The following is a 115,343-nucleotide window of genomic DNA, read 5'->3' on the forward strand; positions in this document are numbered from 1 at the left end:
ACCCACTCTAACCGTCGGGCACAGGAAACTCGCGGCTATTTCCCAAGCTCTTTGCGGCGCTTCGCCGCGAGCTTCAGCCGCTCGGCGCGATCCGTGCGTTCCTTCTCCAGCAGTTCCTCGAGGATCTCGTCCTCCTCGTCGGAGATGTCGAAGACGGCGTACCAAGCGACCTCGAGAATGCCCATCACCGGCCACACCACCCAGGCGTAGTCCAGGTCGAGCCCGATCTGGAGCACGAAAAATACCGCCAGGCCGCCGATCAACGTGGTGTAGATCGCGGTGTCTAACTTCCGCTTCGCGGCGAGCTTTTCTTCCAGTTCAACCTCAGACGGCTCGCGTTTTTCTAATGTGGCGGGCTCGGCCGGAAGGTCGTCGAAAAGCGCCGAAAGCTCCCCGCGCGTGCGCGCAATTGCCGCCTGACCTGTGCGTTCCTCGAACTCGCCGACGTCGAGGTACCCGTCTGCGAACAGCGTGCCCAGCCGGTCCAGCGCGTCTGAACGTTCGGCGTCGCCCACGCGGATTTCGTCCATCATCGCTCCCAACTTGCGCTTGCCCCTGCGGCAAGCTGTTCAATCGCAGTCATGGCAGATGGTAACGAGTACACGATTGGCGAAGCCGCGGAGGCCCTCGGCGTATCCACGAAGGCGCTGCGCCACTGGGAAGCGCTCGGCCTCATCGCACCCGCGCGCACGTGGGCCGACCACCGCGTCTACAGCGAGGCCGACCTCGAGCGCGGCGCGGCCATCGCGCTCTACCGCGGCGTCGGCGTGCCGCTTGCACAGATCGCCAAGCTTCTCGACGCCTCCGGGGACGCCCTCACCCGCGCCCTCAAGCACCACCAGGAAGCACTCGCTTCTCGACGGCGCACGCTCGACGCCCAGCTCGCATCTGTCCAGCACCTCATTGATAACGCAACGAAAGGATCCATTGACATGGACGCAATGAAGAAGTATCTCGGCGAGGATATGCCCGCCTACCAGGAAGAAGCCGAGCAGCGCTGGGGTGATACCCCGGAGTGGGCGCAGTCCCAGGAGAAGCTCGCGCAGATGGGTGAAGGCGACTTCAAGCGCCTGCAGGAAGAGCAGGACGCGCTCGCCGCGGACTTGGTCAACGCACGCGATTCCGGCGTGGAACCCGGCTCACAGGAAGCCGAAGCGCTGGTGGAGCGGCATCGCGCCAGCATCGCCCAGTGGTACGACGTCACCCCGGCGCGCCAACTCATCCTCGCGCGCATGTACGTTGGCGACCCCCGCTTCCACGAGGCGTACAACGGCGCGCAGGATTACCTGCTCGAGCTGGTCACCGCCCACGCGGCGGCTGAAGGTGTGGACGTGGACAACCCGCAGTGGGGCTAGCCACACCCCACTTGTCCTCCCTACACGGGGCAGACCACGGGCACACCGGCGTCGTCTAGGACGCGGGCGCGGAAGCCGTACACGTCTTCGAGCAGGTCGGGAGTGAGCACCGCATGGGGTGTGTCTTGGCCGACGAGGCGGCCGGCCTTGAGCACGAGTAGCTCGTCGCAGTAGCGGGCGGCGAGGTTGAGGTCGTGGATGGCCACCAGCGCCACCCGGTCGGTCCCGCGGACCTCGTCGCAGATGAGCTGGAGCAGTTCGACTTGGTGGCGTAGGTCGAGGGCGGACGTGGGTTCGTCGAGAAGCATGACGCTCGGCTCGCGCACCAGCATCTGCGCAACAGCGACGAGCTGGCGCTGACCACCCGACATGTCCGAGACCAGCCGGTCGGACAGATGCGTGATACCCAAACGGTGCATGACATCGGCGGTGCGCTCCAGCGGATCCCACCCGTCGACGCCGCGGCGGCGGGCGGAGACCATGACCGATTCGAACGCGGTCAGCGTGGCGCTGCTCAACAGGTCCTGCGGCACATAGCCGATCGCCTCCACGCGGTCCCTGCCGGTGAGCTCCGTGCCGCCCTTGCTGATGGTCACCGACCCCGCCGTCGGCTTTTTAATCCCGGCGATGGCTTTGACCAGCGTCGACTTGCCGGCGGCATTGGGGCCGATCAGGCCGACGACCGTCCCGCCCTCGAGCGGGCCGAACGACAACGAGTGCACGATGGTGGACCGTCCGTAGGAAACGGAGAGGTTCTGCGCGCTAACAGTCATGGTTTTAGGCCCCCTTCCGGCGGGCACGGGTGAAGATGAGGAACACGAAAAACGGCACGCCGACCAGCGAGGTGATGATGCCGATCGGGATGGCCAGGCCGGGGATGATAGACAGCGACACGGCATAGGCCAAGCTCAGCAGCATCGCGCCCGCGGCGGCCGCGGCGGGGAGGAAAAACTTTTGGTCCTCGCCCACGAGCATGCGCGCCACGTGGGGCCCGACGAGCCCGATGAACCCGATGATGCCGGTAAACGCCACAGACGCGGCCGCCAAAAACGATGCGACGAGCAGGGTGGCAAGGCGCAGGCGTTTGACGTCGATGCCGAGGGCGGCGGCGCGGTCGTCGCCAAGCCGCAGCGCGGTCAGGCGCCACGCGTTGGCCACGCAGAACGGGATCGCCGCGGCGAGGACGACCGCGAGGATGATGTTCGCTGTCCAGTTTGCGCGCTGCATCGACCCCATGGTCCAGAAGACGATCTGCTGTAGTGCCTCGACGTTGGCGCCGTACTGCAGCAGCGACAGCAAGGCCTGGAAGAAGAAGGACAGTGCGATGCCGAGCAGGATCATCGACTCGGCCGTGGCGCCGCGCCACACGGAAGCGCCCGCCACAATCGCCACGGCGATCAGCGCCGCCAGCGCAGCGGTGGCGGCGAGGTTGAACTGCGGGTTGGCCACCAGCGACCAGCCCATCACGATGGACAGCGCGGCGCCGAACGCCGCTGCGGCCGAAATACCGAGGGTGAACGGCTCTGCCAGCGGGTTGTCCAAAATCGTCTGCATCTGGCCGCCCGCAAGCCCCAGCGCGGCACCGCACAGCACCGCCATCACCGCGGCCGGTAGGCGCAGCGTGCGAATCACCACCAGGGTCTGCTCGTCCACCCGCTCCGGGTTGAACACAGCGTGAAACACGTCGGCCACGGCGATGTCGATCGGGCCGACCACAACGGCGAACATAAAGCTCGCCACTACCGCGACCAGCAGGCCGGCAATGGCGAAGGACTTCCTCCGCCCGCGCTTGAGGTAGCTGTCAATCGCGCTCCGGCGGGCGTCCTCGGCCACGTCGGGTTTTGCGGACACGCGCGTGATCATGCCCTACATCGCCTCCGGGTGCGCGGGGTCGGCGAAGAACACGCCGCTGTACTCAAACGGCAGCCACTCCTTGTGGAAGTCCTTGAAGTCCTGCGCCGGGTCCAAGTCCGCGAACTCCTCCGGGTGCAGCCACTTCGCAAACGCCTCGAGGGCGAACACGTTGAAGGGATTGTCGTAGAACTGGTGGTAGATGGCGAAGTAGTTGCCCTCGTTTGGTGCGTCGAGAAGCTCCATGCCCGGCTGCTGCAGCGGGCCCTCGCACGTTTCGAGCACAAGGTCGGGGTTGGACTGGTAGCCCAGCTCGACGTGGCGGAAAGTGCCCGGCTTGTTCGGGTCGCGCGCCCACTCGCCGCCGGTGACGATGAGCTTGTCGGGATTAAGCTCGACCAACTTCTCCGGGGTGAGGGTCTTCGTCTCCGGGCCGAGCACCTCGGGGCCCAAGTTGTGCCCGCCAGCGGCGGTGATCAGCGTGCCCAGATGCACATCCCCGGCGACGGCGCAGCAATCGCTGAACCCGGCGGCTGTCCAAAGCAGCACATCCGGCTTGTCAGCGATCTTTGCCGCCCGGTCAGTGATCTCCTTGACCTTGGCCTGGTAGAACTCGTTGTACTTCTGCGCACGCTCGCTCTGGCCGAGCAGGTCGCCCAGCAGCTGCATGGACACCGTGGTGTTTTCCAGCGGCTTCTGACGGAAATCGATGAACGCGTAGGTGATGCCCGCCGCGTCCAAATCGGAGATGAAGCCGCTTTCTTCCACGGACTTCTTCTGGTCCAGCGTCATGATCACCACGTCCGGCTTCTGCGCCAGCAGGTTCTCAACGGTGACGTCGCCCTTGTCGATCATGCCGATCTCCGGCATGTCCTTCGCCTCTGGCTGCATCTCGAAGAGCTTCTCGCGGAACGCCCCGGCCGCCTTTTCCAAGTCCTGGCCGTAGGCGACGACATTGTCCAGCGGATTGTCCTGCAGCAGGGCAGTGGCGTACGCCGCGCGGCCCTCCGCCAGCACGATGCGCTCCGGCAGTTCGTCGAACTGGAGCGTGCGGCCGGCGGCGTCGGTGACGGTGACCGCGCCCTCAGCGGATCGGGTCTGCGTTCTGGCAGCGGTGCCGCCCGCCTCTGTGCTGACTTCGGCGCTGACCTCAGTGCCGGTTTCGTTGCCGGCAGTGGGGGCCGTCTCGCCGCTCGAGCAGGCGACCAGTCCGCAGACGGTGGCAAGTGAGACGGCGAGGGTGCCGATCCGGTGTGAACGTTTCACTACGTTTCCCTTCGTTAGGTGACGTTAGCCTAAGCTAAATTGCAGGAACTATGGCGACACTAAGGTAAGCCTAAGTTGAGTGTCAACTGTCACGGGGGGAGCAGTGGGGCTAAGCGCTTTTGCCCTTCTTCCCAGACCCAGACTTCCCACCACCGGAGGACCGCTTATCCAGCGACGCCTTCAGCGCGGACATCAGGTCCACCACGTTGTCGTCGTCCTCGGAACCGGAACCGTCCTCCGAACCATCCGAACCGAACGTCGCCTCGGTGTCCAGGGTCTCGCCCTGCTCGAACTTCGCGTCGATGAGTTTGCGCAGCTCGGCCTGGTAGTCGTCTTCGAACTCTTCGGGCGTGAAGTCGGAGGCGTAGGACTCCACGAGCTGCTTGGATAGCTTCAGCTCTTTCTCGCCGATCTTCGCGCGGGACTTGGTGCCTTTGAATTCGTCGTCGAAGTCGAGCTCGCGCACCTCGTCGGCCCACATCAGGCCCTGCAGCACGATGACCTTGTTCACCACCCGCAGCACGCCCAACCTGGTCTTTTGCCGCAGGGCGAAGCGCACCACGGCGATCAGCTCCGAATCCAGCAGGGTCTGCCGCAGCAGCAGGTACGACTTCGGCGTTTTGCCCTCGGGAGCTAGGTAGTAGGACTTCTCCAGCATCAGCGGGTCGATCTGGTCGGCGGGGACGAACTGCACGACTTCGATCTCGTCGTTGTTTGCTTCGGGCAGCGAGTCGAAGTCCTCGTCGGTGAGCACGACCGTGTCGCCGTCCTCCTCAAACGCCTTGTCGATGTGCTTGTACTCCACCTTCTCGCCGCAGACTTCGCAGCGCCGTTCGTAGCGGATCCGCCCGCCGTCCTTGTCGTGGACCTGGTGGAACGACAAGTCGTGGTCCTCGGTCGCCCCGTACGCCTTGACGGGGACGTTGACAAGGCCAAATGTGACGGAACCTGTCCATACTGCGCGCATGCGCCTCACTTTACGCACGCCTCTACAGTGGGGCCATGGCGAACGACCAGAGGGTCCGCGTCGGCGGCCGCGAGCTCACCGTGAGCAACCTGGACAAAGTGCTCTACCCGGCCACCGGCACCACAAAGGCCGATGCCATGCGCTACTACCAGGCGGTCGCCGACGTACTCGTCCCGCAGGTCAGAAGGCGCCCGGTGACCAGGAAGAGGTGGCCCGAAGGCGTCGATAAGCAAAGCTTCTTCCGCAAAGACCTCGAGGATTCGGCGCCCGCGTGGGTGCCCACCGGCACCATCCAGCACACCACGAGCGTCAACGCCTATCCGCTTATCGACGGCTCCGCCACCCTCGCGTGGCTTTCCCAAGTCGCGGCACTCGAGCTGCACACCCCGCAGTGGCGCTTCGGCGCGGACGGCAAACCGCAAAACCCCGACCGGCTGGTGCTGGACCTCGACCCGGGCCCCGGCATCGAATTACACGACACCGCCGAGGTGGCGCTGATGTGCCGCGAGATCCTCGAGGACATGGGGCTGACCTGCGTCCCGGTGACCTCGGGGTCGAAGGGCATCCACCTGTACGCGGGCCTGGACGGCACCAGCGACGCCATTGCTGTGACCAACGTGGCCAAAACCCTCGCGCAGCACCTGCAGCGCGCGCACCCGGACCGCATCACCGCCACCATGGCGAAGGCGGAGCGCACGGGGCGCGTGTTCATCGACTGGAGCCAGAACAACGGGAAGAAAACCACCATCAGCCCGTACTCGCTGCGCGGGAAAGCGCGCCCCACCGTGGCGGCGCCGCGCACGTGGGAGGAGATCGCGGACCCGGCGTTGCGGCAGCTGGAGCTCGACGAGGTCATCGCGCGCGTCGAGGACGGGCTCGACCCCATTGCGGCCCTCGGCGCGCCGGGGGAGGACCGGCTGGCCACGTACCGCGCCATGCGCGACAAAACCAAAACCGGCGAACCGGTGCCCGACGCCGCCCCGGCCCCGCGCGACGGCGAGCCGATCTTCGTCATCGGCGAGCACGACGCCTCCCACCTGCACTGGGATTTCCGCCTGGAGCACGACGGGGTGCTCGTCTCCTGGGCGGTGCCGAAGGGGCCACCGCTGGACACCGACGTCAACCGCCTCGCCGTGCAGACCGAGGACCACCCGATCGAATACGCCGAGTTCGAGGGCACCATCCCGAAGGGCCAGTACGGCGCGGGCACAGTGAAAATCTGGGACATCGGCACCTGCGAGATTGAAAAGTGGCGCGACCGCGAAATCATCGCCGTCCTCCGCGGACGCGACGGCGGCGGTTTGGGCGGCATCCCGCGCCGCTTCGCGCTGATCCGCACAGACGAGAAACACTGGCTGCTCAAGCTCACCCGTGACCAGCCCAGCGCCGCGCCCACCACAACGCCGTTCGCGCCGATGCTGCCCACCGCCGCCACCCGCGGTGAGATCACCCTCGAGCAAAAAGACGGCGCCGAGTTCGCCTACGAGATGAAGTGGGACGGTTACCGCATCCTCGCGGATGTCGGCGACGCGGTCCGCCTGCGCAGCCGCAGCGGCAAGGACTACACGCACCTGTTCCCGCACACGGACGAGCTCGCACAATTGCTTGTCGACGGCGGCCGCGTCGACGGCGAACTCCTCGCCCTCGATACCGACGGAAAACCGGACTTCTCAGCCCTGCACCACGCCGACCAACACGGCACTCGCGACAAAGGGGCCAACCTGCGCTACATGGTCTTCGACGTGCTGCGCCTTGCCGGGCGCGACCTCACCGGCGAGCCCTGGAACGTCCGCCGCGAGCTGCTCGAGCAACTCACCGAGACCGAGCACGTGGTCATCCCGCCCGCCTACACCGGCTCTTTCGACACCGCTTGGCGCGCCGCCGAAGAGCTCGGTCTGGAGGGCGTGGTGGCCAAGCGCACCGACGCCGCCTACGCGCCGGGGGAGCGCTCCCGCGCGTGGCTGAAGGTCAAGCGTGCCCTGCACCAGGAGGTGGTGGTCGTCGGCGTGCGCACGGGCAAGCGCGGCATCGCATCGCTGCTAGTCGCGGTGCCTGACGAGGCGGGCGAGCTGCGCTACGCGGGCCGTGTGGGCACCGGGTTTTCCAACGCCCAGCTCGCAGAGATCGGCCGCACGCTGCGCCGCGTGGAGCGCAAAACCCCGCCCATCGACATCCCCGCCTCCGACGCGAAAGACGCCTGGTGGGTGACCCCGAAGTTCGTCGCCGAGGTGCAGCTCGCGGGCGCCACCACGGATAACAAAGTGCGCCAGGCATCCTGGAGGGGCTGGCGCGAGGACAAGGACCCCGGCCAGGTCCGATGGGAAGTGTGAGGAGGAGACCGTGTCGCCTGAGAACATTCTGTTGCGCCTGCCCGAGGCGGAGGAGCAGGCTGTCCGTGCGATCTACGCCGAGCTCGCCGAGCGCGGCTTTCCGCAGCAGCACCAGCGCCCGCACATCTCCGTCACTTTCGCGCCCGCCATGCACCGCCGCGCCATCGCCGCGGCGAGTGACCTTTTGCCGCCCGTGTTGCCTGCAGCTTTACGACGTTCCGGTGTCGCCATCTTCGGCACCAAGTCCAAACAGACCGTGGCCTGGCTGCTCGAGGCGCCGGAGGATCTCGAGCGCGCGGCCCGTGCCGTCAGCGCCGCGAACCCGGAGGGCCGCGGCGAGCGCTGGATCCCGCACCTGACCATGGGGCTGCGCCTGCCCAAACGCATCGTCCCGGACTACATCGCCGCGCTGCAGGAGGTCACCTCGCCGCACTTCAAGGAGCTCACCGCGCAGCGGGCGGTGTTCTACCAGCCGAGTTTGGGCACTGAATTCGAGTTCTAGTCGTGGACGGGCGCAGCGCCGTCGATAGGCAATTGTGTGCTGGCGAGTGGATTGTCGCTCGCGGCGACGACGACGTTGCCGTAACCGCGGCCGGCGTATGTGACCGCGGTGTGGGCGAAGACCTGCTGTAGCCCGGCAAGCGTGGAGCGGGTGCGCGGCAGGCCGGCCACATCGCCGACGTTGGCCACGAACAACCCGCCTGGCGTGAGCGCGCGGTGCGCGGCCCGGTAGAACTCCACCGTGGTCAGCGGGCGGGGAGTGTCGGGGCCGGCGAAGACGTCGCGCACGATCACGTCCACTGAGCCCGGCGCGAGCGCGTGGGTGAACGCGCGGGCTTCCGCCACCGCGATCTCCACGGGCGGGTCGAACGCCTCGCGCACCAGGCGCGCCAGCCCGCGGTCCAGCTCGACCGCGATGTTGCGGCTGTCCCACCGGTGCTGCACGTAGCTGGGCAGCGCGCAGCCGGCCGCGCCCAAGTGCACCGCGGCAAACGGCTCCGGCAGGTCCGCGGCCTCGATGAAGTCCGCGATCCACTCCATGTAGTCGTAGCTAAGCACCTCCGGCGCGCCGGGCACGACGTACGATGACGGCACCTGGTTGACCTCCAACACGTATGCGCCGTCGCGGTCCGGGTCCGCAACGATGGTGGCGGTGCCGGTGTCGATGGGGTAGGTGCCCTCGATGCGCTTTTTACGTGCGCGCGGTTTGCGACGGCGGGGGTTGGACATGGGAGTATGCATACCTGTTGTGTGGCCGGTATCGCACCCGGAACCGCCGCTGGGGGTAGGCGGGGTTGGTAGAATCGTCATATGGTGTATTTGTCGCAGGACTATATCAGTGAGCTGCCGAAGTCGCACGCCTCGCTTTCAGAGGTCGACTTGAGCCCACTTCCTCGCGACCCCAACGAACTCTTCGCCCAGTGGTTCAAAGATGCGGTGGAACACAACGTGGGAGACCCCACGGCAGTCACTATAGCCACTGTGGACGAGAAATCCCGGCCTGATGCGCGCATCGTCGACATCATTTCTCTCGACGAGAAAGGCTTCCACTTCGGCACCGCGACCCGTACGGCCAAAGTTGAGCAGCTCGAAAAGACTGATTTGGCGTCGCTGGTATTTTGGTGGCAGCCGCTGCGACGGGCGGTGCGCGTGCGTGGCACAACGTCGCGCGATTTCGGCGGAGAGCGGCTCAACGTGTGGTGCGTCAAGCCTTATCATTTCGAGTTCACCTATATCTGGGACGACCGGATGCACTCAGATCGGGTGATTTACAACATCGATGAATTCGGTGAGTGGGAACGCATCCGCATCCAACTCTGAGGCCGCTAAAAGGCTGTCCTAATCGTTCCAGGACTTCGTCTGCGCGAAGAAACACGCGGCGACGGCGCCGGCGGCGATGACGGCGCACGGCAGCCAGATCGAGTTGCCCATCGCCAGCGCGAACGGCTCGTGCAGCGCCTCCGGGAGCGGGCCTGTGGCTTGACCGGTGGCGGCTAAATCGCCCGCGCCCGCCCCGTCGCCAAGCTTTGCGGCGAGCTGCGCCGACATCATCGCCGCGATCGCCGCCGAGCCGATCACCGCGCCGATCTGGCGGGTGGTGTTGTACACGCTCGAGCCGGCGCCGGCCAGGCGCGGGTCCAGGTTGCGGGTGGCGATCATGGACAGCGGGCCCCACATCAGGGAGTTGGCCACGCCGTAGACCACAGCGACGGCGTACATCCAGCGCGGGTCCACTGCCGGGGTGGTGATCAGCGCGGAGGCGCCCATGGACGCCGCCGCCAGGGTCAGGCCGGTGATCGCGAAGGGCTTCGGGTCGTGCGTGTTGGTCAGTTTGCCGACCCACGGCGACAGCAGCCCGGAGATCACGCCCGATGGCAGGACTAGCAGCGCCGCCTCGGTGGGGGTGAAGCCCTGCACCGTCTGCACGTAGATCATCCACGGGATGATGTAGGTGGAGATGGCAAACCCCACCGTGGAGATGGTGGCGCCGGCGAGCGAAAAGTTGCGGTCGCTGAACAGCGCCAACGGCACCAGCGCGCTGTCGCCCTGCCGGGCCTGCCAGCGGAAGAACAGCACCATCGTGGCCGCCCCGAAGAGCACCAGCGCCCACACGCGCCAGTCCCAGTTGAAGTTCTCCGCCTCCTGGATGCCAAAGACCAGGCAGAACATGCTCACGGAGCTCAAACCCACGCCCACCCAGTCGAAGTGCCGGTTCGTCCTCTCCAGGCGCGGCACGTAGATCCACGCCAGGATCAGCCCGAGCACACCGACGGGGACGTTGACGAAGAAGATCCAGGGCCAACCGGAGGCGTCGACAAGCGCACCGCCCAACAGCGGACCCGTCACGGTGGCAAGCCCCGCCGTGGCGCCCCACACACCCATCGCGCCGCCGCGCTCCTTCGGGGAAAACGTGCGGATCATCACCGACATCGTTTGCGGCGTGACCATCGCCCCGCCCAGGCCCTGGAACGCGCGCGCGGCGATCAGCGCGGCAGACGACGTCGCCAAGCCGCATGCAAGCGACGAGGCGGTGAACAGCGCCAGGCCGATCAGGTAGATGCTGCGGGGCCCGAAACGGTCGCCGAGGCGCCCGGTGATGAGCAGCGGCACCGCGTACGCCAAAAGGTACGCGGAGTTGACCCAGATGACCTCGTTATAGGAGGCGCCGAGGCCTTCCGAGATGGCGGGAATCGCCACCGAAACGATGGTGGAATCCACCAAGATCATGAAAAAGCCCAGCATCATCGACCACAAGGCCGGCCACGGAGAACGAGTCGAGGTTTCCTGCACCGGGGAGATGATACTGGGCTTTGCTAAAGGTTCTAGATCGGCAGCATCTGCTGGATCGGCTCCGGCAGCATGTCCCGATACATCGGCAGCGTCACGGCACCGATGGCGCCGACGGTCGCCAGTACGCCCAGGATGATGCCGACGGTGCGCAGGGTGCCCAGCGCCTCGCTGTCCTCGGAGGACATGAACAGCTCCGGCTTGTCGTTGACCAGGTTGTCCTCGGCCTCCATGTCCGCAGTGGTCTCGGAGCCCTGCTTGACCACCGTGACCTCCGGCTCCTCGCGCACCTCGTCCGCGTCGATGCCGTAGACCTTGTCCAGCCCCTTCACGTTGAACTGGGTGGCGGTGTAGCGGCTGTTGTCGGAGGTCTTCCACTGCGAGACGACAATGTCCATGTCGTCCAGGTGCGAGCCCGGCACGATGTAGCCGCCGTAGGGCTGCGACCAGTTCAGCGGGGTCTGCTCGTTGTCCCAGGACCCGTTCCGCGCGATCTTGGCCACGCGCACGTTGTCCCAGTTGCGCCCCAGGGTCTCGGAGATGCGCACCTCGACGTCCTGCGAGTCCTCGTTGAACATGACCAGGACCCAGTGGCCGTCGATGTAGCGCAGGCACATCTCGCCAGCCTTCACGTTGTTCTTCAGGATCGGCTCGGCGTGGTTGGACCAGTCGTCGATCTGGGCGCTGTAGCCCTCCCAGTTGCCCGGTTTGTCAATGTCTTCCGGCTTGAAGCGCCACAGGTACACGGGCGATTCGCGGCCGAACTTGGTGGAGGTGGCGTAGATGTAGCCGTCCGGACCATTGTCCCAGCTGATCAGCTGCGTCATACCGCGCATGTGGTTGCCGGGGGTGGAGCTGATTTCCTTCCAGGTTTTGCCGCCGTCGTCGGACTTCCACACGTTGGAGGAGACGACGGTGCCGAAGGGGGCATGGAACGTGCCGTGCAGGTACAGCGTGCCGTCGACGTTGATCACGTCGGATGGGATCAGGGTGCTGTCGTTGATGCGGTGGTACGAGATCATGTCGCTGACCTCGGAGGTGTTGTCGATGGGGCGGAGGATCTTGATAAAGCCGTCCTCGTCCATCTTGGCCACCACGCCGACGGGGCTCATCCACCCTTGGCCGAAGTTGCCGCGGAAGGAGTCGCCGAAGATCATGGCGAACTCGCCGTTGCCCATCGGCGCCATTGCGCCCAGGTCGCCGGAGCGGAAACCGGTGTGGGCGGAGTATTTGCCCAGCACGTCGTCCATGACCTGGATGGTGGTGCCGTTGGGGAGACGCAGCGGCTTCGACGCGGTCTTCTTCGGCGGCTCCACGGGCACCCAGGGCTTCTTGTCGCGTTTCTTCTTCGCGGGGGTGCCGGAGGAGGAAGACAGGCTGGACACGCTCGACTCTGCGTGGGCCTGGGGCACTGCCACGGCGGACAGTGCGAGGGCGCTAGCCACACCAGCGCTGATGAGGATCTTCGGGGTTGTCTGGGTGCGCATGAGGCTCGCCTTTTCTACAGATGTTGGTTAGACATTTCAGAACCATCGAGCACTCTAGCACCTGAAACGGCGCTGAGGAGGCGTTCGGAAAAGCTCGGAAACGACACGTTGGTTTCCGGGCTGTGACCTGCGTTGCGTCTAGACCGCGTCGGTCTCCTGCGGGTCGTTATCCGCCTCCGCTTTGGTCTCGTGGCGGGTGCCGGGGGCGTGCTCCGGCGGGGCGTAGATGGAGTACAGCTTCGCCGGGGCGTCGGATTCGTTGACGAAGTTGTGCCACTTGCCCGCCGGCACGAATGCGGCCCAGTCGGCCTTAATCACTTCGTCTACTTCGAGGTTGTCCTCGGACGGGCCGATCTGCGCGCGCAGCTCGCCCTCTTCGAGGCGGAGGAACTGGTCGTGGTCGTCGTGGATTTCGGCGCCGATTTCGCCGCCGACCGGGATGGTCATCACGGTCAGCTGCAGGTTCTTGCCGGTCCACAGCGTGTCGCGGAACGCCTCGTTGTCCAGCGTCGCCTTCTCAATGTCCACCACAAACGGGTTCGGTCCCTGGTCGGCCATCATGCCTCCTCGGTTGTCGGAAGTTGTGCACACCTCAGCCTAGGAGCTTTTGCTTATCGACGGTGGCGTCCGCCCCGCCGACGCTTCCTATTTTTCCTCCTGAGCTGGACTTTCTCCACCTCGGTGAGGTAGCCGTCCCGGGTGTTTTGCGCAGCCACGGCGGTCGGCTCCGGCCGCCTCGGGGATTCGGCTTCGGCGGGCTCGTCGACGCGGCCGAACATCTCTGTCGGCGCGGAGAGTTCTTCGGGACGCGCCCCGCCTCCCAGCGAGACGTAGCGGGCCGTGTGCTTCGGCTTGACCTCGTCGACCGGGTCGGTGGCGAAGTCGCGCTCCACGGTCACGGCCCAGCCGCCGCCGGGGAACTCGATGAGCTGCCACGGCTCCGGGCGCCGCTGCGGCGCGGCACTCAAGGCGGGGATCTGCTCGGTGCCCTCGTCTGGGCTGGCAGCGTCGAGGGCGGCCATGCCGTCCAAGACCACCGCGCGCGCCCAGAGTCCGCCGTTGGGGAACTGTGACAGCCACGCGAGCACGGCCTCGCCGTCGGGCTCGGCGATGGCGCCGAGGACTCGGCCGTCGAGGGTGGCCAGCGGAGTGCCGTCGATAGGCACAAGCCCCACGAACCACTGGCCGGGGGAGCGGGCGGAAAGTTCGGCGGCCTCGAATTCGCCGACGGAGGTGTCGATGACCAGCATGTCTCCCGGCAGCAGCACCGCAGCTTCTTCGGGCGCGTTGTTGCGCGGCACCGCGAGCTGCGGCTCCGGCAGGACCACGTGCACGTCGAAACGCCCCGTGTCCTTATTCAGGTTGACCGCGGCCACCGTGGCGGGCTGCAGAAACGACGAGTGGACGCGCTCCACTTCGTCGAAGTGGGCGCGCCACTCGGGCGCGACCTCGCCGAGCACAGGCCCCGGCAGCTCCCCGCCGCTGCGACGGCGCACGCGCCACGAGCGGTTCAGCGGGTTCGCCTCCAACACCACATCGACGTACGTGGTGCCCTTGCGGCCCGCAAAATCGGAGAAGAGGGTGGCCTGCGAGACGTGGTCCACCGGGACTTCCACGCCGGCACCCCACGTGGACGGGGCAAGAGAGTACTGCTTGGCTGCCATGGAGGAAATTGTAGGCAGGAGCTAGCGCAGCTTCTTCACCAGCTGCACCACGCCCAGCACAATGAAACCGACGACAAGGCCCGCCACCAGGGAAACGCCGGTCTCCACCAGCCAGCCCAGCGCGCCGCCGCCGACGGCCTCCTGGCCCATGGCGATGACGTCGTGCGGCCAGTGCCAGCCGAAGACCTCGTCGAAGCCACGGATGAGCAGGTGGCCGCCCACCCACAGCATTGCCACGGTGCCGATGATGCCGATGGCGTTGAGCACGTACGGCATGCCCTTGACCAGCGCGCGGCCGGTCTTCGGGGCGTTGCCGCGCTTGATCATGCCGTGGCCGATGTCGTCGATCTTGACCAAAAGCGCCACTGCACCGTAGACGGCGATGGTGATGAAGATCGCCACCGCGATCAGCACGGCGGCTTCCATCCACACCGACTGATCCTTGACCTCATCGAGGGAGATGAACATGATCTCCGTGGACAGGATCAGGTCCGTGCGGATAGCACTGTTGACCAGCGCGTCTTCGTCCTGGTCGGACTTGTTGGCCGCCTTCTCGGCTTCCTCGTCGTCGTTGGAGGACAGCTTGTGCGCGATCTTCTCCGCACCCTCGAACGCGAGGTAGGAGCCGCCGAGCATGAGAATCGGGGTCAGCGCCCACGGCGCGAACGCGTTGAGCAGCAGCGCGACCGGCAAAATGAAGACCAGCTTGTTGCGCAGCGAACCCTTGGTGATGCGCCAGATCATCGGCAGCTCGCGCGCCGGCGTCACGCCTTCGACGTACTGCGGGGCCACCGCGGCATCGTCGATGACCACGCCGGCGGCCTTCGAAGACGTCTTTGCGGTCATGCCGGCAACGTCGTCGATGCTTGCGGCGGCTTGGCGGGCGATCAGGGCGACGTCGTCGAGCAGGGCGAGTAGGCCACCGGCCATGTGGGGGTTCTCCTCGGGAGGTGGGGAAAAGTAACTTGGCCAGTATACGGAAACAGGTGTAACCGGCCTCGCGGCGTGGGGTAAGGATTGCCTAACCTCTGTTAGGGTGGTGGCATGCAGACATCACAGGCCAACGTGAAAACAGCCCGTCCCGAGCGCTACGGCAAACAGCTCGCTTCCCACTTCAGCAGGAAAGTCGAGGCGTCGTGGGACGAGGATGCCAGCGAGGGTGCGATTACATTCCCCGCGCCAGAAGATGCTGGGGAGGGCACCACGTGCAGCCTCGCTGCGGGGGAGGAGGTGCTGCACATGCGTATCGACGGCACGGCCGACGCGGTCGAGCGCTTCGAGCGCGTCGTCGGCACGCATCTGGTGCGTTTCGGTGCCCGCGACGGTCTGGCCGTGCAGTGGCAACGCGGCGACGGGCCTGGGCAAAGCTTCACAGCCTCCGAGCCGGAGCCGCCCAGCCAATGATGTAATATCTTTGCGACAACTGAATGCCCCACACGGGTGCTGCCGCGCAACAACGCGGTGGCTGAGACGCCGAGGATGTTCGGCGAACCGTAGAACCTGATCCGGGTAATGCCGGCGATAGGAAGGAAGATTCGCACATGACTGTGCCCGCAAAGAAGAACTCCTGGCGCGTCGTGGACATCGTCACCGCCGCTGTGCTGGGTGTGGCCTGCGGCCTGCTGTTTTGGGTGTGGAACAGCATTGGCGACGCAGGGTTTAAGGCGCTCGACGCCCTGACTCCGGGCCTGGGCGGTCTGGTTACCGGCATCTGGTTCACTGGCGGTGTGCTCGGTGGCCTGATCATTCGCAAGCCGGGCGCCGCGGTGTTCGTCGAGCTTGTCGCCGCATCCGTTTCTGCGGTACTTGGCAGCCAGTGGGGCATCGAGACGCTTTACTCAGGTCTGGCCCAGGGCTTCGGCGCCGAGCTGATTTTCTTGATCTTTGCCTACCGTCGTTTCGGCCTGTTCACGGCGGTGCTTTCCGGTATCGGCGCTGGTGTCGGCGCGTTCATCCTGGAGCTGTTCCTCACGCCGAACCTCGCGATGAGCCTGCAATTCAACCTAATCTACCTGACCTGCCTGATCATCTCCGGCGCGGTCCTCGCCGGCGTGTTCTCGTACTACCTGGTCAAGGCGCTGGCAAAGACCGGCGCGCTGGACCGCTTCGGCGCCGGCCGCGAGCGCTTCGACCAGGCCGCGTAGATGGCGCCGGTCATCCGCGCCCGGGGGCTGTCCTACCAGCACGCGACGCGCCCTGATCCGGCGTTTTCCGGCGTCGACCTTGACGTCGAGCGCGGCGAGCGCATCCTGATCACCGGCGATTCGGGCTCGGGGAAGTCGACGCTGCTTGCGGTCATCGCAAAGCTTATCGACGACTCCGAGGACGGCAGCCGCACCGGCACCCTGAACGTGGACGGAACCGTCGGCATGGTGCTGCAGGACCCGGAGGCACAGACGATCCTGTCGCGGGTGGGCGACGACGTCGCCTTCGGCGCCGAGAACCTCGGGGTGCCGCGAGAGGAAATCTGGCCGCGGGTGGAGCGCGCCCTCGACGCCGTGGGCCTCGACGTCGCCTTGGACCACCGCACCGCGCACTTATCCGGCGGGCAGAAGCAGCGCCTGGCTTTGGCGGGCGTGATCGCGATGGGCGCGGACATCCTCATCCTGGACGAGCCCACCGCCAACCTGGACCCGCGCGGGCGCGACGAGGTAATCGCCGCGGTGGACCGCGTTTGCCAGCTGACCGACGCCACTTTGATCGTGGTGGAGCACCGCCCGAAGCATTGGGCGCATGTGGTGGACACGTACTACCGCCTGGACCGGACGGGTCTCGCCCGCATCAGCGCTGACGAGCTGCCGGGCGCGCCTGAGCTGCCGCCGTCGAGAAGGGTACCGGCGGGGGTGCCTTCGGCTGTCGCAACACAGGAAGTGCTCACGCGCTTCGGGCCGCTGCGCACGATGCGCGCGCCGGAGGGGTACTCCACCGTGATCACCGGCGAGAACGGCTCCGGCAAGACCACGCTGGTGCAGGTGCTGGCGGGGCTGACCCCGCCGGAAGAAGGCCAGGTGGAGTACTCGGAGACCATCCGGCAGGGGCTGACCGCACCGTCGATCAAGTGGTCGTCGAAGGATCTGGCCAGCCGCATCGGGTATGTGTTCCAAGAGCCGGAGCACCAGTTCGTCACCGCCACCGTGCGCGAGGAGATGGCGCTGTCCGGCGCGCCGCAGGAACGTATCGACGACCTGCTGCGCCGACTGCGCCTGGAGCACTTAGTGGACGCGAACCCGTTTACCCTCTCCGGGGGCGAAAAGCGGCGCCTGTCCGTGGCCACCGCGCTGGTCAACGCCCCGCAGCTGCTCATTTTGGACGAGCCCACGTTCGGCCAGGACGACCGCACTTTCGTCGAGCTCGTCGGCCTGATCCGCGAATTGACGGAGCAGGGCGTGACCGTCATGTCCATCACCCACGACGAGGCGTTCATCGCCTCGCTGGGCGACCACATCGTAGAGATCGTCGCCGGAGGTGACCGATGAACCTGCTGCGCGACATCAACCCCGTCACCCGCATCCTCGGCCTGGTGCTTCTGACCACGCCGCTGATGTTCACCATCGACTGGGTCTCCGCCACCTTCGTCCTCGCGTTCACGCTGCTCATGGTGCCGGTGTGCGGGCTGGGCTACGGCCGCTTCGCCAAACGCGCACTGCCGATCCTGCTTATCGCGCCGCTGGCGGGCATCCCCATGGCGCTCTACGGCCAGGCGGGCGGGGAGACGTACCTCGAGTGGGGGCTGGTGCACGTCACCGAGCTGTCGGTTTCTTTGGCGTGGGCGGTGGTGCTGCGAGTGCTCGCCATCGCGCTGCCGGTGGTGCTGCTGTCCGCGGACGTGGACCCGACCGACCTCGGCGACGGGCTCGCCCAAGTGCTGCACCTGCCGGAACGCTTCGTCATCGGCACCGTCGCGGCACTTCGCATGCTCACCCTGCTTCGCGACGACCTCGACGCCATGCGCCGCTCCCGCCGCGCCCGCGGCATCGCCGACCAGGGCAAGATCAAGTACTGGTTCTCCCTGTCCTTTGGCCTGCTTGTGATGTCGCTGCGCCGCGCCGGCAAGCTCGCCACCGCCATGGAGGCCCGCGGCTTCGGCGGGCCCCGAAGGCGCTCCTGGGCGCGCGAATCCAAGCTGCACTCCCGCGACTGGGCGGTCATGGCCGTCTGCCTCGCCGTCGCGCTCGTCGCGCTCGCGCTCGCGTGGGCGACCGGCTACCTGCGCCCGGTGTGGGCGGTGCGATGACGTACACGCTGCTTATCGACGGCCTCTCGGGCTCCGGCAAAACCACCCTCGCCAACCACATCGGCTGCGTACTGGACATCCAGGTGGTGCACCTGGACGATTTCTACCCCGGCTGGGGCGGGCTTGCCGAGGGCGCCCGCATGGTCGCCGACGCCGTCCTCGACCCGGTGGCACCCGGATTCTGGCGCTGGGACTGGGGGCGGAATGAACGCGCGGAATGGGTGCCGCTCGTGCCCGGCGCGGACCTCGTGGTGGAGGGGGTGGGGGCGGTGACGGAGGCGTCGATAAGCAAGGCGAAAGCACGCGGGGAAGTGGACACGCTGCGGGTTGTCGCGGCCGAAGAGATGCGAAAAGCCCGGGCCCTGAAGCGGGACCCGGGCTACGCACCCTGGTGGGACATGTGGGCCGAGCAGGAGAAGCTCCTGCCCACACTCCCGGTGGACGTGGAGGTTAGGAGGGTGTGACCTCCTCGGGCTTGTATACCGTGCGCTCGCGCGCACGCTCGGCGTCCGGATCTGGGATCGGGATCGCCGACAGCAGCGCCTTGGTGTAGGGGTGCTGTGGGTTGTCGAAGACGTCGTCCGTCTCGCCGAACTCCACGAAGTCGCCCTTGTACATCACCGCCACGCGGTCCGACAGGTGGCGCACCACCGACAAGTCGTGCGCGACGAACAGGTAGGACAGGCCGAGCTTGCGCTTCAGTGAATCCAGCAGGTTGATCACGCCCGCCTGGATGGACACGTCCAGCGCAGAGACCGGCTCATCCAGCACGATCACCGACGGGTTCGTCGCAAGGGCGCGGGCGATGCCGATGCGCTGACGCTGGCCACCCGAGAAGTGGCCGGGGAAGCGGTCCAGCTGCTTCGCGTCCAATCCCACGGTGCGCATCAGCTCGGAGATGCGGGCGTCCTTGTCGCCCTCGTAGCCGAGCGCGTCCAGCGGCTCCTGAATGATCTCTTTGACCGTCATGCGCGGGTTGAGCGAGCTCATCGGGTCCTGGAAGACCATCTGGATGTTCTTGCGGGCCTCGCGGCGCTGCGCGGTGTTCATCTTCGCCGCGTCCTGGCCGCAGATGACGATGCGCGAATCCGGCTCCGGCTCGAGGTTCATAATCTCCAGCAGCGTGGTGGTCTTGCCGGAGCCCGACTCGCCCACAATCGCCATGCACTCGCCGGCGCGCACGTCGAAGGAGATGTTCTTGACCGCGTGGACCGTGCCGATGCGGCGCTTGACCAGCGCGCCCTTGGTCAGGGGGAATTCGCGGTGCAGGTTCTCCACCTCGAGCGTGATCTCCCGGTCCTCGCGCGGGATGCCCGCGTACTTGTTCTCCGGCAGTTTCGGGGCGGGGAAGAGCGGCTTGCCGCTGATCTTGCCCTCCACGATCTCATCGCGGCGGATGCAGGCGACCAGGTGTTCGTCGTCATCGCCCTTGTCCGGGATCAGCGCCGGCTCCTTGGCCAGGCACTCGTCGACTGCGATGGGGCAGCGGGGGGCGAACTGGCAGCGGTCCGCGACGTCGATAAGCATTGGCGGGTTGCCCTCGATGTACGTCAGCGGCTCTGTGGACGGCTGGTCCACGCGCGGGGTGGAGCCCAAAAGACCCACGGAGTACGGCATCTTCGGGTTGCCAAACAGTTCGTGCACCTCGGCGCGCTCCACCGGGCGGCCGCCGTACATCACCAGCACGTCGTCCGCGGTGCCGGCGACGACACCCATGTCGTGGGTGATCATGATGCAGGCGGCGCCGGTTTCGCGCTGGGCTTTCTTGATCACTTCGAGGATCTGCGCCTGGATGGTCACATCGAGCGCGGTGGTCGGCTCGTCGGCGATGAGCACCTTCGGGTTGTTCGCGATCGCAATCGCGATGACGACGCGCTGGCGCATGCCGCCGGAGAACTCGTGCGGGAAGGAGCGCAGGCGCTTCTTCGGCTCCGGGATGCCCACGAGATCGAGCAGCTCCGCGGCGCGGTCCATCGCCTTGGACTTGGAGATGCTGTTGTGCGCCTGGATCGCCTCCACCAGCTGGGTGCCGATGTCGTAGACCGGGGTCAGTGCGGACAGCGGGTCCTGGAAGATCATGCCGATGCCGTTGCCGCGGATCTTGGACATCGCGTTATCGGATTTACCCAGCAGCTCGTCGCCGGCGAACTTCACGGAGCCGGTGACGTTCGCGTACTCGGGGAGCAGACCCATCACGGCGAGCGAGGTGACGGACTTGCCGGAGCCGGACTCGCCCACGATGCCGAGGGTGCGGCCGGGGTAGAGGTCGAAGTCCACGCCGCGCACCGCCCGGACCACGCCTGCTTCCGAGGGGAAGGAGACGTGGAGGTCGCGCACGGACAGCACCGGGTCGCCGGTAGGCGTCGGGGCCGCGCCGCCGAAGCCTGCGCCGCCGGGGTTGTGGATGCTGGTTGTCATGCTGCGGAACCTCCGGAGTTCGAGTTCGGGTCGAGCGCGTCACGCAGGCCATCTGCGATAAACGCCATGGACACGGTGAGCAGGGTCAGGATCAGCGCCGGGAAGTAGAACTGCCACGGGGCGGTGATCAGCGTCGACGTGCCCGTCTGCAAAAGCGTGCCCAGGGACACGTCGGGAAGCTTCACGCCCAGGCCGAGGAAGGACAGCGCGGTCTCCGACATGATGGTGGAGACGATGCCCAGCATCAGCTGGATGATCAGCAGCGAGGCGACGTTCGGGATGACGTGGCGCATGATCGTCTTCGGGCGGGAGACACCCATGAACTTCGCGGCGCGCACGTAATCGTTTTCGCGGATGGACAGCGAAAGCGACCAGATCACACGCGCCGAGTACATCCAGCCGAACGCGATGAGCACGACGGTGAGCACCTTCCAATCGCCGCCCGAGCCGGAGACCAGCAGGGCGATGATGAGGAAGGTCGGCACAGCCAGCAGGAAGTGGATGACGGCCAGGATGACCTTTTCCACCCTGCCGCCGTAAAGCGCCGCGCCTGCGCCGATGAGTGCGGAGATGATGGTGGTGGCGATCGACGCCGGCACCGCGATCGTCAGCGAGCGGCCCAGGCCGTGGACGACTTGGGCGAAGAGGTCGTTGCCGGAATCCGTCGTGCCGAACCAGTGCTCTGACGACGGCGGCACGGACAGGTTCAAAAAGTCCGGGTCCTGGTAGTTCCACGGGGTGAGGAACTTGCCGAAGACAGCGAGCAAGACCAGCAGGAAGAAAATGATTAGGCCGAGGACCGCAGCCTTGTTGCGCATGAAGCGGCGGAAGTAGATCTTGGACTTCCGCGTCGCGCGCATCGTCCGCTGGTCGTCGATGCTGTTGCCCTGCTTCGGGATGGGTGGGGGAGTGTCGCGCTCCTCGCTCATCACACCGTCGGCTTGGCGGCCGGTCTCGGAGATGGCGGTGAGGTCGTTCAGCGGCATGTTCGCGTGCATGCCCAGGCTGGTGGAGCTGTGCGCGCGGGGGTCTTTCAGTTTGCGGGATACGCCGCGGGAGGTGTTCGGTGCCATTTCGGTGCTCCTTAGCTCACGCGCACGCGCGGGTCGAGGGCGACGACGATGAGGTCCGCCAGGATGGCGGAGACGGCCGTCATGGCGGCGCCGAACGCGGCCACGACGACGACCCCGTGGACGTCGTTACGCGCAATGGTTTGGATGAAGTACTGGCCCATGCCCTGCCAGGCGAAGATGCGCTCCGTCATCACGGCGCCGGTGAAGATGCCGGGCACGGAGAACGCCACGGAGGTGGCCACCGGGATCAGCGAGGTGCGCAATGCGTGACGACGCACCGCCTTCGCCTTGGTCAACCCCTTCGCGCGAGCGGTGCGCACGTAGTCCGCGTTCAGGTTATCCAGAAGTAGTGTGCGCTGCATGAAGTGGTAGCCGGCGTACGAGATGATCAACAGTGACAGGGTGGGAAGCACCAGGTGTTGGGCGTAGTCCACCATCTTCGCGCCGAAGCCTTCAACACCGGGGGAGGAGGCGCCGGTGACGTAGAAGATGCGCTTGCCGGTCCACTCGTTGACCTTGAGGCCGAACCACACCACGGCGATCGACGCCACAACCACGTGGATGTTCATGGTGATGATCGAGATGCCCTGCCACATGCGGTCCGCCCGCTTGTACTGGCGCGATGCGGTGTATACGCCGAGCGCGACACCGATGATGATGGACAGCAGGGTCGCGAACAGCGTCAGCTGGGCGGAGACCCAGATGCGGTAAGAGACCTGCTCGTTGACCGAGTCGCCGAGCGGGGATTTGCCCCAGTCCCAGCGTGTGAGGATGCCGGTGAGCCAGGTCCACCAGCGCTCAAGGAGCGGGGTGTTGGGGCTCAGGTTCAACGGCTCGAGCAGAGCGTCGATCTGGTCTTCGGGCAAAGGTGGGCGGCGGCCGAAGTAGTTGGCTCGCGGGTCGAGGAAAAAGCTGGCGAGGAAGTAGGTCAGGTTGGTGGCCAAGAAAACGATCAGGCCCCAACTCAGCGTCTTCCTGAGCAGGTATCGAAACATGTGCGCTCTCAGTTCCGGTGTCAGCGGGTGTGCAGGAGGTTATTCGGCGATGCAAGTGCGGAAGCCCGCCCAGCGCTCACGCTGGGCGGGCTCACACTCATCGCGGGTGTTTCACCAGGTTGAAGGTGGGGGGAGTTACTTCGCCCAACCCACGTTCTCGATCGGCAGGACCGCAAAGGAGTTGGCGCCGTAGTTGGCCAGGCCCTTCTGCACGGCCACGATCTCGGGGCCGTTGGCGTACGGCATGATGCCGTACTGCTGCAGGGCTTCCTTCTCCAGCTCGTTGGCGCGCTTGATCTGCTCGTCCGCGTCCGCGATCTGCTGCAGTTCCTCGATCTTCTTGTCCATCTCCGGGGTGCCGGTGGCGGACTTGTTCAGCTCGGAGTCGGAGGCGTAGATCTGGCCGAAGTACGCCACGCCGAACGGGTCGGAAGAGTTGAAGCCGGACATGAACAGGTCGAAGTCGCGCTCAGCGGTGACCTTGGAGAAGTCGGATCTCGGGCGCTCCTCCACCTGGACGTCGATGCCGATGTTGCGCAGCATCGCCTGGATGGCGGAGGTGGTGGCCTGCACCATCGGGGAGTCGCCGAGGGTGACGTAGCGGATGGACAGCGGGTTCGCCTCGTCGTAGCCGGCCTCCTTCAGCAGCTCCTTGGCCTTCTCCGGGTCGTACTGGACTACTTCGCCGAAGTTGTCCTCGTAGCCGTCCTGGGTCTGGAAGAGGTTGAACGAGCCCGGCAGGTCCTCCTCGTAACCCAGGCCCTGGAAGCGGATGGCGGCGAGCTGCTCGCGGTCCACACCGCGCATGATCGCCTCGCGCACCTTGATGTCCTCCAGGCCCGGGGCGGTGGAGTTGATGGTCATGAGGAAGGTGGACGGGCGCAGCGCGGTGCGGATCTCCACCGCATCGCCCATCTCCTTCGCGGTGGCCAGGCGGTCGCGGGTGCCCACGCCGGTGGCGTCGAGCTCACCTGCGCGGAAGGCGTTCAGGGACGCCTGGTCTTCCATCTGGCGGTAGGTGATCTTGTCCAGCTTCGGCTTTTCACCCCACCAGTTCTCGTTGGGCACGAAGGTCGCGGTGCCGCCTTCGAAGTCCACGTTTTCCACCTTGAACGGGCCTGCGCCCCACTCGGGGTGGACCTGCTTGAGGTAGGCGTTCATGAAGGTATCCGCGTCCTTGACCTGCGGTGGGACCAGGGAGTCGAAGAGGCCTTCCCACCACGGGTACGCCTGCTTGAAGGTGACCACTGCCTGCTTGTCGTCCTCGCCGCGTTCGACGGATTCGATCAGCTCGTAGCCGTCGGTGGAGTTGACCTGCACGTCCGGGTTGGTGCCGTTGTTGAACTTCCAGGTGTTCTCGTAGGCGGTCCAGTCGATCGGGGTGCCGTCGTTGTAGTTGGCCTCCGGGTTGATGGTGTAGGTGACCACGGTCTTGCCGTCGACAACCTCGTCCTTCACATCGGTGAGGTACGCCGGGTTCGGGTGGTAGGTGCCGTCACCGTCGAAAAGCGAAAGCACCGGGTTGTACTTCGTCCACAGTGAGCGGGTGTAGAGGTTCATGTTCGCGTGGAACATGTTCTGCTGCTCGGCGATCTCGGTGATCGCGAGCGTGAGCTCGCCGCCATCCTGGATCTGGTCGCGCTCGAGCGGGTTGTAGTCGCCCGCGGCGTTGACTTCGAGCTTTTCGCCGTTGTCACCGGACGTCTCAGCCTGGGTGTTCGCGGTGTCCTGGCCACCACCTGCGGCTGTGCCCTCGGAGTTTCCGTCCGAGGAGCAGGAGGCGAGGACGAGGGAGATGGAGGAGAGGCCGGCGAGAGCCGCGACACGGAGACGTTTGCTCATGGTCAGTTCCTTTCGTAGGTCGTCCGTCCGCAGATTGCTTTGCGACGGTTGCCCAAGGCGGGCAATGGTGCCGGAGAAACTTCCGGCGGCCCCTGCACACGGTTCGTACAGCACCGTTCGGTAGACACCGTCTTGGTAAACACGACGTGAATCAGGTTGAACACAACCTACCGCACGTGTCACCTAGTTCACATTGATTTGGGAAAGTATTTTGCGTTTTATGCCCAGCAGTTTTTCAGCCAATCTGAATGATCTGGCAAAAGGGCAGTTCATGCCGGGTGTGACGTGTGAACAGCGAAAGCTGCCGGACTATAGAAAATGTGAATGATATTCACAGAACGCAAAAACCCCATCCACCGTGGCGGTGGATGGGGTGAACGCGAGGTAAATTACCCGACCGGTGTCAGCTCCACATTGTCGGCCCACGTCAGTTCGATGCCCTGAGCACGTAGCCACTCCATGGCGTCGTCGCCGTGGCGGGTGATGCCTTCGACGGCGGCCAGCGTGACGTCGATAGCCTTCTCCGCGTCCTCGGCGGTGATGTAGCCGGCAGACGTGGCGGCGGCGAGCTCGTCGATGTCCAGTACGTCGATCGGGTTGCCGGTCAGCGACACCAGGTCCACGTAGAGGTCCCGGGTACTCCACACCTCGCCGTCGACGTCGATGTCGGCGACGTCGAAGTAGAAGTCCTGCGCGCGCTCCGCCCCCTCGCGGTAGTGGAAGATGTTGGCGCGAAGTCCCAGCTCCGGAAGCAGCCAGCTCTCCAGGTAGCCGAACTCCGGGTGGTCGGCGCCGCGGCCCATGTACAGGCCGAAGTCGGTGACGTGGAACGTGTCCACCTCGCGCAGAAACCCCTTCGGGTCGGTGTTGATGTTCGCTGCGGTGTCGAACGTCTCCTGCTTCACGGGGTGCAGATCGGCGGCCATTGGTTACCTCACGTCAATAGATGCGGCGGTCGGTGCGAAGGGGCAGAGCTTGTCGACGGTGCGCACACTCCCGTCAACGACTGCCAGAACCCGCCCGGAGCCCGTGTCCGCGGTCGCGGACAGGGTGGCCGGTCCTGTTGGGTTAATCCCGTTATTGCCCAACGGCGTTACGCCGGTGCGGAAATTGCCCAGGTTGATCCAGTACACCTTCATCTGGCCCTGCTCTTTGGCGGCCGCTGGGGTGCCGAGTGCGGTGAAGACGAACGTGGTTTGGCCCGCCTTCGCGCCCGGGGCGGGGGACTGGGTGGGACCTGGCACTGCGATGGCGGAGGCGGTGGAGTGCAGTCCCTCGCCGATGCAGTTGCCGGAGACTGTGGGCCAGTAGAACTGGGTGAACTGTGGGGCGTCGTCAGGCAGTGGCGGGCCGCCGATCTCGTCGCCGCCCGCGTAGAACTGCACCGCGGTGCGCAGTGCGTTGCCCACCTTCGGCGGGACGTGAGGCTGGTCCGCGAACGCGTTCACGCGTGCGACAGTCTCGGGCGTGGGCCTGCCTAGCGGGTCGAGGAAAGAGGACTGCGCAGAAGCGGTGTGCTTAGCGACGCCTCCGGTCACCAACAAACCGGCAGCGCACACCGCCGCAACGACGGTCCTGGAGAGTGAAAGATAGTTGTGCACTTGCGCCACATTAGTCACATCCGTAACAACGTCAAGCGGAACTGGGATATTACTGTGGGAATCGTGCGCGCGCAGGCTGCGGTTCGCTGGCGGGATAATGCGATTCAGCGCAGGCGGGAGTATCGTTTAGGCGTTATTTCCGCCAACGCAAAGGACCTATCTCTGTGTCGCACCCTGAATTTCGCAACGTAGCCATCGTCGCCCACGTCGACCACGGTAAAACCACCCTGGTCAACGCCATGCTGGAGCAGTCCGGCGTGTTCGGCGACCACGGCGAACACGGCGACCGCGTGATGGACTCCGGCGAGCTCGAGTCCGAGCGCGGCATCACCATTTTGGCCAAGAATACCGCCATCCGCCGCGCCGGCAAGGGCAAGGACGGCGCGGACCTCGTCATCAACGTCATCGACACCCCGGGCCACGCCGACTTCGGCGGCGAGGTCGAGCGCGGCCTGTCCATGGTCGACGGCGTCGTTTTGCTTATCGACGCATCCGAAGGCCCGTTGCCGCAAACCCGCTTCGTCCTCGGCAAGGCACTCGAGGCGAAGAAGCCGGTCATCATCTGCGTGAACAAGACCGACCGCCCGGACGCCCGCATCGACGAGGTCGTCGAGGAAGCCCAGGACCTGCTCCTCGAGCTCGGCGCTGGCCTGGAGGACCCGGAGGCCGCAGAGGCCGCCGAGAACCTGCTCGAGCTGCCGGTGCTCTACACCTCCGGCCGCGCGGGCCGCGCAGGCCTGGAAAACCCGGGCAACGGCAACCTGCCGGACAACGAGGACCTGCAGCCGCTGTTCGACGTCATCTACGACGTGCTGCCGGAGCCGTCCGCTGAGATCGACGCGCCGTTCCAGGCGCAGGTGACCAACCTGGACTCCTCCTCCTTCCTGGGCCGCATCGCGCTGATCCGCGTGTACAAGGGCGCCGTGAAGAAGGGCCAGAATGTCGCTTGGGTCCACTACGACTCCGAGGGCAACCAGCAGGTCAAGAACGTCAAGGTCGCCGAGCTTCTGGTCACCGAGGGCCTGGACCGAGTGCCGGCCACCGGCGACGTGGTCGCGGGCGACATCGCCGCTATCTCCGGCGTCGAGGACATCATGATCGGCGACACGCTGTGCGACCCAGAGCACGTCGAACCGCTGCCGCGCATCGCCATCGACGACCCGGCGATCTCCATGACCATCGGCGTGAACACCTCCCCGATGGCCGGCCGCAACGGCGGCGACAAGCTCACCGCCCGCATGGTCAAGGCCCGCCTGGACCAGGAGCTGATCGGTAACGTCTCCATCAAGGTGCTGCCCACCGAACGTCCTGACGCATGGGAGGTGCAGGGCCGCGGCGAGATGGCTCTCACCGTGCTCATCGAGACGATGCGCCGCGAGGGCTTCGAGCTGACCGTGGGCAAGCCGCAGGTGGTGACCAAGGAGGTCGACGGCAAGACCTACGAGCCGTACGACCACATGATCATCGACGTGCCCGCCGAGCACCAGGGCGCCGTCACCCAGCTTATGGCCAGCCGGAAAGGCCAGATGACCTCGATGGGCAACGCCGGCTCCGGCGACTGGGTGCGCATGGAGTTCGACGTGCCGTCGCGAGGCTTGATTGGCTTCCGCACCACCTTCCTCACCGAGACCCGCGGTGCCGGCATCGCTAACTCGTACTCCATCGAGCACCGCCCGTGGGCGGGCGAGATCAAGGGCCGCCCGACCGGCTCCCTGGTCGCCGACCGCTCCGGCCAGGTCACCGCCTACGCCCTGCAGCAGCTGGCAGACCGCGGCGACTTCTTCGTCGAGCCCGGCGCGGAAACCTACGAGGGCATGGTCGTCGGCGCGAACTCCCGCGACGAAGACATGGACATCAACATCACCAAGGAAAAGAAGCTTACCAACATGCGCTCCGCCACCGCGGACGCCACGGTCACGCTGCAGAAGGCCCGCACCCTCTCCCTGGATGAGGCCATCGAGTTCTGCGACGACGACGAGTGCGTCGAGGTCGCCCCCGAGGCGATGCGCGTGCGCAAGATCATCCTCAACGCCACCGAGCGCGGCCGCGCCCGCTCCCGCGCGAAGCAGAAGAACAGCTAGCCTGTTCTTCCATGCACCCAAGTAGAACGCGCCGCCCAGCCACCCGTGCTGCGGCGGCGTTTTCCGTGCTCTGCCTCGCGGCGTCCTGCGCGGCCGACCCGGGCCCGCCACCGCTGGTGGAGCCGCAGGACCGCCCGGATGCCGTCTCCGAGCACGACGCCGATAACGGCGGCTCAGACCACGCTAACGGCGCAAACAACGCCGAGGAGCAGGGCACCAACCAAGAACCCGCCAATGGACGTCCGCAGGCACAGCTCGGCGTCGACCCCGTACGCGCGGGGTTCAACCCGCACTTGGTCGGCGACGAGTCCGCCGTCGTGCGCGGCATCGCCGACCTCGTCCTGCCCAGCGCGTTCCAGGCGGACGGCACGAAGGACCCGAACCTGCTTGTCGGGGCGTCGGTGCTGCCGACGTCGCCGGACGCGTTCACGGTGCGCTACGTCATCTCGCCGAACGCGCAGTGGTCCGACGGCACCCCGATCACCGGCTCGGACTTCGCCTACCTGTGGCGCGGAATGACACAAACCGCCGGTGTGGTGGACCCGGCCGCGTACCGCGCGGTGTCCAACGTGCGCGTTAGCGGGCCCGGCGGGAAGGTCGTGGACGTGGATTTCGCGCAGCCGGTGGGGGACTGGCGGGTGCTGTTCCGCCACCTGTTGCCGTCGCACTTGCTTGCCGCGGACGCCGCCGACTTCGCCTACGCGCTGCGCAACACGGTGCCTGCATCGGCCGGCCGTTACCTGGTGCGCAGCGTGGACCGGGCGCACGGAACCGTCACGCTGAACCGCAACGACAGGTTCTGGGGCCCGGACCCGGCGCCGATCGACATCCTCACCCTCGCCGCGGCGCGCGACACCACCCAGGTGGCGGACCAGCTGCGCAGCGGACAGCTCGCGTTCGTGGACATGGTGCCGCAGGACACCAGCGCGGATGTGCTCGGGCTGATCCCGGACGTGGACACCCGCACGTTCCCGGGCGACCGCACCTTGGGCGTCACACTGTCCGCCACCAGCGGGCTTTCGGCGCAGGCGCGCGCGGAGGTGCGTTCGCTTATCGACGTCCCCCTGCTCGCCCACATCGCCGCCCGGCGCAGCACCAACGTGGATGCCGCGGCCCCGACCGACCCTGGTTCGCTGGCGCTGCTTCACGCCCTCGCCGCCGACGGCAAGGTGTTGCGCGTCGCCGCGGACGCGGCTGACCCGGCCGCCAGCTCTGCCGCGCGCTCGCTGGTGGATGTGCTCAACAACGCGGATGTGCCCGCCCGCATCGTGGCCAACGAGTTGCCCGCCATCGCCGCGCGCGGCCTGCCAGCGGGCGAGGTGGACATCGTGGTGCATTGGCGCAACGACGGCGATTTCGCAGACGCCCCCGCGAACACACTGGCCAGCCGCATCGCCTGCCCTGCAGAAACCGGCCGCGCTGGCAACCTCGCGGGCTTCTGCTCTGTCGCCGGCGACGAGCTGGCACGCGCCATCCTCGCCGGCGACATCCCGCCAGAAATAGCCGCCGAACGTGTCGCGGCGATCGAGCACCGAGAAGCGCTCTGGGTGCCCCTGCTGCGCGAGACCCGTCTGGCCGCCACCGCGGGCGGGGTGCGCGCGGCGGGCACGCAGCCGGGGCAGTGGCCCGGCGGGCTGTCGTCCGCGGGCGCGTGGACGCTGGCCGATACAGTGGGGCGGCGAACAAAAATACAGGAGGTTCCATGACCGATAGAGACCTTTCTGGCTACCGCGTTGTAGCCGTGCACGCCCACCCGGACGACGAGGCGATCACCACCGCCGGCGCGCTCGCAGACCTGTCGGCACGCGGCGCGGACGTGCTGGTGGTCACCTGCACCCTTGGCGAGGAGGGCGAGGTCATCGGCGAGCCCTACCAGCACCTTGTCGCCGACGAGGCGGACCAGCTCGGCGGGTTCCGCATCCAGGAGCTGCAGCGCTCCCTCAACGCGATCGGCGCGCGCGGGCAGTTCCTCGGTGGCGCCGGTTGCTTCCGCGACTCCGGCATGGCGGGATCGCCGGCGAGTAAAAATCCGCGGGCGTTTGTGAATTCGGGTGACGTGGCCGTCGAGAAGCTTGCTGCCATCTTCGACGCGGAAAAGCCGCACCTTGTGCTCACCTACGGCCCCGACGGCGGCTACGGCCACCCGGACCACATCCGCGCCCACGAGATCACCCACGCCGCCGCCGAGCGCGTCGGAGTCCCGCGCATCATGTGGGCGGTGCGCCTCGCCGAGGAGACCGCCGCGCTCATGCCCGCCGAGGCGCCCGAGGGCTGGCGCCTGCCCGACGACGGTGAGCTCGACGGCGTGGACACCTCCGACGTCCGCGTCGAGCTCAACGACGCCGCCTACAGCGCCAAGGTCGAAGCGATGCGCGCCCACGCCACCCAGCTGTGGATCGCGGACGGGCGCACCACCGACGTCAACCCCCACGCCGCGCTCGCCGCCGGCCCGGTGGTCTACTACGCGCTGTCGAACCTGATCATCCAGCCGATCCAGCGCGTCGAGCACTACCAACTGGGCGCGGGGCTTCCGCTTGACGACGGCGCTTCGCTGCTCACCGGGATCGCCCGATGACACGACCCGCAGTGCGCGACGACTTCTCCCGGGGCGAAGCGATCGCCGGGCTGGTGTGGCTCAGCGTCGGCGCGCTCGTCTCGCTCGTGTTGGAGGTGGTCTACCTCAACTGGATCTGGGCGGTTGTCGCGCTGTCGTTCAACGCGGTGCTGACGAAGACGGCACGGTTGTGGTCGGAGACCTGGGCGCTCGCGCCGCTGGGGGTGTGGGGCTGCGCGTTTTTCATTTCACTGGCCGTACTCCCGCCAACTGGCTGGTCGTTGATGCTATTTGTTGCCGGCATAGTGGGTGGCGTTTGGCCCATGATTCGTTCGAAGTGACATACTGTTGCCATGACTTACGTGATTGCTCAACCGTGCGTCGACATCATGGACCGCAGCTGCGTTGAAGAATGCCCCGTTGATTGCATCTACGAGGGCAAGCGCATGCTTTACATCCACCCCGACGAGTGCGTCGACTGCGGCGCCTGTGAACCTGCATGCCCGGTCGAGGCCATCTTCTACGAGGACGACACCCCCGACGAGTGGAGCGAGTACTACGACGTCAACGTCGGCTTCTTCGACGAGCTCGGCTCCCCGGGCGGCGCGGCCAAGACCGGCCCGCAGGACTTCGACCACCCGTTCGTGGCCGCCCTGCCGCCGCAGAACCAGGACTAGGCCGTTGGCTCGCACTCCACTCGGATCGCGGCTGCCGGACTTCCCCTGGGACACCATCGCGGACGTGCGCGAGCGCGCCGCCGCGCACGACGGCGGGCTGATCGACCTGTCCGTCGGCGGCCCCGTCGACCCGGTCGCCCCGTCGATCCAGCTCGCGCTGACCGAGGCCGCCGCGGCCCCCGGCTACCCGCAGACCGCCGGCACGCCCGAGCTGCGCGCCACCATCGTCTCTTCGCTTGAGCGCCGCTTCGGCATCGCCGGGCTGAACGAGCGCTCTGTGCTGCCCGTGATCGGCCTGAAGGAGGCCGTGGCGTGGCTGCCCACGCTGCTCGGTCTGCGCGGCGAGAAAGTGGTCATCCCTGAGGTCGCGTACCCCACCTACGAGGTCGGCGCGCTCGTGGCCGGCTGCGAGGTCGTGCGTTGCGACGACCCCGCGGCCGCGCCCCGCGACGCCGCCTTGGTGTTCGTCAACTCCCCGTCGAACCCGACCGGGGCAGTGGCGACCGCGGACGAGCTGCGCGCCTGGGTGGAGTTCTCCCGCGACACCGGCGCGATTATCGCCTCCGACGAGTGCTACCTCTACCTCGGCTGGTCCGCCGAGCCGGTGTCCATCCTGCACCCGTCCGTCACCGACGGCGACAACACCGGGCTGCTCGCGCTGCACTCGCTGTCGAAGACATCCAACCTGGCGTCCTACCGCGCCGGCACCATCTCCGGCGACGAGGAGCTCGTGCAGGAACTGCTGCTCGTGCGCAAGCACTCCGGTCTCATCGTGCCCGGCCCCATCCAGGCCGCCATGGTCGCCGCCCTCGGCGACGACATGCACGAGGAAATGCAGCGTTCCGCCTACGCCATGCGCCGCGTCGAACTCATGAAGGCGCTGCCGGAGGCGGGCTTTACTATCGACGACTCTGATGCCGGGTTGTACCTTTGGTGCCGTCGAGAAGCAATGAGCTCCCGCGAAACGCTGGACTGGCTCGCAGACCGCGGCATCCTCGCAGCCCCTGGCCACTTCTACGGGCCGGCCGGCGCGAACCACGTGCGCATCTCGCTGACCGCCACCGACGAACGCATCGCCGAAGCCGCCAAGCGCCTGGTTTCTTAACTTCGACCTCCCGGGACTACACTTACGTAAGTTTTGCGTACTTTTTCGAGGAGGTTGTCCGTGACGCACGAGCACGCCGCCGCACCAGCCGGCGGGAGCACAGCGGTGCGATTCGTCGCCGGGCTGCGCCAATTCCTGCGCTTCGGCATCGTCGGCGGCTCCGGCGTGCTGGTGAACTTCGTCGTGTTCTACCTGGCCAACAAGGCCCTGGAAAACGGCCTGGACCTTCACGCCAACGACGTGGTCATGCAACTCGGCGCCACCCGCTGGAACGTGCGCTGGTACCACGTGTTGTCCACGCTCGCGTTCCTGTTGGCGAACACCTGGAACTACCAGCTCAACCGCTCCTGGACCTTCCGCGGCGTGCACGGGCGCTCCTGGCTGCGCGGCTTCTTCCCGTTCTTGGCCACCGGCGCGCTCGCGTTCGCCGTGTCGCTGACGTGCATGACGCTTTTGATGAACCCCACCACGCCGATCGGCCTGCCGGACCACATCTTCGACGATTCCTCCGGACTGCGCACCAAGTCCTACTGGGCACAAGCCATTTCGACGTTCATTGCCATGCCGGTGAACTTCATCATCAACAAATTCTGGACCTTCGGAAAGCCAAAATCGTCCGTCTAGCTGGGGATTGTGAAATTCTCAGGAAAAGTTATCCACATTTTCGCCGGGGTCTAGATTTGGGGCTTGCGCGGTCATAGCTTGTGTGCCATGACACCATTCCAAGAGTTCCTGAACACACAACCGACCATCCGCGTACTTGAAGGCTTTGACAAACGCGCCGCCATCGCCGCCGGCGTGATACCGAACCTGGCCAGTAAGTGGGAAGCGATCCACACCATCTACTTCGGCCCCACGAGGTGGACCAAACACCAACGCCTCGCCCGTAAGGCCGCCGAGGAGTTCCCGCTGAGCCAGCTGGTCTACATCGAAGACCGGCTGAAAAAGATCCCCAACGAAGCCGAGCGGTGGCGCGTGCGCCGCAAACTGCTGGAGAAGTTCAGCACCCACCACGAACTCAAGGCGAAGGCGGACCGGCTGATTCTCAAACCTGCCCGGACAAAGCCTAAACTGCAGGTCAGGTTCGGCCGGTCGGTGTACGGCAGGCGCACGATTCAGATCACCGCCGACGAGCACGACGCCGCCGACATCGAGCACTACCTGCGCGAAGGCCTCGACCCGACCAAGCCGCCGGGGCCGCAGATGCTGCGAAGATTCCTCGATCTAGTACGGGGATGCGGTGGAGGCCTACCTTTCGCCGTGCGCCGCCCGATTGTGGTGGTGGGGCTGGACCAGCACGTGCAGATCCTCTCCGGCGACGGAGACGACGTGATCCTCGGGCTCACCGACGGCACCACCATCACCGGCGCCGAATACCTAGCATCGGAGCCCGAACTCGCAGAGGTAGCGCTGTTCCACCCGACCGAAGGCGCGTTGAATCTGTACAACACGCAGCGCTACGCCAACGACAAGCAGCGCGACCTCGCCCGGTTGACGCTGACGGTGTGCCCGTGGCCGGGCTGCCGCCACGGCTCCGACTCCTGCGAGATCCACCACATGCAGTCCTGGGCCGAAGGCGGTGAGACGAACATGCGCAACCTCGTGCCGGTGTGCCGCTACCACAACCAGGTCAACCACGACATCGGCTCGCACGCGAACCGCCGCGGCAGTGTCAAACGGGTCAAGGGGACCCCGATGTGGGTCTCGCCAAACGGGATCCCCGCGGCGAACCGGTACCACCCCTACGGGGCGATGGAGGTGCTGTTCGGCTCCGGTTCCTCTGGGGCGCGGAGCACGTAGCGGGCCAGCGTGTCCTCGTGGCCGCGCAAGCGCACCGGGTCGGGGAGAAGCCCGTCGTATGTGAAGCCGGCTTTCTCGGCCGCGCGACGCGAGGCGGCATTGCCTTCGGCGATGTGCAGCTCCAGCCGGCGCAGACCTTGGGCAATCGCGTGGGCGGCGACGAGCCGCAGCGCCCGGGTGGTCAGTCCCTTCCCGCGGGCCCACGGCGCGGTGCTGTAGCCCAGCACACCGCCGGGGCGCAGTTCGATGCTTCCGGCGTAGCGGCCGTCAAGGACATACGCCCATCTCTCGACACCGTCCGGCACAGCGGTGAGGAAATCATTCGCGTGCTCGCCGGTGTAGGGGTGCGGCACGGTGGTCCAGCGCACCATCTCAGGGTCGTTGCTGGTGGCCACAATGTCGGCGCGCACCCCCGGCAACGAATCGACGTCGCTCCAGGGCAGCAGCGTCAGCTCCGCGTCGCGGAGGAGGGGCACGTTAGTTGGCATGCAGCGCTTCGTTGAGCTCGATGCCCTTCGCGGGCACAGCCTCGACGGAGCCGGTGACGGAGTTGCGGCGGAACTGCAGGCCGTTCGCGCCGGAGAGCTCCAGCGCCTTGATCTCGGTGCCCGGCTCCTTGCCAAGGGCCTCGGCCACCGGCGCGGTGAGCACGACCTTGGTGCCGGCGGTGACGTAAAGGCCGGCTTCGACGATGCAGTCGTCGCCGAGCGAAATGCCCACGCCGGCGTTCGCGCCAAGGAGGCAGCGCTCGCCGAGGGAGATGACTTCCTTGCCGCCGCCGGACAGGGTGCCCATGATGGAGGCGCCGCCGCCGATGTCGGTGCCGTCGCCGACAACAACGCCGGCGGAGATGCGACCCTCAACCATGGAGGCGCCGAGCGTGCCGGCGTTGAAGTTCACGAAGCCTTCGTGCATGACGGTGGTGCCTTCGGCGAGGTGGGCGCCGAGGCGGATGCGGTCGGCGTCGCCGATGCGCACGCCGGACGGCACGACGTAGTCGACCATGCGCGGGAACTTGTCCACGGAGAACACCACGACGGGGCCCTTGGCGGCAAGCTTGCCGCGGGTCATCTGGAAATCGGAGACGGCGCAGGGGCCGTAGTTGGTCCACACCACGTTGGACAGCAGACCGAACACACCGTCCATGTTGGCGCCGTGGGGGCGGATCAGGCGGTGCGACAGCAGATGCAGGCGCAGGTATACGTCGTAGGCGTCCACGGCTGGCTCGGCCAGGTCTTTGATCGCGGTTTCCACGGCCACGCGTGCGACGCCGCGCGCCTCGTCGGGGCCGACGAGCTCTTCGAAGCGGGCGTCGGGCTCTGCCAATCGACGCGTCCCGGTTTCCACAACCGGCTCATCAACTAGCGGGGCGGGGTACCAGACGTCAAGCACGGTGCCGTCGTGGGTGATGGTAGCGACGCCGCGCGCAATCGCGGAAGTTGGGGAATTCATGCCAATTACCTTACGGCACCCCGGTTTCGGGTGAGGAAGGACATGGCGACCAGGATCAACGACAGGACGCTGACGCTGATGACTTGGGAGCGCGAAGCATCGTCGAAAAGCATGAGCACCGTCAGCCCCACAAGCGCCGCCAGGGTCACCCACGGCACCCACGACGCGCCGCGCACACGCACCGCGGAAGAACGGATGCGCGGGTGGAGTTTGATGAAGCTCAGTGTGATCATGATCCAGGTGACGATGAGGCAGCCGCCGGTGGCGGACATGATGAAGTCGATCATCCCCGGCGGGTTCCACCACTGCAGGCCCACCGCCACGAATGCGAAGAACACGGAGATGAGCACGGAGTTGCGCGGCACGCCGGCGGTGTTGGTGCGCGCCATCCACGCAGGCGCGTCGCCCTCGAGCGCCTGCTGGTATCCCAGGCGCGAGGTGCCGTAGATCTGCGCGTTGAACGCGGACAGAAGCGCGAGGACGATCACGACCTCCATGAGCGCGGCGGCGCCCGGGATGTTGGCCATTTCCAAAACGGCCGTGAACGGCGAGTCGGCGGCGGAGTCCGCGCCGTCGATGGCGGCGTACGGCAGCAGCAGGATGATCACAGTCACCGAGCCGATGTAGAACAGCGCGATGCGCCAAATAATCGAGTTGACGGCGCGCTTGACGTTGTCGGAGGGATTCTCGGATTCGGCGGCGGCGATGGTGACCACCTCAATGCCGCCGAACGCGAACGCCACCGCGAGCAGCCCGGCGGCGATGCCGGCGATGCCGTTGGGGGCGAAGCCGGATTCGCGCACGTGCTCGAAGCCGACGAAGTCGCTGGCGGGCAGCACCCCGGCCCACAGCAGCACGCCGATGACCAAGAAGCCCAGGATGACGGCGATTTTGATCATGGCGAACCAGTACTCGAACTCGCCGAAGCCCTTGACCTGGGCAAGGTTCACGGCGGTGAGCACCACCACGACGACAAGCCCGGGCACCCATTGCGGCACGCCGAACCAGCCGGCCATCATGGCGGAGGCGCCGGTGAGTTCGGCGCCGCACGCCATGATGAGCAGGAAGTAGTAGATCCAGCCGAGCAGGAACCCGGCCCAGTGGCCGAACGCCATGCGTCCGTAGGTGGCAAACGAGCCGGAGGAGGGGTGCGCGGCGGCCATTTCGCCGAGCATGCGCATCACTGCGATGACGATCAGCCCGGCAATCGCGTACGCGACAAGGATCGCGGGCCCGGCGGCGCGAATGCCCACGCCGACGCCGAGGAACAGCCCGGCGCCCACGGCGGTGCCGAGCCCCATGAGGGTGAGGTGACGCGATTTCAGGCCGGAGCCCAGATCGCTATTGCTTGTCGACGTTCCTCCGGTCATCAGGCGCCCCTATTCTTGTGCACGTTTTGGTGGATCGCGCCGGCGATGGCGATGACGCCGACGACGACGGCGACCGCGAGCATCTGGAAGCGCCCGTCCGCGTCAGCCAGCATCAGCGCAATGACGCCTGCGGCGAGGGCAATCATGACCCACGGCAGGACGGCCGGCGCCCACATGCGGACCTCGGTGATTTCGCCGGTAGCCACTAGCTTCGGATGCAGTCGCACGAACGACAGAGCGACGACGATCCACAGCACGATCAGGCAGCCGCCGACCGCGTTGAGCAAAAACGCAAGCAGCCCTGGCGGGTTCCAGTACTGCAGGGCCACGGCGGCGAACCCGAAAGCGACGGAGACGATGACGGCGCGCATGGGCACGCCGCGGGCGTCGGTGCGGGCGAAGGAGGCGGGGGCGTCGCCGCGCACGGCGAGGTTCTGCAGAAAGCGCGAGGAGCCGTAGATCTGGGTGTTGCAGGCGGACAACAGCGCCACCACGATGACGGCTTCCATGATGCCGACGGCGCCCGGGATGTTGGCCAGTTCGAGCACGGCGGTGAAGGGGGAGTCGGCGGCGGAGTCGGCGCCGCCGATCTCGTCGAAAGGCAAAAGCAGCACGATGAGCAGCACGGAGCCGATGTAGAACACGGAGATGCGCCAGATGATCGAGCGGATGGCGGAGTGCACGCCCGCCTGCGGGTCCTCGGATTCGGCGGCGGCGACGGTGACCAGCTCGATGCCGCCGAACGCGAACGCCACGGCCAGCAGCGCGGTGGCCACGCCGGACCAGCCGTTGGGCATGAAGCCGACCTCGCCGACGTTGCTCAGCCCCACGAATCCGCTGGCGGGCAGCAGCCCGAGCCACAGTGCCACGCCGATGATCAAGAACGCGACGATGACGGCGACCTTGATCAGGGCGAACCAGAACTCGAACTCGCCGAAGTTTTTCACTGCGGAGAAGTTGACCACGGTGAACGCCACGATGGCCACCAGCGCCGGGATCCACGGCGAGATGCCGAACCAGGCGGCGACGATGGCGGAGGCGCCGGTGATTTCCACCGCCATGATCATGATCATCATGAACCAGTACAGCCAGCCGATGGTGAACCCGGCCCACGGCCCGAACGCTTGGGCGGCGTAGGTGGAAAACGTGCCGGAGGACGGGCGCGCGGCGACCATCTCGGCGAGCATCTGCATGAAGCAGACGGTGATGAATCCGGCGATGACGTACGCGATCAGCACGGCCGGCCCGGCGGCTGCGATGCCCACGCCGGTGCCCAGGAACAGGCCGGCGCCGATGGCGGAGCCGAGGCCCATCATGGTCAGGTGGCGTGTCTTCAGTCCGCGAGCGAGCGCGGTGGAGTCCGCGACGGGGGAAACTGGTGTCGACATGTCGAACACCTTAAACGCAAGCTATTGAGTCAACGGCATTATATTCCGCATTTTTGCGCTAATCGACGTCTAAAGTGCGCCGCCGCACCACCGGCGAGGTGGAAAACGGTTCGTGTTCGATGCGCAGGTCGTCGCGCCCGGCGATTATCTTTGCGGGCACCTGCGCGCCGGCTTCGACGTCGAAGACCATGGTGTCCGGTTCGAGCATCACGCCGACGCCGATTTCGCACCGGTCGCCCAAATCCACCCCGATCACACCGGCGGACGGGTGTAGCCGGCAGTCCCGCCCGACCCGCATCGGCGCGCGCTCGTGCTCGCTCACCCTTGACGCCATCAGCGCCGACGACAGCGACAGGTCGGTCCCGCCGCCGACCACCACAGACGACGACAAACGCCCCTCCAGCCGCGCCGGCCCCAGCGTGCCGGCGTTGTAGGACACGTAGCCTTCGCGCATCACGGACGTCCCCTCGGCCAGATACGCCCCCAGCCGTACGCGCTCGGCCTCGGCGATGGTCACCCCGGACGGCACGACGTAGTCGACCATGCGCGGCAGCCGGTCGATGCCGTAGACGTGAATCAGCCCGCGCGCCCGCAGGTTTGTGCGCACGGTTTCGAAGTTGTCCGCCAAACACGGGCCTTTGTTGGTCCACACCACCGGCTGCAACAGGTCCAGTGCGCCGTCCATGTTGATCGTCAGCGGCTCGACCATGCGGTGCGACAGGAGGTGCAGGCGCAAAAACACGTCGTGCGCGTCGATGGGTGGTGCGTCTAAGTCCGCGATGACGGTGCGCACCGGCACGAGTTCCACCAGCCGGTCGTGGTCCGCGCCAATAAGTTTCAGAAACTTCGGGGTGAGTTCGTGGGCGCTGACGCGGTGGGTGCCGGAGGTGGCGTCGATAGGCAATAGCTCCGGCGACGGGAACCAGGTGTCCAGCACGGTGCCGTTCATGGCGATGTTGGCGATTCCGACGGCGCGCGCTCCTTGAGACATGGCTGCGAGTCTAAACGTAGGATCGCCGTGTGACTTCCTTAGATCTCTTCGCCGACCCAATTGCACTTTCTGCGGCGCTCGTGGACATCGAGTCGCCCTCGCACCATGAGGAGGCGATCGCGGACGCCGTCGAGAACGCGCTGCGCGGCCTCGAGCACGCGGAGGTTGCGCGCTTTGGCAACACGGTGGTGGCGCGCACGAACTTCGGCCTGGGCTCGAGGGTGGTCCTGGCCGGGCACATTGACACCGTCCCGCTCGCGGACAACACCCCGCACAAGCTTCTCGACGGCACCTTGCACGGCTGCGGGTCCGTCGACATGAAATCCGGCATGGCCTGCTACCTGGCAGCCTTCGCGCGCCTGGCCGAGCCGGGCAAATCCGTCCACGACCTGACCGTGATCGCCTACGAGGGCGAGGAGGTCGCGCAGGAGTACAACGGCCTGCACCACCTGGAGCGCGACAACCCGGAGTGGCTCGAGGGCGACATCGCGCTGCTCGGCGAGCCGTCCGGCGGCATCATCGAGGCCGGCTGCCAGGGCTCCATCCGTGTGTTCGTGGACGCGGCAGGCACCCGCGCCCACTCCGCCCGCAGCTGGCTGGGCCACAACGCGGCGCACGATCTGGCCGGGGTGCTCACGCGCATCGCCGCCTACGAACCGCGCGCGGTGGAGATCGACGGCTGCGAGTACCGCGAGGGCCTCAACGTGGTCGGCCTGGAGGGTTTCGTGGCCACCAACACCATCCCGGACCACGCGCGGCTGATCGTGAACTTCCGCTACGCGCCGGACCGCTCCGTCGAGGACGCCAAGGCGCACCTCGAGGAAGCGCTTTCGCTTGAGGACGGGCTCACGCTGACCTACGACGACATCTCCCCGGCCGCCCTTCCCGGCCTGGGCGACCCCGTGGCCGCCGGCCTAGTCAAGGCTGTGGGCGGGAAATTCCGCGCGAAGTTCGGATGGACGGACGTGGCGCGCTTTTCTAGCCTGGGAGTTCCCGCGGTCAACTTCGGCCCCGGCGACCCTGGTTTTGCCCACAAGAAGGACGAGCAGTGCCCGACGGACCAGATCACGCAGGTCTTCGAGCAGCTGCTGTCGTATTTGAGCGTCAACGAAAGCGAGTAGTTAATGGCCCCGCTGAACATTCCCCGCCCGGAGCGCGACCGGAAGTTGCGCGGCCCGATCGCGTTGCGCGGTTCGGACCACCAGGCGTCCACGTTCGACCAGCGCCTGCTTGAGGCGTTCGGGCACGCGGACAGTCAGTGGCGTCACGAGGACCCGTGGCGCGTGATGCGCATCCAGAGCGAGTTCGTCGCAGGTTTCGACGCGCTGAGCGAAATGCCGAAGGCCGTCACGGTGTTCGGTTCGGCGCGCCTGGGGGAGGGCACGGAGGAGTACCAGCTGTCCTACGACGTGGGCAGGGCGCTCGTGGAGGCCGGCTACGCGGTGATCACCGGCGGCGGGCCTGGGCTGATGGAGGGGCCGAACCGCGGCGCGCACAACGCCGACGGCCTGTCGGTGGGCCTGGGCATCGAGCTGCCGTTCGAGCAGGGCCTGAACGACTGGGTGGATCTGGGCCTGAACTTCCGCTACTTCTTCGCCCGCAAGACCATGTTTTTGAAGTACTCGCAGGCGTTTATTGCGCTGCCGGGCGGTTTCGGCACGATGGACGAGGTCTTCGAGGTGCTGTGCATGGTGCAAACCGGCAAGGTGACCAACTTCCCGATCGTGCTGATGGGCACCGAGTTCTGGTCGGGCCTGGTGTCGTGGATTGAGGAGCAGCTGCTGGGCCGCGGGCTGATTTCGCCGGGCGACGAGAAGCTCTTTTTGGTCACCGACTCCGTCGACGAGGCGGTGGCGCACATCGTGGATAAGCACAAGGTGATGACGGATCAGCGCCTCAAGGATGAGTAAGCCGCTCGCCGAAGTGATGGCGATTGTCAACCGCACGCCCGACTCGTTCTACGACAAGGGCGCGACGTTCGCCTCCGAGAAAGCACTTTTGCGTATCGACGGTGCCGTGTCCGCCGGAGCCAGCATCATCGACATCGGCGGCGTCAAGGCCGGGCCGGGCGACGACGTGTCCGTGGCCGAGGAAATCGACCGCGTGGTGCCGCTGATCGCCGCCGCGCGCGGACGCCACCCGGACGTGACGTTGAGCGTGGACACGTGGCGCGCGCCCGTGGCCGAGGCCGCGATCGCCGCCGGCGCGGACCTGATCAACGACACGTGGGCAGGCTTCGACCCGGAGCTGGTGGAGGTCGCCGGACAGCATCGGGTGGGCTACGTCTGCTCGCACACCGGCGGGATCACCCCGCGCACCCGCCCGCACCGGGTGCACTACTACGACGTGGTCGCCGACGTCATCGCCGAAACCACGGCGCTAGCCGAGCGCGCCGCGTCGCTGGGTGTGCCGGAGGAGCGCATCTTCATCGACCCCACCCACGACTTCGGCAAGAACACCTACCACGGCCTGGAGCTGCTGCGCCGCGTGGACGAGCTCGTGGCCACGGGCTGGCCGGTGCTGATGGCGCTGTCGAACAAGGACTTTGTCGGCGAGACGCTAAACCGCGGCCTCAACGGCGCGGACATCACCGAGCGCGTCCCCGGCACCCTCGCCGCGACTGCGTGGGCGGCCGCGCGCGGGGTGGCGGCCTTCCGCGTGCACGAAGTGGAGGCCACACTCGATGTGATCCGCATGACCGCCGCCATCCAGGGCGAGATGGCCCCGCTTCACACCGTTCGGGGGCTCGCGTGAGGGTCAGCGTGGTCATTCCTGCGTTGAATGAGGAAGCGACGGTGGCGGGGGTCGTCGAGAAGTGTCTGGCATCGCACGCCGACGAAGTGCTGGTGATCGACCCGGACTCCACCGACGCCACCGCCACACTCGTGGCGGAGGCGGGCGCGCGGGTGGTGCCGTGGCGCGAGGTGGACCCCCGCGAGCCGTGGGAGGGCAAAGGCGAGGCGCTGTGGCGCGGGGTGAAGGCGGCCGCCGGCGACGTCGTGGTCTTCGTGGACGCGGACGTGACCTCGCTCGAGCCGTGGTGGGTCGACGCGCTCGCCGAACCCTTCAGCGACGACAGCGTCCACCTGGTCAAAGCCTCCTACGAGCGCGCCCGCGCCGGCGGCCGCGTCACCGAACTGACCGCCAAGCCGCTGCTGCGCGCGTTGTTCCCGCAGCTCGCGCACATCCGCCAGCCGCTCGCCGGCGAGTACGCCATCCGCCGCTCGACCGCCCTTCGCCTCCCGTTCGTCGCGGGTTACGGCGTCGAGGCGGGCCTGCTTATCGACGTCGCCTCGGCCCACGGACCCGCCTCCATCGCTGAAGTTGAGTTGAGCCCGCGCACGCACCGCAACCGCCCGCTGGCCCAGCTGGGGCCCATGGCGGACGTGGTCTCCCGCACGATCCTGGCGCGCGCCGGGGTGGGCGAAATCCAGGTCCGCGAGCGCCCCGCCTGGGTTGCCGGTTAAACTAACCGTCATGCTTTCCTGGATCGTGCTAATCCTCATCCTCGCGCTGCTGAGCATCATCGGTGTGCGCGTGTTCGCCTCCGTCTTCGGCCGCGGCGAGGCCCAGCCGCCGATGCCGCCGACCGCCGACGTCAAAGAGGCCAACCGACGTGCCGTGGAGGAGGGCAACTTCGGCGACATTCAGCTCGAAGTGGTGCACCGCGGCTACCGCATGGATCAGGTGGATGCGCTGCTGGAGCAGTTGGCCGGCGGCAACCTTGGGCCCGTCGAGAGGCAGGATGCTCAGGTAGAATCGCCTACGTCAACTATCGCGAAGTAAAAGGAGCGTAGACGAATGGCAGCAATGAAGCCGCGTACCGGCAGTGGCCCGATGGAAGCGGTGGAGGAGTCCCGCAAGATCGTGATGCGTATCCCGTCCGACGGCGGCGGCCGCCTCGTGGTGGAGCTGTCCAAGGAGGAGGCCGGCGAGCTCGGCCGACTGCTCACGGAGGCCGCAGAAGCCTAACGCGCCGAACGCGGTAGTATCGCCACATGCTCAACGACATTGTGGACGTGCTCGCCGACCCGGCAGACCTGACCCCGCTTCGGGGCGAAGACGACTTTTCCCGTCTCGTCTCCGAATCGGGGCATTCTTATGACGTGGCCAAGCAGGGCTACGTCACCCTCGCCGCCGGCAAGGGCATCGGGCACGAGGGTGACTCGCTGGAGATGGTCAACTCCCGCGAGACGTTTCTGTCCAACGGCCACTTCGCGCCGTTCGTGGAGGCAGTCTCCGACGCGCTCGCAGACGTTGTGGAGCGCGCCGCCGGCGACGCGGACAACCCGGTGATCATGGAGGCCGGCGCCGGCACCGGCTACTACCTGGCCCACACCCTGGACCTGATCGCGGGCGCGCGCGGTGTTGGCCTGGACGTGTCCGTGCCGGCCGCGAAGCACCTGGCGAAGGCACACCCGCGCGTGGGCGCTGTGGTGGCGGACGTGTGGGAGCAGCTGCCCATCCGCACCGGCTCCGTGCACGCTTTATCGGTGGTGTTCGCGCCGCGTAACCCGGCGGAGTTCGCGCGCGTGCTTGTGGACGGCGGCGAGGCCGTCATGCTCGTCGCCGACCAGGGCCACCTGGACGAGCTGCGCGAGCCGTTGGGCATCCTCGGCGTCGAGGAGGGCAAGGTCGAGCGCCTCATCGCCCAGTCCGAGGGCCACCTGGTCCCCGCGGCGGAGCCCGAGCTCATCGAGTTCCCGATGCTGCTGGAGCGCGACGCCATCGCCGCCCAGGTGGGCATGAGCCCGTCGGCGCGCCACTTGGACAAAGAGACGCTTCAGGCCCGCCTCGCGGAGCTGCCGGAGCAGATGAAAGTCACGGCTCGCGCGCAGCTGATCCGCATGCGCAAGGCCTAAAACCGCCTTAGCGCACGTAGCCGCGGCGCCACTCGGAGTGGATTTCCGCGCCGTCGTGGGCGCGGGTGCGGATGCCGGAGCAGCCGCCGTCGAGCCACACGCGCGAGGACATGACCACGCTGCCGCCGCCGGCGTAGACCTCGATGGTGGAGCCGTCGACGATGACGGTGATGTTGTCCTCGTCCTCGTCGTTGAGCGCGGCGGTGGCGGGGGAGCCGTCGAGGCGGTCGAGGGTGATCTGGTCGCCGGAGTGGGTGATCACCACGCCCGGCTCGCCGTTTCCGTCCAGAACTTCCACGACGACGGAGGAGCCCGGCGCGACCTCGCACAGCCCGGCCCACATGCGGGCGCGGTCGGTGCTGTCCACGGCGTCCGGAAGTCCCGGGGCGGGCACCTGGTAGAGGCGGCCGCCCTGCAGGGTGACGCGGCGCGGCAGGGTCAGGGCGTTGGCCCAGCCTTCGGCGTCCCAGTTGGGTTCTTGGGTGGGGTCGCCGGCGCGGTCGGTGTTGGTCATGAACCCGTAGAGGTAGGCGCGCTCGTACAGCTTCGCTGTTTCCACCAGGTTGTAGGTGGTGTTGCGGGGGCGGGTGAAGTCGTGGCCGTGGTCAACGATGGTGAACGGGGTGTCCACGCGGAAGACATTGCCGCGCAGTTCGCCGACGGCGTAGACGGCGGTGTCTTTGCCGTCGCGCTCGAGGGTGGCAAACAAAACGTCGCGGATCTGGCCGTCCACTTCGTCGCGCAGGCGCACGATGCGCGGGGCGACGAGGGAGGCGTCGAGGTCGAAGCCGGTCTCGCCTTCGAACTCGAGGACGCCTTCGAGTTTCCAGTCGCGGCCGTCCTCGGAGGTGAGCACGACTGGCTTCGGCGCGGTTTCGGGCCCGGAGACGGCGAGCATGAGCCAGCCGTCGTGGGCGTCGTCGCGGTCGGTGTCGGCGTCCCAATCGGGAACGACGCAGGGGGAGCGGAAGTTACTCACGCCGGCGACGTCTTCGACGACGGCGCCGAGGCGGGACGCGGCCGCGGAAACGTCCAGGTCGGTGTCCTCGTCGAGGTCGGAGCACAGCTCGTCGACGTGCGGCACGTGCGCGACCTGGATCGTGTTGCCGGCCGCGGTGGCGGAGGTGAAGTACAGGTCCACGCCGTCGCCTGCGGGGGAGACGCTGCCTGCGCGGACGGCGATTTCGCCGCCGACGGGCACGATGACGTCGTTGCAGTCCACCCAGCTAAACGGGTCTTCTTCGCTTTGCTGGTGGCCCCAGCGGCTGGGCGCGTCGGGGGTGGGGCGGTACTGGTAGAACATGTTCCAGACGCGCTCGGATGCAGCCCCGGTGCGGTAGATGCCGGCGGGGCCTTCGAGGATGCCGCGCTCGGCGGTGACGTGCAGTTCCGGACGGTAAACGGTCATCTGTTCAGCCCCTTGTAAATCTCTACGGTCTCTTGCGCGATGGTTGCCCAGGAAAAGTCGGTTTTGGCCCGCTTGAGCCCGGCCGCGCCCATCGCGGCGGCGCGCTCGCTATCGCCTGCGACGGCGTTGACGGCTTCGGCGAAGGCGGCTTCGAAGCCCGCGGTGTCGTTGGCATCGTAGTCCACCAGCACGCCGGTTTCGCCGTCGACGACGACCTCCGGGATGCCGCCGACGCGCGAGGCTACCACGGCGGTTTCGCACGCCATCGCTTCGAGGTTCACAATGCCCAGCGGCTCGTAGATGGACGGGCAGACGAACACGTCCGCCAGCGAGTACACCTCGCGCACCTTCTCCGGCGGCATCATTTCCTGGATCCAGAACACGCCGTCGCGCGACGCCTTCAGCTTTTCGACGAGCCCTTCGGTCTCCGCCGCTATCTCCTTGGTGTCCGGGGCCCCGGCGCAAAGGATGAGCTGGATGTCCTCGTCGAAGGCTTGGGCCGCCTTGAGTAGGTGGGCCACACCCTTTTGGCGGGTGATGCGCCCGACGAACGCCACGACGGGCTTGTCCGTGTCCACTCCAAGCTCCTCGGCGATGGTGCCGGAGTCGGGGTACCACTTCTGCGGGTCGATGCCGTTTAAGACGGTGTGGACTTTAGAAGCGTCGATACGCGGGTAGGCCCGCAGGACTGCCTCCTTCATGCCGGCGGAAACCGCGATGACCGCATCGGCGTACTCGAAGGCGTTCTTCTCCGACCAGGAGGAGACGTTGTAGCCGCCGCCGAGCTGCTCGCGCTTCCAGGGGCGGTCCGGCTCCAGGGAGTGGGCGGTGACCACGTGGGGGATCTCGTGCAGCTGGCCGGCCAGGTGCCCGCCGAGGCCCGCGTACCAGGTGTGGGAGTGCACCACGTCCAGCCCGGCGGCGGCGTCCGCCATGCGCAGGCCGGTGGACAGTGTCTTGATTGCCCCGTTGGCGTCCTCCAACGCGGGGTCGACGCCGTGGACATAAACGCCTTCCGCGTCGCGGGGTGCGCCCATGCAGTGCACGTCCACGTCGACGATGTCGCGCATGAAGCGCGTCAGCTCGGTGACGTGGACGCCGGCGCCGCCGTAGACCTCCGGCGGGTATTCGCGGGTGAACATTCCGACTTTCATGACCGCCGAGCCTACTTACGCGCGCGATTCCCTGCAGGGACCTGAAATTCTCATTAGCCTAGCTGTCATGAAAAGCCAGCCTCGAGTTCTCGCCATCGTACTGGCCGGCGGTGAGGGCAAGCGCCTGTTTCCGCTGACCGCTGACCGTGCCAAGCCCGCCGTGCCGTTCGGCGGCAACTACCGTCTCATCGATTTCGTCCTGTCCAACCTGGTCAACGCGGGCTACATGCGCATCGCGGTGCTGACCCAGTACAAGTCCCACTCGCTGGACCGCCACGTGGCCACCGCGTGGAACGTCTCCGGCCCGACGCAGCAGTACATCGCGTCGGTGCCGGCGCAGCAGCGCCGCGGCAAGCGCTGGTACTCGGGCTCGGCGGACGCGATTGTGCAGTCGCTGAACCTGATCTACGACGACGCGCCGGACTACGTGCTGGTCTTCGGCGCGGACCACGTCTACCGCATGGACCCGTCCCAGATGGTGGAGGACCATATCGCCTCGGGCAAGGCCGCCACGGTCGCCGGCATCCGCGTGCCGCGCTCGGAGGCGCACGCGTTCGGCTGCATCCAGGCGGACGACGACGGCACGATCACCGAGTTCCTGGAGAAGCCGTCGGACCCGCCGGGTACCCCCGACGACCCGGAGACCACATTCGCGTCCATGGGTAACTACTGCTTCTCCACCGAGGCGCTGATCCAGGCGCTGCTGGAAGACGAGCAGAACGAGGACTCCGCCCACGACATGGGCGGCGACATCATCCCGTACTTCGTGGCCCAGGGCGAGGCGAACGTGTACGACTTCTCGCGCAACGAGGTCCCGGGTGCCACCGAGCGCGACCGCGGCTACTGGCGCGACGTCGGCACCGTGGACTCGTTCTACGAGGCCCACATGGACCTGATTTCCTCGCATCCGGTGTTCAACCTCTACAACAAGGCGTGGCCGATCCACGCGACGGAGGAGGACAACCTGCCTCCGGCGAAGTTTGTCATGGGCGGCATCGCGCAGGAGTCGATCGTGGCGTCCGGCTCCATCATTTCGGGGGCGACGGTGCGCAACTCGGTGCTATCTACCGACGTCCGCGTGGAGGAAGGCGCCACCGTGGAAGGCTCAGTGCTGATGCCGGGCGTGCGCGTGGGCAAGGGCGCGGTGGTGCGCCACTGCATCCTGGATAAGAACGTCTACGTCTCCGACGGCGAGACCATCGGCGTGGACGCGCAGCGAGACGGGGAGCGTTTCACCGTCTCCGACAACGGCGTGGTGTGCGTGGGCAAGAGCGAGGTAATTTAGCGGCGCTTGGTCAGAAGCGTCAGCCCGCCGTCGAGAGGCAGGCGCGCAAGGGCCGCATCTTCGAGCGCAAGCGTATCGACGTAGGCGTCCGCCTCGCGCGCGGCTTCAGTGTCGCGGTCGCGGCGGGTGGGGTCGGCCACGGTGCCGTCGAGAAGCGAGCCCGCGATGACGAGCGTGCCGCTGGGGGCGAGCAGGGGCCACGCGGCGTCGATGAGCGGGCGCAGCTCCACGGCGGAGACGTCGGCGTAGATGAGCTGGTACGCGCCGGTGGCCAGGCGCCCCATCACATCGAGCGGGCGGGAGGTGAGGAAACGCACGCGCGACGGCGCAAAGCCCGCGGCGCGGAACGCCTCTTTCGCGCCCGCCTGCAGCGCCGCCTCCGGCTCAATGCAGGTCAGGGTTGCTTTCTCGCGCAGGCCGGCGAGGATGTGCAGGCCCGCAACACCCGCGGCCGGGGTCACCGCGACCGCGCCCTGGGAGGCCTCGTTGCCCGCCGCCAGCACGGACAGCAAATCGCCCACGACCTGGCTCGGAACCGGCACGCCGTTTTCCTCGGCGTCCTCGCGGGCGCGGGCGAGCGCTTCGCCCACCTCATCCGGCAGGTGGTCCCGTCGGGAGTCGATGTAGGTGCTCAGTTGGGTAAACGCAGTCTCACTCACACGCGCAATCATAGCGGGGCGCATGTGTCCAGGGAGCTCACAGGAGACGCGCTGGATTCCGAAAGGTCGGTCTGGAACACTGTCCGTTATGACCTCTGAGGAAAGCCAGCTGTCCGGCACTGCCGCGTTCGACGCAGGCGAGGGGGCAATGCCCACCTGGTCGGAGCTGGTGCAGGAACACGCCGACAGCGTCTCCCGCCTTGCCTACCGCCTCTCCGGCAACCAGCACGACGCGGAGGACCTGACGCAGGAGACCTTCATGCGCGTGTTCCGCAGCCTGAAGAACTACCAGCCCGGCACCTTCGAGGGCTGGCTGCACCGCATCACCACCAACCTGTTTTTGGACATGGTGCGCCGCCGCGCGAAGATCCGCATGGAGGCGCTGCCGGAGGACTACGAGCGCGTGCCCGGCACTGACATGACGCCGGAGGAGGCCTACAACGTGGCCAACCTGGACCCGGCGCTGCAGCGCGCGCTGGACGATCTCGCGCCGGATTTCCGCGTCGCCGTCGTGCTCTGTGACGTGATGGGCATGACCTACGAGGAAATCGGCGACACCCTTGGGGTGAAGATGGGCACGGTGCGCTCCCGCATCCACCGCGGGCGCGCGCAGTTGCGGGAGTCGCTGGAGAAGCAGGCGCTTGACGACGCGCACGCGAAGGAACTCATCCGCACCCGCTAACAAGCGACGTGATGTCAATGTCCAAACGCGAATTCAACTCCACCGACCACCTGAACCCGGAGGCGGTCGCCGCCTTCGTGGACGGCGAGCTGTCAGATGCGGCGTTCCGTCGCGCCGCCCGCCACTTGGAGGATTGCGAGGAGTGCAGCGCCGAGGTCGACGCCCAGCGCCGCGCCGCGAACCGGCTTCGCGTGGTGGATAACTCCAGCGTGCACGCCCCGGTGTCGCTGGTGGAGCGCCTGGCGGGCATGTGCGCCGAGGACCTCGACGGGGTGGGGGAGGCGCCGGGTCCGCGCGGTCGGGGCAGGAAGCTGGCCACTGACCTCGGCACCAACCTCGGCGCGGCGCTGCAGTCGGCTCTGGGCGCGCTGAAGCGCCGCGGGGAGTAGGGTGTTGTAGGTGTTTTCCAACATCGGCTGGGGCGAGATTTTCTTCATCCTGATCATCGGGCTCATCGTGATCGGGCCCGAACGCCTGCCGTCTGTCGTGGAGGATGTGCGCGCGGCGATCTACGCCGCGAAGAAGGCGATCAACAACGCCAAGGCCGAGCTCAACGGGGAGCTGGGCGAATTCGAAGAGTTTAAAAAGCCCATCAACACCGTCTCCCAGTACGCGGCGATGGGCCCGCGCCGCGCGATGGCGAAGGTGCTGTTCGAAGACGAGGCAGGCACGGCGCAATCAGAGCCGGAACCCACCCGCTCCGGACCGCGTTCAGCGCAGTCGCAGCAGAGCCAGCCTGCGCCGCAGGAGCGGCCGGGGCGGGATCAGGCGGAGCGGCCGTCGAAAGGCAGGAGCTTCTCCTGGGAGGACATCACTTAACTTGCGGGTTGAGGCTCTTGCCGGCGAGCGACTCGCGGCGCACCTTCAGCTGATCCGCCACCGCCTGGATGGCCTTCGCGGCGGGGGAGTCCGGCTCGGAGATGGTGACGGGGGTGCCGGTGTCGCCGTGCTCGCGCAGCTTCGGGTCCAGGGGGATGGAGCCGAGCAGCTTCACGTCGGAGTCCGTGAGCTGGGTCAGGCGCTCGGCGACCTGCTCGCCGCCGCCCTCGCCGAAGATATTCATGACGGTGCCGTCGGGCATGGTCATGCCGGCCATGTTCTCGATGACGCCGGCGATCTTCTGGTCCGTCTGCTGCGCGATCGTGCCTGCGCGCTCGGCCACCTCGGCGGCCGCGGCCTGCGGGGTGGTCACGATGAGCAGCTCCGCGTTAGGCACGAGCTGTGCGACGGTGATGGCCACGTCGCCGGTGCCGGGCGGCAGGTCCATGAACAGCACATCTAGGTCGCCCCAGTACACGTCGGCGAGGAACTGCTGGATCGCGCGGGTGAGCATGGGCCCGCGCCACACGATCGGCGCGTTGCCTTCGACGAACTGGCCCACGGAGATGTGGCGCACGCCGTGGGCGATCGGCGGCATGATCATCTCGTCGACAACCGTGGGGCCCTTCTCCGCCGAGCCCATCAGGCCGGGCACGGAGTGGCCGTAGATGTCCGCGTCCACCACGCCCACGCTCAGGCCCTGCGCGGCCAGCGCGGTGGCCAGGTTCACGGTCATGGAGGATTTGCCCACGCCGCCCTTGCCGGAGGCGACGGCGAAGATGCGGGTGCGCGTGTCCGGGTCGGCGAAGGGGATCGCGGGCCCGGTCTGCTCGCCGCGCAGCTTCAGCGCCAGTGCCCGGCGCTGCTCGTCGCTCATGGTGTGCAGGGTGACGGTGACGTCGCCGACGCCGTCGAGTTCCTCCAACACGGCGCGTGTGTTGTCTTCGATGGTGTCGCGCATCGGGCAGCCGGCGATGGTCAGGTAGATGCCCACGGCCACGTCCGCGCCGTCAATGCGCACGGATTCCACCATGTCCAGCTCGGTGATGGGCTTGCCAATCTCGGGGTCCTCCACGCGCTCGAGTGCGGCGAGGACGTCCTGCTCTGTGATGTTGTGTTCAGTAGCCATGTTGCCCTGCAGTATAACGGTGCCTCGCGGTCGAACGGATACACTGGTGGGCATGACAAATCCCATGAGCAACTCGTCTCGCGTGCCCGCGCGCGAGGTTCCCACGGGCTGGCCTGTCGGCAGCTTCAAAACGTACGCGGAGGCTCAAGCCGCGGTGGATGCGCTTTCTGACCGGGAGTTCCCGGTGGAGAAGCTGTCCATCGTGGGCGTGGATCTCATGCAGGTGGAGAAGATCACCGGCCGCCTGACCTGGGGCAAGGTGCTGGGCACCGGCGCGCTTTCCGGCCTGTGGATGGGCCTGTTTTTGGGCCTGATCCTCTCGGTGTTCACGGAGCCGGGCTCGGGCTGGGTGACGTTTACCACCACGCTGATCCTCGGCGCGATCTTCGGCGTGATTTTCGCGGCGGTGGCCTACGCGTTCACGGGCGGCAAGCGCGACTTCTCTTCGGCGACGGCGATCGTGGCGGGCCACTACGACGTGCTGTGCGAGCCGGATGCCGCCCCGCAGGCGCGCGACCTCATCGCGGGCCAATTGCCTATCGACGACACGTCGCAGCCTAATGCGTAGACACACCCGCGCCCTGGCGGCACTTTCCGTGTGCGCGATCACGCTGTCCGGGTGCGCCGCGCTCGGACAGAAGAGCACCAGCAAGGAACCGATCGCGATCGGCATCGACGCCGACGACCCGGAGCAGCGCGTCCTGGGCGAGATTTACAGCCGCGTGCTGCAGCAGCTGGGCCGTCCCACTAGCGTCACCGCCGCCGATTTCTCGGCGGGCGACACGCTGCGCGTGCTGAAGGAAACGCCGGTGGACTTCGTGGTGACCTGCACCGGCCGCCTCGTGGAGGAAACCGACGTGGAGGCCGCCAAACGCCTGAAGAAAGAAGCGAAGGAGGAGCCGGCCGGGTTCTCGGACGTGGTCTACGACCAAGCCATCGCGGGCCTGCCCAGCACCCTGCGGACCGTGGATCCTTCGCCGGCGCAAAGCTGCGGGCGTTCCGGTGAGCTGCCGCAGAACATCATCCCGCTGTTCGACAAGTCCGGTTTCGACCGCGGCGAGATCAACCGCTTGAACTTCATCACCCGCGTCATTTCCACCAAGTCGCTGGAGGAGATGGTCGAGGACATCGAGGGCGGCGCCGACGTCCAGGACACCCTGGCGGCGTGGATGATGGAAAACGCCCACATCAACATCTATAACGACGAGCTGCCGGAGGCCGACGAGGACGGTGCCGCCGCAGGCGATTCCGCCGACAGCGCCGGCGCGCGCTAAACACGCATACCAGGCACGAGGAAGGGCCCCGGGGTCAACCCTGGGGCCCTAGCGCTTGTGGGGGAGCGCGGTGACGTGCTCCGTCGTCAAGCTACTTTGCAAATGCCTCCTCGAGCAGCTGCTTCTCCTCCTGCTGGTGCACCTTGGCCACACCGGTTGCGGTGGTGGACTGGGCGCGGCGGGACACGCGGACCATCTCCGGCATGTCCGGGATCAGGGTGCGCAGGTGCTCGTTGTAGAACGGCCATGCGCCCTGGTTTGCCGGCTCGTCCTGGACCCAGCGGATCTCCTTGGCGTTCGGGTAGTTCTTGAACGCATCCGAGAGGCGGTTGAAGGGGATCGGGTGGAGCATCTCCACGCGGATGATCGCGATGTCGTCGCGGCCGTCCTTCTCCTTCTTCTTCGCCAGCTCCCAGTAGATCTTGCCGGAGCACAGCAAGATGGTGGTGACCTTGTCGGTGTCGCCGATCTTCTTGTTGCCGCGCTCGACGAAGTTCGGGTCGTCGATGACGGACTGGAAGCGCTCCACCTCGATGAAGTCAGCCGGCTGCGAGACAGCCGCCTTGTTGCGCAGCATGGACTTCGGCGTGAAGACGATCAGCGGTCGCTTCATCTCGCCGAGCGCCTGGCGGCGCAGCAGGTGGAAGTGGTTTGCCGGGGTGGACGGCTGAGCGATGGTCATGGAACCTTCCGCCACGAGCTGCAGGTAGCGTTCGATGCGGGCGGAGGAGTGGTCCGGGCCCTGGCCCTCGTAGCCGTGCGGCAGCAGCGCAACCAGCGAGGACAGCTCGCCCCACTTGGTCTCGGAGGAGGACAGGTACTCGTCGATGATGGTCTGCGCGCCGTTGGCGAAGTCGCCGAACTGCGCCTCCCAGGCCACCACGGCTTCCTTGTTGCCCAGGGTGTAGCCGTACTCGAAGCCCATGCCGGCGTACTCGGTCAGGGCGGAGTTGAACACCTGGAAGTGGCCGCCGTCGCCGTTTTCCTGCGCGTTGTGGTCCAGCGGGTTGTACGGCTCGGCGTTGTCCGGGTTGTACAGCACCGCGTGGCGCTGGGTGAAGGTGCCGCGCTGGGAATCCTCGCCGGCGAGGCGGACAAACTTGCCCTGCTCCGCCAGGGAACCGAAGGCGAGCAGCTCGCCCCAGCCCCAGTCGATGTCGCCGTCGGTAAACGAGCCGCCGCGCTTCTTCAGCACGGACTTCAGGCGCTTGTTCGGCGTGAAGTCCTCCGGCAGGTTCGCGTACGCGTCGGCGAGGCGCTTGAACTGCTCCTCGGAGATGTTCGTGTCCAGGCCGCGGGTGAGCTCCTGCGACTCGGTGATGCCGGTCTGCTCGCTCGGCTGGCCCTTCTCCGCCTTGACGTCGGAGAAGACGGAATCCAGCTGGTCGTGGAAGTCCTGTGCTGCCTTCTCAGCGTCTTCCTCGGTAATGTCGCCGCGGCCGATGAGGTCCTGCGTGTAGCGGGTGCGCACCGACGGGTGGGAGTTGATGCGGTCGTACATGACCGGCTGGGTCACCGTCGGGTCGTCGGCCTCGTTGTGGCCGCGCAGGCGGTAGCAGATCAGGTCGATGAAGACGTCCTTGCCAAACTCGCGGCGGTACTCGGTGGCCAGCTGGGCAACCCATGCGGCGGCCTCCGGGTCGTCGCCGTTGACGTGGAACACCGGGCAGTCGAAGCCCTTGGCCAGGTCGGTGGCGTAGTAGGAGGAACGGCCGGAGTCCGGGGTGGTGGTGAAGCCGATCTGGTTGTTCACCACGATGTGGATGGCGCCGCCGACGGTGTAGCCCGGCAGGCGGGACAGGTTCAGAGTCTCCTGGACGATGCCCAGGCCGGTGAAGGAAGCGTCGCCGTGCAGCATCAGCGGCACGACCGGGTGGTCCTCGCGGCCCTTGGCAAGCTTGATCTGGTCTTCCTTGGCGCGCGCCATGCCCACCAGGACCGGGTCCACGGCCTCAAGGTGGGACGGGTTGGCGGCCAGGGAGACCTTGATCTCGCCGTCACCGAACATCTGGATGTGCTCGCCCTCGAAGCCGAGGTGGTACTTCACGTCGCCGGAGCCGCCCTGCTGGGCTGCGCGCATGTTGCCTTCGAACTCGTTGAAGATGGTGGCAACCGGCTTGCCCACGATGTTGAACAGCACGTTCAGGCGGCCGCGGTGCGGCATACCGATGACGACCTCTTCCAGGCCCTGGCCAGCCGCGGTGTCGATGATGGCGTCCATCAGCGGGATCAGGGTCTCGGCGCCCTCGAGGGAGAAGCGCTTCTGGCCGAGGTACTTGGTCTGCAGGAAGTTCTCGAAGGCCTCTGCGGCGTTGAGCTTCTGCAGGATGTACTTCTGCTCCGGGCCGGTCGGCTTGGGCATGCCGGCCTCGACACGGTCGCGCAGCCACTCGCGCTCGTCGCGGTCCATGATGTGGGAGTACTCGGTGCCCACCTTGAGGGTGTAGGCGGCGCGCAGGCGGGACATGACCTCGCGCAGGGTCATCTGCTCCTTGCCGCCGAAGCCGCCGACGTGGAAGACGCGGTCCAGGTCCCACAGGGTCAGGCCGTGGGTTTCCATGAGCAGGTCGCGGGAGTCCGGCTTGGGCAGGCCCGGCTGGTGCCAGTGCAGCGGGTTGGTGTCGGCGATGAGGTGGCCGCGGGAGCGATACGCCTCGATCAGCTGCATGACGCGGGTGTCCTTGTTGATGCCGGTGTTCGGCTCGTCCTGTGCCCAGCGCAGCGGAGCGTAGGGGATCTGCAGGGAGCGGAAGATCTCGTCCCAGAACTTGTCGTCGATGATCAGCTGGGAGATGTCGCGCAGGAACTCGCCGGACTCCGCGCCCTGGATGACGCGGTGGTCGTAGGTGGAGGTCAGGGTGACCAGCTTGCCCACGCCGAGCTCGGCGAGGCGGTCCTCGGAGGCGCCGGCGAACTCCGCCGGGTAGTCCATTGCGCCGACGCCGACGATGGTGCCCTGGCCCTTGGTCAGGCGCGGGATGGAGTGGCGGGTGCCGATGCCGCCCGGGTTGGTCAGCTGGATGGTCACGCCCGAGAAGTCGTCCATGGTGAGCTTGCCGTCGCGGGCGCGGGCGACGATGTCCTCGTACGCCTCGACGAACTCGTTGAAGGACTTGTTCTCGCACTCCTTGATGGCGGCGACGACCAGGGAGCGGGAGCCGTTCTTGCCTGGCAGGTCGATGGCCAGGCCGAGGTTGATGTGCTCCGGCTGCACCGCGAAGGACTTGTTGCCGTCCTCCTTGTAGTTCTTGTTCATGTCCGGGTGCAGCTTGGTGGCCAGGACAATGGCGTAGCCCAGGATGTGGGTGAAGGAGACCTTGCCGCCGCGGGTGCGCTTGAGGTGGTCGTTGATCAGCGCGCGGTTTTCAAACATGAGCTTGACCGGCATGTCGCGCACGGTGGTCGCGGTCGGCACCTCGAGCGACTCGTTCATGTTCTTGGCAATGGCCTTGAAAGCGCCCTTGAGCTGGAACTCGCCAGGCTCAGCCTCGACCTGGTTGACCTTGTCCAGCGGTGAGGACTTCGCCGGGGCCGCGGGGCGCTTCGGCTTCGCAGCGACCTTGGCTGCTGCCTCGTCCACCTTGGTCTCGCGGCCGTCCTGGCTCGGTGCGCCGGTGGTGCGGGAGACCTTCGGGTCAGTCTTCGGAGTGCTTGCGCTCTCGTCGGAAGGGGTGACGTTGGGGGTGCCCTTCGCGGTCTTCGGAGCGCCCTTGTTCTCGAAGAGTTCGCGCCATTCGGCGTCCACCGAGTTGGGGTCGTCCTTGTACTGCTGGAACATCTCGTCAACCAGCCAGCTGTTCTGGCCGAACGTGTTTTCGCTGCTCACGGCAGGTTCTCGCCTTCCTTCTGGGTTGTGTTCGCGGAACGTTTCTTTGACTGTAATCGTCGGCGCTGGTAACGCGCTAACTTGGGTTGTTCCTCTCCACGGGGGACCTACGTTTCACCCCCGTTATCGGTTAACAGCCCACATATGGGCATATCTTCCGCCTGCGGAGATGAGGTCCTCGTGGCAACCGTCTTCAATGATACGTCCTTCATCAATCACGAGTATGCGGTCCGCCCGCGCGGCTGTGGCAAGGCGGTGCGCGACGACGACGGAGGTGCGCCCCGCCATCGCCTTGTCGGAGGCGTCGAGCACAGCGCGTTCGGTGGCGGGGTCGAGGGTGGCCGTGGCTTCGTCGAGAAGCAGCACCGCGGGTGTGAGCATTTCGGCGCGGGCAAGCGCGATGATTTGGCGCTGCCCGGAGCTTAGGCCCCGGCCGCGTTCGCCGACGCGCGCGTTGAAGCCGCCGGGGATCGTGCCGATGACGCCGAGGGCACCGATGCGCTCCACCGCGGCCTGCACCTCGGCGTCCGTGGCTCCGGCGGCGCCGTAGGCGATGTTGTCTGCGACGGTGCCGGGGAAGAGGTAGGACTCCTGCGGCACCTGCGCGAGCGCGCGCCGCCACTCCGCGAGCGGGAACTCGGCGATGTTCGTCCCCGACGCGCGCACGGCACCTTCCACCGGGGCGTAGAAGCGGGCCAGCAGCTTGACGACGGTCGACTTGCCCGCCCCCGTCGGACCAACGAGTGCCACGGTGGAGCCGGGCGAAAGGGACAAATCCATGCCGTCGATGACTGGCTCTGAATCCGGCGAGTAGCCGAAGGTGACGTCGTTAAGCGAAAGCTCCCCGGACGCGGCGGTGTGCGCACCGGGGCGGGTGCCGGTGTCGGGGACGGTGGTGCGCTCGTCGAGCAGTTCGCGGATGCGGTCGAAGCTGACGGTGGCTTGCTGCCAGGAGTCGAAGATTTGGCCGAGCTGCTGGATCGGGCCGTAGAGCTGGCTCAAATACATGGTGAACGCGACGAGCACACCGACCGACAGCGTGCCGTCCGCGATGCGGGTGGCGCCGACGCCGATGATCACCGCGGTCATGACCTGGGAGACGAACTGCATGCCGGGGAAGTACAGACCCACCAGGCGCACAGAGTTCATGCGGATGCGGCGGTATTCGTCGCTCATCTGAGCAAAGCGCGACTCGAAATGGTCTTGGGCGAGGTGGGTCTGGGTGACGCGGATGCCGCCGATGAGCTCCGCGAACTCGCCGTTGACCGCGGAGATCTGCGCACGCGCGGCGGCGTAGAAGCGCTTGGAGAAGTGCCGGAAGCCCCAGGTGGCCAGCGCGATGACGGGCACGGCGGCGAACGCGACGAGCGCGAGTTGGCCGTCGGTGGCCACCAGCATCACCGTCACGCCGGCAAGCGAGCCGACGGCGACGATGGCTTGGGCCAGCCCGGTTTGCAGGAAGCTGGACAGGGTGTCGATGTCCGTGGTCATGCGCGTCATGATCTTGCCGGACAGGCGCGACTCGAAGTAGCTCAAGCCCAGCTGCTGCAGGTGGGCGTACGAGCGCAGGCGCAGGCCGTAGAGGAGGCGCTCGCCGGAGCGCGAGGACAGCACCGTCATCACGGTCATGGACGCCCACGCCACCGCCACCACACCGAGCGCGATCAGCCCGGTGTAGATCAGGCTGGCCTGGTCCGAGTTAGCGATGCCGCGGTCCACGGCCGCGCGCACGAGGGTGGGAAACGCGAGGTCCGCCAGCACGCCGACCACCAGCAGCGCCACGGTGCCGGCGATGAGCCAGCGCACCGCGCGGAACAGGTCGCGCACGTGGAAGTCGCTGGATGGGGTGCGAAGCTGCTCCAGGCGCTCGGCGCTCAAATCCGGCTGCTCGGTGGCCTCCGGGAGTTTCTCCACCCGGGCGAGCAGCTCCGGGGTGGCGTTGACCGTGGACGCGCGACCGGTGGTGGGCACGATCACGCGCTCGCGCTCGGGCTCGGTGACCTCGGGCCACAGCTCGGCGCGCGTCGGGGCCGCGGGCAGCTCCGTCGGGGTGTCCGCAGACATGGTGGCGAGGTACTCCGGGCTTTCCATGATCTCATCGCGGGGGCCACACTTGACGACGGCTCCGCCGCGCACCACCGCAACCTGATCTGCGTGGTCCACGGTGGACTGACGGTGCGCGACGGTGAGCACCGCGACGTCTGTGAGCTCCTCGCGCAGGTTGCCCAGGATGCGGGATTCGGTGACGGCGTCGATGGCGCTGGTGGCGTCGTCGAGCACGAGCACCTCCGGCTTCGCCATGAGCGCGCGGGCTAGCGCGATGCGTTGGCGCTGCCCGCCGGACAGCGTCAGGCCGCGCTCGCCGACTTCGGTGTCGTAGCCGTCGGGCAGGCGCTCGATGAACTCGTCGGCGCAGGCCAGGCGCGCTGCCTCGCTCACAGCGGCGTCGAGCTGATCCGGCGGGAGGTGAGTACCCATGGCAATGTTTTCGCGCACGGAGGAGGAGAACAAAAACGCCTCGTCGAACACGCACAGGACCTTCTGGCGCAGCGCGGCGGGGGAGGCGGAGCCGTTGAGAAGCTCCACGCTCCCGGAATCCGGCTGGTAGAAGCCGCCCGCGAGCTGGACAGCCATGGTTTTGCCCGCGCCGGGCGGGCCGACGAGCGCGACCGTTTCGCCCGAGCGGACGGTGAGGGTGAAGCCGTTGAGGACGGGGTTGCCGCCGGTGGAAAAGTGCACGTCGTTGAAGCGCAGGCCGCTCCCGGTCGCGGGGGCTGCGGCGGGTTCGGTGGCGGGGGCGAGCTTGAGCACATCGTCGAGGCGGTCGAAGGAGCTCATGCCCATCTGCAGGCGCACGTACTGGTTGGTCAGCATGGACATCATCGACGTCATGGAGGTCAAATACGCCGTGAACGCCACGAACTGGCCGATGGTGATCTGCCCGCGGATGGCCAGCATGCCGCCGGCGATGATGGTGACCACGAGTGCCACCTTGGGCAGCTGGGAGAGCACCGGCTGGAAGCGCGCCGTGAGCTTCGCCGCGCGCATCTTCACCGCGTAGAGGTGGCGGCCAAGCTGATCCAGCTGGTCGATCTCGCGCTGCTCCTGGCCGAACGCTTTGACCACGCGCACGCCGGAGACGGTCTGCTCGACGTGCTCCGCCAGCTCCGCCGTGGCGTGCTGGTTCACCCACGTGGCGGCGTAGAGCGTCTTGCGCGAGCGGTTGGCCTCCCAGAGGATCAGCGGCAACAGCGCAAGCGACATCAGGGTCAGCGGGATGTCCATCCACAGCATCACCGCAAGGGTGAGCGCGAGCTGCACCACACGCGTGAGCAGCATGGGCAGGTTGGCCAACACCATGTGGTACTGGTTCAGGTCCGAAATGGAGCGCGAGACGATCTGCCCGGTGACGATCGTGTCCTGGCCCGGCCCGTCCAGGCGGTGCAGCGTGCGCAGGATTTCGGTGCGCAGCCAGTGCTGGGAGCTGGATGCCAGCCGGCCCGACGTGACGCGGCGGGTGAAGCTTAACGCGTAGGTGGCCGCGGCGACGGCGACCATCGCCCACGCGGTGCGCGTCACCGATCCTTCCGCGTTGCCGGTGGCGATGTCCACCGCGTGGCCGGTCAGCGCCGGCACCGCCGTCTGGAACACGGCGGCGAGCGTGGCGGCGGCAAAGGCGGCGACGGCTGCGGGCCGGTTGGCGCGAAGGGATCTGGTGAGCAGGGGGTTAATTGTTGTCGCCGTCCTTGTCCTCGTCCTTGAACTGGCGCAGGATCCAAGCGGCGAAGTCCTTCGGGTTCAGGCTCAGGCCCTTGCCGTCTTCTTCGTCGGTGTCTCTGTCCGGCAGCGGGGTGGCAAAACCGGCCGGCACAGCGCCGAGGCCGGACTGGACGTTGCCGATCACGCCGTCGGCCAGCTTGCGGTTGGCGGTGGTGCCGGCGACCGCGCCGATGCCCAGTGGCATGAGCTTGCCCAGCCACGCGCGACGCTGGGACTTGCGCATGGAGCGCATGGCGATGCGCTGCAGCACGTTGTTGGTGTTGGACAGGGTCGGGCCGGAGAATTTGGTCAGGGTGGACTTGCCGGGGATCTTGCCGGCGTCGTCGCCAAGCATGGCGTCCACAATCGCCAGGCCCTTCGCGCCCATCAGCAGCGAGAGCACGAGCGCGCGGCGGCGCTCCGGGTCCTCGATGTCCTCGCCGCGTAGGTAGGCGGATGCCACGGCGTAGAACGCGGCGAGGTCCAAAAACAGCACAGATTCGCCCGCCACTGCGGCCGCGCCGGTAAACAGGCCGATGCCGGGCACGGCGGCTGCGGCACCCACGCCCGCGCCGGTGCCGGTGACGGTGTTTTTCAGGTGCTCGTCCATAAGATTCTGAATCTCCGCAGGCGTGGCCTCCGGGTTCTGGCGGCGCAGCCAGTTCACGTAGGTGCGGATGGTGGAGGTCTGCATCTGAACAGCCTTATCCACCGCGCCGATAAACGCGCGCCCCAGCGGGCCGGCGTCCTTTTCTAACTGCGTCGGGTCTTCGCGCAGCGCTTCCTCGATCTCTTGACGGACGGCGAGGTCCTGGTTCTTTTTCTTGTTGCCAAACATCGTGTGCTCTTTCGTTAATGGTCTGATTTACGTCGGTCAAGCATAGTTGGACTTCGCGCGCATCCGTCTACGCTTGAAACCATGACTGCCGCCGAGCACCCTGTCGCAGACACCACCGCGGGCAAGGTCCGCGGCGTGGTGGATGCGCGTTCCGGCATGCGCACCTGGCGCGGCGTGCCGTTCGGCGCCTCCACCGCGAGTACGGGCCGGTTCCGCGCCCCGCAGCCGGCGCAGAAGTGGCAGGGGCTTTACGACGCCTCACGGTTCGCCCCGCCCGCCATGCAGGGCACCTTCGGCTGGCGCGACGCCGTCATCGGCACCGAGGACTGTCTGACCTTGGACATCGTGCGCCCCGACACCGACGAGGAGCTGCCGGTGGTGGTCTACTTCCACGGCGGCACCTTTGTCACCGGCGCCAGCAACGAGAAGGTGCTCCAGGGGCATTTGCTTGCCGACGCCACGCAGGTCGTCTACGTCTCCGTGAACTTCCGCCTTGGCGTGCTGGGGTATTTGGACTTCCGCTCGCTCGGCCACGACTGCGTGGCCACGCCCGCGCTTTTGGACCAGATCCTTGCGCTGGAGTGGGTGCGCGCGAACATCACCAACTTCGGCGGGGATCCGAACCGGGTGACCATCATGGGCGAATCCGCCGGCGGGGCGGCCGTCGTGCACCTGATGTGCTCGCCCTCGGCACACGGGCTGTTCCACGGCGCGGTGGCCCAATCCCCGCCGCCGGCCAGCGTGCATTCGCGCCTGCAGGCGGCCATGTGGGTGCGCGAACTGGTCAACCGGATGGGCCTGCCGCGCACGACCACGCTCGCCGATCTGCGCGAGACCAGCGCCGAGGAACTCGTGCGCGCCGGGCAATCCATGCTGTTGAACACCAAGGAACTGGTGCAGCTGAACACCAGCTTCATGCCCACCGTGGACGGGGAGACGCTCACCGCGCACCCCATCGACACCTTCGAGGCGGGCGAGCAGGCAGCGGTGCCGCTGATCGTGGGCACCAACTCGGACGAGGCGAGTTTTGCCAAGGCGATCTACCAAACCACGAAGACTCGCCAGCGGGCGGCGCGCCGGGCGCTGGAGGCGTTCGACCCGGACAACGCCCAGTCGGTACTGCGCGCCTACGACTACGCCGGGGAGCGCGGCGACTATGCCGACCTCATCGCGGATGCAGTGTTCTGGGCGCCGACGGTGATCCTGGCCACCGCACACCGCAGGAAGGCGAGCACGTGGATGTACCGCTTCGACCACGCGTCTGCCGCGATGCGCATGCTGGGCTTGGGCGCGATGCACACCGCCGATCTGGGCGCGGTGTTCGGCGAACCGAACGCCACGAAGGCCTCGCGCTGGGACGTCTTCGGCGGATCTGAGGCGTTCACTGAGGTCAGCCGGGTGATGCAGCACCACTGGGGGCAGTTCTTCCACACCGGCGCGCCGGGCGAGGAGTGGCCGGTCTACGGCTTCCGTGCCGACGACAGGCCGGGCCGCGCGACGGCCGTGTTCGACGCCGGCATGCGGGTGGAGTGGGACCCGAAGGCGTCGCAGCGCAGGGCGTGGGAGGGCTTTGACATGCGCGAGTGGGGCATCCACCGCCAGGACCTGATGGATTCGGCCGCATCGCTGCTCGGTGCCGCCCATCCGTCCTGGGGCGACAGCTAACCCCGCGGTGAGAGGGAAATGCCACGCATGCGTAAGCATTCGTGGCTAGGCTTGTGCCCGTTGTGGCCGAGCTTGGGAAGGAACCACCGACATGAGCTTTTTCGAGGACATCGCAGCGGCGCTCGACCGCGAAGGCATCGAGTCCCGCGTGGGGGGCGACACCATGTTCGTGCCCATGACGGCGGCGCTGGAGATCCAGTTCGTGGAGATCGATCCGCACTTGCCGGCCGCCAACGTCTACATCGCGGCCGCGGACGTGGACGAGGACGACGAGGACTTCGAGGCCGTGCTGGTAGCCGTGGTGTTCTCCGTGGAGGACGCCGTGGCCGCGGTGGCGGAGCACATGGCCACCGACCAGGTGATCACCGTGCTGCGCGACCTGCTGGAGGGCACCGACGAGCGCATCGGCGACCTGGAGTTCTTCCAGGACCACTTGAACCCGCAGCAGGTGCGCGCCGAGGTGGGCGAGAACGCAGAGCTTTTGGTCACCATCGACACCGTCGAGGGCACCCCGCACGCCAAGGTCACCTTTATCGCGCTTCCGGACGATTACGACGACGTGCTCGACGACGCCGAGGGCGAGCTCTGGGAGTCCGACGGCGACGCGGAGCTGACCGAGGAGGACCGCGCCCGCCTCTTCGACGCCATCCACGACGAGGCCCTCATCGACGCCGAGCGGCTCGAGCTGGGCAGCTTCACGGACTTTGACAGGCTTTTCGACGTGCTCTCGCTCGCCGCCGACCAGGCCGAGGACTGGGAATCGCAGCTGCTGCCCGTGGACGACGAGTTCGACGAGCCGGAGGTCTACGACCTGTTCGGCCAGGACGACGAGGACGAAGACGACACCCTCGCCGACGATGACGACGTCGACTACGACGATGATGAGGACCTCGACGACGAAGACGACGACGAGGATAACGGTCTCCCTGGCATCGACGAGGACGACAGCAGCGACGCCGCCCGCGGCTAGGCCGCGCTGAGCCCCTCGAACATCGACGACGGCGACGCGACCGGGGTGAACGTGCCGTCGACGAGCCAGACGTAGTTCGCCGTGCGCGTGCCGGCCAGTTCGTGCACCGCGTGCGCGCAGTCTTCTGGAATCAGCGCGCGCACCCACGCTTCGGTGAGCACGGTGTCAACCACGCTGCCGGTGGTGTCGGCGATGCGGACCTCGACCAGGTACGCCGGGATTTGGTCGCCTCCGTACCCCTGTATCCGGGCCCGCGCCCGTGGACCGACCCTGCGCCGTGTCACAGCCAACGTCAGCTGAGGTCCGTTGGCCACCCGCGGTAGGGTGAGCACCGGCGGGCGCCACGTGGCGGTGGGGCGGGACAGGGAACGCGGGTGGTGCATGACGGCCTGGGCGGACTCGATGATCGCGGGGTGGCGCTCGCGGATCTCCTCGGCAAGGGCCTCCGGGGTGTAGGCGGGGGAGTGGGACTTCTCAATTCGGCTGACGCTACGCAGCGGATTCTTCGTGTTGAACTTCATGGCGAACACACTACGAATAGTCTCCGACACCACAGCCCACCCGTTCGAACACATGAACGAAACGCACCCTGCTACCTGGGGTGATTTTGCTTTGTGGAAATTATTTGCCACATTGGCAAATCGGAACACCCCACCCGCCGATATACTCTAACCAGCAATGAACGCCGACAACTCAACACAACACACAACCCAGCAAGCACCCCGCACTCAACCGAAGATCCCGCGCACGATCTGGGTCCTTGTCGGCGCCGCGTTCATCATCGCCCTCGGCTACGGGCTCATCGCCCCGGTGCTCCCGCAGTTCGCGGGCAGCTTCGGGGTGTCCATGGCTGCCGCCGGCGCGGTGATCTCCATCTTCGCGTTGGCTCGGTTGTTGGGGGCGCCGGGGGCGGGCTGGCTCGTCGATAGGCTTGGCTCCCGTCCGATCTACCTCACGGGCCTGCTCATCGTCGCGGGTGCGACCTTCCTCGTCGCGTTTGTGAACGCGTACTGGCAGATCCTCGCGCTGCGGTTTATCGCGGGTTTCGGCTCGACCATGTTCACGCTGTCGGCCCAGGCGCTGATTGTGCGGGTGACGCACCCGAGCATCCGCGGGCGCGCCAACGCGCTGTACGCCTCGGCGTTTCTGGTGGGCAACGTCGTCGGCCCGATCATCGGCGCCGCGCTATCCTTCCTCGGCTTCCGCGCGCCGTTTGTCATTTACGGCCTCGCGGTCGCGGGCGCGGCGGTCGCCGTCGGCGCGCTGACCCAGCCAAAGCCGGGCTCCGACCCGCTGCCCGCAGCGAAGCCGAAGATGCGCGTGCGCCAGGCGTGGCACACCTCCACCTACAAGGCGCTGCTGGCCGCCGGGTTTACCAACGGCTTTGTCAACATGGGCTCGCGCGTGGCCATCTTGCCGTTGTTCGCCGCGGCCGTCTTCGAGCGCGGGGGAGCGGCCGCCGGGTTTGCGCTGACCGCTTTCGCGTTCGGCATGGCGGTGACCCTGCAGTTCTCCGGCCGCCTCGCCGACAGCCTCGGCCGCCGCCCGATGGTCGCCGCGGGTCTTGCCACCTCAGGCGTGTTCACGGCACTCCTCGGTGGCGCCACCAGCTTCTGGCCGCTGGTGCTGCTCTCCGCCGCGGCCGGCATCGGCGCGGGCCTGATGAGCCCCGCCACCCAGGCCACGCTCGCGGACATCATCGGCAATGAGCGCTCTGGCGGTACAGTGCTGTCCGCGTACCAAATGACGCAGGACGCTGGCACCATTCTCGCGCCGGTGCTGCTCGGCGCCGTCGCGGAGGCCGCGGGCTTCCAGGCCGCGTTCGGCGTCTGCGGCGCGGTGTGCGCCACCACGCTTGTGATCTGGCTTGTTGCCGGGAAGGAAACGAAACCGTGAGAGTCATCCTGGACTGCGACCCCGGCATCGACGACACCTACGCCATCATCTTCCTCACCGCCGCGGCGCATGGGGGGCTCATTGAGCTCGATTGCCTAACGACGACCTCCGGCAATGCCCCCGCCGACCAATGCGCGCAAAACGGCGCCTGGATCCTGGGGCAGTGCGGGCTGCCCATCATCTCCCTTGCCGCCGGCATTCCGGAGCCTCTCGAGGTGGAGCTGACCACCACGCCGGAAACCCACGGCGACACCGGCCTCGGCTACGCCCAAGCGCCCGAGCGCCACGTGGAGCACGACTGGGACGCGCTGTGGATCGACTCCATCGAGCGCGGCACCGACGACCTCCACCTGATCGTCACCGGGCCTTTGACCAACTTGGCCGCCTTCGCGCACGCCCACCCGGAGCACTTTGCAAAGCTCAAGCACATCACCGTGATGGGCGGGGCGGTGAACTACCCGGGCAACACCACGCCGAGCGCGGAGTGGAACTTCTGGGTGGACCCGCATGCCGCCGCCGACGTGTTCGCTATGGCACAGACCCCGATCACGCTGTGCTCGCTTGGCGTGACGGAGCGGATGGTGCTCAATCCCGAGGCGTTGGCGGAGTTCGTCGATAAGCTTGGCGGCTCCCCCGTGGCGCAGCACCTGGAGGCGATCACGCGGTTTTACTTCGAGTTCCACGAGGATGTGGGCGAGGGGTATCAGGCGCAGATCCACGACCTGCTCACTGTGCTGATCGCGCTGGGGCTGGTGGGGTACTCCTGGAAGGACACCACCGTCGCCGTGGAGGCGGATTCCGAGCTCATGCGAGGCACCTCCGTGGCCGACCTGCGCGGGATCTGGGAACGCGAACCCAACGCGCGCCTGGTCACCGACGCGGACGTCGAGTTGGCCTGGGGCTGGTTCACGTGGGCGTGCGAGGTGCACGCGAAGGTCGCCGCCGGCGACGCCGAGATTGTGGAGCTGCGCCACCAGCGTGCCGACGACTAGGTGGTTCGCGACCTCCGCCTGCTACACTCCCGAACCGATAGCCCAGCCGAGGTGACATAGGCGATGAGGGCTGTACTTCCCGTTCCTCCCCGCACACCACTCGGAGTTTCCATGTCACACACCGTTTCCACGCAGGCCGCACAGAAGGCCGAATGGACCCCCGCCCGCCGCGCGCTCGCCGTCGCAGGCGCCCTGTTTATCGCCGCCACCTGGCTGTACTTCGTCCTGGTCCACCCGGCGGACTGGGACCAGGTCACCGGCTCCGGCCCAGGCATCGCGCTGCTGGCCGGCTACGGCATCGGCACCATCTTGCTGCTCGCCGCCGTGATTCCGGCGCTGCCCGCGCGCACGCTGGGGCTGATCCCGATTGCGATCATCATCAACTCTGTCGTCGGCGAGATCGTCGGCTCCATCGGCCTGCCGCTGTACCTGGATTCCGTGGGCACGGTGCTCGTCGCGGCGCTCGCCGGCCCGGTCGCGGGCATGGCCACCGGCGCGCTGAACAACGTCGTGTGGGGCCTGCTCAACCCGGCCGCGCTGCCGTTCGCCGCGGGTGCGGCGCTGATCGGCTGGCTGGCCGGCGTGTTCATCCACCGCTTCAACGCGCTGCGCAACATCGCCACCGTGATCGGCTTCGGCCTGGTACTGGGGCTTATCGGCGGCATGGTCGCCGCCCCGGTCGCGGCCTACGTCTACGGCGGCACCGCCGGTGTGGGCACCGGCGCGCTGGTCAGCCTGTTCCGCGAGATGGGCGGCTCGCTCATCGCGTCCGTGACCACCCAGGCGTTCATCTCGGACCCGGTGGACAAGGTCATTGTCATGCTGGTGGCGTTCTTCACAGTCAAGGCGCTGCCGAACCGCACCGTCGCAGCGTTCGCCCCGCAGAGCAAGCAGTCCAAGTAGCCACCCAACATGCCCCAGCCCCAGACCCGCCTGAACCCACTGACCGCCCTGGTCATCGGCGCGTCCGGCTGGATTCTGGCGCTGGGGATCAACACCCCGTCAGCCTCGCTGGCCATCATCGCCGCCGCCCTGACAGCTGGCACATGGCGCACCCGCAACCCGTCCGTCGCGGCCGCCACCGCGCTCCTCGCAGCACCTGTTGCCGCGTCGATGGTGCTCATCCACGCGCCCTACGGCGAGCACCGCATCGCCCCGCTCATCACCTCCGACGGGCTTGCCGACGCCGCCCACCTCACCGCCCGCTTCACCGCGCTCGTTGCGTGTCTGCTCGCGGCCGTGGCCTGGACGCGCACTCCGGATCTGGCCAAGGCCCTGCAGAGCACAAAAGGCGGCAACCGCATCGGCTACATCGCCGGCACCACGCTGCAGCTCGGACCCCAGGGTGCCAACCGCGCGCGCATCACCCGCGACGCCAACCGCCTTAAACAGCGCCCGATCAAAGCCAAAACAGTCGTCCCGCACCTCATCATGCCCGTGCTCACGGAGCTGCTCACGCAGGCCGGCGCCCGCGGCCAGGCGCTGGAAACCGCAGGCTACGACCTCACCGGCCCCCGCACCGTCCTGCGCCCGGTCCACGACAGCCCAGCCCAGCGCGCCGCCCGCATCCTCATCCCACTGATCTGCGTGGCGGTGGTCCTATGGATCTAACGCTGCTCCAACACACACACGACCAGCACCGCACCGTCGAGGTTATCGGCAACTCCGGCGCGGGCCTGACCACCCTCGCCGCCCAGGCCCACAACGAGTGGGCGGGCGTCGCCGTGGTCCAGCAGGACGCCACCGCGCACGTGTCCTACCTGCGCGACACAGTCATCGAGGAGGTCGCGCTCGGCCTCGAGCAGCGCGGCACACCAATCCCAGAGATGCAGCGCCGCTGCGAGCGCATCCTCAGCGCCGCGGGCCTGACCGAACTCGCCGAGCGCCACCCCGCACAACTCTCCGGCGGCCAGACGCGCCGCCTGGCCATCGCGGCCGTCGCGGTCCTCGAGCCGGACATCCTGCTTCTCGACGACCCCTTCGCCGGCCTCGACCCCACCTCCGCCACCCACATCATCCGCCTACTCGAAGCCCTGCCGTCGCGCATCGTGGTGCTCGGCAACCGCCCCGCCTCGATGCAGCAAAGCTTTCGCTTATCGACGGCATCCTGTCTCCCTCACCCCCCCACCCACGAAACCAGCTTGCCCCCACGCGTGACGCCCACCGGGGAACCGATCGACCTCGGCGAGATCACCGCCACCCGCGGCGGAAAACCCCGCAAGTGGTGGCAGTTCCGCGCACACGAGGATCCGGAGTTCACCGCCGGCCCGATCCACCTGACCGTGCGCCCCGGCCAGGCCGTGTGGCTGCGCGGCGACAACGGCGCCGGCAAAACCACACTGCTGCGCGCGATGGCGGGCCTCGACGGCAACCCCGGGCTCGCTCTTGGCGTCTCACTCGCACTGCAGCGCGCCGCCGACCAACTCGCCGAATCAACGGTGGGGGAGTTCGTCGGCGACCCGGACGCCGTCGCCGCGCTCGGCCTCGATCCGGAAACCCACCCCCTCGACCTGCCTGCCGCGCACCTGCGGCTGGCTCAGCTCGCCCAGGTCTTCGCCCAGAACCGCCCGCTCGTGCTTCTCGACGAGCCCGACGTCGGCCTCGACGCCCCCTCCCGCGACCGCGCCCACGCCCTCATCGCCGACGGCTTGCGCCGCGGCCAGGCCGTGATCTTCACCTGTCACGACGCTACCTTCGCCGAGGAGGTGGGGGAGTACGCTGTCTGCTTCTCTTTTGAGCTCTAGAGTCTCCCTGGATTAAGAAATTGGTGGGGCCTCAATCATTTTCCGTCCCCACCCGCCAAGTGCTCTGACCGTTTCGCGGGACAATTGATTAGTCGCTTCGTCGAAAAACTTATTCCCAAATCGACGAGCGAATCCGAAGGCGTAGGTTTTGGCAGCGAACCGCCCCCAATCGGCAGGGTTTGTTACGAAATTGCCATTCGCCATCATGAACACTGCCGCTCTGTAATTCTCGGCTGCACGGTAAAGGTCGAAGCTATTAGTTACTTCGTAGTTATCGATACAGTCCTTTAAATGGAATTTCACGCGGGTGAAGTAGTCATATAATTCCGCAGGATACGGGCGATCCGCCGGTGGAGTTAGCGAAGGTTCATCTTCGAGCAACGCGCGGAGCTCTTCCAAGAAATCAGGGCCCGCATCCGGCACGAAACGCTTTGCCGAATTCCGAAACATTCCGAGGGAGACGAGGGCTTGTTCGGAGACACCGTGGCCTTTTGTCTTCCAACCGTCTGGAAAAGCGAACACTGCGTCACACCATTCGACAAAATACGCCTTTTCACTAGAAACGTCGTCGCCCTCTTCGTCCATTCGGTTAATGATCGCTTCGATACCGTCTAGACAACGCACTGCTTGTCGCTGTAATGCCCAAGCGGATCTATTTCCTTCGCTAAAGGTTTGAAGTCGTCTAGAGTCAGCGACCTCTTGATTCGGGTAGCTGAGAGTCTCGTAGTGCGTCCGCCATTGAAGAAAGATTTCGTAGAGGTTGCTTGCTGGGTTCACGCTTTCTGATCTCCAATCAGATTTAGGGACTAATTGAGGAGGTCAAGAGGGAGGTCGGTAAGGTCCCTCAGCCTGTTTCCACTGGTTAGCATTTCGAGTAACTCGTTTGCTTCTTCAGACCCCACTTGGGTTACAGCCGCCTTAAGCTCTGGCAGTGCTGCGTGATACACCATGTCAATGTCGCCGGTCCCGAGGGCGAGTGAGGCGATTCGAGGCAGTAGGGGCTCGGCAGTAACTGCGACGATATGCGGCGCACGACCCTTTCTGTTTCTGATGAGATTTAACGCTTCAGCCCGAGTGTTTTGGGCCCTATCGCTGCGCATCGTGAACTTACAGCTAATGACTGCGTGTAAGAGTTCGGCGGGAGGATTACAGTTTCCGGCCCGGATCGGGCTTGACAGTGCGGTACTCGAGTCGACCAACAGGCCATCCGCGTTGAGCTCATCGTCGGATAAAGCGGCCCGAGAAACTAAGATATCCGGGCTAATGCTGTAGGAATTCCCTAACGCCGCTGCGAGCTGAGGGGTCTCATTAACTGCGTCGGCTAGGTCTGCGAGGTGCCGGTAAGGTTCGAATTGGTCGACGTGGCTTCCTCGTCTGGAACTGCCAACCGTGTGTACACACCAGTTACCCGGGCGGGTGGATCGCATTTTCGGAAAGGATTCACGGATAAAACCTGCAACAGCATTTTCGAAGATTGCGCCCGCAGATTGACCGGCGATTTTGTTTCCAACGCGGGCGTTGAGCGCGCGTGCCATGTGGAGCGCGATATCACGGCTCGCCTTGCTGCTGCTATCGGCGTTGGATGCAACTCCCGACGTTGAAATGGATAACGTGCCGGTTTCTACCAATTCTTCGAGTAGCGAGGCGCGGGCAGATGCAAGTATCGACCGATTCTGTTGCGTGTTCGAATTCATCATCAAGCCTTCAGTAATGCCTGGTCCGGATGTGCCGGTGTAGCAGGAATCGAACCGTTGGGAATGTCTTCCGTGCGTAACGCCGCGGCGATGGATTTTCCGACCGCTTCTGCCACCGGCGGCGGGAACGCATTGCCAACCTGTTTCCAGGCAGCGGTTTTGCCACCCTGCCAATCCCAGTCGGCTGGGAAACCCTGAAGGACACCACCCATCCTTACCGTCAGTCGTGGCATCTCAATGGCTGGATCAACTGGAAAGTCTGGTCCAGGCGCTTCTTCTGCAATGGACGATCCTTTAACTCCGAGACGTGCCCATGCTTCTCGGGCTCGCGTTGGACCTAGGTCTGGACCGCCATGTTTCTTGCTGCCACCAACCAAAGTCGGGCCAATTCCGCGGGCTCTCTCGGCCCACTTCGCGGCACCGGGCCACCCACCTTCAGCCATCAGATCTCGAAGGGCTTCACCAACAGTGAGGCTATGTTCCACCGGAGCAGGCCATGCAAAAAAGTCGCGGAATCTTTCTCTAAGGGCTACGAGGATGAATCGGGGCCTTAGCTGGGCTAATCCGTAGTCTGCTGCGGTGATGAGCTCCCAAAAAACGACATATCCCATGTCCTCGAGTTCGGCAATGAGTTCGCTTCTGTATGCGGCAAATCTTGGTTGGGAAAGTCCACGGACGTTCTCCAACATGACTGCTTTTGGGTTAGCAGTACGGACTAACTGGAGCGCCCGGGGGAAGAGATCTCGCTCATCTTCAGGGCCAAGTTGTTTACCCGCAACTGAAAACGGGGGACATGGAACGCCGCCGGCGAGAAGGTCGAGATCATCTGAGTACGGGCTGATGTCGAAGTCAAGAACATCACCTTCGATGACATTCCATTCGGGGCGGTTGGCTCGAAGGGTGGCCGCGGCATGGTGGTCTAGTTCCACGGCCGCGCGCATTGCGAAACCGGCTCGTTCAAGCCCGAGCGCTTGTCCGCCAGCGCCAGCGCAAATCTCTACGGAGGAAAGAGGAGTCTTCATTGCAGCTCAGTCTATGGGTCAAAATATCGGTAGAGAAAACCCATTCCGGACTTTCTCGTGTTGTGAAAACGATAAACACGGTTTAGATATTGAACCGTACACTATCGAACAGATTTGCGTTCCCGGGCGGAGCTGCCGTCGATAAGCAAATGCCTAGAACTCGGCGCGGTCGATGACGTCGCGCAGGGTGGTGGCGGAGTGGCGGAACTTCTCCAGCTCGTCGGAGTCGAGGCGCAGTTCCACGACGTTGCGCACGCCACTGCGGTTGAGGACGGTGGGGGTGCCGATGTAGAGGTCGTCGAGCCCGTACTCGCCCTGCAAGAGGGCGGAGACGGGCAGGACCACGTCCTCGTTGCGCAGGATCGCGCGCGTGATGCGGGCGAGCGCGTTGCCGATGCCGAAGGCGGTGTTGCCCTTGCGTTTGATGATGTCGTAGGCGGCGTCGCGGGTGCGGAGGAACATCTCGTCGATCTGGGTGTAGATCTCCGGGTTGGTCTCCGCCTCAGTCTCCAGCAAGGCGCTCAGCGGTACGCCGCCGACGGAGCCGGAGGACAACACGGGCAGCTCAGTGTCGCCGTGCTCGCCGATGATGTGGGCGTGCACCGCGGACGGGGCGATGTCGAAGTGCAGGCCCAGGTTGTGGCGCCAGCGCGCGGTGTCCAGCACGGTGCCGGAGCCGATGACCTGGTTCGACGGCAGGCCGGTCTGCTTCCAGGTGATGTAGGTGAGCACGTCCACAGGGTTGGTGGCCACGACGTAGATGCCGTTGAAGCCGTTGGCCATGACTTCCTTGTTGATGGACTCGAAGATGGCGGCGTTGCGGGCGATCAGGTCGATGCGGGTTTCGCCGTCGCGCTGCGCCACGCCGGCGCAGTTGACCACGAGTGCGGCGTCGCGGCAGTCCTCGTAGGTGCCCACCGTGACGTCCATGTGATGGCCGGAGAACGGAACGGCGTGGTTTAAGTCCTCAACCTGGGCCCAGACGAGGTCCTCGTTGAGGTCGATGATGGCCAGGTGGTCCGCCAGGCCCTGGTTGACAATTGCGTATGCGAAGGCGGTGCCGACAGCGCCGGCGCCGATAAGGACGATCTTGTTGCCATGAGTCACGGTCATGCGACCAAGTGTGTCAGAAACCGGGCGATCGCGTGCAGTGGGGTTGGACGGAAAAAAGTAGCCGCCGCAGCACGTGGAGCTGCGGCGGCTGGGAAGAGAAGAGGTCGCGGGGGATCTAAGCCTTCGAGTATTCCTCCTGCGTTTGCTCAATCACCTGCGGGCGGCCAGTGGCGAAGTACAGCACGGTCATGATCACCGTGAACACCACACCGATGCCCAGTGCGAGGCGGAAGTCCGGCAGCCACGCCATGATGCCGAAGGTGAACAGGATGAACGCGATGGCGAAGTACTGCCCGTACGGCCAGAACGGCACGGCGAACTTCAGGGCGCGCTGCTCCTCGACGGTCATCTGCTTGCGCATGGCCACCTGCGCGAACAGGATCATCAACCACACAAACACGGTGGCGAAGGTGGCCAGTGCGGCGATGGTCTCGAAGACATCGGGGTAGCGGGCGTTGAGGAACACACCGATGACCAGCACGGCGAGCAGGGAGACAATCGTCATCACAGGCACGTCGCGGTAGGTCTTCGCCATGCGGCGCGGCGCCAGGTTCTCCTTGGCCAGGCCGGTGAGCACGCGGCCGGTGCCGAACAGATCGGCATTGATGGCGGAAAGCGCGGAGGTGATGACCACGAAGTTCAGCAGGCCGGCAGCCCAGTTCACGCCGAGGGTGTTGAAGATCTGCACGAACGGCGACTCTTCGCCGGTGATCGTGCGCCACGGGTTGAGTACCAGAATGATCGAGATCGCCAGCACGTAGAAGATCAGGATGCGCGCCGGGACGGTGTTCACGGCCTTCGGGATGGAGCGCTCCGGGTCATCAGCCTCCGCACCTGCCACACCGATGATCTCGGTGCCGCCGAACGCGAACAGCACCAGGATGAAGGAGGCGACCATGCCGGAGACACCGTTAGGGAAGAAGCCGCCGTCGTTCCACAGATTGCTAATCGACGACACCTCCGGATCCTGCCCGAGATTGAACACAAGAATCGCCGCACCGCCGACAATCATGGCCACCACGGCCGTGACCTTGACGATGGTGAACGCGAACTCCAACTCACCAAACCAACGCACGGTAGCCAGGTTGGCCGCGCCGATAATCAGCAGCGTGACGGCAATCCACACCCACGCGGCTGTGTCTGGGAACCACAACTTCATGTAAATGCCGATGGCCGTCAGGTCCGCCAGACACACGATCATCATCTCGAAGGCGAACATCCAGCCGGTGATGTAGCCTCCCCAGCCGCCGAGGTACTTGCGGCAGTACACGGCGAACGAGCCGCGGACCGGGTTGCGCACGCTCATCTCGCCGAGCGCGCGGAGCATGAAATACACCACCGCGCCGCCGAGCAGGTACACCAGCAGCACGGACGGGCCGGCGGCCTGGATCGCACCGGCGGAGCCGTAGAACAGGCCGGTGCCGATGGCGGAACCGAGCGCGATGAAGTGGATGTGGCGGGCGGAAAGGCCCTTGCGCTTCGGTTTGGGCTTGTTAACGGATTCAGATGGTGCAGTCATAACAGACATAACTGTGCTCTTTCGGGAAGCAATGCGCGAATCGGAGGCGCGGGGAATGGGATTGAGGTGTGCCCGAAGCTGGGCGGCGTCTCCCCGGTTTGGCCGTCGGTAGGCAAGTGCAGCCGTGCACCTCGCGGACGGATCCGGGGGCGCGGTGTGAACGACATAAGCCTTGAGTGTTGCCCGTGCTAACGAGAAACCCCCTGCGCTTTGAGCAGCAGAGGCTGTTAGCGCAGGGGGCTGGAGTCGGCCGACACCGCGCTACAGATGATGATGCAGGCGGGCCGGCTGGGTATTCAGCATCGCAGAACGCTCGGCCGTGGCCGAGGTTGCAAGTGCGGTGCTGTTGATCATGCCGACGACCGTAGCACGGTGGGTGGTGCCTTCGCAGCGGATTGTGGAAAATATTTGCCGCAATGCTCGAAGCACTAGGTCAGAGGTTGCGAAAGAGCCTTTAGAACTTAAACGGGAGAACGTCTTTCAGGCCGATCATCGCGGCGATTGTGAGAACTGCTCCGATGAAACCGCCGAGCACCCCGGCGAGTACCGCTGAGGTCGACGATCCATCCTCGACCGGTGCGGGCTTCGAAGCGGGAACCTTCGCGCACTTGTCGTAGATTTCGAGTTGCCCCTTTTCGTCGGCAATTCTTTCCGTGAGCTCCTGGACAAGGTCCTTGTTGGCATCGGAACGCGACTTTTCTGACTTCAGCTCAGATTCGGCCTCGGCGATGGCGTCGAGGCTTTCCTTCTTGAATTTCTTCACCTCATCCTGCGTGTAATACACCGGGAAATACATGCGGTTGTTCTGCATCTCGGTGATCGAGTAGTTCACGCGGCAATCGGTGCCGACGTGCTCGATGGTGTACGCCTGGGCGGTGGTAATAGATCCGGCCAGGGTGCTAGCTGCAACTGCAGAAACGATGAGCTTGGTGCGCATGGATGCTCCTTGAAAGCTGAGGGGCGGGAGACGGGCACGGGGGTGCGTCGATAAGCAAAATGCTCGAAAGAAAAGATTACTGCACGGAGCTACGCGAAGACGCCGAACGCCCAAGATCCCAGCACCAGCAGGACCGAGAACGCCCAGCACACCGGGAACGCGAGGCGGATGTACTTGCCCATTTCGCCTCGGGCAAGGCCCAGCGCCAGCCAGAGAGCAGGGGAGAACGGGCTGACGAACGTGCCGATGACGTTGCCCACGATCATCGCGGATGCGGCGCCCATGCCGGAGACGCCGAATGCCTCAGCGGTCTGCTGCACGATTGGAAGGACGGAGAAGTAGTAGGCGTCGGTGGAGGTGGCCAGGTCCAGCGGCACGCCCAAAAGGCCGACGATGATGTGGATGTACGGGCCGACTGCCTCCGGCAAGATGGCGATGAGTGACAGTGCGATCTGCTCCAACATGCCAGTGCCGTCGAGGATGCCCAGGAACATCGCCGCGGCGAGGATGACGCCAGCCATGGACAACGCGGTGGGTGCGTGGCGGCGCAACACGTCGGTTTGATCCTCGAGCTGGGCAAAGTTGATCACCAGCAGCAGCGCAGTGCCGACAAGAAACGCCGGCGCCGGAGATGCGAGGCCGGACACGAGGACGCCGATCAGCGCGATAGTGATCAGCGCGTTCGCCCACGTCACCCAGGTGCCGCTGCGCTGCGTGAACTCCAGCTTGGCGCGTTCCTCCTGCTGGAGGTTGGAGAAGTCCTCGGCGACAGCGTTGACGTCTACTGTTCCTTGGGCTGGGCCCGCGGCGGATGCCCGGCGACCTTCAACCACGCCGAAAATCGCGGCGACGACGAACACGAGCACAATGGCGACCCCCTGGACCGGCAGCAGGTGGGCCCAGATCTCGTTCGGCGAGGGGCCGATGACGGAGCTGGCGCGGCCGACGGGGCCACCCCACGGCAGCATGTTCATCACGGATGCGGACAGCGCCACGATGGTCAGCAGCACGTAGCGCGACATGCGCATTGCCTCGTACAGCGGGAGCAATGCCGGGATGGTGAGCAGAAACGTCGTGGAGCCGGAGCCGTCCAGGTGGGCGACGATGGCGATGGCAGCCGTGCCCAGCGTGACCAGCAGCGGCGTGCCACGAGTGGCTTTGATCAGCGCCTTGATCACGGGCTCGAACAGCCCGACGTCGGAGAGGATGCCGAAGTAGATGATGGCGAAGATGAACATCACCACGACGTTCATCACCCGGTCCAACCCGTCCATGTAGAAGTCCGAGATCTCGGCAACGCCAGCACCGGTGAGCACGGCACCGACGATGGGGATGAGCGTCATCGCGACGATCGGGTGGGTCTTGCCTTTAAGCAAAAGCCCGACCGTGACCACGATGATGGCCAGGCCGAGCAGTGTCAGCGCGAGGGGAGAAGTCATGGGGGAATCCTAAATCACAGCCGTTAGTGCGCTGTGGTTTAGGTCATGATGTGATCTCCTTGGTGTGAACGGAAACCGGCTACCTACAACCGGCTCCCAGGTGGAAAATCGGGGACTAGCCGGATGTAGGTAGCCGGTTTGGTACGGCGCGGGCAACTGGGACACTGGGACACTCGGACGGCGCGGGTTACTGAGAAGCGCTGTCCTCCGCCGAGCCCAGCGTCACCGGGACCATGACCACGCCTCCGACGTCTTCGTGGAGGCAGTGGGTGAAGTCGCCGTCGGGGAAGTCCACGTGGAACCGGGGGAAGTAGTCCACGTCGCAGCGCCAGCCGTCGGGGGAGGTCCAGGCGTGGGGCGAGTGCTCGTCGCCAAGCTGCTGCTCGTCCAGTGCATAGTACTGGCGAATGGCTTCGTTCACGCTGTTGCAGTCGGTGCCCCTTTGGGTGGCCACCGCCACAAGTTGGCGGTTCTCCTGAGGCTTGGACACGCCGCAGATCGTGCCTTCCTCCGCCGCGCTGAGGTCGATGTTGTCTAAGCTCTCCCCAGCGAGGTAGGGGATGGGGGTCTTCTTGCCAAGGCGCTGGTAGTCCACCACGGGGCTAAACGGGTAAGGCTCCGAGTTCTTGATCACCACGGTGTTGGCGCCGCGTTTGATCACCACCGTGTCTTCGGTTGGCCGGGCCAGGGTGAAACCACTGGCGTTGACCTTTTCGCCGGGATTGAGCTCCTTTGTGTCCGGGGCAAGCTCGATTGTTCTGGACTCGTTTCCGGAAAAACCGAAGACCGTGCCGTACTCGAGGGTCATGCGCGCACGAGTACCCACGTGGGTGGCGTCGCAGCCGAACGGGAACGGCGTGTCCATGTCGGTTGGGTCGATTGGCACCGTGCATCCGTTGCTTCCGGTGCCGGGGAAGGTTAACAAGTACGCGTCGTTGACCAAAAAATCCTCGGCGGGCACCTCCGTGAGCGCCTCCAAGTCGATCTGGCCGTTGTCATCGACCGCGCCGGGCTCGTCCACTGCGCTTTCTACTGGGCTTTCCACTGCGCTTTCCACTGGGCTTTCCACAGTGCTTTCCGACGAGCCGCAGGCCGCCATCGCCAACGCAGACGCTGCCAGAACGGTGACGATGGAAACGGGGCGGTACGTGCTGGTCATGTCGGCTGCTCCCTCCTGCCTACTGCGCTGCGCCGCGGGGCGGCAGGTCGACAACCACTGCGCCGCCGGAGCCTTCGCGGTAGCAGTTCGGGTACGAGTCCGCTCCAAACTCGTGGTGGGGCATGGGGAAGAAGGAAAAGTCGCAGCGCCAGCCGTCGGGGGAGTTCCAGGCTACTGGGGAGTGCTCGTCGCCAAGCGTTGCGCGGTCTTGTCGGAAGTACTGTGAGATCGCCTGAAGCGCCGCGCCACAGTCGGTGTTGTTGGCCAGCGCCACCGGAACCGACACGCCGCCGTTGGGCAGCGGCTTGAACCCGCACAGGAACCCTTCCGGCGCCGCGTTGGGGTCGTACCGGTCCGGGGTGCGGCCGCGGATGATGGTGTTGGGGAGCTGTTCGCCGTAGCGCTGGAAGCTGACAATCGGGCTAAAGGTGAACACGGACCCGGCGACGATCGCCGCGGCGTGCGCACCGCGCTCAATCACCGCCACGTCGTGCTCCGGGCGGCCGACAGTGAAGCCGCCGACGGTTACCTTTTGGCCGGGCAGAAGCTCCGTGTCGCTGTCGCCGAACTGCAGCGACCGGTTCTGGTTGGCCACGAACCCGACGATCGGGTCGTACTCCAAAGCGAAATGGCTGCCGTCGCTGTACGCGGCGTCGATGCCGAACGGGAACGGCGCGTCCGCGGCGGCGGGGATCACGCAGCCGTTGCTGCCCGTGCCAGGCAGCGCGATGACGAACAGGTTGTTGTGCAGGAACGGCTCTGCGGGAACGTCTTGCAGGGCGTCGATGTCGATGTCGTGGGCTTTGCGTGCTGCGGTGTTGGGGTCCATCGTCGGGGCTCCTTCGAGGTGTGGGGCAGGGGTGGCGTCGATAGGCAATGTGACCTGCACCACGAACTCTAGTGGGAGGTGTGTGACTTCGCCCGCCGAGAAAATCCAGGAATAGTTACCGGGGCGCACAATGGCGTACGCTGGGCCAGCGATGAGCATTTCCGAAAACGCCACCGGCGGCGAGAACGAGCCGGATATGAATGTGTCGGAAAACCAGAAAGACCCGCAGGATGTCGCGGCCGAAATCGTTGAGGCCGTAGTAGAGGACGCCAGGGATGCGGGGGTTTCTGAGGAGACCGGCGCCACGGACACCGTGGCCATTGAAAACGACAATGATGTGCTGAAGCTTAACGACGAGCCTTCGGCCGAACCCGCCGCCGAGCCCGAGAAGCCCGAAAACGGCTTTGAGAAGCTCGGCCTGCCCGACGAGGTCATCGAGGCGGTCAAGCGCGTCGGCTTCGAGCAGCCCTCGCCGATTCAGGCGCAGACCATTCCGCTGCTCATGGACGGCCGCGACGTGGTCGGCCTCGCACAGACCGGCACCGGCAAGACCGCGGCGTTCGCGCTGCCGGTGCTGTCCCAGATCGACCCGGAGAAGCGCTACCCGCAGGCCCTCGTGCTCGCGCCGACGCGTGAGCTGGCGCTGCAGGTGTCCGACTCCTTCCAGAGCTTCGCCGACCACATCGACGGCGTGAGCATCCTGCCGATCTACGGCGGCCAGGCCTACGGCATCCAGCTGTCCGGGCTGCGCCGCGGCGCCCAGGTCATCGTGGGCACCCCGGGCCGTGTGATCGACCACCTGGAGAAGGGCTCGCTGGACATCTCCAACCTGAGCTTCCTGGTGCTGGACGAGGCCGACGAGATGCTCAACATGGGCTTCCAGGAAGACGTCGAGCGCATCCTGGAGGACACCCCGGATTCCAAGCAGGTGGCGCTGTTCTCGGCGACGATGCCGAACGCGATCCGCCGCATCTCCCGCGACTACCTCAACGACCCGGAAGAGGTCACCGTCAAGTCGGAGACGCGCACCAACACCAACATCACCCAGCGCTACCTGTTCACCGCGCACCGCAACAAGCTCGACGCGATCACCCGCATCCTCGAGGTGACCGAGTTCGAGGCAATGATCGTGTTCGTGCGCACCAAGAACGAGACCGAGGAGTTGGCCGAGAAGCTGCGCGCCCGCGGGTTCTCCGCCGCCGCCATCAACGGCGACATCGCCCAGCAGCAGCGCGAGCGCACCGTGGACCAGCTCCGCGACGGCCGCCTGGACATCCTAGTGGCCACCGACGTCGCCGCTCGCGGCCTGGACGTCGAGCGCATCTCGCACGTGCTCAACTACGACATCCCGAACGACACAGAGTCCTACGTCCACCGCATCGGCCGCACCGGCCGCGCAGGCCGCTCCGGCGAGGCGATCCTGTTTGTCACCCCGCGCGAGCGCCGCATGCTGCGCTCCATCGAGCGCGTGACCAACGCGACCATCGAAGAGATGGACCTGCCCACCGTGGACGAGGTCAACGAATCGCGCAAGGCCAAGTTCATGGACTCCATCACCGAGTCGCTTGAGGCCACCGACCTGCAGATCTTCAAGACCATGGTGCGCGAGTACTCCGCGGCGAACAATGTGCCTATGGACGACATCGCCGCCGCCCTGGCCACCCAGGCCCTGGCTGGCGACGAGTTCCTGATGAAGGAGCCGCCGCGCGACAAGCGCGACCGCCGCGACCGTGACCGCTTCGACCGCGACGATCGCCGCGGGCGCGGACGCGACCGCTTCGACCGCGACGACCGTGGCGACAGGGGTCGCGGCCGCCGCTTCGACGACAGCGGCAACTTCGACACCTACCGCCTGGACGTGGGCAAGCGCCAGCACGTCCGCCCGGGTGCCATCGTCGGCGCCCTGGCCAACGAGGGCGGGCTGAGCTCTAAGGACTTCGGCCGCATCACCATCGGCGGCGACTTCACCCTGGTGGAGCTGCCGAAGAACCTGGACCAAGCTGTGCTGGACCGCCTGGAGGACACCCGCATCTCCGGCCAGCTGATCAACATCCAGCGCGACCACGGCGCACCCCCGCGCGATCGCGGCGGCCGAGGCCGCGGCGGACGCGGGGGCTACCGCGGCGGACGCGGCCGCGACGACCGTGGCGACAGGGGCGATCGCGGTGGACGCGGAGGCTACCGCGGAGGCCGTGGCCGCGGCCGCGACGACAGGCGCGACCGCTGGGATTAAGCCCCAATATTGAAGCAGCCGGCACAGCTCAAAAGCAGCGTGCCGGCTGCTTTGGGTTTGGGTGGGGGACTGGAGGGCGTCGATAGGCAAGGGTGCTAGGTTAATGCGCATGTCTTCCCAGCGCACGCACCGAATTTCCCGAGCTCTTCTCGCAGCGGCCGTCGCGCTGGGGATGCAGGCCGCGCCCGCCGAGGCCCAGGTGCGTATGGAGCAGGGCGCGCCCGTGCGCATCGACGGCACTGGCACCTGCACCATCGGCTTCAACGACCCCGCGCGCCACCGCAGCCTCGTCGCCGCGCACTGCGGAGCCGAAGGCGCGCGAGTCAACGCCGGCGGCGCCACCGGGACGCTGTACCGCTCCAAGGCCTACGACGGCCACCTGAGCAACGACTGGGCTGCCATCCAATGGGACGCAGGCGTGGCAGTCGGCGGCAACCGGTTCTCCGGCGACGCGTGGGTCCACCCAAATGACGTGCGCCTCGGCGAGACCATCTGCTACTTCTCCCGCACCCGCGGCGCGCAAACTTGCGGGCGCTTCTCCGGCTCCGCCGACGGCACCTTCTTCGTCGCCGCGCCGCTGAGCCACCCCGGCGACTCCGGCGGGCCCATGTGGGTGCCTGGCCGCGGTTTCGTCGGCGTGGTCTCCAGCATGTGGACCTCCAACCCACTGCCGTTTTTGCGCGGTGGCGACTACGTCATCGGCATCGTGCCCCACGACGGCCCCGCCGTCCCCGAAGCCCGCCTCGTCGGCGTGTGGGGGCAAAACGCGCTGTTCCCCGGGCTGACCGGGCCGGTAGCAGAGGTGCTGCGGAAGGCCGTCGACGGGATCCTCCGCGTCTTCGCCGGCCTGGGCCTCGGCGGCGCCTCCGCGCTGCGGTACTCGTAGGGGGCCGGGCAGAACGACTCATGCGCATAGACCCTGGGATCCAAAGCCTGGGATCGCGCCGATTTTGGCCATTGCCAGGGTTTGCCTCCCAGGGTCTGTGCGCGGGGGAGGCGTCTCGAGCTCCGGCAACCGGGGCGAAACTGGCCCTACCAACAAGGCCCAGCCATTCGCCGAAGAATCGGGAATAGCTGGGCCTGTCTCAAGCGGAAACGCCCGCGCGTTCCTTACGCCGGGGTCGGCAGGAACATCAGGATCAGGGTGAGCATCCACAGCAGGTTGAAGATGCCGGCGCCGGCGGTTGCTTTTGCCTTGGACTTTTCAAAGTTGGTGGTCTGGTCGGCCGGGTCTGCGTCAGCGGCCGGCAGCGCGCCGAGGGTGCCCATCATCTTGCGCTGCTGCGGGATGACCATGCCCAGCAGGATCGCCCAGGCGATCACGGAGAGCACGATGGCGGTGTGGAACCAGTAGTTGGCCTTGTAGGTCTCCCAGTCGGAGGCGAGCACGGCGCCGCCGAGCAGCGGCACGAGCAGGGAGAGCATGCCGTAGGTTTTGGTGATGCGGTAGAGCACCGACGCACGGCCGGTGGCCTCCTCGCCGCCGGCGCGGGATTCTGCGACCTGGCGCGGGAACATCGAGGTAGACACGACAACGGGGCCGAGCAGCAGGATGGCCGCGACCACGTGCAGGAAGATGAGGAATGTAGTCATGTGCCCACACCTTACGGCATGGTGGGAAAATCCTCACAGCTCGCCGCGCGCCAGCAGCCCGGCGACCCCGGAGCACGCGCGCCGCACCGCCCGCAGGTCTGCCCGGGGCAAAGGAAGGGCATAGTGCTTTGCGACGTCCACGAGCCGGCGCCCATACGCACACCGCGCGCGCCTATCCGTGGGCATCCATTCGGACGGGAGTTTGTCGCCTTTGGCCTGGTTGGCGGCGGAGGACACGGCGACCAAATTGCGCGGGTCGTTGTAGAAGCGCTCGCGGGTGGCGGCGTCCCACCGGTGGGCGCCTAAGTCCCAGGCGGCGGAGACGGGCAGGACGTGGTCGATCTCCACGTCGTGGGGCAGAAGAAAATCCCCGGTGTAGGGGTCTACAACTCGGGGATTGCCCCACTGCGGCCAGGGCTGGGCGCAGTCCGCGTCAAAGGCGGCGGCCATCACCGCGGCGCGGGTGTCGCACCCGCCGGTGCCGGCGGCCCAGCCGGGGCCGAACTCGGCTCTGTCGTAGCCGAGGATGGTGGTGCGGTGGGGCACCGTTGGGACGTCGATAGGCAATCGCCCCGTGGGGAACGGCACCACCAGCACAGTGAGGGCGGAGAGAATACGAAGGTATAGGCGCATACCTTCTTAGACTGCGGTGGAGCCTCCGCGGTTCCGCAGCGCTGCGGCGAAGTCCTCGTCGGGGTGGGCGAGCGCATAGTCGGTGGCGGCCGCGGCGGTGTCGAACTCCTCTTCCACACCCTCCTTCGGGCGGGTGGCCAGGGAGACGACGACCATGGCCAGAGTAGCCAGGATGACGCCCGGGACGATCTCGTAGATCATGCCGGACAGCGCGTCCACGGAACCCCAGACAAACGAGGTGACGGCGCCGACGATCATGCCGGCGATCGCGCCCTGGGAGGTGAGGCGCTTCCAGTACAGCGACGCCACAACCACCGGCCCGAACGCGGCGCCGAAGCCGGCCCACGCGAAGCCGACCAGGCCGAGGATGGTGTCGGACGGGTTCAGAGCCAGCAGCATGCCAATCAGGGCAATGCCGATGACCATGGCGCGGGAGAGCACGAGCAGGGTGGTGTTGTTCGGGTTCTTCTTGAAGATGCGGTAGATGTCCTCGATGAGCGCGGACGAGGTGACCAGCAGCTGAGAAGACATGGTGGACATGATAGCGGCGAGTACGGCGGTGAGCACGATGCCGGCGATCAGCGGGTGGAACATGATGCGGGCCAGGTCCAAAAAGACGGTCTCGTAGCCGGACTGGTCGGTCACGGACGCGGACTTCTGGCCGAAGTAGACGGTTGCCACCAGGGCGGTGAAGATGCCGCCGAGGTAGCAGATGGCCACCCAGATGGTGCCGGTGCGGCGCGCCGCCTTCGCCTCAGACGGGGAGCGCAGCGCCATGAAGCGGGTGATGATGTGCGGCTGGCCGAAGTAGCCCAGGCCCCATGCGATGTTGCCGATGATGGTGGCGGCGGACACGCCGGCGACCATGTTGAAGTAGTCCGGGTTGCCGTGCTCCCAGGGGCCGTACGGGTTTGAGGTGGCCCAGCTGAAGATGTCGGAGGGATTGTCCAGGGACATCAGCGCCATGATCGGCACGGTGATCAGGGCGAGGAACATCAGGCCGCCCTGTACGACGTCGGTGTAGCTCACGGCGAGGAATCCGCCGATGAAGGTGTAGAGCACCGTGATGGAGCCGACGATGAGCACGCCGTGGATGTATTCGCCGCCGAAGGTGGATTCGTAGTAGCGGCCGCCGGAGACCATGCCGGAGGAGACGTAGAACGTGAAGAAGAAGATGATGATCACGGCGGAGGTGAAGCGCAGGACGCGCGAGGTGTCGTGCGTGCGGTTTTCAAAGAAGCTGGGCAGCGTGATCGAGTTCTTGGCCACCTCGGTGTAGGCGCGCAGCCTTGGTGCGATCCACTTCCAGTTGGCCCAGGTGCCGATGAACAGGCCGATGACGATCCACAGCTCACTCATGCCCGCGACGAATAGGGCGCCGGGCAGGCCCATGAGCAGCCAGCCCGACATGTCCGATGCGCCCGCGGAGATGCCGGCGACCAGTGGGCCGAGGCCGCGGTCGCCGAGGACGTAGTCGTCGTACTTCTCCGTTTTGCGCCAGGAATAGAACCCGATGGCGACCATCAGCCCGAAATACAGGACGATGGCCAGCACGAGCCAGAAACTGTCAGACATGTGCACTCCCTTACGTCGGTGGTCGGTGTAAGTTTCGCCACACTGTAACGCATCCTTCCGTCGCGCTGTATTGATTTGCAGAATCGGCTGAGTGTGGGCTGAAAGATTTTGTTCGAACGCTCGGCGGGGGCGATGTCGGTGTCGGTGGTATAAGGGTGGGTATGCCTGAATACCTTCTCCATGGCCTGTGGCTCCCCGAGTCCGGGCTTTCGGTGTGGGTTGAGCGCGTACAGGGACACCGCATTGTGACCATGGATGACGTGCCGCCCGGCACGTTTCCGCCGATCGTGCATTCGCTTTTGGACGACCAAAGGTTCCGCCACTTCCATACCCTGATCCTGCAAACCCCGAAGGGCCGGCACGTCAGCTTGCGGGCGCCGTTGGCGCAGTTCGCGCCCGAGGATGCGGTGCGCTTTTTGGACAACCTGGCGCACCTGGACGGGGATTCGCCGGCGGCAACGCCCGCGCAGCGCGAGGCGGTCGCGCCGGACATGTACTGGATCCTGCGCATGTATCGGGGTCTGACCCAGTTCGTGCGCGCGGGGCGCGTGAGCATCAACGTGCCGTACCACGACGGGCTGTGGTACGCGCAGTGGCAGTTGGGCACCGGACTGGAGGAGCGCAGCTGGCTGGCGGAGATGATCGCCGCCTCGCCGGGTGTGCTCACAGTGAACAACGCGAACCTGAGCGAGGACTGCGCGCAGATGTTCACGCACTGGATCGCCACGGAACGCCTGCAGGGCGCGGTGGAGAAGGCGGCGACGAGGCCGTACCCATGGCACGATTTTGTGAAGTCGCTGCTCTACAGCATCCCGCTGCGCCGCGGCGGGGCGGTGCTGGCCCGCCAGATGGGGGATTGGAACGGCACGATCACGGCGGTGAACATGCAGCTGGTGTTCATTGTGGAGTCGCCAGACGGGGCCGAGGAGTCGGGCCCGGACACGCTGTGGCCGGTGCGGGTGCAGGTACGTTCCAGCGCGGATTCGCCGCGGCCGGTGCGGCTGGGGGATTACGACTCGAAGACGGCCGACGTCCTGCGCGGCCAGCTCGACCGGGCAATCGCGGTGACCTCGCTGGCGGATCCGGCACAGCACGGCCGGTTCCGCTCCACCGTGGACCAGGGCTTCGACCCCAACGCGGGCGACTGGGACCTGTACTTGAACGGCGACGAAATTGTGAAGTTCGTCCGCGAAAGCGCCGCGACCCTGCGGGCCCACGGCTTTGTGGTGCTGCTGCCGCGTGCGTGGGCGACGGCGGAGACGGCGTCGAAGCTCAAGGTCAGCGAGCACCAGGACCCGCACGATTCCTCCACCGTGACCATGATGGGCTTTGACGCCCTGGTCAAGTACGACTGGCGGCTGTCCGTCGGCGGCGTGGAGCTTTCGGACGAAGAGATGGCGGAGCTGGTCAAGTCCAAGTCCGGCCTGATCAAGCTGCGCGGCGAGTGGGTGCTGGCGGATAGCCGCGAGGTGGCCAAGACGGCGAAGTACCTGGAGAAGCTGCGTGACACGTCGCTGAAAAACGCGATGCTGGAGGCGGAGAGCGCCATCAAGCGCGCCCGCATCGCGCAGGCCGCCGGCTCAGAGGACGCCGAGGAGCTGCAGCGCCTCGCCGAGGAGGCGCAGGCGGAGTACGAGCGTCTGAAGGCCGCCGAGGGCGAGGGCGTGGTGTCTGCCGCGGAGCTGCGCCAGCTCGCACTGGAGGCGGGTGCGGACAGCCCGATCGAGTTCACCGGCTCGCCCTGGTTCACCTCCCTGGTCGGCGGCACGGACCGCCCGGCGCCGGAGCGGGTGGACGTCCCAGACACCGTCACCGCCGAGCTGCGCGAGTACCAGCGCCGCGGCGTGGATTGGCTGTACTTCATGTCCCGCAACAACTTGGGCGCGGTGCTTGCGGACGACATGGGGCTGGGCAAGACCCTGCAGCTGCTCACCCTGCTCGCGGTGGAGCAGGCGCAGGGCACGCGGCGCGGCCCGTCGCTGATCGTGGCGCCGACGTCTGTGGTGAACAACTGGGCGCGCGAGGCCGCCCGCTTCGTGCCGGAGATGCGCGTGCGCGTGCACCACGGCGCGGGCAGGCTCAAAGGCGACGACCTGTTTGCGGCCGCCGAGGAGTCCGACATCGTCATCACCTCCTACGGCACCGCCGCGCGCGACGCCAAGGATTTGGCGTCCGTGCAGTGGGATCACGTGGTGTTGGATGAGGCGCAGGCGATCAAGAACGCGGGCACGCAGTCGTCGAAAAGCGTTCGCGCAATTCCCGCACGACACCGCATCGCGCTGACCGGCACGCCGATTGAAAATAAGCTTTCTGAGCTGCGCAGCATCCTGGATTTTGTGAATCCGGGCATGCTGGGCTCGCAGAGTTTCTTCCGCAACCACTTCGCCAAAGCCATCGAGTCGCGCAGGGACCCGGAGCTTGCGGACGAGATGGGCGAGCGGCTGCAGCGCCTCACCGCGCCGTTTATCCTGCGCCGCCTGAAAACGGACACGGCGATCATCTCGGACCTGCCGGACAAGGCCGAGCACGTCATCGCCGTGGACATGACCCCGGAGCAGGCCGCGCTGTACAAGGCGCTGGTGGACAGCACGCAGGCGGAACTGGACGAGCGCAAGGGGATTGCGCGAAAGGGGCTCGTGCTGGCCACGATTACCCGCATCAAGCAGGTGTGCAACCACCCGGCGCACTTTCTTGGCGATGGCTCCGCGGTCACCGACAAAGGCCGCCACCGCTCCGGCAAGGTGGAAAAACTCATGGAGCTTCTGGAAGAAGCCGCCGCGTCCGACCAGCGTGTGCTGATTTTCACCCAGTACAAGGCGTTCGGAGACATTTTGAAGCCCTACCTGTCCGAGCGCCTCGGCGAGGACGTGCCGTTCCTCCACGGCGGCGTGGGCAAGTCCGCGCGCGATGCGATGGTGGAGCGCTTCCAGCAGCCGGACGGGCCCCGCGCGATGATCCTCAGCCTGAAAGCCGGCGGCACCGGCTTGAACCTGACGGCGGCGTCCATGGTCATCCACTTGGACCGCTGGTGGAACCCGGCGGTGGAGAATCAGGCCACGGACCGCGCGTTCCGCATCGGGCAGGAGAAGAACGTCACGGTGTACAAGATCATCACCCGCGGCACGATGGAGGAGTCCATCCAGGACATCCTGGACGGCAAGACCCAGCTCGCCGGCGCCGTGGTGGGCCAGGGCGAGGGCTGGATCACCGAGCTGGGAACCGAGGAGCTCGCCCAATTGATCAGTTACAGGGGGCAAAATGACTGAGAAGAAGAAGCGCCCGCAGGATAACAACGTCATCTACGCCAACTTCGGCGCGCGCAAACGTGTGTCCAGCGCGGCGGAAACTGGCGGCACGGACGTCGGCACGTTCCGTCCGCGGTCGCTGTCGCCTGCGGCGATGACCATTTACAACGCCGCGGTGCGCCAGACCGACGTGGGCCGGGCGAAACGTGGTGCGGAGTACGCCGCCCGCGGGCATGTGGTGGAGCTGCAGGCGGTGTCCCACGGTGTGCGCGCGGCGGTGGTGGGCAGCCAGAATGACCCGTTCCGGGTGGCTATGTACTTGCCGCGGCGCCACGCCGAGGAGATCCGCGAGGCCACCAGCGCGATCGTGCGGGCGCCAGGGTCCATCGCCGCGGCGAAGGCTGGCACGCTCGCCGAGGATGTCTTGGAGATTCTGCTGTGCAGAACTCCGCAGGAGGTCACCTTCCACTGCGACTGCCCGGACGGCGCGGCCGTGTGCAAGCACGCCGTCGCCGTGGCGCAGCGCACCGCGGAGCTCATAGATAAGGACCCGAGCGTCATCTTCACCATGCGCGGACTGCGCCTGGAGGAGCTGGAGAACCGGAAGCGCAACCAGGCGGATGACCTGGCCAGGGAAAACGCCGAGCCCGGCTCGGAGTACTTCTGGTCCGGCCGGGAGCTTCCAGAGCTGCCGCGTCCGAAGGTGGCGCCGATGATCGAGGATTCGGACATCGACCTGCTCCACCGCGCGATGCAGACCGTGTCGTTCACCAACATTGACCAGTTGCGGGCCGTGGCGGACATCGAAGATCTCTACGACGAACTCACCCGTTAGCTCATGTGTTCGAATGTTCGTGCTGGCGTGTCGGGCGCGGTGGTAGGTGTATAAGACATGACGCACACCACCTTCATCCACACCTCCGACCTGCAGTTAGGCATGCGCCGAAAATTCTTGTCGCTCGAAGCGCAGTCGCGTTTCGACGACGCACGCCTCCGCGCCGTCACCCGCTTGGGGGAGATCGCCCAGGACCGCGGCGCCGAGTTCATCGTCGTGGCCGGCGACGTGTTTGAGCACAACTCGCTCGAGCCGACCACACTCGGCCGCGCGCTCGAGGCGCTGCGCAAGCTCCCCGTGCCGGTCTATCTGTTGCCCGGCAACCACGACCCGCTGGTGGCGGACAGCATCTTCCAGCGCACCGAGGGGATCGAAGGCGTCACGGTGCTCGCAGATTCGGAGCCGGTGGTCGTGCGCGAGGGTGTCGAGGTGGTGGGCGCCCCGCTGCTAACCAAGCACGCCTCGGAGGACCTGTGCGCCAAGGCGATCCGCGACCTAGAGCCGACGGAGGCGGTCCGCATCCTCGTCGGCCACGGCGCCGTGGAGGGCTTCGGGGAAGAGGAGGCACATTCGCTTATCGACGTTGCTTCGCTCGACACCGCCATCGACCAGGGCACGATCGACTACGTCGCGCTGGGCGACACCCACTCCACCGCGGCACTTACCGCCTCGGAGCGGATCTGGTACTCCGGTGCGCCGGAGACCACGGACTACTTCGACCGCACCCCTGGTGTTGCCGGCGGCGAGGTGGATTCCGGCAACGCGCTGGTGGTCACCGTGGACAAAAGCGGCGGGCGCGCCGACGTCTCGGTGGAGAAAGTCTCGGTCGGCGCTTGGACGTTCGAAGCCCGCTTCTGGGAGGTCGCCGGTGCCGAGGACGTGGCCGGGGTGATCGAGGACCTCAAGGCGTACCCGGAAAAAGACCGCACCGTGATTAAGTACGCGCTTTCTGGCACGCTAGGCCTAGAGGACACGCGCACCCTCGAGCGCGAACTCGCCGAGCTCGAGCCGGTCTTCGCCGCGCTTTACCCGCGCGAGCGGCTGATGAGCCTGCACCTCGAGCCCGACGAGGAAGAGATGGAAAACCTGCCCTTAACCGGCTTCGCCCAAGACGCGATGCGGGAGCTGATCGGCCAGGCGGCCGAGGACAACGCCACCGCCCGCGACGCCGTGAACCTGCTGTTCCGCCTGTCCAAGGAGGTGGGCTAGACCATGCGCATCCACGACCTTGTCATCGACAACTTCCGCGCCATCGAGCACCTGGAGCTGCGCGACCTGCCGGATACCGGCGTGATTGTCATCCACGGCCAGAACGAGGCCGGCAAGTCCACCATCCTGGACGCCATCGGCACCGTGCTGCAGGAGCGCCACTCTGCCGGCGGCAAAAAGATCAAGATCTTCGCCCCGGTCGGCCGCGACGCGTCCCCCGAGGTCACCATGACCGCGACGGTGGGGGAGACCACCTTCACAATCCACAAGCGCTGGCTGAAGGGCAAGCTCTCGGAGCTGGAGATCCTCTCGCCGGTGCACAAGAACTTCACCGGCCGTCAGGCGGACGATGAGCTCGCCCGCATCATCGCCGAACAGATGGACACCAGCCTGGCCAAGACGCTGTTCCTGCGCCAGGGCGAGCTGGACCCGGGCATCGCCGCCGCCGGCATCCCGTCCATCTCCCAGGCGCTCGACGCGGAGAACGGCACCGAGCGCTCCGGCGAGGAGGACACCGAGCTCATGGCCGCCATCGAGGCGGAGTACGCCCGCTACTGGACGGCCGCGACCCCGCCCAAGCCCAAAGCCTCCTTCACCGCCAAGTCCGACGCCGTGGACACCGCTCGCGAGACCCTGCGCGCCGCGGAAAATGAGGTGCAGCAGCTGGCCACCTTTGTGGACGAGGTGGCCCGCCGCGAAGACGAAATCCGCGCGGTGGACACGGAGCTGCCGCAGGCCCACGAAGAGCTCGCCGAGCGCGAGGCCGAGTTCGCCCAGGCCAGCCAACTCGCCGAGAAAGCCAAAACTGCGGCTGAGCAGCTCGAGCGCGCCACCGTCGCCAGGAAGCGCGCCGAGCAGGACCTCGCCGAGCGCACCGCCCTCTCCGAGCGCGTGGCCAAGCTGCGCGAGGAGGAAAAGAACCTGCAGGCCGCCCTTGCGCCGGCGCAGGAGGCGCGCGATGCCGAACGCGAGAAGATTACCGAGCTGACGGCGCAGGTCGAGGAGGCGAAAACCCGCCTCGCCACCGCTCGCACCACCCTGCGCGGCGCCGAAAACGTCCGCGACCACGTGCGTGCCTCTCGGCGCCTCACGGTCGTCACCGACCAACTCACCCTCATCGGCAAAGCAGAGGAAGCCTACGCAACCCTGCTCAAAAACGCCCCCGCCCTGCAGGTCACGGACGCGGACGTGCGCAAGCTGGAGCAGGCCGAAAGCGAGCTGACGCTGCAGCGGCGCCTGCGCGAGGCGGCCTCCGCCAAACTGGAGATCACCGCCAAAGGAAAGACCATCCAGGTCGACGGCGAAAGCGTGGGCATCGACGGCACCGAGTCCGTCGCCGTTTACGAGGGCACGCGCCTCACTCTCGACGACTTCGACGTGGTTTTCCGCGCCGCCCAGGGCGCGGAGGATCCCCGCCGTGCCGTGGAAAAGGCCGAGGACGCCCTTGCCAGCCTGCTGTCCAAGCTGGGCTGCGCGGACGTCGACGAAGCCCGCGCCGCCCGGGACGCCTGCAAGGCGCACGACGCAGAGGTGAAGTCCGCCCGCCAGCGCCGCGACGACGCGCTGGCTGGCACCGACGCCGACGAGCTCGCTGCGGAGCGTGACCGCCTGGCCACCCAGATCGAGGAGCTCGCCGAGGCGATCGACACCGTCGAGCTGCCCGACACCGAGCAGGCCGCGGAGCTGACAGTAAAAGACGCCCAAAAGGCGCTGGATAAGGCAGAAAAGGACGTCGACGCCGCCGACGCCGCGCTCAAGCCCTACGCCGACCGCACCGCCGCAAGCGAGCTGACCGTCGTGCAGACCAAGCTTGAGGCGAAGCAGGCCGAGGCCAGCCACGCCGCCGACGAGCTGGCGCAGGCGGAGACCACCACGCCGAAAACCTCACTCGAGGACAGTCTCGAATCCGCTCGCGAGCAGGAACGCGAGGCAAACGAGGCGCACACCCTGCTTTCCGCCGAGCTCGCGGCCGCCGACCCGGAGATCGCCCAGCAGATGCTCGAGGGCGCGAAGGCGCGCCTGCAGAACCTGGAGAAGCGCCAAGCCGAGGCCAAAAACCGCATCACCGAGCTGACCGGCCGCATCGAGATCGCCGCCGGCGCCGCCGAGAAAGCTGACCGCGCGGCCGCGGAGCTCGACGCCGCGGAGACCGAACTGGCCCGCACCACGCGCCGCGCCGACGCCGTGCGCCTGCTGCGCGAGACGATGCACACCCACCGCGACGCCGCCCGCGCCCGCTACACCGCGCCGTTCAACGACGCGATCCGTAACCACGCCCGCGTGCTGTTCGGCCCGACCGTGGACTTCAACTTCGGCGACGACCTCACCGTCACCGAGCGCACCGTCGACGGGGTGAGCGTGCCGCTGGACCAGCTCTCCGGCGGCACGAAGGAGCAGCTGGCTATCCTCACCCGGTTCGCCATCGCTGACCTAGTCACCGCCTCCGGCGAAACAACGCCGGTGCCCGTGGTGGTCGACGACGCCCTCGGCGCCACCGACCCGGAGCGTCTCGCCCGCATGAACTCGCTGTTTTCGCAGGTGGGGAAGACGTCGCAGGTGCTGGTGCTGACCTGCTTCCCGCAGCGCTTCGACCGCGTCGCCGCCGCGCGCACGTACTCCATGGACGAGTTGAAAACCGCGACCATGGGCTAGGATCTGCCGGTATGACTACACAACCGCGGTGGCTTGACGACGAAGAACAGCAACTGTGGCGGCTAATCCTGGCCGGATTCAACAAGATCTCCCGCACCATCGACGACCGCCTCCAAGAGGGCAGCGAGATTTCTTCGTCTGAATTCTCTGTCCTCGTCGCATTGTCGGAGGCGCAAGACCGCACCCTGCGCCTTCGCGAGCTGTGCGAGGAACTCGGCTGGGACCGCTCTCGCGCCTCCCACCAGGTCACCCGCATGAAAAAGCGGGGTCTGCTGACCAAGAGCAAGTGCCCCGGCGACGCCCGCGGCGTTCTGGTCACGCTCACGGACCAGGGCATGACGCATCTCGAGGACGCGGTTCCGGACCATGTCGAAACCGTCCGGCGCCTCATCTTCGACCACCTCAACGAGGACCGCGCCGATAAGATCCGCGAGTTCTTCGCCGACGTAGTCGGCGCCCAAGAACTACCCACTCGCCAGTGCTAACACGGTTTTGCACGACGCCCGTCCTTGCGGGCTTCCGCGAACGGGGGTTGGATAGGACGCACCAATTCCGAGCATGAAAGGACCCCGCAATGTCCAACCCCTACAACCCGCAGAACATCAACCCCGGCAACTCCCCGAAGCGCCTCGAGCGCTCCATGACCGACAAGTACATCGCCGGCGTGTGCGGCGGCATCGCCCAGTACCTCGGCGTGGACCCGACCGTCGTGCGCGTCGTTTTCGTCCTGCTCGCACTCATCGGCCTGTTCCCGGGTCTGCTGGCCTACGGCGTGGCCTGGATGATCATGCCGGCCGAGTTTTAGGGCCCGCTCCCGTCGAGGAACGTAAACCGCACCGCGTCGCCGCGCAGCTGCTCCAGCGCGCGGCGCACACCCGGCCCGGTGCCGGAGGAGGGGTGGTTCATGTGCGCCAGCACGATCGCCCCGTCGGGGGCATGCATGATTGTCGACGCCACATGGCCCGCCGCCGCAGTCGCCCCAGCGTCGCCGTTGACGGAATAGCCCGCGATTTGTACCCCGCGCTCGCGGGCGATGTGGACGGCGACGTTGTCGTAGTGGGCCGTGCCTGAGCGAAACCACGTCGAATCCACCCCGTATTCCGCCAGCAGCGCGCGGTTGCCGTCGATTTCCGCGATGGCCTCCGCAGGCGTCGCAGTGCCCGCGATGCCGTAAGCCGCCTGGCCGTTGACGCTTAGCGGCAGGTGGCGAGTGCCGTGGTTTTCCAGGCGGAACAGGGGATCCGCCGCCAAGTTCCGCGTCGCCTCCGGGTTCGCGTCGATCCAGGTGGCGCTCAAAAACAGCGTTGCGGGCACGGCATGCTCGCGCAGCGCGTCTATCAACCCCTGGTCCACGGCCGAACCACTCGGCCCGCCGCAGGCGTCGAAGGTCAGCGCAATCGTGCGCCTGCCCGGGGTCACCGGCACCGTCTCCACGATGCCGCGCAGTGAAGTCCCGAACGCTTGCGGCACCCGGCCCGCGTAGCGCTCCGGGCCGGGATACGCCGTCACCGTCTCACGGACCGTCGTGGTCGCCGTCTCCGTCACAGTTATGCCTGTGGTGCCCCGCGGGCCGGCACACCCCACCAACGCAGAAAAGCCCGCCACTGCCGTGGCGGACATGAAGGTTTTCCTGCTCAGCACAGACTGAAATTCTAGTGGGTGGGGGAGCGGAGTGCTCGTCGAGAAGCTACTGCTTGATCGCGGAGCCCTCGATCTCGATGCCCACCTTCTCGCTGACCAGCATGCCGCCGGAGTTCAGCGGCGCCTGGAAGTCGATGCCGTATTCACTGCGGTTGATGGTGGTGCGGGCCTCGAAGCCGAGGCGGGTGTTGCCGAACGGGTCCTCCTCGACGCCGAAGGTCTCGACGTCGAAGGTGACCGGCTTGGTGGTGGTCTTGATGGTCAGGTCGCCGGTGACAGTGCCGTTGCCCTGCGCGTCGACGTCGAAGCTGGTGGCGGTGAAGGTCATCTCCGGGTATTGCTCGACGGCGAAGAAGTCCTCGCCGCGCACGTGTGCGTCGCGGTCGGCGTTGCGGGTGTCCACGCTCGCGGTGCGCACGGTGCCGGAAGCGGTGCTTGCGGACGGCTCCTCCGCGATAGTCACGGTTGCGTCGAAGTCGGTGAACTCGCCGCGGACCTTGGTCACCATGGCGTGGCGCACGGTGAAGCCGATGGAGGAGTGGGCGGGGTCGAGAGTGTAGGTACCGGTCTGCATGATTGTCTCCTTCGAATTTTGTTGATGGGTCAACTATGGAACGAGAGTGATGCTACGCGCGCCATGGTGACGTGTCAACAAGTTCTCCTGCCGGCACCTACTATGTCGAACATATGTTCTTGACAATTCCCCTAGCGGGTCTTACCGTACTGATCGGTCTAGAAAAACGACGGATTCAAAGGAGAACCATTTGGGAGAAGTACTTTCTGACGCAGTGATGCAGGTGATGACCCCATCACTGGAGTACCAAGACAAAACGGCCCTCGCACATGTGAGCAAATACGCCGATGACTACACCGGCGAGATCATTGATCGCCACGGGAACTTCCGCCGCGGGTGCATCGGGATGATCCACTACATCCCGGAGGAGGCCTATGAGCGTCCCTGGTGGCGCGAACCCAACTTTCCGCTCAAAGGATGTATCGAGCGATTGGTCAATGCCGGTTGGATCACACGCGTGGACGGCGAAGAGTTCGACGGAGCGCTGATACTGAACACGTCGCGCCTGATCCGCCTGATGGACATTGCGGAGACGGAAATGGCGCAAAACCAGCACGTCATCGACTACGTGTACCTCCCGGACGGGACTGTCATCGACCCGCCGTGCGAAGACTTCGCTGACCCGCTGTTCTTACCGTTCATTCGCTGGGCTGACCAGCTGTTCGACGGCGACTTCGCCCACACCCTGGCCGACGACGTCACCGACGCGACCACCCGCCTCCTGGACGCGCACCTTTCCATCGAACGCGACCACAGCTGGAAAGAAACCGATCCGGGCCGCTGGACACGCGCAATTGCGAACTGGAAGGACCACCATCTGGGCGATGGCAATTTCCGCATCCCGCCGCAGTGGAAGGTGACCGCCGATGATCGCTAACTCGAACCCCAACATGACCGCCGGCATGCTTCGCGCCGAAGTCGACCATTGGCGCGGCAGCGACGCTCCCGCCGAGTTCCTCGTGCTCATCGACCCACGCGACAACCCTCTGCTCACCCTGCTCCAGGTAGCCAAGCTGCACGCCGCCGACGCCCTCGAGCCGGGCTGCGACTACACCTTCGGCACCGTCGAGGACGCCTCCACCCGCTACATAGCGTTCACCTACAGCGGCAGCCGCGACGACTTCTGGCGCGGCCTCACCGTCGTCACAGAGCAGGTGATTATGGAAGCGGAAGAGCTTATCGACGAGCGCAGCCCCAGCCACCGCTCCTTCGCCCGCATGCTCATGTCGTACGGCCTGCCGCCGGTGGAAGTGCTGCCGCCTGTCGCCATGGACAGCGGCGGCCACGTGCTCGTCGACACCGAATGGGACGAGCTCGCTTAGAGGTGAATTAAAGGCGGGGGCTTCGGTCCGCCTTAGGTCAGAGATTGCGCATCATTCGAGGTTGTCATCTTCTTCCCTGCGAACAGTCCTGACAAACTTTCCTAGGAATTGAAAAACTGGGGGCGCGAGGAAGACACCAGCCAGCCACTCAGAACCCCCGCCGAAGTAAACGGCCAAGGCAGCGCCGATCGAGGCCAGAAACATGCCGAAACTCAAGTATTGACCACGTTTGAGAGCGTCCACATCCCCTTTGGCAAGCCACTCTTTCTCGTGGTTCGAGGCTGCAATGCTTTGTTCCGCCATTCGCATTGCACGATCGGCAAAAGTGGGGTCAACTTGTCGGTAAGCTTCCAGCGTCTCCGGTGCTGGTGCAGGGGCACTCCACAGGTACGCGGAACTTGCAATCTGGCGGGTGACCTCCTCGACGAGTTCAGCGTCAATTACTTCGCCGGGAGAACCGTCCGAATGCTCTTGTCCATTGCGTTGAACGTCACTTTCCACCCGTTGTAAATCGTCGCCCGGGGATCGTTGGCCTTCATGCGTGCCTGCGTTCGCAGCGGGCGAGGGTTCGTCTCCATGACGTCCACTCCCCGGCGGCGTGCTCGACCGGCGGCGCTCATCATCTTGAGAGTCATCGTTCATGCACCTGCTTCCTTCCGGTAATGGCATTATCCACGACTGTTCGGGCTGTGGAGTCTAGGGTTAATTGAACCACAATTAGTTCCTCACCGGCATGCAGAACCCCGATTGTGCACGCCGGCGAATCATTTCGCGCCAGATTGAATGTTGTCGGGGTCAGTCTCTCCGAAAGTCACCCGATTTGAAAGCAGGGTTAAATCTGGCAGCGTTTCCTGAATTGAACGGGAAAAGAAACCAGAACCCCTGCTCGGAGCTTTCAGTAAACTCCCCGACCAGTTGTAGCGGGTTCGTGGCTACACCCCGGTTACACCGGGTTCCGACTCCGGTTACACAACAGAAGTCAATTATATGACGTGAGCAGGAGCGCTCCTTAGAGCGGGAAGTCAGGAAATTCCGCTTCCGCCTCTTCCTACCTCTCGGCAAGCTCCACGCTCCACCGTGAACGCTCGACAAGCTCGTCAAAGGTGAGCACCTCCGGTGACTTGCGGTTCGAGCGGAAACTTTCAAAGCTACGGAACTTCGAGCCAATTCGGTTGCCTTGGGCGCGGCACACAAATCGCACATGGGCCGATCATCAGAAACGAGCGTGGTTCAACCAAGTATGCACCGTCGCCAGTGTTGTCTCCCTCGTTGTCCCTCTCGGCAATCCATCCGGCAAGGCTCTCCTTGGCGGCGCGAACCGTCGTCGAACCCCGATGTGTCCCCGCTGCAAACGGGAATCGAGTCGAGGCTGCGGATGAGGTAGATAAGTTTGTTCGAGCCTTCCCGGTTCAAGATGATGAGGCCATCGAGTTTTGTCCCGTTCGGATCATTGCTTGGGGCCTGAAAACCGATCTCCCGAACTACGCCAGGCTCGTGCGCAACTTGAATCTCGAGCCGGCGACGCTGTTTTCGCAACTTTGCCGGAATCTCTGCCAGCTCTGCTCCTTCCACTGTCTCTTGAGCAGCACACACAGCTGCACCGCTACATCGGGTTTGACACGTTCAGCGCTCGCTGTATAGTTCAGTGCATGCTGACTATTGCTTCGCGTCTCGACGTGATGAACCGCCTGGGTCGTGCACTGGCCGACCCCACTCGATCCCGGATCATCTTAACCCTGCTCGACCATCCCGCTTACCCGGCGGAACTGGCTCGAGCTCTGGACCTGACACGCTCGAATGTGTCCAACCACCTGGCATGCCTGCGCGATTGTGGGATCGTCGTCTCCGAGCCCGAGGGGCGTCGGACGCGATACGAGATCGCCGATCCGCACCTGGCGCAGGCGCTGACTACATTGGTCGATGCCACCTTGGCAGTAGACGAAGATGCCCCGTGCATGGATCCCGCCTGCACGCTTCCCGGATGCGATGTAGCTGGGGTGGGCGCGTAATGCTCACCACGGTCTTGCAGGCGATAGGCCTGTTCGCAGCTACCAACATCGACGACATCATCGTGCTCTCCCTCTTCTTCGCGCGAGGGGCAGGCCAGAGCGGCACCACCGCCCGTATTCTGGCCGGCCAGTACCTCGGATTTGCCGGCATCCTCGTCGCCGCGATCCTCGTGACCATCGGCGCCGGAGCATTTCTGCCCCCGGCAGCTATTCCATACTTTGGTCTCATCCCGCTGGGCATCGGCCTCTGGGCCGCATGGGAGGCCTGGCGCGGAGACGATGACGACGATGACGACGAGGCCAAGGTTGCCGGCAAGAAGGTCGGCGTGGGGACAGTCGCAGGCGTCACTTTTGCCAATGGCGGCGACAACATCGGTGTCTACACCCCTGTCTTCCTCAGCGTGGAGCCTCTCGCAGTAGTCGCCTACTGCGTTATCTTCCTCGCGCTCGTTGCGGTCCTGGTGGCCCTGGCAAAGTTCGTCGCCACCCGCCCCCCGATCGCGGAAGTGCTCGAACGCTGGGAGGACATCCTCTTTCCCATCGTTCTCATCGGCCTCGGCATCGTGATCCTCGTCAGCGGCGGAGCTTTCGGGCTCTGACATAGCAGCAGTGTTCCAACGGCGGTTGCGTCCCTTAGTGTTGTGTAACGCTTGCCGATGGGACTTGACCTCTGGCATGTGCAGTGCGGTCTGCTCCCAGGCCTCTATTACCGTGCAGAACACGCCCGAGGACGGTGCGAAGTACCTCAACCAGGGCGCGCCCTACGGCACGAAGGAGGGGCAGGAGCAGTACCACCGTCGCAACACCATTGAGTCTCGCAATGACCGCGTGAAGTCCTCCCGGCACCAGGGACACGGCGACCCCACCATGCGGCTTATGCGTGGTTGGGCAGCCCAGGCCATTTCGGCTGTCATGTCCGTCGTTGCGGCCAACATTGGTTTGCTGTCGGCGGAGTCTCGCTGGCGCTTCCCGAAGAAGCCCACGCCTCCCACGACCCCTCCTGACGGGCGCAAGACCCGCGGCCGCGACGAGACTGGCACCGACGCTTTTCCCCAACGCGCCACCGCTTGCGGCATAGACCGACCAAGGCCACCGGCTGGTCCTCAAACAACGAGGACGAAGCCCGTGGCCGAGAGGTCGTGGGCGAGTGCCGAAATTCGGCCCAAAACGGCGTTCAGACGAAGAAAAATGACCCCTCCGAACGAGCGGAGCGGGTCATTTTTGTGTTCGCGGCCGTTTTTCTTCGGCCGGCAGGAGGTTTCGTGAAAAGATTGGAACAGTTTCGTGAAACCCCCTGGTCGGGGCTTTCAGTAAACTCCCCAACCTCTAGACTCGCCGCCGCTTACGCGGCGGCTTACACGTTTTCCGTCGCTTCCTTACACAGCCCGCAACGACCCCCGACCCGGAAACCGCAGTCGAACTTCGTGACGTTTCCCGCCTCGAACCCCGCCGCGGAACCCGCCGCCTTTCCCGCAGACCCCCGACCCGGAGCCCGTCTCGTTTGCCGGACCGGGCGGACGTGTCGTAGCGGGGTGCGCCGCGGCCACCGCCCCGAGGCTCGTCTCGGTGTCCGGTGGGGTTCGCTTCGAAGTCCCGTTGCGGTATTCGACCCGGTTGCCGGACCGGGCACGTTTGCACGCTTCGGAGTCCGACACGTTTGCCGGAGCGGTTGCCGACACGGAAGCGGGGTGCGTTGCGGTGGCGGTTGTCGTTACGAGGGTCGGGGCGGAAAGCGCGGCGCGCGGGGACATTGAACTACCTGCGTGCCTGGTGGCTTTCTGCCTTCGTCAGCCCTTCTCGTGACGTTCGAGCTCTGCTTCGCACCGGTCGCCCAAGTCGGTGAACGTTTCGACATGTGCCGAAACGAGGCTTGTTGTGACGAGCTCCGACTCGAACAAGTCGCGAATGGTCTGCGGCTTGCCCGTGTTCCACTGGTCGGCAAGTTTGTCGAAGTCTTTCTTGGTCAGCGGCCGGCGTTTGACCACCCGGGTGACGTTTGCGAGCTTTTCGAACCACACGCGCCTGGACTGGTGTTCGGCGGAGGCTATCTCATTGCCAACGAACCAGTCGCCGTGGACAAGGGTGTTGCGAAAGTCGATGGGGTCTTTCGTGTCGGCTGCAAGCTCGCGGCACGCCCCGCACTCCGCATTGTCTTCGAGGTAGCCGCGCATCCGGCCGAATGACGTGTGCGCGAGGTGAGTGGCGTTGCCGAATTGGGTGTTGCCGAAGTGGATTTCGCACAGGTCGGCCATGAGGTTCTCGACGCGGGAGGCGGCCAGGACAAGTAGCGCGAACTGTGTGAGGAAGTCTTCGTGGAACTTCTCCAAATACGGCAACGGGTCGTTGTCGCCGACGACGTCAACGTATTGCTGCGCGAGATTGTGCGCTGCTTCGACAGCCGGTGCGAGTGACGTTGCGGCTTTCGCTGCCTCGGCGAACTCGGCAAACGTTTCGTCAAGCGAGTGCTTCAGCGCCGCGCCGGTGACCTGGTCCCAGACGTCATTTCCGAGCAGGGTTTTCACGTCGGGTACCGGGGCGATATACCGCGACGGGTCGAGTGACGGGGCGGCTGCTAAGGCTTTCATCTGATAGTCAACGAGGTTTGGGAGCAAGGACTTCCACTGTTGCGAATAGGCGTTCGTGGCGTGAGCGAGAAGCCCCGATCTGGTGGCGTCCTGAAGCGACTTGAAGAGGTGTTCGTTGTGGAAATTCCGAAGCGAGTTATTCGCGGCGTGAGCCGCTGCGGTGAGCGCGTCGGGGTACGAGGCGTCGTAAAGTGTGCAAACTTCTCGGCCAGTGAGAATGCCGGGTTGGTGGGATCGAAGGTGGCGGAGGCGGGGTTGGGGTTGTCGGGTGCTCGGGCTCGGGGTCTATGGGGTCGTCGGTGCGGGGTTCCGGTTCGTCGTTGGGCGGGTTGGTGGCGTTGTCCTGGTTGGGGTTGTCGGGGTCGGGCTCGTTGCGGGGTACGTCTGACATGCCCTAACTATGCCTGTCCTGGGTGATATGGTGCGGGAAATTAGAACAGAATTGCTATTGATGCGTATTCGGAGTGAGGAGTAGGTAAAGCGAACGAACCGTCTACCAGCCCCGCTGATCTCAAATCTGACCAGATGCACACGGTTCGACGTCAGGCTAGGACACCACTCTGATCGGGGGCTCAGACCTACGGGGGCTAGGACTGGGCACTGCGTGTCTTTGTGTCACGGGACAGGAGCTAACCGGCCTCCGGGGGCGCCATCGCGGTTGACCAATAGGCGGGATGAAGGGGGCTCTTTTGCCGCGCATCCCCACATGGACAACGTTGTAGCGGAATGGTCTGAGAAGAGATCGCCGTCCCTCGGCAAAAAAGCGTTGCTGGTGCAGTTTTTTCGCGGTGTGGAGTCGGCTAAACACATCGAGCTCATTTTTCGAGAGCAGTACCTACGCTGGGGTACATGTTCACTTCACTCCACCGAGCTTTGGGGCTATCCGCAGGTCCTATTACTGACGAAATGGTTACCCAAACCGTCAGAGAGTGTCCGATTTTTTGTGTGCGGGGGTTTGGTTTACAAGTAGTCCGCGAATCGGTCGGGGTAAGCCACGGCTAGTTGGTTGATGGCTTGTTTCCACCCGGTGGCTTTCGCTCCTTCAATATAGCCGTTGCATTCAACGTCGCGCTTTGCTTTCTTCGCTCGCTGCGCAGCGCGCTTGTCTTCGATGTTGCAGATCATCAGCCACAGCGTCTTCAGCGCCGCGGTATCGTTCGGGAACTGGCCCCTGTTGCGGGTAGCTTTACGCAGTTCAGCGTTGAGCGATTCGATTGAATTGGTGGTGTAGAGCACCCGGCGTGCCGCCGGCGGGAACTGCAGAAACGGCACGAACCGCTCCCAGGCGTCGCGCCAGACTTTGACCGACTGCGGGTATTTCCGGCCGAGTTCACTGGCTTCGAAAGCATCCAAGCTGGCTCGGGCGGTGTCCTCGTTGGTGGCCGTGTAGACCTCACGCAGCGCCCGGGAGACGGGTTTGCGGTCCTGGTAGGACACCCACCGGTTCGCAGCCCGAATCAGGTGCACAATGCAGGTCTGCACCATGGAATTCGGCCAGGTGGCTTCCACGGCTTCCGGCAAGCCCTTGAGCCCGTCGCAGCACACGATGAACACGTCCTGGACACCGCGGTTGGCCAGATCCGCGCACACCGATGCCCAGAATGCAGCGCCTTCGTTGTCGGCGATCCACAATCCCAGGATGTGCTTGATGCCGTCCATGTCGACTCCAACCGCCATGTAGCAGGCTTTGTTGACCACGCGGTGGCCGTCACGGATTTTCACGCGTAGCGCGTCGAGGAAGATCACCGGGTAAAACTCGTCGAGCTGGCGGTTTTGCCAGATCATGACCTCGTCTAACACCGCGTCGGTAATGGTGCTGATCGTATCCGGGCTCATATCCACCCCGAGCGTGGTCACGAGGTGATGCTGGATATCGCGCACTGTCATCCCGCCGGCGTATAGCGAGACGATCATGTCGTCGAGTTCTGTGAGCCGGCGTGCACCCTTGGGCACCATCCGGGGAGTAAACGTGCCGGCACGATCCCTGGGCACGGTCACTTCTACCGCGCCGTAGCCAGAATTGACGGTCTTGGTGTACGACCCGTTGCGGTGATTGCTGCCCTGCGCGGTCTCCACCTGGGCTTTGGACTTGCGGTCGGAATGGCTATAGCCCAAGTGCGCATCCATCTCCGCCTGCAGACCAGCGTTGATCGATGCCTGCAGCAGGCCTTTGACCAGCTCGCTGGCATCATCAGCGGAGGTCGACAGCTCGCTGATCAAGCTGGCAAGCTCAGGATTTTCCATCAGCTTCTCGCTGATCTCATTGACCCTCGCCGGGTCATGGTTTTTCTTCGGTGACACCGTAGTCATTATCGGTGAAACTCCTTCTAGATCAGAGCCTCACACACAAACTTCCTGACACCCTCAACCGTCACGAACAGTATCCCAGAGTCCGAGTCTCTGGACTTCAAACGTTCTCTGCCTCCAAAGGAGTCGCTCGTCCAATCAGATGTGAAGAAGGACTTAGCGGCCATGGCCAACTACGGAGGTGGGGTGCTCGTCTACGGTGTGACGGACAATAACAGTCGTGCGGGCAGCCGCCTAGATGTCGGCGAGGTCGATGACAACTACATCCAGGCTTACCAGCGTGTTGCCTACAACCATGTTACGCCCCCGTTGCACAACGTTGAACTCATTCCCCTCGGTTCGGATGACGGCCCGAGAGCCCTAGTGGTCGTAGTACCGGCAAGCCATCAAGTGCCTCACATGCTCATTGACAAGGACAGGAAATTTCACGTCCCGGTTCGCCACGGAGCGGACACCGGCTGGCTTCCCGAGTCGGAAATCGCGCGTCTCTACCAGCAGCGATTCGTCGCATCCCGTGAGCGGCGCCAGATGCTGCTGGATCTCTATGGGCGTACCTGTGACATGTGCGCACCAGATGGCTATTGGGCGGTTACCGTCGCACGGCCCGTCACGAAAACTGTGACGGAGCCTATGGAAAACCAGGACGTGAGCCAGTTCGTCAACCGGCTTGTGAACCAGCGGGACAATCTGTGGCGGTACACGCGCCCTGAAACGCCGCTCGGGGCGTATTTCAGTAACGCTTACCCACGCCGAGGGTTTCGTAGTTGGCGCTACGTCCTACTAGCTGACGAGACGAACCGTCCCGAGTCGTACCTAGGCTTCCACGACGACGGCTCGGTGTCCGCTCTGGTGAACCTTCCGGTGACGGAGGAAAACGGAACGGCGGTTGCTGCGTTCTTCATCGAGACGTTTGTGGCCGATGTCATGCTTGCTGTCCGCGGGATGAGTAAACGTAGTGGCAGTGGCGTGTACGACTTGAAGTTCGGGATTGAGTGGGAAGGTAGCGAGCCGCTTCGTCTACACAGACAGCATGAGTTCGCTACTTTCGACCCGCTGCCCGTGTCGAGGTTCGTTCCGGTTGACGCGACGGTCGATTTCTCGGATGACAACGTCTTCTTCGATCATGTCGAGGCGATTGGTCAAGATTGTCTCAACCAGGCAGGCATTGTCTCGCTCAATGTCATCCCGCGTGGACGCGAGCACCTTGCCCAGGTTCTGGAGTGGTTCCCGGACCAGCTAGGTTCCGACGAATAACTAGTCAGGTAATACTTACACCTAGTGGGTTTGGCACTGCTCCTCGAATTAGCCGCGCAATTCTGGGAGCTTCAGGACAAGTTTTCTAGGCGTTGTACAAAGCCACGAGCGGGACCCTCCAGTCTTCGTGGTCTTCGTGTATGAGTGGCTTGTCGCTATTTGCCCAAGCGGTCCAAAGCACGGGGAAGTCCTCGAAACGGTGAGTGTGCAGCCCGTTGAGGTCGAGGTACAAGGTGTTCGGATGCGTTTCGTTGTGGCTGCGTACCTCCTCTTTGGTTCGCAGCCACGCCAATTCGGCCCCGTCTTGAATCATGTCGCGAATTTCCGTGGCGGCAATTTTGCTCCGACCGCTCGTTGACCATTCGAGCTCCTCAGCAGCCTCCATAAAACCGACAAAGAACCTGTCCGTGGGCAGCGCGGTGGCGATAGTATGGCCTTCGTTTTCCATGATCCAACAGCCGTCTTCTCGCTGCTCAGCGATAATTGCTCGCGGGTAAGCATTGCCTTGGTGGTAGTAAATGTCTCGCATGGCCGCAGAGCATAGACCAAGTTGGGCGGCGGTCAGTTTCGCCCAACTTGGCATCCCGCGCTTAGAGGCTTGGCATCCGCTCCGTCACCGAACCGGCAACCAAGTCGGCCCACGAGTCGGAAGAGTCAATGTCATCCTCGTAGGCAATGAGGTAGCCCCAGGTCTGGTCCTCGTACTCCGGCATGCCTACGAGCTGGCGCACCACGCGCTCGGCGGCTGCTCGCTTGGCCTGGACGCGCTCGTCGTCGCGTCCGCGGTTCTCCTTGGCCTCGACAATCCAGTGGGTGCCGTCTTTGTCGTAGACCACGAAGTCTGGGACGTACGAGTTGTGCGGAGTGTAGGCCACCCGCGCGCCCTCGTGCGCGTAGATCCGCTTCCACCACACCACGTTCGGGTCGAGGTCGAGCAAAGCCGCCAGGCGGTACTCGCCGGTAAACGAGTCGAAGCGGGCGGCCTCGAACAGCCCCTTCTTCCAGGTGCCGTAGTATTCCGCGGTGCTAAAACCTGCCTTGCCCGCGCTCTTTTCCTGCCGGTCGAGCAGGTCGAGGATCTTCTTGTCGAGGTCGAGAGCGAACGAGTCGTCAATCGGGAGGGTAACCGGGTGGATCGACACGGTGGTCCCGGTCTGGGCGTTCGCCTTCCTGGACTCTTCGGCAATGAGCTCCTTGAGGTGGCGGGCCGCGGATTCCTTGGCCTTCTCCGTCCACTGCTCGATCTTCGTCGCTTCCATGAACGCTGGCACGATGCGGCGTTTGAGTTGACTGTTGTTTTCTGGGGTCGAGGCAACCGTTCCGGGACCCATGACGCGGCGGATGAGTTCCGCGGCGACTTGGGAAGGAGTCTGTTTGAAACTCGGTACCGCGGAGCGGTCGTCGTTGTCGAGTTCGATTTTGTTGCCCTCTTCTGCCACGCCGATCTTCGTACGAGCCAAGTACTCATCAGTATCGGTGACCTTGTCCGCTCGTTTCACAATGACGGAGTTCGGGAGGTCGACGAGTTCAAACTGTTTCTTCGTCTTCGTCATGGCCGACGACGGGAAGTCGAAGGTGGTGCCAGCGAACTTCTCGTTGACGTGGACAACGACCGGCGTGAATATCTCAACGCCCTTCGCAACGTCGTCTTCGTCGGTGAGTGCTCGTGTGCCCACAGTGCGGTCAACTGCTGGGGTGTCAGGACCGTCACCACGGGTGCGAGAGTCTTCGCCAGGCTGCACCGTGGTGCCAGTCTCGGCGATGTCGGTAGAGGGGTCGCCCGCGGTGTCAGTGCCAGCACCAGTTCCGGTTCCTGCGCCGGCGCCAACCTGCGGCGGATTAGTTGTGCCAGGCGGGGTGATGATCTCTTTGCCGTCGCCTTCTCGAACCGCGTTCTCGATGCCGAACTGCTTGAGCACGTTCTCACTTTCAAGCAGTTTGACGAAGGACTCGTGCGACAGAATGTCTAATTCGTCAATGGCCGGCACTTTAGTCAGCGCCCCGAACGGCAGGCGAAGGCCTCGGCCCATGACCTGCTGGGTGAGCACCTCAGAGCCCATTGTGCGAAGCGTACACATCACGGCAATGCGCTTGGTGTCCCAACCTTCGCGCAGCTTGTTGACCGAGACGATCACTCGTACCGGGGAGTTGTCCGTGTCGAGGTAGCGCAAATAGGACTGGGTAGCATTGTTGTTGTGCTCGTTGTCCACCTGGAGCACCGCAAGCGGGTCACCCACGAACCCTGGGCCGCGCAGGCGCTCGGCGATCTTGGTGGCGTGTGCCACGTCAGAGCAGACCACAAACAGCAGCGGTTTGGTCTGCTTTCCGTTCGGGTGTGTGGCCCTGTAGTTCGCGTACGCCTCCTCCTTGATAGCCAAAAGCGACAAAGCGTCTTGGAGCTGGCGGTCTTCCGAGGCGTAGCCCGATTCTCGGTAGACCAGCACCGGTTGTTTGACGTAGCCGTCCTGGATTGCCCGCCACAGCGGGTAGTGGTAGACAATGTCGTCGCCCTTGTCTGGCGAGGCCGTAAGCCCCACGGTCACGGCGGGTTTCAGCGAAGTCAGCGACTTGCGGAACGTCTTCGCAGTGGAGCCGAACAGGTGGGACTCGTCGGCAATGATGACCAAGTCTTCCGTGTCGATCAACCGTTGCGCCAGCGCGCCGGAGTCCTCCTGGAACTTCCACGTCTTGCGGCGCGCCGCTTCGTCCCCCGTAGCGACGTTCTTACCGCCGTCTTTCGGCGGGAAAAGCTGCTGGACATTGAAAACGTACAGCGTAGAGGCACCTTCGCCCACAAACAGGTCGGATGCGACGTTATCTGCTCGAAGGTTCGACACGTCACCCGGAGTGACAAGCCGAGGCGGAACGTCGAAGCCGCCAATGTAGCGGTGCGAGCCTTCCGTGAAGTCGAGAACGGTCTTGTCCTGCACCACCTTCGTCGGCGTGACCACCATGACGTTGGGGTGTCCCTGGCGGCGCAGGTACTCGATAAACGCGGCCATGACGTAGGTCTTGCCAGCACCCGTTGCGAGGTTGAGCACCAGCGGTTCTAAAGCGTCGTAGTCGCCTTTTTCGATTCGCTTCACCAATTCGGCAAGCGCTTCGGCGTTCGGTGCGCGGAGAGTGAACTTGTTCGAGAGTTCTGCAACCAGGTTTTCGTCGTAGGAGAGGTTCAATTTCTGTGCCATGGTTACTTCTCCTCCTCGGCAGCGTCGGAGTACGGGAAAATCTCAAGCGGGACGTGGACTACTCGCGAGCCATTCTTGAACGACCGGACATGCTCGCGGGCGAAGTCATCGACCACGGTCGCCGCGAACAGAACAGAGTGGCCGTCGGGGAGGTGGGACATGACTTCGTCAACCTTCTCCTCGTCAAGCACACCCTCGACAACGACCAAGTGCTCACGGCCACGCTTGCCGTCGAAGTGCAAGTCGTTCGGAGTGGGTGCAAAGCGAAGCTGTGCTGCCACAGAACGCACAAGCAGGTCGCCGGTGGCGTGCTCGGTCAGGGTGGTGAGTGCCACCTCCGGGTCGTAGTCGAAACAGGCCGGCTCAAGATGGGCGACCTGGAAGCCTCCGCCTCCTCGCCAGTTGACGACACCCTTGACCGGCTTGGTCTTGGTCATGGCCTTGAGTTGCTTGACCGCGGGGTTCTTCTTGAGCTCGTCGGCGTTCTTGATGGTCTTATTCAGCAGCGAGGTGAACTTCTGCGCTTCCTCCGGGGTAAGCCCCTCGGGCAGACCGTCCTCAGTAGCGTCCGCTCGGTCTTCCTTCTGAAGGGAGATGCCGCCCTGGTCCTCATTGTTTACGACCTTCTCCAGGCGTGGGCGGGTAAAGCGGTTGAACGTGTCCTCCACGAGTTCGCAGGTCACCCAACGGCGTCCCATCTTCTGGGCGACGGCGGCGGTGGTGCCGGAGCCGCCGAAGCAGTCGAGGACAATGTCGCCGGGGTCCGTGGCGACGTGGATAATTCGCTCTAGCAGGCGCTCCGGCTTCGGGGTGGAGAACGCCGCGGTGTCGGGGAACAGCGCACGGATTTCCTTCGCGGCGGTGTCAGTGTGGCCGACCTCGACGTGGGGCAGGAAGTTCGTGGCAAGTCGTCCCTCCGAGAGTGACAGCGAAACCTTACGACCAAAACCAGTGTCAGAAACAAAGAACTCGGGCCAATTACCAATCGACTTTCGGCGCATTGCTTGTGTCTTATCGCCCTGCCTTGAAGATTCGTCCACGACCAAGTCGCATACGTCGGACCGCAGTTTCTCAACAGGTATGCCAGTTCGCTTTGAGCGCGCGACAAGGTTAGGTGCTTCGCACCTGTAGTCGGCGTATTGTGACAGCGACTCCAGAAGTCGCTCTTGCCCAAAACACCACATTCTCCCGTAGGAGGGATAAATAAACTCGCCGGTAATTGGGTGCTGCACCGCAAACACGCTGGGGTGCTGCTTCTGTCCCGACATGTTACCTGGCGCCGTAGTGTCGGCGGTCTTCCACGGCCCGTTCCTGTCAAAATCCGGGTTCTTGTACCGTGCGTCCATCTCTGCTGTGCGCGCCAGCCGGTTAGGGACGAACCCGCCCTTGGAGTACACCAGAATCACGTCGGTTACGGAGGGAACACCTTTGGAGTCATTGCGCGGTGAATATGTCTTGTGCCAAATCGTCTCGGTGACAAAGTTCTCCGCCCCAAAAACCTCATCGAGCAACACCCTCATCCTGTGGTTCTCCACATCGTCAAGGTGAACCCAAATCGACCCATCCTCCGCCAGTAGGTCACGCATATGCAGCAGGCGGTCTCGCATCATGGTGAGCCAAACCGAGTGCTCCAGGTTGTCCTCGTAGTTGGCGAAGGTCTGCGCTGTGTTGAACGGCGGGTCAATGTAGATGCACTTGACCTTCCCGACATACTTCTCGGACCACTCGGGCATTCGCGTGAGTGCCTCCAGTACGTCGCCAGACTCGCCCAGAATGAGCAGGTTGTCCGACTGTGGTTCGAGGTCGGCACGTTCGGAGTAGGTGGTGCCCTCCTCCTTGTCCGCCCTCGTCCCGGCCACCGTCTCGTCAACCGTCAATACCCGCGTTTCGCAATACCTCGGGTCGCGTGGGTCTACCCAGGTGTAGCCGTAGCGGCCTTGCTCGGTGGGAATGAGTGCCTTGTTCTTGTTCGTCCAGGTCAGCTCAAGGCGTTGTTGTCTGCCCAACTGTGTCTCCTTCGCTAATCGGGTGTGTTTTTCGTCGCTTATCAGAGTAGCCGGGGGCACGACAGAGACCAGAGATAATGGGCTTTGCGGGCGAACATGCTTTCGAGTCGCACAACTCCGTTGCGTTCCATCCTCCGACACTTAAAGTAGGCGTATGGCAACGACCCAGGTGTGCAGTGCTGAGGGCTGCAAAGAGTTCGCGCTTTTTCGCACTCGAACAAAGCCAGCGTGGTGCGAGACGCACCTTGGCGACATATACGACCAGGCTGGCTTGCGGCTTCTCGAACCGTTTACAAAGCCCAAGGAGTATTTGCTTACCCGCTGCACCTACTGTGGCTTCGAAGGGCACTACCGCTTCGAATTCGTTTTGCAAACTGTCGGCCGGCACGAAAAGACTTGTCGAGCGTGCTACTGGCGAGGGTGGGCTCGTGACCAGCGTGCGCGACTACGCAAAGACTCGTCGCGGGAGTCTACTGAGCACGCCAGGGCCGCAGCGGAGGAAAATGGTTACACCTACCTTGGTCCGCTCACAGAACCATGCTTGGAAAACGACCCACATAAAGTGAAGTGCAAGCGCTGCGGGGTTATTACCGCGGAGCGGGTGGGTGACATTGGCTGGGGCTGCACCTGTGTGAAGTCCAACAAGACAGCAACGGCCGGCACTTCGAAGGCGGTGGGGTCCAACCTGGTCAAAAACGCCACAGACGAGTGTGTTTCCTGGTGGGACCACGAGAAGAACTCCGAGCAGTTGTGGCATACGGCGAAGAAGGGCTCCCGAAAGACGGCGTGGTGGACTTGTTCGAACGGGCACACGTTTGAGAGTCGAATTGATGAGATGTTCAAACGCGGCAGTTGCACGCAGTGCGACGAGGAGAAGTGGCGCGAGAAGAAGGCTCAGGATGCTATCCGCACTTTGGCCTGGCGGCTGGCTTACGCGTTCAGCTCCGTCGCGGACGTGCCAGAGCTCGCCGCTGCGTAGAACGAACCGGACATCGACCCGGCTGACGTTCCGGCGTTGTCGGAGCAGACGTTCACGTTCCGCTGCGAAAGGGGGCACACAATCCGCACAACGCCGCAGGGGGCGAGTCTCTACGAGTGCCGGAAGTGCATCGGGGTCAAGACTAGGGAGCGCAATCTTGCCGCCGCGAAAAGCGGTGCGGTGAAGTCCAGACTCACGCCGGAAATCACCTCGCAATGGCACCCGACGAAAAACGAGGGGCTACTGCTCGGGGCCATCCCACCGACGTCGACGCGCAATGTGTGGTGGCTCGACCCAGTGTGCGGGCACGAGTGGCAGGACGTAGTAGGAAACAGAGACAAGTACGAGCGCTACCGCTGCCCGTTCTGTGAGACCATCCTCGACTCACTCGCGTACCACTATCCGGACGTGGCCGCGCAGTGGTCAGAGCAAAACGACATCAGCCCGTGGCAGATCCGCCAGTATACGACTCAACTCGCACAACCACCGCTGTGGGTGTGCCCTGACAATCCTGAGCACACATGGCGTGCCATGCCGTCGAGGCTGGTAAACGGCGCAAGTTGCCCCGACTGTAAGACTGTCGGAAAGTCTGCCGTGGAACGTCTCTACGCAAAGGCAGCGAAGAAGATCTGGGGGAATGCCGCGTCAGGGCAGCGGGTGTACTCCGACTCGTTTACGAACCACTCGTCATGGAGCGTGGACGTGCTCGTTGAACTCCCTGATGGAAAGCAGCTCGGCATTGAGTACGACGGGTCCTACTGGCACAAGGACAAAACCCAGACCGACCTAGTGAAGACTCTTGACTTGCTGGGGCACGGTCTCATTCTGTGCCGCGTTCGAGAGCACCCCCTTCCCAGACTCGACGTCGAAAATCAGAACTACTTCGAGCTCACTGCGTACGCTGGCTCCAACGACCCGGAGCATGAATTGAAGGAGTTCGCAGAGGTGCTAACACAGCGCTTGGAACGCTGAAAAACACTTCGTGCCCCAAAGGGGGAGCAAGTGAACCGCCTGGTCAAGTGGTGTCCCCGACAGGATTCGAACCTGCGACCTTCGGTACCGGAAACCGATGCTCTAATCCACTGAGCTACGGAGACAATGCCGTCTAGGTTAGCACCCGGTATCACAGCCAACGAAATTGGAACGAACCCTAGGGTGACTCCCAGCTTGACCCCATGGATTTGCAACACCCATGTCGCATAATCATCTCTGCGCGCCGCGGGAACGGCGTGACACGGGAAACAATGACAGCGAAACGGCCGGCCCCGAAAGGGACCGGCCGTTTCGTTATGCCAGCTAAAGCGGCTACTTCACAACCATCACGATGAGGTCGCGCGGGCCGTGCACGCCCTCGACGCGCACGAGCTCGATGTCGGAGGTCGCGGACGGACCAGAGATCATGGTCGCCGGGCGCTCCGGATTGATGCGGGAGATCATCTCCGGCACGCCGAAGACGACGGTCTCAGGGCGCACGATGCAGATGTGGCGGTCCGGCACCAGGGACAGTGCGCGGCGGCCGCACACGTCGCCGGACTCCAGCACGATGGAGCCGGTCTGCGCGGAGGTGACCTGGGAATCGGTGATCACGGCGTCGACGTCGGAAAGCTCGCGCGGATCGGTGTCGTTGGAATCCGGGCGGGCGGTGCCAGCGAAGCCGTCGAAAAGCGAGGCGTCGAGGCCTGGCGCGTAGACGACCTCGTTGCACTTGCGGTCCGCGAGCACCTTGACGATGTCCTCGGCGAGGGTCGCCTCGGTGGTCTCCACAACGTCCGCCTTGTAGTCCACGAGGCGGTCGATGAGGATCTCGCGCAGGTCGTCGCCGGAGATATCGGAGGAGGTGTTGTAGTTGCGCACCACCTCGACGTGCTCCGGGGTGTTGGACAGCTGCTGTGCGTCGCGGATGCGCTTGAGGATCTCGCGCTTGGCGTCCTCGTTGCGGGCGTCGCGCGGGGCAGAATTACCGGTTACTCGAGTAGTCATTTACTTGTCCTCTTCCTCGAAACGCTTGCCGGTGACCTTCTGGCCCTCCGGGATGCCCTGCTCGCGGGCCTCGGCCAGCAGACGCTCTGCCTCCTCGGAGCCCCACCACTGGCGGAAGGACTTCTTCGGCGGCACGGCGACATCGCGGTACTCGGTCCAGCCGGAGATCGGCGGCGGCATGAGGTCGATCTTGCCGTTGAAGCCGCCGAGCACGCGGCCCAGGGCCACCATGCGCACAAGCTTGTCCCACACGCTGCTGTGGCCCCAGACCTGAGAGATGGTCGCGAACGCGGCCTTTTCCAGGTGGTTCGGCTCGTTCTTGGCCTTCTGGTAGCGCAGCTCCAGCAGGATGTCCGTGATCGGGATCTTCACCGGGCAGACCTCGTTGCAGCGGCCGCACAGGGAGGACGCGTACGGCAGGGAGCCGTTCGGGTCGTCCGAGGAGTCGATGCCGGTCAGCTGAGGGGTGATGATCGCGCCGATCGGGCCCGGGTAGGTGGAGCCGTAGGAGTGGCCGCCGGCACGCTCGTAGACCGGGCAGACGTTCAGGCAGGCGGAGCAGCGGATGCACTTCAGGGCCTCGCGGCCGATCTCGCTGGACAGCGCGGCGGTGCGGCCGTTGTCCAGGAGGATGATGTGGAAGTTCTGCGGGCCGTCGCCCTCGGTCACGCCGGACCACAGGGAGGTGTACGGGTTCATGCGCTCACCGGTGGAGGAGCGCGGCAGCAGCTGCAGGAACACGCCGAGGTCCTCGAAGTTTGGCAGCAGCTTCTCAATGCCCATGACGGTGATCAGGGTCTCCGGCAGGGTCAGGCACATACGGCCGTTGCCCTCGGACTCCACGATGGAGACGGTGCCGGTGTCCGCGCAACCGAAGTTGGCGCCGGAGATGGCCACCTTGGCCTCCATGAACTGCTGGCGCAGGAACTTGCGGGCGGCCTCGGCCAGCTCCGCCGGGTCCTGGGTCAGGGTCTCGTCCGTGTTCGGCATCTTCGCGGCGAAGATGTCGCGGATCTCCGCACGGTTGCGGTGGATCGCCGGGACAAGGATGTGGGAGGGGAAGTCCTCGCCGAGCTGCACGATGAGCTCAGCCAGGTCGGTCTCCTGCGCGAAGATGCCGGCCTTGTCCAGCTCTTCGTTCAGGGCGATTTCCTGGGTGGCCATGGACTTGATCTTGACAATCTTGTCCTCGCCGGTGGCCTTGACCAGGTCCTGGATGATCTCGTTGGCTTCTTTGGAGTCGCGCGCCCAGTGGACGTGGCCGCCGCGTTTGGTCACGTTCTCCTCGAACTGCTCGAGCAGCTCGGGCATGCGGGAAGCGACGTCGCGCTTGATGGTGGAACCTGCCTCGCGCAGATCCTGCCAGTCGTCCACCTCGTCCACGACAGCCTGGCGCTTCACGCGGATGGTGGTGGTGGCGTACTGGTAGTTGCGGCGCTTGGTTACGTCGTTGAGCTCGTGGTGCGCAGCTTTTTGGAACTTCTCCTTGCCGCGCAGGTGGGACGGGCCGTTCGCGTACGGCGGCATGGTGGGTTGACCGAGTGCGACCTTCACAGCATCTTCTCCTTCTTGTATGCCGCGGACGTCGGGGTCAGCGGGTGCTCCTTGGTGGAGGCGAGGATCTCCGCCATGTGCACAGCGCGGATGCCCTGGTGCTGGCGGGACATTGCGCCCGCGATGTTCATCAGGCAGGAGGAGTCGCCGGCGGTGACGTACTCGGCCTGGGTGTCCTTGATGTGGCGCACTTTGTCCGAGACCATGGCGGAGGAGACCTCCGGCATCTTCACGGAGAAGGTACCGCCGAAGCCGCAGCACTCCTCGGAGTTCTGCAGGTCCACCAGCTCCAGGCCCTCGACGTGGCGCAGCAGCTCGGTCGGGCGGTCGCCGACCTTGAGGAAGCGCAGGGAGTGGCAGGAGGAGTGGTAGGTCACGCGGTGCGGGAAGAAAGCGCCCACGTCGTAGGTGCCTGCGACGTCAACGATGAATTCGGAGAGGTCGTAGGTCTTCTTCGACGCGGTCTTCGCGCCGTCGACAAGCGCCTTGGAGCCAAAGCGCTCTGC

At 65.4% G+C, this 115,343-nt stretch carries 105 protein-coding genes and 1 tRNA gene (1 of these 106 running past the window's edge); 52 read left to right on the top strand and 54 right to left on the bottom strand.

The genetic code is table 11. The features are described 5' to 3' along the window. Positions 1-35: 35 nt before the first annotated feature. Positions 36-533 carry a DUF1707 SHOCT-like domain-containing protein gene (locus H0193_RS00850; RefSeq protein WP_236883390.1) on the bottom strand — a complete coding sequence of 166 codons (498 nt, stop codon included), beginning with the start codon at positions 531-533 and terminating at the stop codon, positions 36-38. Between the two features lie 48 nt (positions 534-581). Between H0193_RS00850 and H0193_RS00855 the strand changes: the two genes are divergently transcribed. Beyond that, the gene (locus H0193_RS00855) at positions 582-1,355 is read left to right on the top strand and encodes a MerR family transcriptional regulator (RefSeq protein WP_181888140.1); all 774 of its coding nucleotides are present in this window, start codon (positions 582-584) and stop codon (positions 1,353-1,355) included. 20 nt (positions 1,356-1,375) lie between these two features. On the opposite strand, the gene H0193_RS00860 is transcribed toward H0193_RS00855, so the two are convergent. From H0193_RS00860 to ku, 4 genes are all read right to left on the bottom strand, one after another. Continuing rightward, a complete protein-coding gene (locus H0193_RS00860) occupies positions 1,376-2,128 on the bottom strand; it encodes an ABC transporter ATP-binding protein (protein ID WP_181888141.1) in 753 nt (250 codons plus the stop codon). Positions 2,129-2,132: 4 nt separating this feature from the next. Further along, positions 2,133-3,218, bottom strand: coding sequence for a FecCD family ABC transporter permease (locus H0193_RS00865; protein WP_181888142.1), 1,086 nt, complete (start codon positions 3,216-3,218; stop codon positions 2,133-2,135). A 3-nt stretch (positions 3,219-3,221) separates the two neighbouring features. Further along, on the bottom strand, positions 3,222-4,472 hold the full coding sequence (locus tag H0193_RS00870; protein WP_338026561.1) for an ABC transporter substrate-binding protein: 1,251 nt from the start codon (positions 4,470-4,472) through the stop codon (positions 3,222-3,224). 109 nt (positions 4,473-4,581) lie between these two features. Next, the gene (ku, locus tag H0193_RS00875; protein ID WP_181888143.1) at positions 4,582-5,439 is read right to left on the bottom strand and encodes a non-homologous end joining protein Ku; all 858 of its coding nucleotides are present in this window, start codon (positions 5,437-5,439) and stop codon (positions 4,582-4,584) included. 35 nt (positions 5,440-5,474) lie between these two features. Between ku and H0193_RS00880 the strand changes: the two genes are divergently transcribed. Next, positions 5,475-7,769 (top strand): ATP-dependent DNA ligase, encoded by a 2,295-nt coding sequence (locus tag H0193_RS00880; protein ID WP_181888144.1) that lies wholly within the window; start codon positions 5,475-5,477, stop codon positions 7,767-7,769. A 10-nt stretch (positions 7,770-7,779) separates the two neighbouring features. Further along, positions 7,780-8,271 (top strand): 2'-5' RNA ligase family protein, encoded by a 492-nt coding sequence (locus tag H0193_RS00885; protein ID WP_181888145.1) that lies wholly within the window; start codon positions 7,780-7,782, stop codon positions 8,269-8,271. Here the strand turns inward: H0193_RS00885 and H0193_RS00890 are convergent. Further along, entirely contained in the window at positions 8,268-8,999 is a 732-nt protein-coding gene (locus tag H0193_RS00890) for a spermidine synthase (RefSeq protein ID WP_181888146.1), read from the bottom strand. The two genes, H0193_RS00885 and H0193_RS00890, sit on opposite strands and share 4 nt — an antisense overlap. Before the next feature lie 81 nt (positions 9,000-9,080). On the opposite strand from H0193_RS00890, the gene H0193_RS00895 reads away from it, so the two are divergent. Then, positions 9,081-9,590, top strand: a complete 510-nt coding sequence (locus H0193_RS00895) for a pyridoxamine 5'-phosphate oxidase family protein (RefSeq protein WP_181888147.1) — start codon at positions 9,081-9,083, stop codon at positions 9,588-9,590. Positions 9,591-9,608: 18 nt separating this feature from the next. Here H0193_RS00895 and H0193_RS00900 read toward each other — a convergent pair whose 3' ends face one another. From H0193_RS00900 to H0193_RS00920, 5 genes are all read right to left on the bottom strand, one after another. Continuing rightward, the gene (locus tag H0193_RS00900; RefSeq protein ID WP_338026562.1) at positions 9,609-11,060 is read right to left on the bottom strand and encodes a DHA2 family efflux MFS transporter permease subunit; all 1,452 of its coding nucleotides are present in this window, start codon (positions 11,058-11,060) and stop codon (positions 9,609-9,611) included. A gap of 32 nt (positions 11,061-11,092) precedes the next feature. Then, positions 11,093-12,544 (bottom strand): DUF4185 domain-containing protein, encoded by a 1,452-nt coding sequence (locus tag H0193_RS00905; protein ID WP_181888148.1) that lies wholly within the window; start codon positions 12,542-12,544, stop codon positions 11,093-11,095. 138 nt (positions 12,545-12,682) lie between these two features. Further along, positions 12,683-13,102, bottom strand: a complete 420-nt coding sequence (locus H0193_RS00910) for a cupin domain-containing protein (protein ID WP_181888149.1) — start codon at positions 13,100-13,102, stop codon at positions 12,683-12,685. Positions 13,103-13,155: 53 nt separating this feature from the next. Further along, positions 13,156-14,208 (bottom strand): hypothetical protein, encoded by a 1,053-nt coding sequence (locus H0193_RS00915; protein ID WP_181888150.1) that lies wholly within the window; start codon positions 14,206-14,208, stop codon positions 13,156-13,158. Between the two features lie 21 nt (positions 14,209-14,229). Beyond that, positions 14,230-15,138, bottom strand: a complete 909-nt coding sequence (locus H0193_RS00920; RefSeq protein ID WP_181888151.1) for a DUF808 domain-containing protein — start codon at positions 15,136-15,138, stop codon at positions 14,230-14,232. A 114-nt stretch (positions 15,139-15,252) separates the two neighbouring features. On the opposite strand from H0193_RS00920, the gene H0193_RS00925 reads away from it, so the two are divergent. From H0193_RS00925 to H0193_RS00945, 5 genes are all read left to right on the top strand, one after another. Continuing rightward, positions 15,253-15,612, top strand: a complete 360-nt coding sequence (locus tag H0193_RS00925; protein WP_181888152.1) for a DUF2218 domain-containing protein — start codon at positions 15,253-15,255, stop codon at positions 15,610-15,612. Between the two features lie 137 nt (positions 15,613-15,749). Beyond that, positions 15,750-16,352, top strand: coding sequence for an ECF transporter S component (locus H0193_RS00930; RefSeq protein WP_181888153.1), 603 nt, complete (start codon positions 15,750-15,752; stop codon positions 16,350-16,352). Continuing rightward, positions 16,353-17,684: an ABC transporter ATP-binding protein gene (locus tag H0193_RS00935; protein WP_181888154.1), complete on the top strand. Its 1,332-nt coding sequence runs from the start codon at positions 16,353-16,355 to the stop codon at positions 17,682-17,684. Beyond that, positions 17,681-18,442 carry an energy-coupling factor transporter transmembrane component T family protein gene (locus tag H0193_RS00940; RefSeq protein WP_181888155.1) on the top strand — a complete coding sequence of 254 codons (762 nt, stop codon included), beginning with the start codon at positions 17,681-17,683 and terminating at the stop codon, positions 18,440-18,442. The genes H0193_RS00935 and H0193_RS00940 overlap by 4 nt, the downstream gene beginning before the upstream one ends. Next, the gene (locus H0193_RS00945; protein WP_181888156.1) at positions 18,439-18,906 is read left to right on the top strand and encodes a nucleoside/nucleotide kinase family protein; all 468 of its coding nucleotides are present in this window, start codon (positions 18,439-18,441) and stop codon (positions 18,904-18,906) included. The genes H0193_RS00940 and H0193_RS00945 overlap by 4 nt, the downstream gene beginning before the upstream one ends. Here the strand turns inward: H0193_RS00945 and H0193_RS00950 are convergent. The 6 genes from H0193_RS00950 to H0193_RS00975 form a co-directional block, all read right to left on the bottom strand. Then, positions 18,893-20,860, bottom strand: coding sequence for an ABC transporter ATP-binding protein (locus tag H0193_RS00950; RefSeq protein WP_181888157.1), 1,968 nt, complete (start codon positions 20,858-20,860; stop codon positions 18,893-18,895). The two genes, H0193_RS00945 and H0193_RS00950, sit on opposite strands and share 14 nt — an antisense overlap. After that, positions 20,857-21,858 (bottom strand): ABC transporter permease, encoded by a 1,002-nt coding sequence (locus H0193_RS00955; RefSeq protein ID WP_420838850.1) that lies wholly within the window; start codon positions 21,856-21,858, stop codon positions 20,857-20,859. Before H0193_RS00955 ends, H0193_RS00950 begins: the two co-directional genes overlap by 4 nt. A gap of 86 nt (positions 21,859-21,944) precedes the next feature. After that, entirely contained in the window at positions 21,945-22,928 is a 984-nt protein-coding gene (locus H0193_RS00960) for an ABC transporter permease (protein ID WP_181888158.1), read from the bottom strand. A 135-nt stretch (positions 22,929-23,063) separates the two neighbouring features. Next, positions 23,064-24,770: an ABC transporter family substrate-binding protein gene (locus H0193_RS00965; RefSeq protein WP_181888159.1), complete on the bottom strand. Its 1,707-nt coding sequence runs from the start codon at positions 24,768-24,770 to the stop codon at positions 23,064-23,066. A 389-nt stretch (positions 24,771-25,159) separates the two neighbouring features. Beyond that, the gene (locus H0193_RS00970) at positions 25,160-25,696 is read right to left on the bottom strand and encodes a ribonuclease FAU-1 family protein (protein ID WP_181888160.1); all 537 of its coding nucleotides are present in this window, start codon (positions 25,694-25,696) and stop codon (positions 25,160-25,162) included. 3 nt (positions 25,697-25,699) lie between these two features. Then, positions 25,700-26,371: an Rv1157c family protein gene (locus H0193_RS00975; RefSeq protein ID WP_181888161.1), complete on the bottom strand. Its 672-nt coding sequence runs from the start codon at positions 26,369-26,371 to the stop codon at positions 25,700-25,702. Positions 26,372-26,535: 164 nt separating this feature from the next. On the opposite strand from H0193_RS00975, the gene typA reads away from it, so the two are divergent. The 8 genes from typA (at position 26,536) to H0193_RS01015 (ending at position 34,588) form a co-directional block, all read left to right on the top strand. Then, positions 26,536-28,452: a translational GTPase TypA gene (typA, locus tag H0193_RS00980; protein ID WP_181888162.1), complete on the top strand. Its 1,917-nt coding sequence runs from the start codon at positions 26,536-26,538 to the stop codon at positions 28,450-28,452. Between the two features lie 11 nt (positions 28,453-28,463). Continuing rightward, positions 28,464-30,158, top strand: a complete 1,695-nt coding sequence (locus H0193_RS00985) for an ABC transporter substrate-binding protein (RefSeq protein ID WP_181888163.1) — start codon at positions 28,464-28,466, stop codon at positions 30,156-30,158. Continuing rightward, complete coding sequence (mshB, locus tag H0193_RS00990) at positions 30,155-31,027, top strand: N-acetyl-1-D-myo-inositol-2-amino-2-deoxy-alpha-D-glucopyranoside deacetylase (protein ID WP_181888164.1); 873 nt, start codon at positions 30,155-30,157, stop codon at positions 31,025-31,027. Before H0193_RS00985 ends, mshB begins: the two co-directional genes overlap by 4 nt. Beyond that, entirely contained in the window at positions 31,024-31,347 is a 324-nt protein-coding gene (locus H0193_RS00995) for a hypothetical protein (RefSeq protein WP_181888165.1), read from the top strand. The genes mshB and H0193_RS00995 overlap by 4 nt, the downstream gene beginning before the upstream one ends. 12 nt (positions 31,348-31,359) lie before the next feature. Further along, complete coding sequence (gene fdxA / locus H0193_RS01000) at positions 31,360-31,683, top strand: ferredoxin (RefSeq protein ID WP_115686340.1); 324 nt, start codon at positions 31,360-31,362, stop codon at positions 31,681-31,683. 4 nt (positions 31,684-31,687) lie between these two features. Then, a complete protein-coding gene (gene dapC, locus H0193_RS01005; protein ID WP_181888166.1) occupies positions 31,688-32,788 on the top strand; it encodes a succinyldiaminopimelate transaminase in 1,101 nt (366 codons plus the stop codon). Positions 32,789-32,848: 60 nt separating this feature from the next. Then, on the top strand, positions 32,849-33,412 hold the full coding sequence (locus tag H0193_RS01010; protein ID WP_269952199.1) for a GtrA family protein: 564 nt from the start codon (positions 32,849-32,851) through the stop codon (positions 33,410-33,412). A gap of 87 nt (positions 33,413-33,499) precedes the next feature. After that, positions 33,500-34,588 (top strand): HNH endonuclease signature motif containing protein, encoded by a 1,089-nt coding sequence (locus tag H0193_RS01015; protein WP_181888167.1) that lies wholly within the window; start codon positions 33,500-33,502, stop codon positions 34,586-34,588. On the opposite strand, the gene H0193_RS01020 is transcribed toward H0193_RS01015, so the two are convergent. Genes H0193_RS01020 through H0193_RS01040 form a run of 5 tightly spaced genes read right to left on the bottom strand, consistent with a single transcriptional unit; the run spans position 34,531 to position 39,789 of the window. Beyond that, entirely contained in the window at positions 34,531-35,076 is a 546-nt protein-coding gene (locus tag H0193_RS01020; RefSeq protein ID WP_181888168.1) for a GNAT family N-acetyltransferase, read from the bottom strand. The genes H0193_RS01015 and H0193_RS01020 overlap by 58 nt on opposite strands. Continuing rightward, the gene (gene dapD / locus H0193_RS01025) at positions 35,066-36,040 is read right to left on the bottom strand and encodes a 2,3,4,5-tetrahydropyridine-2,6-dicarboxylate N-succinyltransferase (RefSeq protein ID WP_181888169.1); all 975 of its coding nucleotides are present in this window, start codon (positions 36,038-36,040) and stop codon (positions 35,066-35,068) included. The genes H0193_RS01020 and dapD overlap by 11 nt, the downstream gene beginning before the upstream one ends. A 5-nt stretch (positions 36,041-36,045) precedes the next feature. Then, complete coding sequence (locus H0193_RS01030) at positions 36,046-37,410, bottom strand: amino acid permease (protein WP_181888170.1); 1,365 nt, start codon at positions 37,408-37,410, stop codon at positions 36,046-36,048. Then, positions 37,410-38,798 (bottom strand): amino acid permease, encoded by a 1,389-nt coding sequence (locus tag H0193_RS01035; RefSeq protein WP_181888171.1) that lies wholly within the window; start codon positions 38,796-38,798, stop codon positions 37,410-37,412. The genes H0193_RS01030 and H0193_RS01035 overlap by 1 nt, the downstream gene beginning before the upstream one ends. Positions 38,799-38,856: 58 nt before the next feature. Continuing rightward, entirely contained in the window at positions 38,857-39,789 is a 933-nt protein-coding gene (locus H0193_RS01040) for a 2,3,4,5-tetrahydropyridine-2,6-dicarboxylate N-succinyltransferase (RefSeq protein WP_181888172.1), read from the bottom strand. A gap of 29 nt (positions 39,790-39,818) precedes the next feature. Between H0193_RS01040 and dapE the strand changes: the two genes are divergently transcribed. Genes dapE through H0193_RS01075 form a run of 7 tightly spaced genes read left to right on the top strand, consistent with a single transcriptional unit; the run spans position 39,819 to position 44,651 of the window. Further along, on the top strand, positions 39,819-40,910 hold the full coding sequence (gene dapE / locus H0193_RS01045; RefSeq protein WP_181888173.1) for a succinyl-diaminopimelate desuccinylase: 1,092 nt from the start codon (positions 39,819-39,821) through the stop codon (positions 40,908-40,910). A 3-nt stretch (positions 40,911-40,913) separates the two neighbouring features. Continuing rightward, positions 40,914-41,699, top strand: a complete 786-nt coding sequence (locus H0193_RS01050; protein WP_181888174.1) for an LOG family protein — start codon at positions 40,914-40,916, stop codon at positions 41,697-41,699. Beyond that, positions 41,692-42,543, top strand: a complete 852-nt coding sequence (folP, locus tag H0193_RS12255; RefSeq protein WP_236883392.1) for a dihydropteroate synthase — start codon at positions 41,692-41,694, stop codon at positions 42,541-42,543. Before H0193_RS01050 ends, folP begins: the two co-directional genes overlap by 8 nt. Continuing rightward, complete coding sequence (locus H0193_RS01060) at positions 42,540-43,256, top strand: glucosyl-3-phosphoglycerate synthase (RefSeq protein ID WP_181888175.1); 717 nt, start codon at positions 42,540-42,542, stop codon at positions 43,254-43,256. Before folP ends, H0193_RS01060 begins: the two co-directional genes overlap by 4 nt. 10 nt (positions 43,257-43,266) lie before the next feature. After that, the gene (locus tag H0193_RS01065) at positions 43,267-43,575 is read left to right on the top strand and encodes a cell division protein DivIVA (protein WP_181888176.1); all 309 of its coding nucleotides are present in this window, start codon (positions 43,267-43,269) and stop codon (positions 43,573-43,575) included. Positions 43,576-43,590: 15 nt separating this feature from the next. Then, positions 43,591-43,761 (top strand): DUF3117 domain-containing protein, encoded by a 171-nt coding sequence (locus H0193_RS01070; protein ID WP_070475087.1) that lies wholly within the window; start codon positions 43,591-43,593, stop codon positions 43,759-43,761. Between the two features lie 26 nt (positions 43,762-43,787). Then, a complete protein-coding gene (locus H0193_RS01075) occupies positions 43,788-44,651 on the top strand; it encodes a class I SAM-dependent methyltransferase (protein WP_181888177.1) in 864 nt (287 codons plus the stop codon). 7 nt (positions 44,652-44,658) lie between these two features. Here H0193_RS01075 and H0193_RS01080 read toward each other — a convergent pair whose 3' ends face one another. Continuing rightward, on the bottom strand, positions 44,659-46,059 hold the full coding sequence (locus H0193_RS01080; protein WP_181888178.1) for a GH32 C-terminal domain-containing protein: 1,401 nt from the start codon (positions 46,057-46,059) through the stop codon (positions 44,659-44,661). Next, positions 46,056-47,213 (bottom strand): glycogen synthase, encoded by a 1,158-nt coding sequence (glgA, locus tag H0193_RS01085; protein WP_181888179.1) that lies wholly within the window; start codon positions 47,211-47,213, stop codon positions 46,056-46,058. The genes H0193_RS01080 and glgA overlap by 4 nt, the downstream gene beginning before the upstream one ends. A 67-nt stretch (positions 47,214-47,280) precedes the next feature. Here glgA and glgC point away from each other — a divergent pair, with 67 nt between their 5' ends. Further along, positions 47,281-48,498 (top strand): glucose-1-phosphate adenylyltransferase, encoded by a 1,218-nt coding sequence (gene glgC, locus H0193_RS01090; protein ID WP_181888180.1) that lies wholly within the window; start codon positions 47,281-47,283, stop codon positions 48,496-48,498. Here glgC and H0193_RS01095 read toward each other — a convergent pair. Beyond that, a complete protein-coding gene (locus tag H0193_RS01095) occupies positions 48,495-49,169 on the bottom strand; it encodes an O-methyltransferase (protein WP_181888181.1) in 675 nt (224 codons plus the stop codon). The genes glgC and H0193_RS01095 overlap by 4 nt on opposite strands. Positions 49,170-49,245: 76 nt before the next feature. On the opposite strand from H0193_RS01095, the gene sigE reads away from it, so the two are divergent. The 3 genes from sigE to tatB are packed head-to-tail and all read left to right on the top strand — an operon-like array spanning position 49,246 to position 50,658. After that, positions 49,246-49,839, top strand: coding sequence for an RNA polymerase sigma factor SigE (gene sigE / locus H0193_RS01100; protein ID WP_181888182.1), 594 nt, complete (start codon positions 49,246-49,248; stop codon positions 49,837-49,839). A gap of 17 nt (positions 49,840-49,856) precedes the next feature. Then, positions 49,857-50,228, top strand: coding sequence for an anti-sigma factor family protein (locus H0193_RS01105; protein ID WP_181888183.1), 372 nt, complete (start codon positions 49,857-49,859; stop codon positions 50,226-50,228). Between the two features lie 10 nt (positions 50,229-50,238). After that, a complete protein-coding gene (tatB, locus tag H0193_RS01110) occupies positions 50,239-50,658 on the top strand; it encodes a Sec-independent protein translocase protein TatB (RefSeq protein WP_181888184.1) in 420 nt (139 codons plus the stop codon). Here the strand turns inward: tatB and H0193_RS01115 are convergent. After that, on the bottom strand, positions 50,651-51,787 hold the full coding sequence (locus H0193_RS01115) for an Mrp/NBP35 family ATP-binding protein (RefSeq protein ID WP_181888185.1): 1,137 nt from the start codon (positions 51,785-51,787) through the stop codon (positions 50,651-50,653). The two genes, tatB and H0193_RS01115, sit on opposite strands and share 8 nt — an antisense overlap. A 52-nt stretch (positions 51,788-51,839) precedes the next feature. Here H0193_RS01115 and H0193_RS01120 point away from each other — a divergent pair, with 52 nt between their 5' ends. Further along, a complete protein-coding gene (locus H0193_RS01120) occupies positions 51,840-52,355 on the top strand; it encodes a YflT domain-containing protein (RefSeq protein WP_181888186.1) in 516 nt (171 codons plus the stop codon). Then, positions 52,348-53,061: a hypothetical protein gene (locus H0193_RS01125; protein ID WP_181888187.1), complete on the top strand. Its 714-nt coding sequence runs from the start codon at positions 52,348-52,350 to the stop codon at positions 53,059-53,061. Before H0193_RS01120 ends, H0193_RS01125 begins: the two co-directional genes overlap by 8 nt. A 91-nt stretch (positions 53,062-53,152) precedes the next feature. Here the strand turns inward: H0193_RS01125 and H0193_RS01130 are convergent, their stop codons facing one another. The 3 genes from H0193_RS01130 to H0193_RS01140 form a co-directional block, all read right to left on the bottom strand. Beyond that, positions 53,153-56,887, bottom strand: coding sequence for a multifunctional oxoglutarate decarboxylase/oxoglutarate dehydrogenase thiamine pyrophosphate-binding subunit/dihydrolipoyllysine-residue succinyltransferase subunit (locus H0193_RS01130; protein WP_181888188.1), 3,735 nt, complete (start codon positions 56,885-56,887; stop codon positions 53,153-53,155). A gap of 123 nt (positions 56,888-57,010) precedes the next feature. Beyond that, positions 57,011-60,619: an ABC transporter transmembrane domain-containing protein gene (locus tag H0193_RS01135; RefSeq protein WP_181889558.1), complete on the bottom strand. Its 3,609-nt coding sequence runs from the start codon at positions 60,617-60,619 to the stop codon at positions 57,011-57,013. Next, the gene (locus H0193_RS01140) at positions 60,615-61,484 is read right to left on the bottom strand and encodes a hypothetical protein (RefSeq protein ID WP_181888189.1); all 870 of its coding nucleotides are present in this window, start codon (positions 61,482-61,484) and stop codon (positions 60,615-60,617) included. The genes H0193_RS01135 and H0193_RS01140 overlap by 5 nt, the downstream gene beginning before the upstream one ends. Positions 61,485-61,565: 81 nt before the next feature. Here H0193_RS01140 and H0193_RS01145 point away from each other — a divergent pair, with 81 nt between their 5' ends. Beyond that, positions 61,566-63,149 (top strand): carboxylesterase/lipase family protein, encoded by a 1,584-nt coding sequence (locus H0193_RS01145; RefSeq protein WP_181888190.1) that lies wholly within the window; start codon positions 61,566-61,568, stop codon positions 63,147-63,149. Between the two features lie 91 nt (positions 63,150-63,240). Next, on the top strand, positions 63,241-64,119 hold the full coding sequence (locus H0193_RS01150) for a hypothetical protein (RefSeq protein WP_181888191.1): 879 nt from the start codon (positions 63,241-63,243) through the stop codon (positions 64,117-64,119). On the opposite strand, the gene H0193_RS01155 is transcribed toward H0193_RS01150, so the two are convergent. Further along, positions 64,116-64,640, bottom strand: coding sequence for a hypothetical protein (locus H0193_RS01155; RefSeq protein WP_236883393.1), 525 nt, complete (start codon positions 64,638-64,640; stop codon positions 64,116-64,118). The genes H0193_RS01150 and H0193_RS01155 overlap by 4 nt on opposite strands. Positions 64,641-64,797: 157 nt before the next feature. Here H0193_RS01155 and H0193_RS01160 point away from each other — a divergent pair, with 157 nt between their 5' ends. From H0193_RS01160 to H0193_RS01180, 5 genes are all read left to right on the top strand, one after another. Then, positions 64,798-66,015, top strand: coding sequence for an MFS transporter (locus H0193_RS01160; RefSeq protein WP_181888192.1), 1,218 nt, complete (start codon positions 64,798-64,800; stop codon positions 66,013-66,015). Beyond that, positions 66,012-67,007: a nucleoside hydrolase gene (locus tag H0193_RS01165; RefSeq protein ID WP_181888193.1), complete on the top strand. Its 996-nt coding sequence runs from the start codon at positions 66,012-66,014 to the stop codon at positions 67,005-67,007. The genes H0193_RS01160 and H0193_RS01165 overlap by 4 nt, the downstream gene beginning before the upstream one ends. Positions 67,008-67,118: 111 nt before the next feature. Beyond that, positions 67,119-67,910: an ECF transporter S component gene (locus H0193_RS01170; RefSeq protein ID WP_236883394.1), complete on the top strand. Its 792-nt coding sequence runs from the start codon at positions 67,119-67,121 to the stop codon at positions 67,908-67,910. Positions 67,911-67,919: 9 nt separating this feature from the next. Beyond that, entirely contained in the window at positions 67,920-68,618 is a 699-nt protein-coding gene (locus H0193_RS01175) for an energy-coupling factor transporter transmembrane component T family protein (RefSeq protein WP_181888194.1), read from the top strand. Then, complete coding sequence (locus H0193_RS01180) at positions 68,609-69,751, top strand: ATP-binding cassette domain-containing protein (RefSeq protein ID WP_181888195.1); 1,143 nt, start codon at positions 68,609-68,611, stop codon at positions 69,749-69,751. The genes H0193_RS01175 and H0193_RS01180 overlap by 10 nt, the downstream gene beginning before the upstream one ends. A 12-nt stretch (positions 69,752-69,763) precedes the next feature. Here the strand turns inward: H0193_RS01180 and H0193_RS01185 are convergent, their stop codons facing one another. The 9 genes from H0193_RS01185 to H0193_RS01225 all read right to left on the bottom strand — a co-directional run bounded on the left by H0193_RS01185 (position 69,764) and on the right by H0193_RS01225 (position 79,463). Next, entirely contained in the window at positions 69,764-70,528 is a 765-nt protein-coding gene (locus H0193_RS01185; protein ID WP_181888196.1) for a hypothetical protein, read from the bottom strand. A 29-nt stretch (positions 70,529-70,557) separates the two neighbouring features. Next, a complete protein-coding gene (locus tag H0193_RS01190; RefSeq protein ID WP_236883395.1) occupies positions 70,558-71,448 on the bottom strand; it encodes an NgoMIV family type II restriction endonuclease in 891 nt (296 codons plus the stop codon). Continuing rightward, on the bottom strand, positions 71,448-72,467 hold the full coding sequence (locus H0193_RS01195) for a DNA cytosine methyltransferase (protein WP_181888197.1): 1,020 nt from the start codon (positions 72,465-72,467) through the stop codon (positions 71,448-71,450). Before H0193_RS01195 ends, H0193_RS01190 begins: the two co-directional genes overlap by 1 nt. A 153-nt stretch (positions 72,468-72,620) precedes the next feature. Beyond that, a complete protein-coding gene (locus H0193_RS01200; RefSeq protein ID WP_181888198.1) occupies positions 72,621-73,580 on the bottom strand; it encodes an L-lactate dehydrogenase in 960 nt (319 codons plus the stop codon). Positions 73,581-73,695: 115 nt separating this feature from the next. Further along, positions 73,696-75,099 carry an amino acid permease gene (locus tag H0193_RS01205; RefSeq protein ID WP_181888199.1) on the bottom strand — a complete coding sequence of 468 codons (1,404 nt, stop codon included), beginning with the start codon at positions 75,097-75,099 and terminating at the stop codon, positions 73,696-73,698. A 454-nt stretch (positions 75,100-75,553) separates the two neighbouring features. After that, a complete protein-coding gene (locus tag H0193_RS01210; protein WP_181888200.1) occupies positions 75,554-76,036 on the bottom strand; it encodes a hypothetical protein in 483 nt (160 codons plus the stop codon). An 89-nt stretch (positions 76,037-76,125) separates the two neighbouring features. Next, positions 76,126-77,475, bottom strand: coding sequence for a CitMHS family transporter (locus H0193_RS01215; RefSeq protein WP_181888201.1), 1,350 nt, complete (start codon positions 77,473-77,475; stop codon positions 76,126-76,128). 187 nt (positions 77,476-77,662) lie between these two features. Beyond that, the gene (locus tag H0193_RS01220; RefSeq protein WP_181888202.1) at positions 77,663-78,634 is read right to left on the bottom strand and encodes a hypothetical protein; all 972 of its coding nucleotides are present in this window, start codon (positions 78,632-78,634) and stop codon (positions 77,663-77,665) included. 19 nt (positions 78,635-78,653) lie between these two features. Then, positions 78,654-79,463, bottom strand: coding sequence for a hypothetical protein (locus tag H0193_RS01225; RefSeq protein ID WP_181888203.1), 810 nt, complete (start codon positions 79,461-79,463; stop codon positions 78,654-78,656). A gap of 151 nt (positions 79,464-79,614) precedes the next feature. Here H0193_RS01225 and H0193_RS01230 point away from each other — a divergent pair, with 151 nt between their 5' ends. Both H0193_RS01230 and H0193_RS01235 read left to right on the top strand, forming a co-directional pair. Next, positions 79,615-81,696 (top strand): DEAD/DEAH box helicase, encoded by a 2,082-nt coding sequence (locus H0193_RS01230; protein ID WP_181888204.1) that lies wholly within the window; start codon positions 79,615-79,617, stop codon positions 81,694-81,696. A 109-nt stretch (positions 81,697-81,805) separates the two neighbouring features. After that, positions 81,806-82,582: a chymotrypsin family serine protease gene (locus tag H0193_RS01235; RefSeq protein WP_181888205.1), complete on the top strand. Its 777-nt coding sequence runs from the start codon at positions 81,806-81,808 to the stop codon at positions 82,580-82,582. A gap of 224 nt (positions 82,583-82,806) precedes the next feature. On the opposite strand, the gene H0193_RS01240 is transcribed toward H0193_RS01235, so the two are convergent. From H0193_RS01240 to putP, 3 genes are read right to left on the bottom strand one after another with little or no spacing between them, the layout of a single operon-like run. After that, positions 82,807-83,289 (bottom strand): DUF2269 domain-containing protein, encoded by a 483-nt coding sequence (locus H0193_RS01240; protein ID WP_181888206.1) that lies wholly within the window; start codon positions 83,287-83,289, stop codon positions 82,807-82,809. Positions 83,290-83,322: 33 nt separating this feature from the next. Further along, a complete protein-coding gene (locus H0193_RS01245; protein WP_181888207.1) occupies positions 83,323-83,922 on the bottom strand; it encodes an HNH endonuclease family protein in 600 nt (199 codons plus the stop codon). Between the two features lie 6 nt (positions 83,923-83,928). Next, positions 83,929-85,497 carry a sodium/proline symporter PutP gene (putP, locus tag H0193_RS01250; protein WP_181888208.1) on the bottom strand — a complete coding sequence of 523 codons (1,569 nt, stop codon included), beginning with the start codon at positions 85,495-85,497 and terminating at the stop codon, positions 83,929-83,931. A gap of 161 nt (positions 85,498-85,658) precedes the next feature. Between putP and H0193_RS01255 the strand changes: the two genes are divergently transcribed. The 6 genes from H0193_RS01255 (at position 85,659) to H0193_RS01280 (ending at position 94,243) form a co-directional block, all read left to right on the top strand. Next, positions 85,659-88,763, top strand: a complete 3,105-nt coding sequence (locus tag H0193_RS01255) for a DEAD/DEAH box helicase (protein WP_181888209.1) — start codon at positions 85,659-85,661, stop codon at positions 88,761-88,763. Continuing rightward, positions 88,756-89,577, top strand: a complete 822-nt coding sequence (locus tag H0193_RS01260) for an SWIM zinc finger family protein (protein WP_181888210.1) — start codon at positions 88,756-88,758, stop codon at positions 89,575-89,577. The genes H0193_RS01255 and H0193_RS01260 overlap by 8 nt, the downstream gene beginning before the upstream one ends. Positions 89,578-89,634: 57 nt before the next feature. Next, positions 89,635-90,786: a metallophosphoesterase family protein gene (locus H0193_RS01265; RefSeq protein ID WP_181888211.1), complete on the top strand. Its 1,152-nt coding sequence runs from the start codon at positions 89,635-89,637 to the stop codon at positions 90,784-90,786. 3 nt (positions 90,787-90,789) lie between these two features. Next, positions 90,790-93,438 (top strand): AAA family ATPase, encoded by a 2,649-nt coding sequence (locus tag H0193_RS01270; protein ID WP_181888212.1) that lies wholly within the window; start codon positions 90,790-90,792, stop codon positions 93,436-93,438. An 11-nt stretch (positions 93,439-93,449) separates the two neighbouring features. Beyond that, the gene (locus H0193_RS01275) at positions 93,450-93,923 is read left to right on the top strand and encodes a MarR family winged helix-turn-helix transcriptional regulator (protein ID WP_181888213.1); all 474 of its coding nucleotides are present in this window, start codon (positions 93,450-93,452) and stop codon (positions 93,921-93,923) included. Between the two features lie 89 nt (positions 93,924-94,012). Next, positions 94,013-94,243, top strand: coding sequence for a PspC domain-containing protein (locus tag H0193_RS01280; protein ID WP_181888214.1), 231 nt, complete (start codon positions 94,013-94,015; stop codon positions 94,241-94,243). On the opposite strand, the gene H0193_RS01285 is transcribed toward H0193_RS01280, so the two are convergent. Continuing rightward, the gene (locus tag H0193_RS01285; RefSeq protein WP_181888215.1) at positions 94,240-95,058 is read right to left on the bottom strand and encodes a polysaccharide deacetylase family protein; all 819 of its coding nucleotides are present in this window, start codon (positions 95,056-95,058) and stop codon (positions 94,240-94,242) included. The two genes, H0193_RS01280 and H0193_RS01285, sit on opposite strands and share 4 nt — an antisense overlap. 67 nt (positions 95,059-95,125) lie before the next feature. Continuing rightward, positions 95,126-95,653, bottom strand: coding sequence for a YceI family protein (locus H0193_RS01290; protein ID WP_181888216.1), 528 nt, complete (start codon positions 95,651-95,653; stop codon positions 95,126-95,128). Positions 95,654-95,843: 190 nt separating this feature from the next. On the opposite strand from H0193_RS01290, the gene H0193_RS01295 reads away from it, so the two are divergent. Further along, positions 95,844-96,530 (top strand): hypothetical protein, encoded by a 687-nt coding sequence (locus tag H0193_RS01295; RefSeq protein ID WP_181888217.1) that lies wholly within the window; start codon positions 95,844-95,846, stop codon positions 96,528-96,530. Further along, positions 96,520-96,975, top strand: a complete 456-nt coding sequence (locus H0193_RS01300) for a hypothetical protein (RefSeq protein WP_181888218.1) — start codon at positions 96,520-96,522, stop codon at positions 96,973-96,975. Before H0193_RS01295 ends, H0193_RS01300 begins: the two co-directional genes overlap by 11 nt. A gap of 51 nt (positions 96,976-97,026) precedes the next feature. Here H0193_RS01300 and H0193_RS01305 read toward each other — a convergent pair whose 3' ends face one another. Further along, the gene (locus tag H0193_RS01305) at positions 97,027-97,617 is read right to left on the bottom strand and encodes a hypothetical protein (protein WP_181888219.1); all 591 of its coding nucleotides are present in this window, start codon (positions 97,615-97,617) and stop codon (positions 97,027-97,029) included. A 1,007-nt stretch (positions 97,618-98,624) separates the two neighbouring features. On the opposite strand from H0193_RS01305, the gene cmtR reads away from it, so the two are divergent. Together cmtR and H0193_RS01315 are read left to right on the top strand one after the other, a co-directional pair. Beyond that, complete coding sequence (cmtR, locus tag H0193_RS01310) at positions 98,625-98,984, top strand: Cd(II)/Pb(II)-sensing metalloregulatory transcriptional regulator CmtR (protein WP_181888220.1); 360 nt, start codon at positions 98,625-98,627, stop codon at positions 98,982-98,984. After that, positions 98,984-99,583 carry a cadmium resistance transporter gene (locus tag H0193_RS01315; protein WP_200803038.1) on the top strand — a complete coding sequence of 200 codons (600 nt, stop codon included), beginning with the start codon at positions 98,984-98,986 and terminating at the stop codon, positions 99,581-99,583. Before cmtR ends, H0193_RS01315 begins: the two co-directional genes overlap by 1 nt. Before the next feature lie 1,188 nt (positions 99,584-100,771). Here the strand turns inward: H0193_RS01315 and H0193_RS01320 are convergent. Both H0193_RS01320 and H0193_RS01325 read right to left on the bottom strand, forming a co-directional pair. After that, a complete protein-coding gene (locus tag H0193_RS01320; protein WP_181888222.1) occupies positions 100,772-101,569 on the bottom strand; it encodes a hypothetical protein in 798 nt (265 codons plus the stop codon). A 960-nt stretch (positions 101,570-102,529) separates the two neighbouring features. After that, positions 102,530-103,879: an IS256 family transposase gene (locus H0193_RS01325; protein ID WP_181888223.1), complete on the bottom strand. Its 1,350-nt coding sequence runs from the start codon at positions 103,877-103,879 to the stop codon at positions 102,530-102,532. A gap of 90 nt (positions 103,880-103,969) precedes the next feature. Here H0193_RS01325 and H0193_RS01330 point away from each other — a divergent pair, with 90 nt between their 5' ends. Continuing rightward, complete coding sequence (locus tag H0193_RS01330) at positions 103,970-105,130, top strand: AlbA family DNA-binding domain-containing protein (RefSeq protein WP_272899121.1); 1,161 nt, start codon at positions 103,970-103,972, stop codon at positions 105,128-105,130. An 85-nt stretch (positions 105,131-105,215) separates the two neighbouring features. Here H0193_RS01330 and H0193_RS01335 read toward each other — a convergent pair whose 3' ends face one another. The 3 genes from H0193_RS01335 to H0193_RS01345 all read right to left on the bottom strand — a co-directional run bounded on the left by H0193_RS01335 (position 105,216) and on the right by H0193_RS01345 (position 110,324). Beyond that, entirely contained in the window at positions 105,216-105,659 is a 444-nt protein-coding gene (locus H0193_RS01335) for a hypothetical protein (RefSeq protein WP_181888224.1), read from the bottom strand. 61 nt (positions 105,660-105,720) lie between these two features. Then, entirely contained in the window at positions 105,721-108,318 is a 2,598-nt protein-coding gene (locus tag H0193_RS01340) for a DEAD/DEAH box helicase (RefSeq protein ID WP_181888225.1), read from the bottom strand. Positions 108,319-108,320: 2 nt separating this feature from the next. After that, positions 108,321-110,324 carry a site-specific DNA-methyltransferase gene (locus H0193_RS01345; protein WP_181889563.1) on the bottom strand — a complete coding sequence of 668 codons (2,004 nt, stop codon included), beginning with the start codon at positions 110,322-110,324 and terminating at the stop codon, positions 108,321-108,323. Between the two features lie 601 nt (positions 110,325-110,925). On the opposite strand from H0193_RS01345, the gene H0193_RS12490 reads away from it, so the two are divergent. Then, entirely contained in the window at positions 110,926-111,303 is a 378-nt protein-coding gene (locus H0193_RS12490) for a zinc-ribbon domain-containing protein (protein ID WP_181888226.1), read from the top strand. 36 nt (positions 111,304-111,339) lie between these two features. Further along, positions 111,340-112,275, top strand: coding sequence for a zinc-ribbon domain-containing protein (locus H0193_RS01355; RefSeq protein WP_181888227.1), 936 nt, complete (start codon positions 111,340-111,342; stop codon positions 112,273-112,275). Between the two features lie 48 nt (positions 112,276-112,323). Here the strand turns inward: H0193_RS01355 and H0193_RS01360 are convergent. The 4 genes from H0193_RS01360 to H0193_RS01375 form a co-directional block, all read right to left on the bottom strand. Beyond that, positions 112,324-112,400 (bottom strand) — tRNA-Arg (locus tag H0193_RS01360). 208 nt (positions 112,401-112,608) lie between these two features. Beyond that, a complete protein-coding gene (locus H0193_RS01365; protein WP_181888228.1) occupies positions 112,609-113,283 on the bottom strand; it encodes a LutC/YkgG family protein in 675 nt (224 codons plus the stop codon). After that, positions 113,284-114,837: a LutB/LldF family L-lactate oxidation iron-sulfur protein gene (locus H0193_RS01370; protein ID WP_181888229.1), complete on the bottom strand. Its 1,554-nt coding sequence runs from the start codon at positions 114,835-114,837 to the stop codon at positions 113,284-113,286. It abuts the gene before it with no gap. Next, on the bottom strand, positions 114,834-115,343 hold the 3' portion of the coding sequence (locus tag H0193_RS01375) for a (Fe-S)-binding protein (protein WP_181888230.1). 276 nt of this gene lie beyond the right edge of the window; 510 of the gene's 786 nt are visible here — the last part of the coding sequence; its start codon lies off the right edge, out of view; its stop codon occupies positions 114,834-114,836. Before H0193_RS01375 ends, H0193_RS01370 begins: the two co-directional genes overlap by 4 nt.

Origin of the sequence: Corynebacterium haematomassiliense (assembly GCF_013978595.1) — a bacterium.
Lineage (GTDB): Bacteria > Actinomycetota > Actinomycetes > Mycobacteriales > Mycobacteriaceae > Corynebacterium > Corynebacterium lehmanniae.

Coding starts and splice junctions, on each gene's coding strand:
- H0193_RS00850 (WP_236883390.1), bottom strand. CDS start 533: ATGATGGACGAAATCCGCGTGGGCGACGCCGAACGTTCAGACGCGCTG.
- H0193_RS00855 (WP_181888140.1), top strand. CDS start 582: ATGGCAGATGGTAACGAGTACACGATTGGCGAAGCCGCGGAGGCCCTC.
- H0193_RS00860 (WP_181888141.1), bottom strand. CDS start 2,128: ATGACTGTTAGCGCGCAGAACCTCTCCGTTTCCTACGGACGGTCCACC.
- H0193_RS00865 (WP_181888142.1), bottom strand. CDS start 3,218: ATGATCACGCGCGTGTCCGCAAAACCCGACGTGGCCGAGGACGCCCGC.
- ku (WP_181888143.1), bottom strand. CDS start 5,439: ATGCGCGCAGTATGGACAGGTTCCGTCACATTTGGCCTTGTCAACGTC.
- H0193_RS00880 (WP_181888144.1), top strand. CDS start 5,475: ATGGCGAACGACCAGAGGGTCCGCGTCGGCGGCCGCGAGCTCACCGTG.
- H0193_RS00890 (WP_181888146.1), bottom strand. CDS start 8,999: ATGTCCAACCCCCGCCGTCGCAAACCGCGCGCACGTAAAAAGCGCATC.
- H0193_RS00895 (WP_181888147.1), top strand. CDS start 9,081: ATGGTGTATTTGTCGCAGGACTATATCAGTGAGCTGCCGAAGTCGCAC.
- H0193_RS00905 (WP_181888148.1), bottom strand. CDS start 12,544: ATGCGCACCCAGACAACCCCGAAGATCCTCATCAGCGCTGGTGTGGCT.
- H0193_RS00910 (WP_181888149.1), bottom strand. CDS start 13,102: ATGGCCGACCAGGGACCGAACCCGTTTGTGGTGGACATTGAGAAGGCG.
- H0193_RS00915 (WP_181888150.1), bottom strand. CDS start 14,208: ATGGCAGCCAAGCAGTACTCTCTTGCCCCGTCCACGTGGGGTGCCGGC.
- H0193_RS00920 (WP_181888151.1), bottom strand. CDS start 15,138: ATGGCCGGTGGCCTACTCGCCCTGCTCGACGACGTCGCCCTGATCGCC.
- H0193_RS00925 (WP_181888152.1), top strand. CDS start 15,253: ATGCAGACATCACAGGCCAACGTGAAAACAGCCCGTCCCGAGCGCTAC.
- H0193_RS00930 (WP_181888153.1), top strand. CDS start 15,750: ATGACTGTGCCCGCAAAGAAGAACTCCTGGCGCGTCGTGGACATCGTC.
- H0193_RS00935 (WP_181888154.1), top strand. CDS start 16,353: ATGGCGCCGGTCATCCGCGCCCGGGGGCTGTCCTACCAGCACGCGACG.
- H0193_RS00940 (WP_181888155.1), top strand. CDS start 17,681: ATGAACCTGCTGCGCGACATCAACCCCGTCACCCGCATCCTCGGCCTG.
- H0193_RS00945 (WP_181888156.1), top strand. CDS start 18,439: ATGACGTACACGCTGCTTATCGACGGCCTCTCGGGCTCCGGCAAAACC.
- H0193_RS00950 (WP_181888157.1), bottom strand. CDS start 20,860: ATGACAACCAGCATCCACAACCCCGGCGGCGCAGGCTTCGGCGGCGCG.
- H0193_RS00955 (WP_420838850.1), bottom strand. CDS start 21,858: ATGCACGCGAACATGCCGCTGAACGACCTCACCGCCATCTCCGAGACC.
- H0193_RS00960 (WP_181888158.1), bottom strand. CDS start 22,928: ATGTTTCGATACCTGCTCAGGAAGACGCTGAGTTGGGGCCTGATCGTT.
- H0193_RS00965 (WP_181888159.1), bottom strand. CDS start 24,770: ATGAGCAAACGTCTCCGTGTCGCGGCTCTCGCCGGCCTCTCCTCCATC.
- H0193_RS00970 (WP_181888160.1), bottom strand. CDS start 25,696: ATGGCCGCCGATCTGCACCCCGTGAAGCAGGAGACGTTCGACACCGCA.
- H0193_RS00985 (WP_181888163.1), top strand. CDS start 28,464: ATGCACCCAAGTAGAACGCGCCGCCCAGCCACCCGTGCTGCGGCGGCG.
- mshB (WP_181888164.1), top strand. CDS start 30,155: ATGACCGATAGAGACCTTTCTGGCTACCGCGTTGTAGCCGTGCACGCC.
- H0193_RS00995 (WP_181888165.1), top strand. CDS start 31,024: ATGACACGACCCGCAGTGCGCGACGACTTCTCCCGGGGCGAAGCGATC.
- fdxA (WP_115686340.1), top strand. CDS start 31,360: ATGACTTACGTGATTGCTCAACCGTGCGTCGACATCATGGACCGCAGC.
- H0193_RS01015 (WP_181888167.1), top strand. CDS start 33,500: ATGACACCATTCCAAGAGTTCCTGAACACACAACCGACCATCCGCGTA.
- H0193_RS01020 (WP_181888168.1), bottom strand. CDS start 35,076: ATGCCAACTAACGTGCCCCTCCTCCGCGACGCGGAGCTGACGCTGCTG.
- dapD (WP_181888169.1), bottom strand. CDS start 36,040: ATGAATTCCCCAACTTCCGCGATTGCGCGCGGCGTCGCTACCATCACC.
- H0193_RS01030 (WP_181888170.1), bottom strand. CDS start 37,410: ATGACCGGAGGAACGTCGACAAGCAATAGCGATCTGGGCTCCGGCCTG.
- H0193_RS01035 (WP_181888171.1), bottom strand. CDS start 38,798: ATGTCGACACCAGTTTCCCCCGTCGCGGACTCCACCGCGCTCGCTCGC.
- H0193_RS01040 (WP_181888172.1), bottom strand. CDS start 39,789: ATGTCTCAAGGAGCGCGCGCCGTCGGAATCGCCAACATCGCCATGAAC.
- H0193_RS01050 (WP_181888174.1), top strand. CDS start 40,914: ATGGCCCCGCTGAACATTCCCCGCCCGGAGCGCGACCGGAAGTTGCGC.
- folP (WP_236883392.1), top strand. CDS start 41,692: ATGAGTAAGCCGCTCGCCGAAGTGATGGCGATTGTCAACCGCACGCCC.
- H0193_RS01065 (WP_181888176.1), top strand. CDS start 43,267: ATGCTTTCCTGGATCGTGCTAATCCTCATCCTCGCGCTGCTGAGCATC.
- H0193_RS01070 (WP_070475087.1), top strand. CDS start 43,591: ATGGCAGCAATGAAGCCGCGTACCGGCAGTGGCCCGATGGAAGCGGTG.
- H0193_RS01075 (WP_181888177.1), top strand. CDS start 43,788: ATGCTCAACGACATTGTGGACGTGCTCGCCGACCCGGCAGACCTGACC.
- H0193_RS01080 (WP_181888178.1), bottom strand. CDS start 46,059: ATGACCGTTTACCGTCCGGAACTGCACGTCACCGCCGAGCGCGGCATC.
- glgA (WP_181888179.1), bottom strand. CDS start 47,213: ATGAAAGTCGGAATGTTCACCCGCGAATACCCGCCGGAGGTCTACGGC.
- glgC (WP_181888180.1), top strand. CDS start 47,281: ATGAAAAGCCAGCCTCGAGTTCTCGCCATCGTACTGGCCGGCGGTGAG.
- H0193_RS01095 (WP_181888181.1), bottom strand. CDS start 49,169: ATGATTGCGCGTGTGAGTGAGACTGCGTTTACCCAACTGAGCACCTAC.
- sigE (WP_181888182.1), top strand. CDS start 49,246: ATGACCTCTGAGGAAAGCCAGCTGTCCGGCACTGCCGCGTTCGACGCA.
- H0193_RS01105 (WP_181888183.1), top strand. CDS start 49,857: ATGTCCAAACGCGAATTCAACTCCACCGACCACCTGAACCCGGAGGCG.
- H0193_RS01115 (WP_181888185.1), bottom strand. CDS start 51,787: ATGGCTACTGAACACAACATCACAGAGCAGGACGTCCTCGCCGCACTC.
- H0193_RS01120 (WP_181888186.1), top strand. CDS start 51,840: ATGACAAATCCCATGAGCAACTCGTCTCGCGTGCCCGCGCGCGAGGTT.
- H0193_RS01125 (WP_181888187.1), top strand. CDS start 52,348: ATGCGTAGACACACCCGCGCCCTGGCGGCACTTTCCGTGTGCGCGATC.
- H0193_RS01140 (WP_181888189.1), bottom strand. CDS start 61,484: ATGTTTGGCAACAAGAAAAAGAACCAGGACCTCGCCGTCCGTCAAGAG.
- H0193_RS01145 (WP_181888190.1), top strand. CDS start 61,566: ATGACTGCCGCCGAGCACCCTGTCGCAGACACCACCGCGGGCAAGGTC.
- H0193_RS01150 (WP_181888191.1), top strand. CDS start 63,241: ATGAGCTTTTTCGAGGACATCGCAGCGGCGCTCGACCGCGAAGGCATC.
- H0193_RS01155 (WP_236883393.1), bottom strand. CDS start 64,640: ATGAAGTTCAACACGAAGAATCCGCTGCGTAGCGTCAGCCGAATTGAG.
- H0193_RS01160 (WP_181888192.1), top strand. CDS start 64,798: ATGAACGCCGACAACTCAACACAACACACAACCCAGCAAGCACCCCGC.
- H0193_RS01170 (WP_236883394.1), top strand. CDS start 67,119: ATGTCACACACCGTTTCCACGCAGGCCGCACAGAAGGCCGAATGGACC.
- H0193_RS01175 (WP_181888194.1), top strand. CDS start 67,920: ATGCCCCAGCCCCAGACCCGCCTGAACCCACTGACCGCCCTGGTCATC.
- H0193_RS01180 (WP_181888195.1), top strand. CDS start 68,609: ATGGATCTAACGCTGCTCCAACACACACACGACCAGCACCGCACCGTC.
- H0193_RS01190 (WP_236883395.1), bottom strand. CDS start 71,448: ATGATGAATTCGAACACGCAACAGAATCGGTCGATACTTGCATCTGCC.
- H0193_RS01195 (WP_181888197.1), bottom strand. CDS start 72,467: ATGAAGACTCCTCTTTCCTCCGTAGAGATTTGCGCTGGCGCTGGCGGA.
- H0193_RS01200 (WP_181888198.1), bottom strand. CDS start 73,580: ATGACCGTGACTCATGGCAACAAGATCGTCCTTATCGGCGCCGGCGCT.
- H0193_RS01205 (WP_181888199.1), bottom strand. CDS start 75,099: ATGACTGCACCATCTGAATCCGTTAACAAGCCCAAACCGAAGCGCAAG.
- H0193_RS01210 (WP_181888200.1), bottom strand. CDS start 76,036: ATGCGCACCAAGCTCATCGTTTCTGCAGTTGCAGCTAGCACCCTGGCC.
- H0193_RS01215 (WP_181888201.1), bottom strand. CDS start 77,475: ATGACTTCTCCCCTCGCGCTGACACTGCTCGGCCTGGCCATCATCGTG.
- H0193_RS01220 (WP_181888202.1), bottom strand. CDS start 78,634: ATGACCAGCACGTACCGCCCCGTTTCCATCGTCACCGTTCTGGCAGCG.
- H0193_RS01225 (WP_181888203.1), bottom strand. CDS start 79,463: ATGGACCCCAACACCGCAGCACGCAAAGCCCACGACATCGACATCGAC.
- H0193_RS01230 (WP_181888204.1), top strand. CDS start 79,615: ATGAGCATTTCCGAAAACGCCACCGGCGGCGAGAACGAGCCGGATATG.
- H0193_RS01235 (WP_181888205.1), top strand. CDS start 81,806: ATGTCTTCCCAGCGCACGCACCGAATTTCCCGAGCTCTTCTCGCAGCG.
- H0193_RS01240 (WP_181888206.1), bottom strand. CDS start 83,289: ATGACTACATTCCTCATCTTCCTGCACGTGGTCGCGGCCATCCTGCTG.
- H0193_RS01245 (WP_181888207.1), bottom strand. CDS start 83,922: ATGCGCCTATACCTTCGTATTCTCTCCGCCCTCACTGTGCTGGTGGTG.
- putP (WP_181888208.1), bottom strand. CDS start 85,497: ATGTCTGACAGTTTCTGGCTCGTGCTGGCCATCGTCCTGTATTTCGGG.
- H0193_RS01255 (WP_181888209.1), top strand. CDS start 85,659: ATGCCTGAATACCTTCTCCATGGCCTGTGGCTCCCCGAGTCCGGGCTT.
- H0193_RS01260 (WP_181888210.1), top strand. CDS start 88,756: ATGACTGAGAAGAAGAAGCGCCCGCAGGATAACAACGTCATCTACGCC.
- H0193_RS01265 (WP_181888211.1), top strand. CDS start 89,635: ATGACGCACACCACCTTCATCCACACCTCCGACCTGCAGTTAGGCATG.
- H0193_RS01270 (WP_181888212.1), top strand. CDS start 90,790: ATGCGCATCCACGACCTTGTCATCGACAACTTCCGCGCCATCGAGCAC.
- H0193_RS01275 (WP_181888213.1), top strand. CDS start 93,450: ATGACTACACAACCGCGGTGGCTTGACGACGAAGAACAGCAACTGTGG.
- H0193_RS01280 (WP_181888214.1), top strand. CDS start 94,013: ATGTCCAACCCCTACAACCCGCAGAACATCAACCCCGGCAACTCCCCG.
- H0193_RS01285 (WP_181888215.1), bottom strand. CDS start 95,058: ATGTCCGCCACGGCAGTGGCGGGCTTTTCTGCGTTGGTGGGGTGTGCC.
- H0193_RS01290 (WP_181888216.1), bottom strand. CDS start 95,653: ATGCAGACCGGTACCTACACTCTCGACCCCGCCCACTCCTCCATCGGC.
- H0193_RS01300 (WP_181888218.1), top strand. CDS start 96,520: ATGATCGCTAACTCGAACCCCAACATGACCGCCGGCATGCTTCGCGCC.
- H0193_RS01305 (WP_181888219.1), bottom strand. CDS start 97,617: ATGAACGATGACTCTCAAGATGATGAGCGCCGCCGGTCGAGCACGCCG.
- cmtR (WP_181888220.1), top strand. CDS start 98,625: ATGCTGACTATTGCTTCGCGTCTCGACGTGATGAACCGCCTGGGTCGT.
- H0193_RS01315 (WP_200803038.1), top strand. CDS start 98,984: ATGCTCACCACGGTCTTGCAGGCGATAGGCCTGTTCGCAGCTACCAAC.
- H0193_RS01320 (WP_181888222.1), bottom strand. CDS start 101,569: ATGAAAGCCTTAGCAGCCGCCCCGTCACTCGACCCGTCGCGGTATATC.
- H0193_RS01325 (WP_181888223.1), bottom strand. CDS start 103,879: ATGACTACGGTGTCACCGAAGAAAAACCATGACCCGGCGAGGGTCAAT.
- H0193_RS01335 (WP_181888224.1), bottom strand. CDS start 105,659: ATGCGAGACATTTACTACCACCAAGGCAATGCTTACCCGCGAGCAATT.
- H0193_RS01340 (WP_181888225.1), bottom strand. CDS start 108,318: ATGGCACAGAAATTGAACCTCTCCTACGACGAAAACCTGGTTGCAGAA.
- H0193_RS01365 (WP_181888228.1), bottom strand. CDS start 113,283: ATGACTACTCGAGTAACCGGTAATTCTGCCCCGCGCGACGCCCGCAAC.